Origin of the sequence: Prosthecobacter sp. (assembly GCF_044226605.1) — a bacterium.
GTDB lineage: Bacteria > Verrucomicrobiota > Verrucomicrobiia > Verrucomicrobiales > Verrucomicrobiaceae > Prosthecobacter.
This window is the reverse complement of sequence record NZ_JBGAGS010000026.1, coordinates 1-110,568: the sequence shown is the minus strand read 5'-3', so window position 1 is coordinate 110,568 and position 110,568 is coordinate 1. Positions and strand designations below refer to the sequence as shown.

The following is a 110,568-nucleotide window of genomic DNA, read 5'->3' as shown; positions in this document are numbered from 1 at the left end:
AGCGCTGCTGCGCACTGCGGAGGCGCGCACGCCACCCGAGCTCGATGCGGCGATCAGTCAGGCATTCTCAAAAATCACAGAAAAAGACGCCGCGGGCTGGTTTGCCTCTTGTGGCTATAGTATTATTTAAAACGCTCTAGTTTTCATCGATCATGATGTAACCATTCTTCAGCCATGGGTAAAACTTTTGGCTGTAATACGGAACTGTAGGGTCATCCCCACCGTACATGGGATACCCGTGAAAAGGGATGGGCACGGGGGAGATTTCAAGCCCGTGGTGGGAGATCAAAGAACCGCCCCACACGAGACTGACTGAAACCTGTTTCGTGGCTGGATCGTGCGAGAAACTCGCATGAGCGGGAAACCCCCAGCCAAAAGCGCCCACCTGTGGCGGAAGATCATTCCACTTCAAGTCGCCCACCTGATGCGGATGATCGTCCTGCTCCACGATGCGAAAGCCCTTTCCCGAGGCAATTTTCTTCCTGACCACGCCAACGATTTCGTCCATGACTTCCTGGCTGAACACGCTCCTGATGTGCGCCCTGCGTCCCATCTCGAAGTAGCCGTCGTCCAAGAAAATCATGGGAGTGAAGACGATGAAGAACGCGATGGCGGCGAGCAAAAGACGCTGAATGCTCAAGGACCAAAGAGCCAGGAGAATGACTGCGAGGAGGCAGAGCAAGAAGACGAGTCCAGGCAGGAACCAGAGCGGGATAAAAAAGAAGACACCGAAGCATCCGCTCAAAAAGGCAGTGCCCGCCGTGGCCAGGGCGAAGACAAACATGGAACCGAGCAGGACTCGATTCAGTAAAAGGGAGCGATTCATCAGTGCGTTGGGCTTTGGTCGAGAGAGAGCATCACATAGGTGGCGTAGATGGCCAGCAGCAAAATACCGCGGAAGCGGCCGATGCAGCCGCCGGGTCCGGGGATGATGAGCAGGGTGGTCAGGGCGCCGAAGAAGAGGCTGGGCATGATCTCGGGGAGGTTGACCTTGTAGGGCTGGATCAAGGCGGCGACCGAGGCGATGAAGAAGGCATTGAAGACGCTGCTGCCGAGGATGTTGCCAAGGCCGACGTCATGATGACCACGAATGCGGGCGATGAGGGTGGTGGCAAGTTCCGGCGTGCTGGTGGCGACTGCGACGATGACGGAACCGACAATGAAGGGGCTCCAGCCAAGGGCGGTGGCGATGGTTTTGCCGCCATGCACCACGAACTGGGCGGAGCCGATGAGCAGAGCGAGGCCGAGCAAAATGCAGCCAACCATTTTACCAGCGGAAACCTTTTGCGCCGGAGCAGCATGCGACGCCGCATGAGCGCGTGCATGCGAGATGACGGCGAGGAGCCAGGCGAAGAAGCAGCCCATCATGATGACGGCGTCGGTGCGGGAGAACCAGCCGTCCATCAGGAGCAGATAAACGACACCAGGAACGATGAGCGCGACAAACCAGTCGCGCAGCACGCCGCTGTCCTCCACCTTCATGCCGGAGAAGGAAAGCACCAAGGCAAGAACGAGGGAGACATTGACGACGTTGCTGCCCAGCACATCTCCGAGGGAGATCTGCGGCACGCCATCGTGCGCGGCATGGATGGCCACCATGAGTTCGGGGGCTGAGGTGCCAAATGCGGCCACGGTGACACCGATGACGGCGGTGGGCCAGCGGGCCCATGCGGCGATGCCGACGCCGCCGCGGACGAAGAGTTCACCGCCGAACCAGGCGAGGACAACACCGGCGAGAAGGTAGAGAATGGCTGCAGTCATAAGGATGAAAATACAGTCTTATCCCTTGGCGGCAGCGGCGATGCGGCAAGTGCGATCGGAGCGGTATTTTGGAATGGACATGGTGAGGCCAACAACCGCCCGCACCTGAACTCCAAGGGGCTGATTTTGAAAGGGGGAGCATTTGGGGGAGGCTGTTCGGTAGCCGCGTGAGAGGTAGGCAACTGCCAGAGCGGTCTGCTGCTAAATGAACTACAAATTACAAATCCAGCAGACTGTGGCAGGCGTGAGGTGGCTCGGAATTCTGATTCCGGGTACGACCATGTCGCGGTATTGGAATGCCGCGCTACATCTCTGCGTGTCGCCGTTGGAAGTGGATGAGCACGGGAGAGCCAGAGAAGGTTATTCGGGACACAAGGCACAGGTACGACTGAGCACTACAAAGCGGGAGCGTCGCCAGGCCATGGGGCTTCTTCGGAGTCCTCCTCCATCTCATTCCAGTGCAAGGTGCCGTCTGAATGTACACAAGGGGGCAGAGGCTGAGGATAGTACAAGGACATCACGCCTGAGAGCTGCGAACTGCCCAGGTGACCGCCAAGCAGGACGCTTTGATCCACGAGATGCCGCAGGCAGGAACAGGTGTTCCGCCAGGGACAGTCCAAGGAGCATTCCAGGTTGGTGGCGTCGTGGTGCATCGCCGGTGCGTGGTGTCGAAGGCATGCACGCTGGCCGAGGCGGTGCTGTCCATGGGCAATCTTCCGCGCTTCGGGCTACTGGATTCCAGTAGGGGGAAGAAAAGAATGGGTGGAAATGGACATTGCCACGCCACGATTCAGCCTGAGAAATGGGAGCATGAAGTTTCATGTGCTCTCCCTCAATGCCGCTTTGCTGCAGGTTCGCTCGCGAAGCGAAGGGCTTACGAGCGCCGAGGCAGAGGAACGGCTGGCGAGTGCGCAGGGAAGAAAGCGCAGCGCAGGAGGGGGAGCATGGCGGCTGCTGCTGAGCCAGTTCCGCAGTCCGCTGGTGATCCTGCTGCTGGTGGCGATGACGATCTCCGCGTTTGTGGGAGACAAGATGGATGTGCTGATCGTCTCGACGGTGGTGCTGATGAGCACGCTGCTGGGCTTCTGGCAGGAATACCGCGCAGCGAACGCGGTGGCGGCGCTGCTGGCGGTGATCCAGGCCCGGGCCACGGTGCTGCGCGATGGAGTGAAGAGTGAACTGCCGGCCAGCCAGATCGTGCCAGGAGATGTGGTGATCCTGAGCGCGGGTGACACGATCCCGGGAGACGGGCTCATTATCGAATCCAAGGACCTGTTTGTGGATGAATCTGCGCTGACGGGCGAAAGCTATCCGGCGGAAAAGAAGGCCGGAAGCGTGGCCGAGGATGCGAAACAAAGCGAACGCAGCAACTCGGTGTATGAAGGCACGCATGTGGTGAGCGGCACGGCACGGGCAGTGATCATGGCCACAGGAGCGGAGACCGAGTTTGGCGCGATCTCTGAACGGCTTAGGCTGCGCGCGCCGGAGACGGATTTCGAGCGGGGGCTGCGGCGCTTTGGCGAGATGCTGATCAAGGTGACGCTGGTGTTTGTGATTGCGATTTTTGGCATCAATGTGTTTTTCCACCGGCCGGTGCTGGATGCGTTCATGTTTGCGCTGGCGCTGGCGGTGGGGATGACACCGGAGCTGCTGCCGGCGATCGTGAGCATCACGCTGGCGCGAGGGGCAAAGCGCATGGCGGAGGAGCATGTGATCGTGCGGAGGCTGTCATCGATCGAAAACTTTGGGAGCATGAACGTGCTGTGCTCTGACAAGACAGGGACGCTGACCGAAGGGAAGGTCAAGCTGCTGGGGGCGCACGATGCGGAGGGGAAGGAAAGCGACCTGGTGAGGTTGCACGGGATTCTCAACGCGACGTTTGAAAGCGGATTCACCAATCCCATCGATGCGGCGCTGCGGGCTGAAGCGCACCCGGAACTGGGAGGCTTCACGAAATTTGACGAGGTGCCGTATGACTTCATCCGCAAGAGGCTGAGCGTGGTGGTGGAGGATGCGGATGCGGCGCGGCGCCATGTGATGATCACGAAGGGCGCGTTTGCCAATGTGCTGGCGGTTTGCACGAAGGTGGCGACGCCAGCCGGGGACAAGCCGATGGCGGAATTTCATGATGCTTTGCAGCAGCGATTTGCCGAGTACAGCCATGCGGGGCACCGGGTGCTGGGGCTGGCCACGCGCGATGTGACGGATGATCCGGTGATCAACAAGGATGATGAAGTGGCGATGACCTTCACCGGTTTTTTGCTGTTTGATGATCCGCCGAAAGCGGGCGCCGCTGAAGCGATCCAGGAGCTGCGGCAGCTGGGGGTGGACTTCAAGGTGATCACGGGAGACAACCGGCTGGTGGCGCAGCGGCTCGGCGGGCAGATGGGGATTGCGAGGCCGGATGTCCTGACGGGAGATGATCTGCACCGGATGAACGAGGCCGCGCTGATCAACCGCGTGAGCGAGGTGGACATCTTTGCCGAGACGGAGCCGAACCAGAAGGAACGCATCCTGATCGCGCTGCGCAAAGCGGGGCACGTGGTGGGGTATCTGGGAGACGGCATCAACGACGCCTCCGCACTGCATGCGGCGGATGTGGGGATCTCCGTGGATGGAGCGGTAGATGTGGCGAAGGAGGCGGCGGACATCGTGCTGCTGCGCCATGAACTGGGCGTGCTGGCACGCGGTGTGCGCAACGGGCGCGTCACCTTTGCGAACACGCTGAAGTACATCTTCATCGCCACGAGCGCGAATTTCGGAAACATGTTCAGCATGGCGGGGGCGTCTTTGTTTCTGCCGTTTCTGCCGCTGCTGCCGAAGCAGATCCTGCTGAACAATTTTCTCTCGGACCTGCCAGCGCTGACGATCGCGACGGACAGCGTGGATCCGGAGCAGGCGCTGAAGCCGCGGCGCTGGAACCAGAAATTCATCCGCCGGTTTATGATGACGTTTGGGCTTGTGAGCTCGGTGTTTGACTACCTCACGTTCGGGGCGCTGCTGCTGGTGCTGCATGCCGGGGAGGCGCAGTTTCAGACGGGGTGGTTCATGGAGTCTGTGCTGACGCAGATGTTCATTGTGATGGTGATCCGGACGCACAGGCCGATCTACAAAAGCAGGCCGGGGAGATTTCTGGCGCTGGCGACGATGGCGGTGGCAGGCAGTGTGGTGCTGCTGCCGTACACGCCGCTAGGAGGATTGTTTGGGCTGGTGCCCCTGCCGTGGAAGTTCATGGTGATGCTGGTGAGCATCACGCTGCTGTATTTGCTGACGAGCGAGTGCCTGAAGCGGCTGATGTTTGCGCGGCTGGAGCAGGCGGAGGGTGGGGGACGGTGAGAGTGGTTATTGAATGATGTGGCGTTTATTTGGGAACTGTTTGCGCGAAGGGTGCTTCCAGGACCGGCTGAAGCCGGTGCTACACTACGTGCGCTGGCTCGCTGCAAACCTGGGGTGTTGTGGAGCTTCCGAAGCTGGCTGACGCCCGAACTACGTGCTCAGAAAAGAGGATGTCAGGTGATTGAGCAGTGGCTCAAGATGCCTTGTCTTTTGGGCGGTTGGGCAGGAGCCAGCGTGAGCATAGGAGGCCGGGGAGCATGGGGAGCCAGAAACTGAGACCGCGGAAGAGCAGTGTGGCGGAAAGGCCCACGGACAGGGGCATGCCGATGCTTTTCAGGGACATGACGGAAGCTGTTTCGAAGGTGCCCAGACCGCCGGGAATGATGCCGATGGTGCGAAAAAGATTAGAGGCCATGAAGCTGGAGAACACGCCGGCGAGAGAGGCATTGAAACCCAGAGCGCGTGCGGCGACCCAGATGGTGGCAGCATCGAGCAGGAAGATGAATGCGTGCATGAAGAAGGCCAGCAGCAGCACGCGGTGATTGTGAAAAGAGCCGGGAGGCGCGTGCTCCACCCACTGGAGGAGGCGTGTGAGTTTGGAGAAGCGGCGCAGCTTTGCCTTCACCCATGTGGTGCCGCCGCTGGGTAGAAAAATCAGGAATGCGGCCACGCCAAGCTCAGCCAAAACAAAGACAAGCATGGCGACACCCACCCAGTGAGGGAGGAAGGCATGAAACAGGGCCAGGCCCAGCGCGAGCGCCATGCAGGAAGCATAGGCGAGGTGATACATGGCCACGTCCACCAGCACGGCGGAAGCCACGACCGCCCCTGGCATGCCCATGCGGGAGAGGGCGCCGGAGACCACGGCCACGCCGCTGATGCCGCCGGAAGGAAGCGCCTGATCGACAAAGAGCATCGCGAGACTCAGTTCAAAGGATTTGCCCAAAGAGAGCACCTGCCCTCTGGCTGCGACCACCACCCGCCAGACGATGCCCTGCAGCAGATAGGTGAGGGACTGAAGCACCAGTGCGAGACCAAGCCAGAGAACATCGATCTGCTGAAGCAATTGAAGAAACTCCTCTTCTTCCGTGAGGTGCGTCACGACGAGAATGAGAGCTGCACAGGCTGCGGCGCCGACCAGCCAGACAAGCCAGGGGATGGAGGACGGCTTTCTCTCTGAGTCCAGCGGCGAGGCTTGAGGGTCGTCAGGTCTCGGCTCTTCAGGCATGCCATCCATTGAGTTCAGCCTGCGGTGAAGTCAATGGGGAAAGCGGTGAGGGAAGGCATCAGCAAAATCAAAACCGTTTTGGAATCTTATTTCGGCGAAGGCAGGCAGCGCCCAGCATGGATGGTGCGGTCCATTAAGCGAAAGGCCGCTGGCGGTGGCGCGCAAGATTGGCAGGGTCTTGGCCATTGTCCCGGATGAAGCAGGGCTTACTTCATGAGCGCATGTATTTTTACGCGCTGAAGATGCTCATGGGTGATCGTGCCAAGTACCTTGGCATCATCATCGGGCTTACTTTCGCCTCGCTGCTGATCACGCAGCAGTCGGCCATTTTTGCGGGGGTGATGTCGCGCACGTTCAGCTTTCTGACAGATGTCTCGCTGCCGGACATCTGGGTGGTGGATCCGCAGGTGCAGTACATTGATGACATCAAGCCGATGCAGGACACCAAGGTGCTGCGGGTGCGCGGGGTGAGCGGAGTGGAGTGGGCGGTGCCGCTGTACAAAGGGGCGCTGCGGGCAAGGCTGGACAACGGCACCTTCCAGACGTGCATCGCGATCGGGCTGGATGACGAAACGCTGATCGGCGGGCCGCCGCGGATGGTCTCTGGCAGCCTTGCGGATCTGCGGCGCAGCGACGGGGTGATCGTGGATCAAGCAGGCGCGGAGGGCAAGCTGGCGAAGCGGGCACCCGATGGCAGGCGCGTGGCGCTGAAGGTGGGAGACACGCTGGAGCTGAACGACCACCGCGTGTATGTGGCGGGCATCTGCCAGGTGACGCAGACTTTTCAGGCGAACCCGGTGATTTACACCACCTACTCCCGTGCGACCACCTTTGCGCCGCAGGAGCGCAAGCTGCTCTCGTTTGTGGCCGCCAAGGCAAAGCCGGGAGAAGACCCGGAGAACGTATGCGCGCGCATCCGCGAAATGACGGGCCTGATGGCCTACACGCCGGCGAAGTTCAAGGAGCTGACGTTTTACTACTACCTGAAATACACGGGGATGCCGATCAACTTTCTCACGGCGGTGGCGCTGGGCTTCATCGTCGGCATCACCATCTCCGGCCAGACCTTCTACAACTTCACGCTCGACAACCTGCGCTACTTTGGGACGCTGAAAGCGATGGGGACGACCAACCGCACGCTGCTGCGGATGATTTTGCTGCAGGCCCTGGTTGTGGGCGTGATCGGGTATGGGATCGGCGTGGGGCTGGCTTCAGCGTGGGGCGGACTGCTCAGCGGGAGAACGCAGATAGCCTTCTACCTGCCGTGGCAGCTTCTGCTGATTTCTGCGGTGGCGATCTTGTGCATCTGCCTTTCAGCGGCGGCGCTCAGCATTCGCAAAGTCATGAAACTGGAACCCGCCGTGGTGTTCCGCAGCTGATCGCGCCCATGCCTGTGCCTTCTCCAGTTTCATCTTCTCAGATTGCGGTTAGCTGCCGCGGACTGACCAAGACCTTTGGCAGCGGAGCCACCGCCTTTCAGGCATTGCGCGGGGTGGACCTGGAAGTGCGCACCGGAGAGATGCTGATGCTGGTGGGGCCGTCCGGCTGCGGCAAGACCACGCTGATCTCCATCATCGCGGGAGTGCTGCGCAGAGATGGCGGGGAGTGCAGCGTCTTTGGCCATGACTACCTCTCCATGCCGGAGCAGGAGATCACGCGGTTTCGTGGAACGCACACGGGCTTTGTGTTTCAGGCCTTCAACCTGATCCCAACGCTCACCGCGGCGGAGAACGTCTCGGCGCCCCTGGTGATCAATGGCATGAAACGCAAGGCGGCGATGCAAGAGGCAAGTGAGATGCTGCGACGGGTGGGCTTTGATGAACGAATGCTGGAGTCTTCCCCCGTGGATCTTTCCGGAGGGCAGCAGCAGCGAGTGGCGATAGCGCGCTCCCTGGTGCACCAGCCGGATCTCATTGTGTGTGACGAACCCACCAGCGCGCTGGATGGCGAGACGGGGCGCAAGGTGATGCAGCTGATGCGCGAGCTGGCGCTCGCCACCAACCGCGCACTGATCGTGGTCACGCACGATGCGCGCATTTTCGACTTTGCCGACCGCATCGCCCACATGGAGGACGGTCGCATCACGAGCATCGAAACACCTGAGCGAGCCGCCGCTTCAGCCTGAACCTTTTATTTTCCCGAAAGCCATGATCCGAAAATACATTCTACCTTCGCTGGCCCTGGCAGGCGTCATACTGGGCATCATGGTGGCTGTGCAGGGGGCGAGGACAAACCCTCCGGCCAGTCCCGTGGCGAAGCCGGCGCACGCGCCTTACGCCGTCTTTGTGGCAGGCGCGGGAATCATTGAGGCGAGCACGGAGAACATCGCCATCGGCACGACAGTGGGCGGAGTGGTGGCGCGGATCTACGTGCAGATCGGCAGCGAGGTGAAGGCGGGCGATCCGCTTTTCACGCTGGACGACCGCACGCACAAGGCGGAGATCGCGCTGCGGGAGAACACGGTCAAAGTGGTGGAGGCGCAGCTGGCGGACGCGAAGGACGAACTGGCCTTCAACGAGAACATCGGAGACAAAGGAGCGGTGAGTGCGGAGGACACGAACAAACGGCGCAATACGGTGCGCATTTGCGAAGCACAGCTGGCACAGGCGCGGGCGCAGCTCTCAAGCGCGCAGACGGAGCTGGAGAAACTGACGGTGCGTGCGCCGGTGGAGGGGCAGGTGCTGCAAATCAAGATTCACCTGGGTGAGTATGCCCCCGCCGGAGTGCTGAGCACACCGCTGATGATGCTGGGCAAGGTGGAGCCGCTGCACGTGAGAGTGGATGTGGATGAAGATGATGCGTGGCGCATCCGCGCAGGCGCGGTGGCCACAGGCTCCCTGCGCGGCAACAAGGACATCAGCACGCCGTTGAAATTTGTGCGCTTTGAGCCTTATGTGCTGCCCAAGAGATCGCTCACTGGAGACAGCACGGAGCGGGTGGACACGCGCGTGCTGCAGGTGATCTTCAGCTTCAAGCGTGGCGACCTGCCGCTCTTTGCGGGACAGCAGATGAATGTCTTCATCGATGCGCCGACGCGGAGCTTCAAGCCTGGGTCTGGTGAGCCGTCCGTGGAGGTGAGGCCGTGAGGAGGGGCGAGTGACGGAGTGCTTTTACCGGGCAGCTCCGGGTGCCAGCCAGCGCAATGCATTCTCCAAGACGAGGAGGGTCTCGGCCTGCTTGAAGACGGGGTAGGTCTCGTGGCCGGGGCGGAAGTAGAAGACGCGGCCGTGGCCGACTTTCCAAACGCATCCGCTGCGGAAGTGCTCGCCTTTGTCCCACTTCTCCTCAAACACGACCTCATCTGGCGCGGGGACGTGAAAGGGCTCGGAATACATCTCGGTGCGGGGAATGTCCCACTGGGCAGGCAGACCGGCGGCGATGGGATGACGGGGCAGCAGCGTGGTGACGTGGGAGGGAGCGCCGTCATTTCGATACATGGGAAAAACACAGGCCGGCAGGGTGAGCTTCCATCGGCTGCCTTCTCCTTTTTCAACAAACGGTGTGATGCGGGCTGCGCGGCCGACGCCCTGGTAATAGGGGGCAGCATTGCTGAACTCCCACTGAGCAGCACCGCGCTCGCTTTCGGGAAGAGCTTTGACGGCATCCTCCTTGGCCCGCTCCTGCATGAGACGAACGAAGGGCTTGGACCAGTGCGCGGAGTGCAGGCTGATCAATGCGAGCCTGCCCTGCATGACGCGTTTTACCACCGCCTCCATGCGATCGTCATTCTGCTCCTTGGCGCGGCGATGGCTCCAGAAGATGAGGACGTCTGTTGCGTCCAAGGAGGCATCGCTGAGGCCCTGATCAGGGTCATCGAGCCTGGCATTTTTCACCACGAGGTCGGGAAGCTGTTCCAAACGCGCGGCAATAGTCTCGCCGAGGAACTTTTCGCCGTAGGCCTGCTTTTGCTCGGGCTGCTGCTCGTCCCAGACCAGGATGCGAATGCGGTCTGATGCTTGCAGCGCTGGCAGCAGCAGTGCGGTCATGAGAAAGAGGATCCATTTCATCGCGAGTGCTCCTTTGGGTCTTTGATTCTTTATTTCCCCTTCCCCACGGCTGGCAGCACGCGGTCGGCGATTTGCTGGCTGAGGAGCTGGTAAGCCGGTGTCTGCCAGTGGAAATTGTCTCCGGAAGCGAGGTCGAGGTGGGAGGCGAGAAGGGTGTAGGCGTCGATGACTTCGATGTTCTCCTGCTTCATGATTTGGGCGGAGAGGTTGTTGAGGCGGAGGACGATGTCGTTTTTGTCGCCAAAGGCGGTGACGGGTTTGTCGGGGGCGGGACGCGCGGCGGTGTGTGGCGTCGTCATGAGGTAGAAGATTTTGGCCTGAGGTGCACCGCTTTTGAAGCAGCGGGCGAGTTTCTGCATGCGATCGAGGACGAGGGCGTCAGGGACTTTGTCGGGAGTCCAGCCAAGGGAGTGGAGGCCGTTGTTGAAGACGATGGCGTCGAACTTGAAGTGTCCGGCCATTTCGGTGAGAGCCTGCACGGGGACATCGCCACCGACGAAGTGAACGCAGTGGAAAACGTAGATGTGCTGCTTGAGCATCTCGGCAATGAAGGGGCCGCTGTAGCCGCCGGAGATGGAGTCGCCATAGATGAGCACTTTGGGCCACTCGGGGTGTTCGATCTTGGGAACATCGAGGGCCCAGCCTTTCCCAGCGACCGCGCCGCGGGGGAACTGGCCGGTGGTCTCCTTCTTCGAAACGTAGGCGTATGTGGGGCCGAAGACTTTCACGGCATGCACTGTGACGGGCATGGTTTTGGATTTCGCGCTGTCGTTGCGGCCGATCCACATAGGACCGCTGCTGGGGATGAGCTCCATGAAGCATTTTTTGATGGGTGCGTCATCGATGTAGAAGGTCGCGAGGCCGTTGCGCACGGCCATGGTGAAGGTGACGGGCTTGTTGATCTCGGGTTCGTTGCGACCATTGAGGGAGCCGCCGACCATAAGGATCTTGTTAACGACGGAATTCACCTGGCGGGCGTAGTAGGGCTTGTCCTTGTAGTTGAAGAACATGGCGAAGCCGTCGTCTTTGTCGGTGCTCTGCTTGTTCATGACGGTGAAGACGGAATCTTGCACGAGGGCATCGAGCGAGAGCGTGACTTGCACGGTGAAGTTCTTTTGGTCGGGAAACGCTTCTGCGGGGACGGCGAAGGACGCGCCGTCGTGGAGCTTGATGGTGCCGTTCGTTTTTTCGACGGGGCCGGATTGGTGGGCGGCGGGGATTTCGTTTTTCGCGAGGTCCCAGAGGAGGGATTCATCGGCAGCGAAAATGGTGCTGGTGAATGCGAGAAGGAGAGCGGTGAGGATGTGCTTCATGGTCGTGTGACTGCTTATTTCGCGGTCTTCTTTGCTGCGGCCCAGCGGATGCCTTCGAGGATGTGGTGGCGGACGAAGGGGGTGCTGAGGGAGCGGAGGTCGTGGCCGAACTCGGTGTAGAAGAAGCGGCCGCCTGAGGCTGGAGTGTGGGTCCAGGCGATGGGGTGGTCGGTGCCCATGGGTTTGCCGCCGCGGGTTTTGAAATAGTCGCGCACGGGGGTGTAGGTGGACTCGTCCACACGCAGGAGGACTTGGAAGCCGGGAAGGCCGGTGACGGAGTGGTCGTGATTGGTCCAGTCGGCTTCGATGAAGAACTCCGCGGGCTGGCCTTTGACGGCGGGGTGATCGTTGGCGGCGGGATCGACGGTGACTTTGGCTTTGGAGAAATCGGAGTCACTGTTGAAGTCGCAGCCGGCAAGCTGGGTCAGCCATGGCCAGGCTGTTTGATGCACGAGTGCGGCGTGGATGCCGACGACGCCTTTTTTGCCGGAGGCAAACCAGGCTTCGACGGACTGGCGCTGGGGCTCGGGGATGATTTTGTCGAGTTCGTTGGCGTTGTTGAGGAGGAGGACGTCGTATTTGGCGATGACCTGGGGGACGAGGTCTTTGGGGGATTCGGTGATATCCACGTCGAAGCCGTTTTCATGGCCGAGGAGGACGAGCCAGCGATTGATGGCGGGGATGTCCGGATGGCGGTAGTAGGCGGTGGCGGAGAAGACGAGGACTTTGAGGCGGTCGGTGGTGGGGGTGGTGGAGGCTGGGGTGTCGTGGGCGCGCAGGAGGGTGGTGAGCGCGGTGAAAAGGAGGAGTGCGCGGAGGGGCATGGGATATATTATCGACTGGTAGATGATGCGGGGATTCCGGACCGGCTAAAGCCGGTACTACAATACGAAGAGGAAGAAGCCGGAGCGGGCTAAAGCCCAAACTACGTACGGGGAGGCTGGCGCTGCGGAGGAGAGGTGTGTGGCTTCGAGGCTGGAGCTTGAGGCGGAGCGCTTTGATCGAGGACGAGTTCGAGTAGGAGGACGAGGACGAGCGAGCCTGAAGGGAGGAAGAGGCGTGATTGCTTTTAGCGTTGGCCGATGACGCTGAAGTCGAGGTCGCCTTTGCCGGCTTCGACGCTGGCGCGCATGGCGGCGGCGGTGCAGTCGAGGGCGGGGGTGTTGAGCTTGGATTGGGCGGCAAGTTCGCGGGCGAAGTCGGCGTCCTTGAGCATGTTGACGAGGGCGAAGTGAGGCTCGTAGTCGCTCTTGATGATGGCGGGGAGCTTCATGCCGATGAGGGTGGAGAAGTTGGCGTTGGACTCCAAGGCGGTGAGAAGGCGCTCGAGGGGGATGCCGTTGGCCTTGGTGATGTCCGCAGCTTCGGCGACGGCCTCGACGATGACGGCGGAGACGAGATTGGTGACAATCTTGAGCACCATGGCCTCGCCGACGGCGCCGAGGGGGAGAATTTTGGCGGCGCTGGCTTCAAGAACGGGACGGGCGCGCTCCAGGAGGAGTTCACTGCCGCCGATGTAGTAGCTGAGCTTGCCGTTTTGAGCGGCCATCTTGCTGCCGGTGAACGGGGCATCAAGGAAGGCGGCACCGGTTTCTTCAACGAGTCTGGCTGCCTGCAGCGTGGCTGCCTTGCTGACCGTGGCGTGATTCATGACGAGGTGGCCGGCCTTGAGAGCAGGCTTCATGTCCTCAATGGCTTCGATGAGGGCGGCGCTGTCGCGCACGAAGATCTGGATGATGCCGGCGGCCTCGGCGACTTCGTGGGGAGAGGAGAGGAAATTCGGAACCGGGCGGGCGCTGCGGCTCCAGACGAAAACTTCGTGCCCTGCTTTGCGCAGGTTTTCCGCCACACGACTGCCGATGATGCCAAGACCGAGAATGCCAACGTTTTGTTTCATGCGCGCACTTAGGGCGAAGGCTTGGCGCGGTCAATGACCTCGGCGTGATAAAACACGGAGGGCCGGGCACGCTGGCGGAGGGAGGCGATGAGGCTGTTCACGGCTTCTTCACGCCTTGCGCTGGTGAGATGGGCCGCGATCTCGGCCTGGACTTCGTCGAATGCAGGCAGACGTGACTCGCGGCGGTCCAGCAGAAGGATGATGTGCCAGCCGAGAGGGGTCTGCACGGGCGCGCTGAGCTGACCGGGACGGAGATTTGCCACGGCGGCCATGAATTCAGGAGGCATGCGCTGATGGGTAAACCAGCCGAGATCGCCGCCGAGAACCTTGCTACGATCGTCTTCGGAGGCTTGTGCAGCAAGCTGGGCAAAGGTCTTTTCCCTGGCCAGAAGCTGGCGGTGAATCCGGGAGATTTCGGTGCTGCGGTCGGGCTTGGCAGAATCGTGGCGGGTGAGGAAGATATGGGCCGCGTGGAATGCCTGCGGGATGCGCAGGGTTTCCTTGTGCTGATCATACCAGGTGCTGAGTTCGGGACGGGTGATGCTTTCGAGCCGCGGCTGAATCTGCCGCGCGATCCAGGCTTCATCGCGCAGCACCTGTTCGACCTTCGCGTCGAATGCTTTTGAGGTCAGGTGCTGAGCGGCGAGGCGCCTGGAAAGGTCTGCGGGCTCGACAAACTGGCGCTGGTGCATGTCTGCCTCGCGCTTCGCTGAGGTCGACAGGGGAGTGGCAGCCTCCTGGTCCGACAAACGGCAGGTGCGGACGAGGCGGTTGTTCACCATGGACTCCAAGACTTGCAAGCGGGTCTGTTTCTGAGAATCGGGGCTGAGATTTTCCCAAGATTGATCGCTCCGCCAAAGGCGCTCGCGAATGGCGGCCTCCAGATCTTCGAGGGTGATCGACTGGACATTCACGTCCGCAGCGACGGCGAGTTCTGGGCGGGAGGTGTCATGAAAAACGAAGAGGGCGGCCGCAAGGGCACTGATGAGAAGGAGCCAGGCGGTCGTGGACCAGAGAAAGCGCAGAGGAGGACGAGGCATCAAGAGGGGCAGCCTAGGGGGATCCGGAGTCGAAGGCAAGACAGCCTCATCGGCCCACAAGACCGAGATGTTTAAGCCATGTTAAATATCACACACAGTGAAACTGTTGTAAATTTTATGTATACCAGCAAATTAAACGTAGATTTAATGAGACTTGCTCATAACTTTCATACCATCATGACCTTTCCAAAGCTTCTCCCTCTGATTTTTGTGGCGACCCTAGCCACAGCGTCGGCTGACACGGTGACCGTGACTGGGCTGGACAACAATGGTAATTCGATCGGGCAGTATTCGATTGGTGGACAGACCTATTGGTGGCTGTGCATTGAGCCCGGACCGCCTGCTTTGAGCAATCAGACCATCACGGCGCAGACGCTTTCTTTTCAGGATGGCTGGACGGTGCAGAACACGGAGCGCAATAGCATCTATCAGTCTGATCCCCTTTTCTACGCGAGCATCGTGCCAAAGCAGGTTTCGGTGATGGAGTACGTTCTCGACAAGTACCTGCCATGGGACACGCTTTCCGGATCTTCCGGCCGTTTCCTTGAGCAGAGCGGTGACTATCACAACTTTGGCAACAACGACCCGTTCTACAACGCGATGTATGCGGTGGTGAACTTCCTGGCGGAGACGGAAGGCAAGGAGCCGAAGTCGGACTTCACCAACATGAGCGACTACCTGGACTACAACAGCGGGCTGGGCACGGCGGTGGGCGACGCGAGGTCTGCGATCTTCCAGAGCATCCTGAGCGACGTGGCGGCGAAGGATGGCGCGGGATTTTTCTCCACCTACACGGCTCAGCACGGCTACTTCACCGTGAACACCCTTTTGCCAGAGAACGACGCGAACAACTGGCAGGACGGACTGGTGATCGGGTCTTTCGCACCGGTGCCGGAACCCGGCAGCGCGCTGCTGATCGCGTGTTTCGGGATCGCCCTGCTGCTGCGTCGTCGCGGACGAATGAATTGATTGGAGTTTGAAAGCGCGCCGGAGGCGCGAAGCCAGCCCCTGCATGGCGTATGTGCCAGGAAGCCACCAACACTCTGTTCTTTCTGGTGAGGAGGGCCCCGTGGATGAGGATGCTGGCGGTGTGCGGAGCACTGCTGGGGGTGGCGCCGGTGACGAGAGGGCAGGAGATGAGGCTGGAAATCATTCCCGTGGTGAACGGGGAGAGAATGCTGCTGGAAGATTGGAAGGTGCCCGTGCTGGGTGGGGGCGAAAAAACTCAGTCCCGGGTCTCGCGAATGGACTTTCTGCTTTCCGGGCTGGCGCTGCAGAAAAAGGACGGGACTTGGGTGGAGTCGCGTGACTGGTTTGCCTACCTGAGCGCCGGAGCGGGAAAACTGACGGCCAAGGGTTCGGGAATTCCAGAGGGTGAGTACCGAGGGGTGCGATTTCGGATTGGGGTGGACGAGGCGACGAACAAGTCGAACCCGAACATGTATGCGCCGGATCATGCGCTGAATCCGCAGGTCAACGGGCTGCACTGGGGGTGGCAGGGCGGATATATTTTCATGGCCCTGGAAGGACGGTGGATGAATGGAGGGAAGGAAGACGGATTTTCCTATCACATCGCGAATGCACCGCAGCTGATGACGGTGGAGATTCCGGTGGAGTTTCGAGGAGGGCGGCCGCTGACGGTGAGGCTGGATCTGGACATGGAGCACGTGGTGGCGGGGGTGGACTTTGTGAAGGATGGAAGCTCAACGCACTCACGCGAAGGAGATGCCGCGGCGGCAAAGGTGAAAAGGAACATCGAGAAGGCGTTCCGGCTGCGCAGCATGAGCCACGATGTGTACCAACTACCAGCCTATACCAGCACGCCTGCCCCCCTGCCCCATGGGACACATGCAGTGACACCGCCCATGACCCTGCGCTTTCCGCAGGTAAAGCTGCCGGCGGACAACCCGCTGACGGAGGAGGGCGTGGCGCTGGGGAGGCTGCTGTTTCATGACAAGCGGCTGTCCGGCAACGGCACGCAGTCGTGCGCGTCATGCCATGACCAGGCGCACGCGTTTGCGGATGCGCGACGTTTCAGCCTGGGGGCGGAGCAGCAGGTGGGAAAGCGCAATGCCATGCCGCTTTTTAATCTGGCGTGGCAGCAGGCGTTTTTCTGGGACGGGCGGGCGGCGACGCTGCGCGAGCAGGTGCTGATGCCGATCCAGGACAAGCATGAGATGAACGAGACGATGCCAAACGTGATCGCGAAACTGAGCGCTGATGAAGCGTGTAGGGCGGCGTTTGAGAAGGCTTTTGGAAGCCGGGAGATCACGGCGGAGCGAGTGGCGATGGCGCTGGAGCAGCAGTTGCTGACTTTGGTCTCCCAGGAGTCGCGCTTTGACCGGGCAGCACGCAAGGTGGCGGAGCTAACAGAGAGCGAGAAGCGCGGGCTGAGGCTGTTTGTGACGGAGTTTGACCCGAAGCGGGGACTGCGTGGCGCGGACTGCTTTCACTGCCATGGCGGGACCCTGTTCATGAGCCAGCCGTTTGCGAACAACGGCCTGGTGCTAACAGAGGAAGATACAGGACGAATGGCTGTGACGAAGAACGAGGCGGACCGGGGCAAATTCAAAACGCCGAGCCTGCGAAATGTGGCGGTGACCGCGCCGTACATGCATGACGGGCGCTTTGCCACGCTGGAAGAAGTGGTGGAACACTACAGCAGCGGGGTTAAGCGGACGAACACACTGGACGCCAACCTGGCGAAGCATCCGGAGGCGGGCATTCAGCTCACGTCGCAGGAGAAGGCAGACTTGGTGGCGTTTCTGAAAACGCTGACGGATGAGAGCTTTACCGGCGCAGCGGGCTCGACTGCCGAGCGATGAGGCGGCACTTCCCGAATGGTTACCCCGTAAGGACTCGAACCTTAAACGAGAGAATCAAAATCTCCTGTGTTACCATTACACCACGGGGTAGAAGGTGCGCTCGGTTCGATATTAGAGCTGCATTTTCGGTGCGCAAGGGCGGCTTGGAGCTGAAATGAGCGGTTTTTGAGGTAATTCCGCGTTTTGAGGCCTGCTGGAGTGGATGAAAAAGGGGCTGAAGCGAGAACGAAACGAATTTTTTTCGCAGGGGGAGAGGTCGAGCCGCAATGAGGCTGGAGGCTTTGATTTTCCTTGGAGGTGGCGGATTCCCACCCAACGCCAAAACCTTGAAATTATGGAAATGTAAAATATTTATTCTTGCAATATATATTATAATTTACATAATAACTGAGTAATTCAGAATAATCCTATGAAGAAGCTCATCCTCATCCAAAACGACTATCCCGGCACCGGCAAGAGCACCCTGGCGCTTTGCTTTCACCGCTACCTTCAACAGTATGGTGTCGAACATCAGCGCCTCTCCCTCACCGAAGAGGATTCTCAGACACCGGACGGGATCACGAATCTCGATGCGAGTTCCCTGACACCGCGAACCCTTCTGGACCATATCGACGCCTCGCCGCTGACCATCCTGGACGTGAGCACGGGCCTGGGAGAGTTCTTCAACAAGTTCTACCAAGGCTGTGAAATGGACATGACGCTGCAGGCGGCAGGAGTGGCTGTTTCTGTGGTGCTGCCGGTGACGGCGGATCGCGAGAGCTTTGATTCCGTGACGGATGCGGCTGAGGTCTTTTCAGACAACGCGGAATACCTGATCGCCCACCTGGTGACGAGCTGCTACGACGAAGACGACAAGGTGTGGGACACCAGCTACGCCGCACGGGTGATGGACATGTTTGAAGCGGTGGAGCTGCACATTCCGGAAATCAATTTCCAGGCTGAGCTGAGCACCGAGCACATGAGCCTCGACACAGCCCTGCAGATCGAAGATGCCGAAGAGCGTCTGGGCAAAGAATTTACCAAATGGCAGCGCCGGGTGATGGGCCAGGTGGACAGCGCGCGCCAGTATCTTTTTGGCGATGCCTTCCGCCCGACGATGGCGCCGAAGCCTGCGAAAGCGGTGAAGAAGGCGAAGACGAAGCTGGCCGCGTGAGGCAGAGTTTGCGGTTGCTGGCGATGGTTTGCAGTGGTTGGCGGTTGCTTCCAAACCACTGAACTCCACGCCACGGCAACTTCGCCTTATTCGAACAATTCAGGGTAGCAGCGATCTGCGACGGCCCGGCTGAGAGCACGTATCTCGGCTGGGCTGGCGCATTTTAGGACGGTTTTGGCGAGGGCTTCGCAGTCGGGAATGGAGAGGCGACGGACGGCGTGCTTGACGCGGGCGATCTGGGTGGTGGCGACGCTGAGTTCGTTCAGGCCGAGCCCGATCATGAGGGGCGTGAGGGTGAGATCCGAAGCCATCTCGCCGCAGATGCCAATGCGAATGCCGGCAGCGCGCGCGGCTTTGACGGACATGCCGATCAGGCGCAGCACAGCCGGATGAGCGGGCTGGTAGAGCGCAGCGACGCGATCATTGAGCCGGTCCACGGCAATGGTGTACTGGGTGAGGTCGTTGGTGCCGAGGCTGAGGAAATCCACTTCTGCGGCGATAAGATCGGCAGAGAGAGCGGCGCTGGGGATCTCGATCATGGCGCCGATTTCGATCTCCTCCGGCACGAAGATGCCTTCCTTCGTAAGTTCTTCGGCACAGTCACTGAGGATGGCCTTGGCTTCGATGACTTCCTGCACGCCGGAGACCATGGGGAACATGATGCCGACGCGCCCATGCACGGCCGCACGCAACAGGGCACGGAGCTGGCGCTTGAACAGATCCTGCCTACCGAGGGAGAGACGGATGCCGCGCCAGCCGAGAAAGGGATTGGGCTCAGGATCGACGGCGAGACGCTCATCGACCTTGTCACCCCCGAGGTCGAGCGTGCGGAAGACGACGCGCTTGGGAGCCTGGGACTGGACGATGCGGCTGTAGGCGGTGGCTAGCTGATCCTCTGTGGCGTCCGGATTTTCCAGGTGGAGAAACTCGGTGCGGAAGAGGCCCACTTCCTCGGCGCCGCTGTCCTGCACGATCTTCATTTCTTCGATGAACTCGGCATTGGCCCCGACACAAATGGCGGTGCCGCATTTGGTGAGCGAGGGCTTGTGGCGCTCCAGCTGGAAGGCATCCTCGCGACGCTCGGCCTGCTCCTCGCGCAGGCGATAGCGGGCGAGGGTTTCAGCGTTGGGATTTTTGATGAGGAGCCCTCCGTCTCCATCGAGCAGGACGGTGTCTCCGCTGTGCAGTTCATCGCAAATGCCGTGCATTTTGACCACTGCGGGGAGAGCCAGCGAGCGGGCGATGATGGCGGCGTGGGAGACGGCGCTGCCGGTTTCCAAAGCGAAGCCGAGGACCTTGCTGCGGTCCAGCTGAACGGTGTCCGACGGGGTGAGGTCATGAGCGACGATGATGACCGGCTCGTCAAACATGGGGTGGTCAAGGAACTCGCCGCGGAGATGGCGCATGACGCGGTGGGTGACATCCTTGACGTCGAGGAAGCGCTCCCGCAAATAAGCGTCTGAGAGACCGCGAAGGGCGTCCATGTGCTTGCACATGAGCTTGTAGTAGGCCCAGTCCACACAGACCCGCTGATCGCGGACGGTCTTTTCGGTCTGTTTCAGGATGGTGGAGTCCTGCAGGATGAGGAGATGCGTCTCGAAGATCTCACTTTCAGCACTGCCCTGCTCCCCGGCCATGACGCGCTGAAGCTCCTCGATCTCCTTGCTGGTGACGGCGAGCGCGGCGTGCAGGCGCTGCATTTGATGGTCTTCGGTTCCCGGCTCGATGCTGTCCTCATCAGGCTCGTCAAAATGATCCTTCAAAACATGGACGACCGCATGCGCAACCCCGTTCGACACTGCGGTGCCGGTCCAGGTTTTTTCTTGCGACGGGGGGAGGGAATTCATTTCCACGCCTACCTTTCATGCGGAGGAAGCATTTGGCAAACGCGACCGTGCATCAAACTGAGGCAAGCACCTTGTACACGCGCTTTTTCAGGGCATCTGCCTTGGGCTCTTCGCCTATGATCTCAAGCATGGCGATGTAGTCGGTGGCGATGGCCTCATAGCTGCGTGACTCCTGCGGAAGCTGTGCTTCCAAAATGGAGAGACTCTTTTCGAAATGCTGCTGCGCGGCTGCATTGTCCTTAAGCTCGTGGCAGGCGGTGGCGAGATTGCAAAGGGACTGCGCGACATCGCGATGATTTTCTCCGAGCACTTCGGCGCGGATCTGCAGGCCGTCTTCAAACATCTCCCGGGCCTGGTCTGGAAAGCCGGCGGCGTAGTAGAGGCTACCAAGGTTGTTGAAAACGCAGGCGACGGATTCTGATCTGCGACCGCGTTTGTTTTCCAGAGTCTCCAGCGCACGGAGATAGTGCTGCTCGGCGAGGGCAAACTTGTCCATGCACTTGTAGGTCATGGCGAGGTTGTTGCGGAGCTGGGCTGCGATCTCGGCATTTTCACCGCCCAATGCCTCATGATTGCTGATCGCCTCTTCGTAGAAGGGCAGAGAATCGGCCTCGCGGCCGCTGAAGTCCAGCAGGGTGGCGAGATTGGTGCGGAGGCTGGCCAGAACATCGCCCGGCAGTTCGTGGTTTGCCGCGAAGTCGAGGGCTTCACGGTAGGTCGCTTCGGCGGAAGCGATGTCTTCGGCCTCACGCTGGGCATCGCCCAAAGCGAGCAGCGCCCGTGCGAGAGCGGGCGCCTTGCCGGGGAACTCCTTCACTGCAGCGCGCTGTGCCTCCACCACCGAGCGGGCGGCTTGAATGGCAGGATCGGCAGAGGCAGAGGAGGGCGTGTCTTCGGGCATGTTCTCGGCAAAAAAAGGAACGGTTGGTCGGGTGTGTACCTTCGTGGACAGAGGCGCCTCCCGTCAAGTGCCGCGTTTGCCCCAAAGCACAAAACTCGGGAAGGGAGATTCGAGTCTAAAGTTTTAAGTTTCAGGTGGCTACCTTCGAGGGCGGCCGCCAGCAGCCCCCTTCCCTGCTCATGGCTTGAGCCAGTACTCGAAGAAGCGGTAGATCTGCTCGTTGGATTCTTCGTTGGGGTCGTGCTTTTCGCGGTTGGTCATCGCCACGCGGCTGGAGACGCCGAGCAGGTTGTTGACGGCGATCGAGTGATTGAGGACGGTCCAGCGCTTGGGCGGGTCTTCGGCACCACCGGAGACGAGGAAGGGCCGGGGGGCCATGAGGGCTTCGAGTTCCTGGAGGTCGTGTCCTTTTACGACCAGGGTTTTGTAGGCGCCGGTGCGGGGGCTGTCAGGAGTGATGAGGCCGGGCTTGCGGGTGAGGGCGGGATCGAGGCCGAGGTACCAGGGTTCCTGATAGTTGATGCTCTGGCGTGTTTCGTCGAAGATGATGCCGGGATCGCTCCACACGGCGCAGGCGTATTTGTCCCAGAGGCAGGAACCGAAGAGGGACCATTTGCCGCCGTAGGAGTGGCCGACGATGCCGATGCGGGCGGGATCGACCTCGGGGAGGGAGGCGAGGGCCTGGCACATGTTCGCGCTGATGTAGCCGAGGTAGGAGAGTGGCTGGCATTTGGCGGCATCGCTGAGCACGGGCTTGCGGGCATCGCCGCCGGGGGAGCCGATGCAGAGGGTGACGAAGCCACGGCGGGCAAGCTGCCAGGCAAAGTCGCGCAGGGGTTTTTCGCTGAGGCCCGCGCTGGTTTCGGGATCGTAGTAGGGGACGAAAACGGCGGGGCGCTTGCCGGCGGTGGCGGGGAGAAGGAGATAGCCGAGGCCGGTCTGGCCCGGGGCGATTTCGATGCGGACCTTGCGCTGGGTGATGTCCCCTTCCCTTTTGGTGGTTTCCAGCACTTCGATTTTAGGACGCTCGATGACCGCGGGCCAAGCGCCCATGATGCCATGCCAGCCGGTGAGGATTTCGGCACGGCGTTTCTGCCAGTCGGCGGGCGTTTTGACGGGGGTGCCGTCGTTGAAGATGAGGGGGGATTTGCCGGGAGAGAACTTCCCGGCGAATTCAGCAGGGACCTGGGTGAAGGGGAGGTCTCCGGCGTGGGTGAACAGGGCCGAGGCGAGGATGCCGAGGAGGAGCGAAAGTTTCATGGGAAGGCTGGTATGGGAAGAACGTGGGTTTGCGCGGGTTCCATGCGGGCATGCTGATTTCTTGCGGGAAATGAGGGACTCAAAAGACGATGGAGCGGAAAGCAGAACCAACTGCCGCCATGCCGTGCACCATGTGCGAAGTATCGATCATGCGCGTGCTGCGGCGGCGCGATAGGAGGCAGGACTAGTTCGAGTAGGCGGACGAAGTGCTCAGAGCGTGCCAGATTCACGCAGGTGCTCGCGGAGGATGCGGACGACTTCCTGGACGACTTCGGGGCGCTCGACGCAGCCGTGCCAGCAGGGGACGACTTTCTCGGACTTGGCGCCGTCGAGATGAGCACTCGAGTAGGGCACGGCGCCGTCGGAACTTTCGAGCAGAGGCTTGCGACCGAACTGGCCAATGACGGAGTGGTAGGGCACGGGGATGGGCACGGAATTCAAGCCCTGGTAAAAGGGATGCTCGTCTGAAAGAGTGCCTAGACTGAGAAAGGCGAAAAAGCCCCAGTCACGGATCTGGGGATTGAGGGCGTCGGTATTGCCGGTGAGGAGCTGCTGGGAGACGAGGAGCGTATCCACCGGGAGGCGGATGAGGGAGGCGAGGCGGCGGACGATATTCATGCCGGCGATGCTGCTGCCGCGATGCGGGGTGGTGATAAACACCAGACGCTTCACCTGGGACTGCGGCTTGAATTTGAGCGTGCCAACGAGGCGTGCGCGTTCGGAAGCCGAGACATTCAGCTGCTCCGGGGGCTTGCTGAAGATGGAGTTCCAGAGCTTGTCCTTGGGATCAATGGCCTGCATGCGGCTGAGGAGCCCGCCCATGCTGTGGCCCACGAGGATCATGCGGTTCATGCCGGGATCGTTGTGATCGGGGTCGTAGTAGTCGCGAGCCTGCTGCAGGGAGGCGCGGAGACGAGCGGAAGTCTGCGGCACGCTCATGCCGGTGGGATAGAGGAAATACCAAGGCTGATATTTTTTCCGCAGCTCGGGGTCTGAACTGATGGCGTTCACGACATTCAGCCAGATGTGGGGGTCTGACATGAGGCCATGGACGAACACCACGGGAATGCGCCGGGGATCATACGAGTCCATGCGGTAGAGCTGGCAGTCGCCCAGGGTGCGTTCGGGATAGAGGAGGCCCAGCCAGGAAAAGAGCCGGAGGGATTTCCTGGAGAGTGCGCGATCCTTTGCGGCCGTGAAATTGGCCGCCAGCAGGCGCTCGTCCTGACGGATCTTCACGGTTTCGACATTCAAGGCATTGTGCAGATGCAGACGGCAGCGGCGGGGAGTGGCGGGATTGCCATCGTCTGCGTCCACTTCCATGACAGCGGTGAGGGTGAGATTGCCCCCATTGGGTGGCATAAAAGGGTGTTCTTTGCGGGCCTCGTTTGTGCGGGTCACATGACCGACGACAGGCACGCCGATGCCTGGACGCTCCGAGAGGGTGTCTTCCGCATGGGAGCGCCTGCGTGAGGCCAGGATGATCTGGTCCATCTGCGCGGGTGCGACTTCGCGGCGGGGATCGGACTTGGGATCAAAGTCGATCTGAAATGAATGCTCTCCAGAGGTGAAGACGGTGCCGGTCTGCCAGTAGCGGGGGCTCTGGTGGTCATCCCATTCACGCAAAAAGCTGGCAAGGGCCTGATCATACTGATCCTGCGCCTGACGGCGTCTGGCGGAAGGCCCCTGGTGCATGGCGTCCCAGCCTGCGGCCATGTGATCGAGCACCGCAGCCATATGGCGCTTCTCACGCGTGCTCAGAGAGGTTTCAGCGCGGGGCATTTCCACCCGGATGACCGAATGGCAGGAGACCAGCGCAGCACAAGAGGCAAGAGCCAGGGAGCGGAGCACGCTGAGGGGCGGCATTACTTTTTCTCCACGATGGGGGTGAGCTTCACATTGCGGATGGCCGCGGTGGTGCTGAAGGTCGTGAGGGAGAGAGGCAGATAGCTTTCGATGGGGCCGGGGCGGATGCCGATTTTTTTGCCCTCGATGTCTTCGTCAATGATCTGCTTGTCTCCGAGCCAGGCGCTGAGATTCTTTGGGGTGACGCGGAGCTTGATGGCGTACCACTCGTCGTCCTTGTAGCGCTGGTAGCTGGAGGTGTTGTTGTCGGAGGCGTCCATGCCATCGATGCAGGAGATGCCGGTGACGCTGCCGCCCCAGCCGCCGCAGATGAGAGTGGCGCAGTGTTTGAGATCGCCGACGGGAAAGGTGAGGCCGACGAAGAAATCGACGCCCTGCATGCGCTTGGCTTCGAGAGTGATCTCGTAGTTGGTCGTTGGCAGAGCGGCGGCTTTCTTGTAAATGGCACCGCTCACGTTTTCCCCCTGATTGATAATCATGAGGCCACCCTCCAGATCCACCACCCCGCTGCCGCCGACGTCCACGGTCTCCCAGTCGTCGAGGGATTTGCCGTTGAAGAGGACGATTTCCCTGGCGGCCTCCGGCTTGGCGGCGGCAGGTTTGTCTTCAGCAGTGACAAAGGCGGTGCCGAGCACCAGAAGAGCGGTCAAAATGGGGAATTTCATGGCTTCGGCCCGCACCCTCAGCGTGGCATGCCTCACGGTCAAGCTTCACAAAAATCACCTTCACTCATGCTCAACCCCGATCTAAAAACCATCATCATCATGGGCGTCTCCGGCTGCGGTAAATCCGTGACCGGCAGCCTGCTGGCCGCGAAACTGGACGGCGTCTTTGAGGATGGAGACGACTTCCACCCGGCGTCCAACAAGGCCAAGATGTCCGCCGGGACGCCCCTGAACGATGAGGACCGCTGGCCGTGGTATGCGACGCTGCGGCAGCGGATCGAGGACATGCGGCACCTGACGCCGATCTATGTGCTGGCCTGCTCGGCGCTGAAGCCGATTTATAGAGACAGGCTGCGTGCGCATGACTCCGCGGAAACGCTGCGGTTTGTGCTGCTGGACGGAACACAGGAACTGATCGCCTCCCGCCTGGCGGGACGCAAAGGACACTTCATGCCGCCGAGCCTTCTGGAAAGTCAGCTGGCGACGCTGGACGTGACGCCGGATGTGATCCGGGTGCCGATTGACCAGACACCGGAGGAGATCGTGAGCGACATCATTCAGAAACTGGCACAGGCATGAGCAGCAAGGTTCAGCGACTGTTCTGGGGATGGGATGCACCGGTGCTGGAGAAGGCCGTGGGCTTCCTCTGCCGAGGCTGGGACGGCACACGGGCGCTGGACCTGAGCAGCTCCCTGCTGCTGGTGCCAAACGGTGAGGCAGGACGCCGGCTGCGTGAGGCGCTGGCGCAAAAGACGAATGAGACGGGAACAGCCGCCCTCGTGCCGCACCTGTGGCTGCCAGAGCAGGCCCTGCTGCCGCAAACGCGCCGGTTTGAAGCTGCGACTGCGCTGCAGGCACAGATGGCGTGGCAGCGCGCGCTGGAGCGCGTGCCGCTGGAGGAACTGACGGCGCTGTTTCCGAAACTGCCGAAGGAGCGTGGCTGGGGCTGGCAGGCAGAGACGGGGCGGATGCTGGCGGAACTGAAGATGCTGCTGGGCACTGGCGGGCTGACGTTTGAGGACACTGCGAACAAGCCCGCGGCGCAGCGCGATGTGGCGCGGTGGCAGGATCTGGCGAGGATTGAGCAGGTGTATTTTGAGGAACTTGCGGGCGCCAAGGTGGCGGATGCGCAAGCACTGAAGAGACAGCATGCGCAAGAGCCAGTGCTGCCGGAAGGAGTGGAAAGAGTCGTGGTGCTGGCGTCTCCGGACCTTCCGCCTCTGCTGGATGCCTGGATCTCAGGATGTGCGAAGCGCGGGCTGAAGGTGGTGATCGCTGTGCAGGCACCGGAGGCGATGGCGCACGCGTTTGATGCCTGTGGCAGACCCCTGACCCAAAACTGGGGAGAGGACGCGGAGAGCAGCCTCCCGTTTGAAAATGAGCAGATCCATGTGACGCGTGATCCTTCCGCACAAGCGGCGCGGACACTGGACCTGATGCGGGAGCTGGTGCCGCAGGGACGCACGGCGCTCGGTGTTTGTGATGCGGAGGTGAGCAGCCTGCTGCTGGAAAAGCTGGCGCTGGAAGATGCGCGGAGTTTTGAGCCGGGTGGGATTCCTGTGCAGCGCGAGGGGCTGTGGCATGTGCTGGAGTGTTTCCGCGTGCTGCTCAGCTCAGGTGCATGGCGGGCGTTTGCGGCACTGCTGAGAGTGGAGGAATTCCGTGAAGCGGTGATCCCGAAGGAGGCGAAGGGGACGGCGATTCTGAAGATGCTGGCGGAAGACGGTGCGGAGAAGTTCAGCGTTTCTGCGCTGCTGCGTGCGGCAGATGATTTTACAAGCGAGCACCTGCCGGTAACGCTGGCGCATTCGAAGGAACTGCCGCTGGCGAGATACCCTGCCCTGCTCCCCGCGGTGAAGCATACGCTGGAGCTGCTGGATGATCTGCGCAGGCAGACGCCAACGCAGGCGGCGCGGACGCTGATCCTGAGACTGCTGGGAGAGCGGGAGTTCAATCCTGAAGCGCCGGGGCATCGGGAACGGACGGAACTCGCAAGCGAGTGGCTGAGGATCACGGAGGAACTGGAACTGGAGGCGAGGCGCTTTGGGCTGAAGCCTAACGGGGAGGATACTTTTGCTCTCTCGCTGGAGTGTCTGGCGCAAAGCCGTCTGGCGGAGCCGCGCGGGGAGATCGACCTGGTGCTGCAAGGCTGGCTGGAACTGCTTTGGGAAAAAGCGCCGAACCTGATCGTGACAGGGCTGAACGAGGAGCATGTGCCGGGCATTTTCATCAGCCATCCCTTTTTGCCGGACGGGCTGCGCAGCGCGCTGGGCCTGCCGTGCCAGAACACACGATTTGCGCGTGATGCCTTCATCCTGGCAGCGCTGGCGCAACAGCGGCTGGACGAGCGCGGAAAGCTCCAACTGCTGTGCGGCCAGTGGAGTGAGGGAGGCGATGCGCTGAGGCCTTCGCGGCTGCTGTTTCTCTGTGACAACCGGGCGCTGCCGCGGCGTGTGGCCCATCTGTTTCCCAAGGAGGAAGACCAGCACGTGGAGGCGGAGCCAAAACGCACGCTGGCGTGGCAGCTGAAGCCGGACTGGAGTCCGAAGGAAGTGACCACCATTTCGACTTCAAGACTGCGGGAGTACCTGAGCTGTCCGTTTCGCTACTATCTCACTTACACCAAGAACATGAGCGCCGTGGAAACGGGCAAGCGTGAGCTGGATGCTGCTGAATATGGCAATCTGATTCATCATGCGTTTCATCAGCTGAGCCTGGACGGAAGCATGCGCGACTGCACGCACCCCGCACAGATTGCAGAGTGCCTGGAAGTGGCTGCGAGGGAGCGTGTGAGGGAGATCTACGGCGAGCGCCCCGCGCCACTGATCACCCTGCAGCTGGACAGCATTCTGCAACGGCTGCAGCAGGCGGCGCGGGTGGAGGCCAAAAACAGGCAGCAGGGATGGCGCTGCATGGAGGCGGAGCTGCAGATTGGCGGAAGTGACGATGCGGTGCCGTTTTTAATCACTGGCGCACGACTGAAGGGCCGGATCGACCGGGTGGAGCAGAATGTGGACGGCACCTGGCGGATTGTGGATTTCAAAAGCTCGGACAAACCGCGGCCTCCGGAAGAGTCTCACTATAAGGTGATCACGGCGCGGACGAAGCTGACGGAGGCGGACGAATGGAAGTGCTTTGACCTGCCGGATGGAAAGAGGGGCCTCTGGCTGGATCTGCAGCTGCCGCTGTATGCGGCGGCACTGCGGCAGCGCGGGCAGGAGGTGAGCCGGGTGGCGTATTTTGCCCTGCCGAAGAGCATTCAGGAGACGGAAATCCTGTCCTGGGAAGGATTTGACGAGGAACTGATGGAGGCAGCGGTGAAGTGTGCGGAGGAAGCGGTGAAAAGGATCCGTGAAGGGGTTTTCTGGCCGCCGGCGGAACGGGCGGCGAACGGGACTTTTGACGAGATGCTGCTGGGGGACCCCATGCTCAGTGTTCAGCCGCCTCTTGCATAATCGCGACGCCCCGCTTATCAACCCGGCCCGTTATGTCCGACCTCAAACTTCTCATCACTGGCAGCAAAGGCCGCATGGGCCAGGCCATCATCCGTGCCGCCGAAGCCCAAGGCGTCGCCGTCGCGTCCACCGTTGACCTGGGCGATGCCCTCGCACCGGCGCTGGCGAAGGCGGACAGCGTGATCGATTTCTCCTCCCACCTTTTCACCAACGAACTGCTGGACGAGTGCCTGAAGCAGAAGAAGAGCCTGGTGATCGGAACGACAGGACATACCAATGAAGAACTGGCGCGCATCCGCGAGGCGTCGAAGACTCTGCCTGTGGTGTTTGCGTCCAACTACAGCATTGGCGTCAACACGCTGTTCTGGCTGACACGCAAGGCGACAGAACTGCTTGGGCCGGACTTTGACCTGGAAGTGGTGGAAATGCACCACCGCATGAAGAAGGACTCGCCAAGCGGAACGGCGCGTACGCTGGTGGAAATCCTGGCGGACGTGCGCGGGCTGGAATACGACAAAGACTGCAAGCACGGCCGCTTTGGCGATGTGGGCGCACGGACTCCGAAGGAGATCGGTGTGCATGCGATCCGCGGCGGCGATGTGGTGGGCGACCACACGGTGATCTTTTCAAACGTGGGCGAGCGCGTGGAGCTGACGCACAAGGCGAGCAGCCGGGACACCTTTGCCAATGGATCAGTGCGTGCCGCCGTGTGGCTGGAAGGAAAGCCTGCGGGACTGTATGACATGCAGGATGTGCTGGGGCTGAAATAAAAGTTTGCGATGGTTGGCAGTGGTTTGCCGTTGTTTGCAATGGTTTCCAAACGACTGAAACCATTGCCAACAATTGCAAACCATGAACTTCGGCATCGCACTCGGCTCCAATCTTGGTGATCGTGCTGCGAATGTGAGGCGTGGAATTGAAATGCTGATGGGACGTGTGCCGGGAATTCGGATGAATGCGAGTGCGAAGGTGTATGAAACGGAGCCGGTGGGTTGTGCGCCGGGAACGCAGGCGTTTTTGAATACGGTGATCGAGGTGGCGGCGGAGTGCAGGCCGGAGGAGCTGCATGCGCATTTGAAGGCGGTGGAGCAGGCGCTGGGAAGACCGGAGCAGCGGGAGAGGAACTCGCCTCGCACGCTGGATCTGGACCTGCTCTATGCGGATGATGTGGTGAGCGATGATCCGGTGCTGACGCTGCCACACCCGCGCATGCACCTGAGACGCTTTGTGCTGGAGCCGCTGGCGGACATACGGCCGGAGCTGGTGCTGCCAGGGCAGAGGGAGACGGTGGCGGATTTGCTGAGGGCGCTGACGGCGGTTGACGGTGGCTGAACGATCGTTGACGGTGGTTTTTAATTCACTGCCAACAACGTCCGCCGCCGATGACCGAAGCCCAACCCGCCCCCAACCCTAACCCTGGACGCTGGATTCGTTTTGCGCTGGTGATGCTGCCTGTGGGCACGATCTTCCTTGGCATCGCCTCCTTTGGCATCTGGCAGTGGAAGAAGGACCAGGCGGCGGACCGATCGTTCAAATATGCGATGGCGCTGCGCCGGACGATCAGCGCTGAGGGTATTGAGCGGCATGCGGGCATCTTGCGCTCGGCGCTGAGCAAGCCGGACCGTGACCTAAGCATTCCGGGTTATCTGGAGTCCACCATGGGGGCGGAGAACATGGGCTACAACGTGAGGCGAAAACGCTTCGGCACGGAGCAGTCCGTGATTGATGCCGAACTTACCGGGGCAAAGAAGCCGATGGAGGTGGTGATGGTGCTGGCGCTCTACAGTGGCGAACCAGAGCGCGCCGAGAGCACGGCGCAGGCGATCGCTGAAAGTCTGAGCATCGCGCACGAGATCACGGGTGAGAAAGTGGTGCGCTCCCTGCGTTTCGCATTCATCCCGGACACGCCTGCAGCGCTCGAAGAGCTGAAAAAGGGACTGAAGGGAGATGGAGAGCGGCTGATGCATCTGTTTGTGCTGGGCGGGCCGGAGACGGAAAGCATCGCCACCATTTCCCGTGCACTGGAGACCACGGCGAAAGGCACGCGCGTGATCTCCCAGCCTGCCTCTCGCACGGTGCAGGAGACGCTGCAGGCTGCCTACACGCTCAAAGCCATGCTGCTGGATGCAGCCGAACTGCCATGATCCTGACGTGCCGCCAGATGCAGCAATGCGAGGATGCGGCTTTTGAACGCGGAGTGAGCGCGGCGGCGCTGATGGAGGAGGCGGGGCGCGGGATTGCAAATGTGGTGCGTCAGTTTGCGCCACGTGTGGGATCGCTGGTGCTGTTTCTCGGGAAAGGTAACAATGCCGGAGATGCGCTGGTGGCTGCGCGGGAGCTGAAGGATGACGGCTGGAAAGTGTATGTGCGCCTGTGCTGCAAGCCCGAGGCGATGAAGGAGCTGCCGCAGAAGCATCTTTCGGGACTGGGGAGCCTGGTACGGGTGCTGGAGGATGTGATGGCGTTTGATTTTCCGGCGGGACCTATCGTGAGTCTGGACGGGCTGGTAGGCATCGGAGCCAAGGGGCCGCTGAAGCCGGAACTGCGCGCCTTGGCGCGAGAGATGAACCTGCTGCGTACGCAACGGCATGCGATGACGATTGCGATGGACCTGCCCTCAGGCCTGGATGGGGACCGTGGAGAAGCATGTGAAGATGCGGTGGAGGCGGATGTGACAGCGGTGGTGGCGCAGATCAAAGCAGGGCTGCTGGAGGATGGAGCGGATCATTACGTGGGCCGAATGGCGCTGGTGCCGCTGGCGGAGCTTTCTGACGCAGAAGGTGATGTGCAGGCGGAGGTGCTAACGCCGCGCCTGCTGCGGGAATGGCTGCCTCGGCGCGCGAATGACATGCACAAGGGCGAAGCGGGACGCGTGGGCATTCTGGCAGGTTCGCCGGGCTTTCTGGGGGCGGCAGAGCTGGCGTGCCGAGGGGCGATGCGCGCTGGCGCGGGCCTGGTGACGCTGCTGGTACGGCCGGAAGCGTATCCGATCATCGCACCGCGAATGCCGGCGGAGGTGATGGTGAAACCGGTGACGGATTATCGCGAAGTGTTGGAGATTCGGTTTGATGCTTTGGCGATCGGACCCGGTCTGGGATTCGCCCATGAGAAGGAGATCGTGGAAGTGCTGAAAGAGAGCCAGACACCCACAGTCGTGGATGCAGATGCACTGACGATGCTGGCGAAACATCCGGAAGTGCTGGATGCCACGGGAGAACTGCCACGACTGATGACACCCCACCCCGGCGAGATGGACCGCATTCTGCGCAATTTTCCAGGCTGGCATGGCATGAGCCGCCGTGCGCTGGTGGAGGCGCTGACCGAGAATGCGCCGGGGCGCACGCTGCTGCTCAAGGGGGCGCGAACGGTGATCGGGACCCACGGGCAAAAGACGCTGTTTAACACGACGGGGCATCCCGGCATGGCGAGCGGCGGCATGGGCGATGTGCTGTCAGGTGTGTGCGCGGCTTTTGCGGCGCAGCATCTGCCGCTGCAACGTAGCGCGGGGCTGGGAGCGTGGCTGAGCGGACGCGCAGCGGAGCTCTGCGTAAGCGAGGGCGGAATGGCGATGGAAGCCGTGGGAGCAACGGACGTGGCGGCCAAGCTCGGTGCGGCGATGAGGGATTTGAAGGAGGGGTGGTTCTGAGCCTTTCTCGTTCGTTGTCCGCGCGCTAGACGGCTTTTAACTTGGCTGGCTAGGCTTTCTAAACAGACCCATGACGAGGACGATAATGGCGAGGACGAGCAACAGGTGAACGAACGCGCCAAGGATGTGCAAGCTGAGCCAGCTGGCGAGCCAAAGGATGAGGAGAACAAAAGCGATCGTGTAGTACATACCGGCTCATCGCTTCCGCCCGATGATTTGGGCGTGCGAGACTGCACGAACCTTGTTCATGGTGGGCCGATGCAGGGTGTTAGGAAACGAAGGCGCGCTTTTGGGGCACTATCACTTCCCTTTTTCCCCGGTCACTTCACTGCTTCATACAATGAAGCGATTCCGAACGTAAGCTGGCGGGCTTTGGCGCTGACGAAACCGTTGGCACAAATCAACGATTCCATGTCCCTGCCAGAAGGAAAGCGTTCGATCGAGCCGCACAGGTATACATAGGCCTCGCGCTTGCCCGTGATCCAGCCGGCGATGAGGGGCATGATCTGCTTGAGGTAGAAAAGATAGAGCTGACGGATGCCTGGGACGCGAGGGATGGAGAAGTCGAGCACGAAGAGGCGGCCGCCGGGGCGGAGGACGCGGCTCATTTCCTGAAGAGCGCCGGGCCATGAGGCCATGTTGCGCAAACCGAAGGCAACGGTGATGACGTCAAAGACGCCATCCTGGAACGGCAAGGCGAGGCCGTCTGCGGCGACGAGGGCGCTAAGCTTGCGGGCCTGGGCCTCTCGCATCATTGGCACGGAAAAATCGCCGCCTAGAACTCTGGCCTGAGGACAGGCGTTCTGAATGGCCTGGGCGAGATCTCCACTGCCGGTGGCGAGGTCGAGGACGCGCTGCGGATTCAACTCGGCGATGCGACGCGCCGTGGTGCGGCGCCAGAGGCAGTCGATGCCGAGACTGAGGACGTGGTTGGCGAGTACATATCGCGATGCGATTCCCGCGAAGGCCTGCCTTACGAATCCTGCGTCTTGCATGTCTAATTCATCGCCTTTCCGTGTGAACGATCACCGTTTTTCTCGCGCTGCATGGCGGCCATATTGCCGCCTTATCGAGGTTTGACGAGTCGTTTTTTAGAGGGCTGCAGGGTGGTAATAGACTTTCAAGACCGAGATTCGATGCCACCCCACGCATTCAGAGCGGCAAGCGTTTACCAACGACAAGCCCTCGGCGAAACTGGCGTGGCTCAACGAGCTTGAACGTAGATGAGTGCGGACTAATCTGACGAATGAAGACGCGCGGTGTCAGGGCATTTTTCGGCGGCCTGTTCTGGTCTGCCGCATGGGTGGGTTTGGTGATCGGGGCATGCACTGCGCTGGACGCCTTGAAGTTTGACGCTTCCAAGATTTCGGCCGCGATGGCCCAAGCTGCGGCAGTTACATCCCTCTTCATGGCGGTGTGGCTGTGGAGGATGGGTTTTTGGCGGGCCTGGTCACGTTACCAAATCACGCATGATGAAAAATGGGCCTACTGTGCTGACACCCGTCCTTGCAAATGCAATCTGCCCCGGGTCTGCCTGAGCCCCGACTGCTCGTGTGAAAAGCTCCATGCATGCGCAGATCCTCGCTGCCGATGCGGCAAGCCCAAGGTATGCACATCGGCGAAGTGCCGGTGCGACCTGCCCAAGGCCTTCACGTTCGCCGGCAAATCGACCTTTGCCCAATAAGGGGCTCACGTTTGTGCCTGCCTTCTTTTTTCCCGAGGGAAACCCCTCAGTTAGAGGGGGATGGTGCTCACGAAAGGACTCGAACCTTCACGATGTTACTCACTAGAACCTGAATCTAGCGCGTCTACCAATTCCGCCACGTGAGCAATGGAGTCGGGTTGACTGGGGACGTGAGTTTTGACCAAGCTTGAAAATACTCAAGCGAGAAAATGAGTTTCTTCTGGCGAGGGTGCTGAGGCGGGGTTAGGCGCGTGAGCATGTCTTTTCGTCTTGAGATGCTGCAGGTGGCGCGGCTGGCTCCGAAACTCCTGGGTGAGTCGGCGGAGCTGGTGGAGGCGTTTTTGCGCTCGCGAGTTTCTCCCGAGGGAGGCTTTTTGGATCGCATTGAGAAGCCGGACCTGTACTACACGGTCTTTGGGCTGGAGGGATTGCAGGCGCTGGCGGTTGAAGCGAAGACGATGCCGGATGTGAAGTCTTGGCTGGCCCAGTTTGGCGATGGTGAGCGGCAGGATTTTGTGCACCTGTGCTGCCTGGCGCGCTGCTGGGCGAATGCGGGGATGGAGAGTTTTCCGGCAGCCTCGCGCGAGGCGCTGGCTTCACGCATCGAGGGCTTTCGCTGCCCTGATGGTGGCTACCATCAGGCGCCGAATCGAGCCAAGGGGAGCGCGTATGGCTGCCTGCTGGCCTGGGGGGCTTATCAGGATCTGGGCGGCCTGCCGCCGGAGCCGTGGCGGCTGGCGGAGTGCATGGGCGGACTGCGGACGAAGGATGGCGCGTGGTCGAACGAGCCAGGGATTCCGGTGGGATCTACCACGGCAACGGCGGCGATGGTGGCGCTGCATCGTCACATGGACATGGCGCCTCCTGCGGAGGCGGTAGACTGGCTGCTGCGGCAGTGCCTGCCGGCGGGCGGTTTTTTGGCGCTGCCTGCAGCTCCAATCCCTGACCTGCTTTCGACGGCGGTAGCGCTGCATGCGCTGGATGCAGTGCAGGCGGATTACTCGCGCGTGAAGGAGCCGTGCCTGGATTATGTGGATTCGCTATGGAATGCGACGGGAGGATTCCACGGGAACTGGACGGATGATGTGCTGGACTGTGAGTACACGTATTACGGGATGCTGGCGCTGGGGCATCTGGCGTGAAGACAGAGCAATGATGGCGGAGGGGGATGTTGTCCCCTCACCCCTGCCCTCTCCCCAGAGCGAATTTGAGGCTGCGATCGTGTGCCAGGGGTGGGGAGAGGGAGAGTTGCTTTGGGCTGCGCAGGATTTCTCGGAAGGCAAACGCTCTAACATGCACTAATGTCGCGGACGAGTTCGAGCAGGAGGACGAGGACGATTTTGGAGACTTGCGGCGCTGTGAGGACACAAAAAACCCGGACATTGCTGTCCGGGTTCTCTGAGTGATTTGTGCTGGTGCTTTCGGCTTAGGCAAGCGCTTCCGTGAGGATGCGACCGCCGTTGACGATGTCGATGGGGCGACCGCCGTCTGCCATGATGCGCTTCTCGCTGTTGATGCCGAGGAGGCGATACATGGTGCGGGCAAGATCTTCCGGGCCGACGGCATCACGATCTGGCTCGCCACCGAGGGCGTCGGAGGCACCGTGGATGTAGCCTTCTTTGACACCACCACCGGCGAGGGCGACGGAGAAGACGCGAGGCCAGTGGTCACGGCCGTTGGTGCCGTTCACCTTCGGCGTGCGGCCGAATTCGGAGCTGACCATGACGAGGGTGCGCTTGAGCATGCCGCGGTCTGCAAGGTCGGTGATGAGGCGGGCGAAGGCCTGGTCGAAGTTCGGGGCCTGGCCGGTGAAGGCGTCCTTGATGTTGGAGTGGTGGTCCCAGCCGCCGTAGTTGACGGAGACCATGCGGACGCCAGCTTCCACAAGGCGACGGGCAAGCAGGAAGCGCTGACCGGCGGTGTTGCGGCCGTATTCGTCACGCAGCTTATCGGATTCCTTGGTAAGGTCGAAGGCTTCGCGGGCTTTGGCGCTGCTGATGAGGCCGTAGGCGGCCTGATAGAAGCTGTCCATGGCGCTGATGGAGTCGGCTTTTTCGACGGCCTTGAAGTGCTCGTCCACGGTGCCGAGGAGATTGCGGCGGCGGTCGAAGCGCTTTTCATCCACATCTTTCGGGGTGAGGAGGTCGCGGACGGTGAAGCCTTTGTCAGCGGGGTCGCTGCCGAGGGCGAAGGGGCCGAAGGCGCTGCTCATGTAGCCGGTGCCCTGCTCGGGAGCGACCATGTTTGGCACGACGACGTAAGGAGGGAGGTTGTTGCGGCTGCCCTGCTCGTGAGAGATGACGGAGCCGAAGCTGGGGAACTTGATGGCCGGGCTGGGGCGGTAGCCGGTGAACATGTTGTGGGTGCCACGCTCATGAGCGGCTTCACCGTGGGTCATCGAACGGATGACGGTGAGCTTGTTCATGATCTTGGCGATGTTCGCGAACTTCTCACCGACGTATTCGCCGGGGATGGAAGTCTTGATCGGGGTGAAGGGGCCGCGATAGTCCGGGGAGGCAAAGGGCTTGGGATCCCAGGACTCATGCTGAGCCATGCCGCCAGGGAGGTAGATATGGATGACAGAGTCAGCAACGGCCTTGAAAGACTCCACTTCCGGCATGACCTGAGCAGCCTGCAGACGAAGCATCTCCGGCAGAGACAGGCCGAGGCCGCCGAGCATGCCGACGTAGAGGAAGTCACGACGGCTGACACCGGAGCGCAGATCAAGGTGATTACCCTGGCAGAGTGAGTGCATTTTCATAGGAGAAGAGGGGGGAGTTGTTGCTGGATTCGTGAGGAATTACGGGGCGCTCAAGTCGATCTTGCGGATCTTGCGAAAATTTACACAAATCCTGAGCAAGGGAAAGCGGGAGCTCAGGGAGTGACCCAGCCCGACTGAACGAACTGATGGATCCAGACCTGGAAGTCCACAGGGGCGTCTGCGGGGAACTTGAGCTTCAGAATCATCGGCACTGTGGCGTCTGGACTTTGCTGCAAGCGGAGATCCAGTTCCTTGGCAAGCGCACCGGACTTTTCCGCGTAGCCATAGACGACCTTTGCACCCGGTTCGGAGATGTTGCGCAGGCTGTAGCAATTGAGCACAGCAGGATCGCCAAACTGGTTTTCAAAGTGCCCGGCTGGAGAAACCAGCACTCGAAACAGCGCAGGAGCAGCCTGTTTGCGGTCGAGAAAGTCTGACCATGCCATTTCGCCAGCACCGACGAACGACTCCCAGTCCACCAACGGCCCGGAAGCGGAGTGCTCGATGGCAGCCACCCGACGCCCGCCGCCTTCAAAAACCACCACATGCTCGCTAAACTTGGGCGAGCGTTCCGCAGCTTCAACGATGGAGTCATACGCGATGGGACCATCCGCATTCTTTGAGTAGTAAATGCTCATCAAAGGTGCAACCCGCACCCTGTCCCGCACCAGCAGGGCGCGTTCTTTCCAGCTCGGAGATTTCAAAAATTTAGACAGTACTTCCTCCGCAGCCGCCAGCTTGGCGAGATTGTTGCCCACATCGCTCGGAGCAGGCAGGGCTGTGGCGGTTTTGAGGTTTTCGCTGCCGGGGGCGCGAAACACGAGGTTGCCGGAGTTCACCTGCGGCAGGGGCGCATCAGGCGGCACCACGGCCGGCAGTGGCCGTGCCACGACCGCTTCTTCTTTGACACCCGGCGAAGGCACATTGTCCGCCTGCTGGGAGCCAGCCGACTTTTTCGGACCAGCCGCGGATGGAATCATGCTCCAAACGACCAGGATCATGACGATGACGCCCACCACGGCAGCGCCGATCAAAAGCCGCTTTCGAAACAGCTGAATCTCTGGATCCATGCGCATGCGCTCGAAAGCATCCCCAGGGAGCGGCTGGGGCTCATGGGAAGGCTCCATGCGGGCCGGGGCGGCTGCGGGAGCCGCGACGGGCTCATTCTGCCCCATCAGCAAGGCGCGGCGCTTCGTCTTGGTGGTCTTCTCCGCCATCTGCAGCATCACCATCTGCCCGCATTCGGGACAGGGGCGTGAGCGCGTCACTGAGGAAACCTGGATTTCGACAGTTTTTTCGCAATGAGGACAGACAAGGGTGGTGGCCGGCATTCTGGGCTGGACGTTGGGGGGGAAAGGATAATCTGGCTTGTGGATGGATGCCCCGCAACCGGTGGTTGTTCAATTTCCCTCTACCAACCCGACATTGCCACCCCGCCGGAGGAGCGCAGGCGCTGCAGGCCCCAGCTCATCATGATCCGTGCGTCGTCCCAGATGTACTTGGTCTTGGTGCCGAGCTGCACCAAGATCACCTCCCGGCTGCCGCTGGCGGCACTGGAGATCAAACAGCGCCCGCTGGCCACGGTGTAGCCGGTCTTCATGCCGTTGCACTCGGGCATTTTGCCGAGGAGTTCGTTGGTGTTCGTGAGCGTGACGACGCGCCCGTCCGCGCGGTGGAAGGCGAAGTATTTCCGCCGGACGACATCGCGGATGGTGGTGTTGCGGTAGGCAGCCATGGCTACGCGGGCCATGTCCCGTGCGGTGGAGTACTGGCCGCTCACGGTCAGGCCATGGGGGTTTCTGAAATTGGAGTTGGAGCAGCCGAGGGAACGAGCTTTGGCGTTCATTTTTTCCGTGAAGGCGGCGATGCTGCCGGCATTGTCACGCGCCAGCGCATTGGCTACGTCATTGGCGCTTTTCACCAGGAAAGCATAGAGAAGCTCCCGGCGGGAATAGACTTCGCCGGGCCTGATGCCGAGGCGGGTGGGCTCCACGGCAACGTCGGAGGCCTGGATGCGCACCATTTTGTCCAGGTTTCCAGCGTCCAGCACGACCAGAGCCGTGACGATTTTCTGTGTGCTGGCGACGCCGCGGGCGGTCTCAAAAGCACGCCCCGCCAGGTGCTGGCCGGTGCGGGCGTCCAGCAAAAGGTAGGAGGCGGCACGGATGGAAGGGCCGGAGGTGGCCACCAGCATGGGACGCTCCGGAAGCATCACTGGCATGACCTGGGGCGAGTCCCCCTGAGAGTACATGTGCTGGGTATTGGGCGCGACGGGGATGGCCCGGGTGACGCCCTGCTCGGCACAGCTGGCCAGGGAGCAAGCGGCCGTGACCGTCATCAATAGCTGGATCAATCTTGTCATCATGCTTTCAACATCGTGGGACAGCGCCATAACGGTTCGCAGCATTCATGCCGTACAAACGTCTTTGGCGGGGTCCATCTAGGCCACCCGGAGTTTATTGTCAAACCTTGCGCCCGCCGCGCGGCGCTCCATGTTCGCGCCCCATATGGCACTAATCATCAACGGCGAACACATCGACGACGAAATCATTGAGGCGGAGTTTCGCCACATCAAAGGTCACTACGAGCGCACCCTGCAGGTGGCGTGCTGCGAGCGTGACCCTGAATTTCGTGGCATTGCCAAGGACAACCTGACCTCGCGTGCGCTGCTGGGGCAGGAAAGCCGCAAGAGATACCCGGAAGTGTCGGATGCCGACGTGACCGCGCGCCTGACCAAGCTGATCGACGAAGCCGGCGGAGAGACGCAGTTTTACATGAACATCGGCATGCCGATGAAAGACGAAACGGTCGTGCGTGAAAACGTGGCCGGCGGCGTGCGGCTGGACAAGATGCTGCAGGAAATCTATGCCCCGGAGCCGGAACCGACCGAGGCCGAGCTGCGTGCCTGCTACGAGGCCAATCTGAAGCACTACATGACGGAAGAGGAGATCAAGGCCTCCCACATCACCAAAAGCCTGCAGGGTGCGACCAGCCGCAAGGAAATCTACCAGACGATGCGCGATGTGCGCTCCCAGCTGCTCGCGGGTGCGGATTTTGCCAAACTGGCGGAGGAGCACCGCAACGCGGAACAGCAGCAGATTGACCTGGGCTGGTTCAAGCGCGGGGAGTTCATGGAGGAGTTTGAGACGATCGCCTTTTCAATGGGAGAAGGCGAGATCAGCCCGGTCTTCACCACACAGCTGGGCTTTCACGTGTGCACCGTCACGGGCCGCAGGCCGTCAGTGGCACTTCCATTTGAGGATGTGAAGTCCGAGGTGAGAAACCGCTTCATCGAGGAGTATCGCGACAAGAAATTCAATGCCTTCCTGGAGGAGCTGAAAGCCACCGCGAAAGTGGAGGACACGGATCCTGAAGGGCACAACTGCGGGCACTAGGCGGAGGGGACGCAGTCACAAGTTTGAGGTTTCAAGTTTCAAGTTGGCGGAGGGGCGTCGACGCGCCCCTGCCCTGCTCGCTTGCTCGCTTGCTCGCTTGCTCGCTTGCTCGCCTCTGCTCGGACTTAGATCTTCGAGATGACCGGCACTGGTGTGCGGATTTCCCGCACGGGTTCGGGCAGTTCGTCCATGGGGGGAGGGCCGGGGAAATTGTCGTCCACGAAGCGGCGCCAGGTATCGCGGGTTTTTTGGGAGATGAAGCCCTGCACGGTGTCGCCGCACTTGCCGCAGATCATGACGCTGTGGAGGAGAGAGAGGCCTTCGCAGACGCCGGTGATGACGAAATCATCCATGCCGGGGGAATCGCGCCGGGTGCTGCAGACGGCGCAGGATTCCAGGCCGCGGTCCAGGGTGACCTGCTCGTCCTGAAACTGGGCGAGACGCTTTTTGGACTCCTGGGAAAACTCCTCCATCATCTGTGTGCGGCAGTGGTCGCAGAGGGCGTACTCCATCACGCATTCGCCGCGCTTGTAGGCCTTGGAGATTTGGAAGCCGCCGGGGAAGTCTGGGAGGGATTCGCCGCAGCGGGTGCAGTTCTGAAAGGGACGCTCCTCATACTCACACCGCAGGTCGGGCGGGATGGGCGGCGGCTGTTGGAGATCGTGATCTGACATCGGCTTGTTTGCAACAAAGCGCACAACATGGCAGTTTCACAGTCCAATCTCATGCGTGCCGCGCTTTTCCTCAGCCTCAGTCTCCTCTTCCCTGCCCTGCTGCCTGCCCAAAATGCGGACTGGCCGGACTCTCGTGGCAATGCAGCGATGACGGGGACCTCGCCAGTGGAGCTGAAATTTCCGCTGACGCTGGCGTGGCAGTTCAAACTGATGGACAAGCCGAAGGGACAGGCGGAGATGCTGGTGTCCAGCGCCGTGGTGCGCGGGGGCAAGGTCTATGTGGGCTGCAAGGATGGGAAGTTTTTCTGTCTCGATCTGGCGACGGGCAAGGAAGTGTGGAAGACCGAGGCGAAGGGTGCCTTTGACGGGGCGGCGGCGTTTGCGGGCGAGCTCGTGGTGGTGGGCTGCCAGGATGGTTTTGTGTATGCCTGGAATGCTGAGAACGGCAAGGAGGAGTGGAAATTTGAAACGCAGGCGGAAATCCACGCCGGTGCCAATGTGTGGACAGATCCTGACAACAAGGCGCAGAAGATCATCATCGGCAGCTACGACTACTCGATCTACTGCCTGGATGCGAAGACGGGCGCGAAGGAATGGGCCGCAGAGACGGGATACTACATCAACGGCGCCTCTGCCGTGGGCGAGGGCAAGGTGGTCTTCGGCGGCTGCGACAGCGTGCTGCATGTGCACGATGTGAAGACGGGCAAGGAGGAGCGGCAGATCGAAGTGGGGGCTTACATCGGCAACAATGTCGCCATCGCCGATGGGGTCATTTACGTGAGCCACTACGGCAATCGCGTGGGCGCCTACAAGATCGCTGATGGCACCAAGCTCTGGGAATACGGCGAGCGTGACTTTGAATACTACGCCGCGCCTGCGATCTGGGAGAAGGGCGTGTATGTGGGAGGAAGAGACAAGCGCTTTCATGCGATCGATCGCGCCACCGGAGCGCAGCTGTGGGAGTTCCGCGCGAGAGACCGCATCGACAGCAGTGCCGTGGTCTGTGCAGGGAAAGTGGCCATCTTCGGTGCCGACGACGGATACATTTATGCGCTTGATTTGAAGACTGGCAAAGAGGTGTGGCACAATGAAATTGGTGCGCCGGTGAAGACCTCACCCGCCGTGGCGGGTGAATATGTGATCTTTGGCGCGGATGACGGGGTGCTGTATGTGTTTAAGAATGGGAAGTGAGTGCTTAAAAAGCGCACCACATTTCATTTGACTTTAACACATGAGGTTCGCCTACCTTTCCCATGAAGCGACCTCGCATCTCGTCAAAAAATATTAAACACCGGCCTTGGACTCCCGAGCAGTATCGGCGATACACGGAGACTTTCGCACCACACCTACCAGCGATCCTCAAATCGCTGACTGGACTGACACTAGCAGTAGCATGTGTTATCCATGGATCTGTCACCTTGTGGATTTCAAAAGTGCTTTCATGGCTGCATTAGTTCAATGGTTGAGTCTCATTTGCACGAAGTTAAGGCCACTGATGAAGGTAAGTCCCAGGTGATTGGACGAACGCATGATTCGCGAGCAGCAGACCAGTTTTTCCACAACGCGCTCGCAATGGCAGACAAAGCAAGCAGTCCAACGTCTTCATGGATTTCTGTTATCCCCCTTTTGATAAGCTTATAGCAAGCCAGCATGGCCTGAGACGAGCAGGCAAAAAGCTCATTCAGTGAACGAAACTAATTTATTTCGAATTGAAACTATTTCATTTCGGAGGGTTGGATGTTCTTTTCCCGATCCAATGATGCCCCGTTTTGCTTCCGCCCTCTTCCTGGCTGCTGCCGTGTGTTCTTATGCCATCGAGGCGCCGCCGGAGGAGGATCCGACGCAGAAGCAGCGGGGGCCGTTTTACTCGGGCTGCATTCGCTGGCGCAGCGAGGAGGAGGTCATCGCTTACAAAGGGATGGTGATCGCCCTCGGCAAGGATGAGGATGCGTATGTCTGCTATGATTCGGAACTGGTGCGCCTGTCTCTGGGATGGGTGATGAAGGGAAAGCGCTATGGGCTGACGGTGCCTCGCTTTAATGCGCCGCCGCCGACGGTGGCTGGCAACGTGAGATTTGGCACGGCAGCGGTGCCTGGATGGGCAAAGGAAGGGAAATTCGCCGACCCTCGCGCTGGCAAACGCGGCCCGCTGCCGAAGGACTGGGCGCACCACAAGGGGCTTTATCTTCACGGCAAAAAGGTGGTGCTAAACTACTTGGTGGGCGCGGTCGATTTGCTGGAACTGCCGGGCTTTGAGCGGGTGGAACAGTGGCCTGTATTCACCCGCACGTTTCAGACCGCACAGAATGCGACGAACCTCGCGCTGACGGTGCTGCATGTGCCAGGAGCTGTGCTGGAGTCGGCGGAGTCCGGCAGGATCGTGCGCAATCCGACGAGCGGTGAGAGCTTCCTCGTGGCTTGCGAAGGCGGAGAAGGAGCGACGTGGGAGGTGCGAGAAGGTTCCGTGATTTTGAAGCTCGCGGCTGTCACGGCGAATCAGCCATTTCGGCTGGACATTGCCCCATTGGGCAAGACTCAGGAAGCTCCGAATGATGTGCTCGCCCTTTCGCCGGTGAGCACGGATTTGCGTCCACTCACGCAAGGCGGGCCGCCTCTGTGGCCAGACCCGGTGCAGACCGTCGGCGAGCGTGCCAAGGATGATGCAGCCTATGTGGTGGATCACCTCACGGAGCCGCTCAAGAATCCGTGGAAGGCGGACACTCTCTTCGGCGGATTCGATTTCTTTGACGATGGCCGCGCGGCTGTCTGCACGGCGCAGGGAGAGGTGTGGGTGGTGTCCGGCATCGATGACAAGCTGGAACAGCTCTCGTGGCGACGCTTTGCCAGCGGACTTTTCCAGCCGCTCGGTCTGCGGATTGTGCAGGGGAAGATGTATGTGCTGGGCCGGGACCAGATCACGCGCCTGAGCGATCTGAACAAGGATGGTGAAGCGGACCACTACGAAAACTTCAACAACGACACGATTCTCTCCACCAACCCCGCGGACTACAATCTCGATCTGCAAACCGACAGCACGGGGAACTTTTATTTTGGCAAGGCCACGCCATGGCTGCCGGACATCTCGACGCCACACCAAGGTGTGATTTTCAAACTGCCGCCCGATGGCTCAAAACTGGAAATAGTCGCCACCGGGCTGCGGGTCCCAAACGGAGTGGCCATCAGTCCGTCCGGAGAGATTGCCGTCAGCGAGAACCAAGGGCACTGGCAGCCGTCCAGCAAAGTGAACCTCATCCGCCCCGGAGGCTTTTACGGCATGATGCCCTCCGCGCAGCGCGAGATCGAAATGAAGTGGGGCGGCAAAACGATCAGCGTGAATCCCAGTGATCCCGCCGTGCGCAAGGAACTCGGATTTGTCGGCTACGGTCCGAAGAATCCGGTGCCCACGGCTCTCTACGATCGACCGCTGGCCTGGATACCCTGGGCGGTGGACAACTCCAGCGGCGCGCCTTTCTGGGCCGTCACCGACCAGTGGGGACCGCTGAACCATCAGCTTCTTTTCACCAGCTACGGGCGCTGTGCGTTGTTTGCCACACTGCGGCACAAGGTGGGCGATCTGGAACAGGCGGCGATGGTGCCGATGAACCTGCCTTTTGACACCGGTATCATGAGGGGCCGTGTGCACCCGCGCGACGGCCAGGTGTATGTGGCGGGCCTGCGCGGGTGGCTCACCACGGCGCGACGCGCAGGCGGACTCTACCGCGTGCGCTATACAGGCAAGCCCGCCGACCTGCCCGTGGATTTCACTGCGACAACGAACGGCGTCGCGCTGCGCTTCTCCGATCCGCTGGATCCACAGGCCGCGGCAGACCTCACGAACTTCACCGCTGAACGCTGGAATTACTTTTGGAGTGGTGCCTATGGCTCGCTCGATTACTCGGTCACGCATCCGAAGGAATCGAAGCGTGACGCCCTTGTCATCAAGGCAGCGAAGCTCTCGGCTGATTTTCGATCCCTCACGCTCGACATTTCCGACATGCGCAAGAGCCACCAGCTCCAGCTGAATCTCAAGCTGCGCAGCGCGGACGGCAGGCCGGTGGAACGTGTGCTGTACCTCACCGTCCCTGTGCTCGCGCAACCCTGATCTCCCAACCACCATGAAAACTGCACTCCTCCTCCTGGCCGCGATGACTCTCGCGGCTGCCGCTCAAACTCCAAAGAAAGGTGGCCGCCAGCGCCGGCCTTTGCCCGACACGGTCGAAATGAAACAGGTGTCGGTCTGGAGCGATGGCACACGCATGGCTGGAGATCTCTATCTGCCCAAGGAAATCAAAACCCGCGACAAGCTCCCTGCCATCGTCCTCTGCGCCGGCACCGGTGGCACCAAAGGGGGAACACAGGCACGGCTGGCACCGCTGTTTGCGGAGAAAGGCTACATCGTGCTCGCTTTTGACTATCGCGGCTGGGGGCAGAGCGAAAGCCAGCTCAAGGCGATTGAGCAACAGCCCGCGCCTGACGCAAACAACGACATGACGATCAAGGTCAAGGCGCTGCGCTGGCAGATGAACTACACCGATCAGACTGCGGACATCCGGGCCGCCATCAGCTTCATCGCGGGAGAGCCCCATGTGGATCCCAATCGCATCGGGCTTTGGGGCAGCAGCTACGGCGGCGGACTTGTCACCTGGGTGGCGGGGAATGATCCGCGAGTGAAATGCGTGGCCGCACAGGTGCCTGGAATGGCGGGAACACGCACCCCTGCCGCCATCAAGAACGCCTACGACCTGGCTAGCAAGCAAGCCCGTGGCGAAGTGGAACCTGTGCCTGTGGAAACAGGCAAGCTGACCGGCAAGATGGCCACCTATGCCAACATGCGCGTGAATCCGGTGAAAAACATCGGCTTCAGTGCCACTGAGGCAGCCACGAAAATCAATGTCCCTGCCCTCTTCGTCCTGGCGGAAAATGAAGAACTCAGCAGCAACGCCATCGTGGAAGCTGTCTTAAAAAGTCTCCAAGAGCGCCATGTGCCATCGAGCATCCACGTCATCAAAGGCATCACACACTACGGAGTCTATGGCGAAGGGTTCGATGAGGCCACCCGGGTGGAAATGGAGTGGTTCGCCCAATATTTACAAGGGACAGCCGCTGCAGTGCAGGAGGCACCGGCAGCGTCAGAGGCCAAATAGATTCCCGCTGCGGCGCTCCCATCGACCTACGATTGGCAAACGCCATCTCCGGCAGGGAGGCACTGATCATGCCATGCTCAGGGCCTCCACGGCTGTCTCCATGTGGGCGATGGCACCCCAGCAGCCCACAGTAAGCTTTGAAAACTTGCCGAGCAGGTGGCGCATCTTCCGCTTGAGGCGCCATGCGATGGAGCGGCGGATGGTGCGGTGGATGGCGAATTTTTTCACGTAGTGCTTCACCGTCCAGTGGGTGGTGAGTCCATCTGGAAAGAAAGCGGTGTCCCCAGCCCGGAGAACGTGGACTTTGCGGCCGGCATTTTGTTCCTCGATCACCACTTCCCCCTCCAAAATCTGCACGATCTCGTCCAGGCCGAAAATCCATTTGAAGCTTCCCGCGTGACACTCCCAGACAGCGCAGGAAAGCGTGTGGTCCGGGGCGATCGCGAGCGTGGTGGCATTGGCGACCGGGGTGCCTTCGAGAATCCAATCCGGATTGATGGGCGACGGATGGAGATCCTGCTGATGAACTGAGCCAGTCTGAATGTGCAGCGAGTGGTTGGCTGGTTGAACAACGGCGGAGGCGGCTGTGCAGTCCCCGAATCCAAATGACGGCTTTAATGTATTTTCCATATTTACTTATAATAGCCATTTTGCCTACCGTCCAATTTCAAGGCATCGCTCATTTCTTTGCGGATGGCTCAGCGATTGGCTTAGCCATCTAAAGGCAGGGGTCATTTCCCGGGGATTTCGTGGGTTGCGGCGAATTGATTCAACCACCCTGTGGGCGTGGCTGAAGCCTTTCTTGCATCCCACCAACCCACCGCTAAAGAAACCTGTGCGCATCATTTCCGGCAGTGCAGGAGGGCTCGCTCTCGAAGTCCCCAAAACCGTCACCCGTCCCACTCAGGACCGGGTGCGGCAGGCTGTGTTTTCGATGCTTGGAGAGCTCGTCCCGGGAGCGCATGTGCTGGATCTTTTTGCCGGCACGGGTGCGCTGGGACTGGAGTGCCTGAGCCGAGGCGCGGCCTCTGCCACGCTGGTGGATGAGAACAAGGGCGCGTGCGAAGTGATCCGCAAAAACATCGCCAAAACCCGGCTGACGGGAGCGACAGTGCGCCACAGCGATGTCTTCCGCCTGCTGCCGCTGCTGGCCAAAGACGGGAAGCAGTTTGACATCATCTTTGCGGACCCACCCTACACGCACAGCGACAAAGACACGGACTTCGTGGCCCAACTGCTCGCCGAGGAGTCGCTGCCAGCGCTGCTGCATGCGGAGAGCCACCTCATTCTGGAAAGTCATCACTTTAACCGCGAAACGAAAAGCTGGCCCGGCTGGGAGGTGCTGACGGATCGCAACTACGGCTCCACCCGCATTGTGTGGCTGCGCAAAATCCCGCATGGCATCGAAAGCGCTTAGCCTCACACTCTACAATCTGGCGCTTCCCCTGGGGCTGGTGCTGATGCTGCCCGGTGCCTTCATCAAGATGCGCCGCCGCAATGGCCGCTGGCAGGATCTCGCGCAGCGTATCGGCTTCTTCCCGCGCGAGACGCAGGCAGCCATCGATGCCCTGCCGCAGCGCGAGCGCTTCTGGGTGCATGCGGTGAGCGTGGGCGAGGTGGGCGTGGCGAAAAAGCTGATCGCGCGCCTGCTCAAAACACAGAGCGATCTCGGCATCGTGCTCAGCACGACGACACCCACTGGCTATGCGCTGGCGCAAGAACTGGCGGTGCAGCATGAGGGGCGTGTGGTGGCCATTTACAGTCCGATCGATCTGCCCGGCGTCGGGCGGCTGATGCTGGAGCGCATTCACCCGACACATCTGGTGCTGGTGGAGGCCGAGGTGTGGCCGAACCTGACCGCCTCCGCGTCGCGCCTGGGGATTCCTGTTTCACTGGTCAATGCGAGGCTCTCGCCGCGGAGTGAGCGGAGGTACCGGAAGTTTCGCAACTTCATCGGGCCGATCTTTCGCATGCTGAAGCAGGTGCTGGTGCAGGAGGCGGACGATGTGGCGCGCTGGCAGGGCTTTGGCGTGGATGCGGAGCGCATTCACTTCACGGGGAGCATCAAGTATGATCCGGAAGGGGCGGTCGTAGCCGCCGAGAAGATCGCCGCTCTGCGTGGCGTGCTCACACAAACGGGGATCGCGCCGACGCAGCCCACGCTGCTGGCGGCCAGCACGCACGCAGGAGAAGAGGTGGAGCTGGCCCGTGTGTTTCTGCGGCTGCGCGAACAGGTGCGTGATCTGGCGCTGCTCATCGTGCCGAGGCATGTGGAGCGGCGAGCGGAGATCAGCGCGGAGTTGCAGGGGCTGGGCATCTCCCCTGCCCTGCGGAGCGTGGCGGGTTCACGCGTGGAGGCGAAAGCGCCAGTGTTTGTGATCGATACGACGGGCGAACTGGCGGCGTGGCAGCACCTGGTGACGCTGGTGGTGGTGGGGAAAAGCTTCCTGGCCGAGGGCGGGCAAAATCCGGCGGAAGCTGCACTGGCGCAGAAGCCGGTGCTCTTCGGACCGCACATGGAAAATTTCGCGCCACTGGTGGATCTGTTGCTCAAAAAAGGCGGAGCACAGCAGGTGGCGGATTTTGCGGAGCTGGAGGCGGCGTGCGGAGTGCTGCTGAAAGATGAGGGCAAGGCAAAGCGAATGGCGCAGGCTGGGCATGATGCGCTGAAGATTCATGAAGGTGCGACGATGCGCAGTGTACAGCGGCTGATTCCCTCCAATTCACAGCTTTAACAATCCAGAAATAAGTATCATTGTTGTCTTAAAGTCATGAAGTGTGGCGGAGCATCAAAGACTGTTTTGCGGTGTGCCTCAATAGGTGCCACGGGCCTGTTTTTTGCCGCTGCTGTTTCTTTTTCAATCAGGACTCGCCATGATCGCGCGCAACAAGAATTGTCGCAATACTGCAGCGCGGAACGGATTGACATGGCGAAAGCAAAAATTGAGCAGACAAACGTGGAGAATTCCTTGTGCCAATCAGTCTTCGATTTTTCGATCGAAGACAACCACAGGCATTCGATACGCTTTTATATCGACTTTGTTGGCAACGTAGAGCCTCATCGATTGATAGAGCCTAAAATCTCTTCCTGAATCACCCTCAAATATAAAAAAGTCCATACGTGTGAGGCATGGATGCAGCCAATGCGACGATAAAAAGCGCGGAGCGGCTTCTGCGAAAGTAGTTGAGAGCTTCAGCTCGGATTAGAAGTCATGCGAACCTCCCAGAACGAGCTAAAGCTCAGGACTACTTTTTTCAGCCCCACAGCGACTGCGGGTACTCCCCGGCATCCACCAAGGCGCGGATGCTGGCGACGACTTCAGCTTTGTCTTCGGGATAGGTGACACCGAACCATTTGCCGGTGGTTTCGAGTACGCGGACGTCGGCTTTGCCAGCGGCGATGAGGGCATCCACCTGCGCGGGCACGTAACATTCGGATTTGAGCTCGGTGCCGCGCTCGGCGAGGAATTCGGCGAAGGCTTTTTTCAGGTGCGCAAAGATGTCTGGCGTGAAGCCGAAGAAGTTCATGGACACGACTTCATCGCCGGTGAGCGGGACATAGGCGCCTTCGACTTCACGGTTTTCGGCCGCGTCGCCATGCTTGAAGATCTTGGTCATTTCCAGCACGGTTTTCAGCATGCCGTTCGCATCGCGCGTGCACACACCGCGGGAGACGCTGCCGTGGTCAGAGAGGGTGTTTTTCAGGTAGAAGCCGACCATGGACCAGTGACTCTTACCGTCCTGCGGACGGGGCTGCGTCAGGTCAGCGGCGATCTTCGTGTAGGCGTCCTGGCCGTAGAAGTCGTCCGCATTGATCATGAGGAAGGGCTCGTTCACCACCTTATCCGCGGAGAGCAGGGCGTGGGCCGTGCCCCAGGGCTTGGTGCGGCCTTCGGGCACGGTAAATCCGGCGGGGAGATCGTTGATGTCCTGAAAGGCATACTCCACCTCGATGCGGCCCGCGTATTTGGAACCAATCTGTGTGCGGAAGAGCTCTTCGAAGTCGCGGCGGATGACGAAGACCACCTTGCCAAAACCGGCGCGGATGGCGTCAAAGACCGAGTAGTCGAGCACCACCTCGCCTGAAGGGCCCATGGCATCGAGTTGTTTCAGGCCGCCGTAACGGCTGCCCATGCCGGCAGCGAGGATGAGAAGGGTGGGTTTCATTCGAGGAGGAAAATGGAAAGCACGTACCTTTTCGCCGGGCGGTGAGGGCGTCAAGGTTGAAGAAGCTCTCGGTTTGCGGTTCCCTGCTCTCCGTTTGTCCCTCCCCGGGAACGCTGATTTAGCGCTGGGAAGCGAGAACGTAAAAACAGAGCACTTGTGCTTTTTCTCCGTTTCGGCTTACATCCCAAAAAACATGCTTCAAGACCTCACGAAACTCATCCAGCTTCAGGAACGGGACCAGCGTATCCGCGGGCTGCAAAAAGACCTCAAAGACATCCCAAATCAGCAGGCACGGGCCAAGATGCAGCTGGCGGGAGATCAGGCCGCGGTGGATGCGGCAAACCTGGCGGTGAAAGAAGTCGAGGTGAAGATCAAAAACATCCAGCTCGATGTGCAGACGCGCCAGACTTCCATCAAGCGGCTGCAGGACCAGCAGTTTGAGACGCGCAAGAACGATGAGTTCGCCGCACTGGGGCATGAGATCAAACGCTACCAGGCAGACGTGACGAAACTGGAGGACGGTGAACTGGAGCAGATGGAGGCACTGGAAGCCGCCAAGGCGAAGCTGAAGGAAGCGCAGGGCAAACTGGGCGGCACGCAGACCCGGGTGAATGAGGAACTCAAGAGTTTGGAAGAGCGCGGCGTGGGTGTAAAGAAGCGTCTCGACGACCTCAATGCAGAACGCGCCAAAATGGCGGAGCCAATCGATCCGGATGCACTGGATCTTTACACCCGTATTTTCAACAAGAAGGGCGATGCAGCGATCGTGCCGATGGAAAACATGATGTGCGGCGGCTGCCACATGAAGGTGGTCACGGGCGTCATCCAGTCACTGAGGCAGTCAGAGAAGATCACGCAATGCGAAGCCTGCGGGCGGATTTTGTATTTGGTGGAGTAGGCGCTGCTTCAGCCATCCAGAGTGAGGTGGTCAGTGAACTCTGGCTGCGGATTTGGAAACTCGGGGACGTGCGTGCCGCACACGGAGTGTGCGGACCACTTCACGCTGTGACCGTCATCACGCCAGCAGCTTGTGCAGGACCTTGCCGTGCACATCGGTCAGGCGGAAGTCGCGGCCTTGGAATTTGAAGGTGAGCTTCTCGTGCTCGAGGCCGAGGAGATGCAGGATGGTGGCGTGGATATCGTGTACGTGGGCAGGATCTTCGGCGACGCCGAAACCGAGTTCATCCGTCTTGCCGAAGGTCTGGCCGGCTTTGACACCGCCACCGGCGAACCACATGGTGAATGCGTCGATGTGGTGATTGCGGCCGGTTTTGTCGCGGTTTTCTCCCATAGGAGTTCGGCCGAATTCACCGCCCCAGATGACAAGCGTTTCTTCGAGAAGCCCGCGTGATTTGAGATCGCGAATCAAGGCGGCGCAAGCCTGATCGACGTCTTTGACGACTTTAGGAAAATCGTCTTCGAGGGTTTCGCCTTTGCCGCCGTGATTGTCCCAACTGGTGTGGTAGAGCTGCACGAAGCGGGTGCCGCGTTCGACGAGACGCCGTGCAAGAAGGCAATTCCGCGCGAATGAAGGCTGGGAGGGATCGACGCCGTAGAGATCGAGCGTGGCCTTGGATTCACCGCGCAGGTCGATGAGTTCCGGCGCGCTGCTTTGCATGCGCCAGGCCATCTCATAGGCATTGATGCGCGTTTGGATTTCATCGTCACCCGTTTCCACAAGGCGGGAGAGATTGAGCTCACGTGCGGTGTCGATGACACGGCGCTGGCTGGCCGCGCTGTAACTCGCGGGCGTGGAGAGATTCAGGATCGGCTCGCCGGTGCCACGCAGTGGGACGCCCTGATAGGTGGTGGGCAGGAAGCCGCTGCCCCACAGCACGGAGCCGCCGCGCGGGCCGCGGGGTCCGCTTTGCAAGACGACGAAGCCGGGTAGATCGCTGGACTCGCTGCCGATGCCGTAGGTGACCCAGGAACCCATGGAGGGGCGCCCGAACTGCCCGCTGCCGGTATTCATGAAGAGCTTGGCAGGAGCGTGATTGAAGAGTTCGGTTTTGCAGGTGGTGACGACGCTGATGTCATCCACAATACCCTGCGTGTACGGGAGCATATCGCTGACCCAGGTGCCGCTCTGGCCACGCTGCTTGAATTCGCGGCGGGTGCCGAGGAGTTTGAAGCCATTGCTGGTGCCCATAAAGGCAAAGCGCTTGCCCTCGATGTAGCTCTGCGGGATGGGCTGGCCGTTCAGCTCGACGAGCCTCGGCTTGTAATCATACAGCTCCAACTGCGAAGGGCCGCCGGCCATGAAGAGGTAGATCACGTTTTTTGCGCGCGGTGTGACGTCCGCTTTTTTCATCACTCCCGGCCCTGCGGCCGCAGCAGCACTGGCGGCATGCAGGCCGCGCTCCGCCATCAGAGAAGCCAGCGCCACGGAACCGATCCCCATGCCGCACTGGCTGAAAAAGTGGCGGCGGGTCTGGTCGCGGAGCATGGCTGAGTCTGGAATCATCTTTCGAGCTTACGATGGAGTCGGCGTGGATGTTTCAAAGGGGTGAGCGCGAGCGGGCGGCCCGAGCCCGAGACTTTGGCTGCATGAACTTGCAGGAGGTTCCTAGATTCTACGTATCATGACTGCATGAAACCAGCCATTCTGCTTTGCGCCCTCGCTTTCTCCACGCTCCTCAGCCATGCCGCGGATGAGGAGGGCTTTGTGCCCATGTTCAATGGGAAGGACCTCAGCGGATGGGTGAATGCGAACTGCGCGCCCGAAACGTGGAGCATCAAAGACGGGGTGGTGAGCTGCACCGGAATTCCCACCGGAGCCATGCGAACGGAGAAGCAGTACGAGAATTTCATTCTGGAGTGCGAGTGGCGGCACCTGACCAGTGGTGGCAACTCCGGCGTCTTCATCTGGGGCAGCCCCATCTCCGCGCCCGGCGTGCCCTTTCTGCGCGGAATCGAGGTGCAGGTGCTGGACCACGGATACATGAAGCATGCGGATCCGAAGAAGCCGCGCTGGTTCACCACGCATGGCGATGTGTTTCCCATCCACGGCGCCACGATGGAGCCGCACGGAGACCACAACGGCCAGCGCAGCTTTCCGAGCGAGGAACGCAGCAAGCCTTCGCCCGAGTGGAACCACTACCGCATCACCGGAAACAATGGCACTCTCACGCTCGCCGTGAATGGCAAGATCGTTAGCGGCGGGGACAAATGCTTCTGGCGCAAAGGCTACCTCGCTCTGGAATCCGAAGGCGCGCCGGTCGAGTTTCGCAATGTACGCATCAAGGAACTGCCCAGCACAGGTGCCACCGAGGCAGACTCTGCGCCGCTGGATCAAGGCTGGAAGCATCTCTACAACGGTCTCGATCTTCGCGGATGGAAAGTGCCTGAGGGAAGCGCGCCCCGCTGGAAGCCTTCGAACTGGAATCTCAAGCTGGAGGCCGGAGATGCCACGAACGCCACCCCGCTGTGGAGCGATGCTGAAATCGCCAATGGTGAATTCATCGCCGACTTTCAACTGCCAAAGGCTGCGGACCTGAACACAGTTTGCGCAGGCTTCTGCGTGCGTGGGGAAAAGAATCCAGCGGTGCTCATCGGCAGCGGTAAGGCGCCGATTGTCTTAGGTCCCGACAAGGTGAAGCCCGGCAAATGGTACCGCGTGCGCCTCAAGCTCGAAGGCAACAAGGCAACCGCCACTCTTACGGAACCGCAGGACGCAAATCCGCAGGTGGTGGAGGGAGTGCTTGAAGGCGCGAAGAAAGGCCCCGTGGGCGTGGCGGATTTGGGGACGGCGGTGACGTTCGCGAATTTCTTTGTGAGGGAGTAGCCCCCTCACATCCCCAGAGCCCGCACCAAAAAGGCCCACTCGTCTGCGGTCTTCTCAATCGTCTTGTTCAGCGCGGTGCCAGCGCCGTGCCCCGCGCTGGTCTCGATGCGGATCAGGGTAGGCGGGCCATCCTTGGCCTGGCATGCCTGCAGGCGTGCGCCGAATTTGAAGCTGTGCGCGGGCACCACGCGGTCATCGTGATCGCTGGTGAGGACGAGGGTGGCGGGGTAGCGGGTGCCGGGCTTGAGATTGTGATAGGGGGAGTAACTGCGCAGGGCATCGAACTCAGCGGGATTTTCCACGCTGCCGTAGTCGCTTCTCCAGCCCCAGCCGATGGTGAATTTCTCGAAGCGCAGCATGTCGAGAACGCCGACTGCTGGGAGTGCCGCGGCGTAGAGTTCGGGGCGCTGGGTCATGCACGCGCCGACGAGCAGGCCGCCATTGCTGCCACCCTGGATCGCGAGTTTCTCGCTGGTGGTGTATTTGTTTTTGATGAGCCATTCCGCAGCGGCGATGAAGTCATCAAAGACGTTCTGCTTGCCGAGCTTGATTCCCCCCTGATGCCAGGCGCGGCCATACTCGCCACCGCCGCGCAGATTGGGCATGGCAAACACGCCGCCCATCTCCAGCCACACCGCGCGTGAGACGGAGAAGCCGGGGACCATGTTGATGTTAAAACCGCCGTAGCCATACAGCAGCGTGGGATTGGAACCGTCCAGCTTGAGTCCTTTTTTGTGAACGATGAACATCGGCACCCGGGTGCCGTCCTTGCTGTGATAAAACACCTGCTGGGTTTCATACGCGGAACCGTCGAAATCCACCTGGGGCTTGCGCCACAGTTTGCTCTCACCGGTTTTCAAATTCATGCGGTAGATGGAGCCGGGAGAGGTGAAACCCGTGAAGGTGAAGAAGGTCTCGGTGTCATGACGGTGGCCGCCGAAACCTCCGGCGCTGCCGATGCCGGGCAACTGCACTTCGCGGATGAGTTTTCCTTCGAGATCAAAACACTTCACCTCGGTCTTCGCATCGCGCAAGTATTCGCAAAACATCTGCCCACCCACGGTGCTGACGCCTTCCAGGAGGACCTTTGGCACCTCGGGCACGACGACTTTCCAACTGCCACGCTGGGGCTTGCGAACATCGATGGCGATGACCTGATAGCACGGGGCATTGAGGTCGGTTCGGAAATAGAAGATCGGGCCTTCATTGTCGATGAACTCATAGCGTGCATCGTTTTCATGCAGCAGTTCCACCACAGGCGCGTCGGGGGCGATCTTTTTGTAGAAGACGCGGTTATTAGGCTCGGTTCCCAGCCAGACCTGAATGATGAGATACTTGCCGTCCTCTGTCACGCCGCCACCGAAGCCCCATTTGGGCTCGTCTTTGCGCTCATAAATCAGCTTGTCCTCGCTCTGTGGCTTGCCCAGCGGGTGGAAGTAGAGCTTGTGAAATTCGTTCTTGGCCGTGAGCGCAGCACCGGCCTTTGGCTCGTCGTAGCGTGAGTAAAAGAAGCCGCTGCCGTCCTTCATCCAGGAGACGCCGCTGAATTTCACCCACTTCACCACATCGTCCAGATCGCGACCGGTGGCGATGTCGCGCACGCGGATGGTGTTCCAGTCACTGCCCGCCTCCGACACCCCATAGGCGATGAGTTTGCCGTCCTCCGTCGGTGAATAGTCCGAGAGCGAAGTCGTGCCGTCCTTTGACATGGCGTTTGGATCCAGCAGCACCTTGGCTTCCCCGTCCAGAGCTTCCGCTGTCATCAGCACTGCCTGATTTTGCAGCCCAGAATTGTGTGTGAAAAACCAACGACCACCGCGCTCAAAGGGCTGGCCCACGCGTTCATAATTCCACAGCTTTTGCAGCCGCGTCCTGATCTCCTCACGCCTTGGCAGCTTTTCCAGGTAGGCAAACGTCACCTCATTCTGCGCCTTCACCCAGGCCTTGGTCTCATCTGAGTTGTCATCTTCCAGCCAGCGATAGGGATCAGCGATTTTCACGCCATGATGCGAATCCACCACATCCTCCCTCCGCGTCTGGGGGTAGGTCAACGATTCGGCGGAAAGGGAGGCGGTGGTCATAAGAAGCAGAAAAGCAATACGCATCCCCCACCCTGTCAGGCACCCCACGATTTGCAAACGCTCGCCTTTCGTCAAGAAGCGCTCAAATCAGCCAAAGTTTGCGAAGCTGCACCTGCTCCAGCTTGTTCATCTCCAAAACTCTGATGGTAGCCTTGCCAATATCGGTTCTGCCGGAAAGTCGCCCGCTCACCAGCCGAAAATGCCTGCTCCATTCATCATGTCTCGGATTAAACAAACGAACCAACTTTCCAGTCAGCGGATGCAACCCGCATAAGTTCACTCCTTTGTGACGGTTGCAGTGGAAGCAGGCAAATGCCAGATTGTCCAATGTCGTTGGCCCCTCATGCTTGAGCGGAACAATATGCTCCACTTCGAAAGAGGCCTGGGTCGCCATCTCAGGCAGCAGGCAGTATTCGCACCGACGCCCTGCACGTGCTCGCACCTTGGCTGCGAGGCTGGTCGGCACACGGCTCATGCGCGGGATGACGCACGTTTCTTCACGCCTTCATTTCCAAGCAATACCCGCGCACGCAGCACATCCATTGCCGCAGTGGCTTCCATCAGCCCGTCCAATTCCACGCTCTCCTGCTGGCTGATCGTCTCGCTCATGACCTTGTCATACAGCTTTTTCATGCGCTTCATGTCAGCGTCCGGCATGCGCAGATGATCTTGCAGCCAGGACACCACAACAGGAGGAGCAGGCTTGCGAATCCGTCGGCTCAGGACTTGGCTGAGTCTGGTTTGTTTTTTCGGAGTGCGTGCGACAGCGATCATGAGACTCCACTCTAGCCACCAATTTCCACTTTGCAATCCCACGCCCCGCCTCCACGCTGCCCCCATGCTCAGCCCTGCTCCACGTCCCGTCGCCATTCTCGGCACGGGTGTGGCAGTGCCGGAGAAAGTTCTCACGGCTCGCGAGTATGATGCCATGGCGCGCTTGGCGGCGGGAGAATCCGAGCGCGTGACAGGAATCCGCCAGCGGCATGTGACGGTGCATGAAAATTCGGCGCAACTCGCGGTGGCCGCCTGCAATGCAGCACTCGCGGATGCGCAGCTTAACTGGGACGACGTGGACTGCCTGGTCTGTGCCTCCGCGACGATGGACCAGGCGCTGCCTTACAACGCGGCGATGGTCCACGCGGAGAGCGGAAACTCCGGCAGCCGCATCACGACACTCGACATCGGCGCGAGCTGTCTTTCGTTTCTTCAAGCCTTGGATCTCACGAGCTTTGCCATCGCGGCCGGGCGCCATCAGACGGTGCTCATTGTGTCTGCGGACATTGCCAGTTTCACGGTTAATCCCGGCAACCTGCGGGAGAACGGCATCTTTGGCGACGGCGCCGCCGCTGCCGTGCTGCGACGCACGGCGGAGAGCCAGACTTCACGCATCCTCGCCAGTCACAGCGTGACACTGTCCGAGGGCGTCCAGTTCTGCCAGATTCGCTCAGGCGGCTCACGTTTTCACCGGCGTGGATTTCCAGAACACTCGGAGGCCCTGTTTGAAATGAGGGGGCGGCAGCTTTTTGCGCTCGTGGGCCGCCATCTGCCACGGTTTGTGGACGAACTTCTCGCTGAGGCGGGTGTGCGGAAGGAGGAGCTGGCACTGCTTATTCCACATCAGGCAAGCAGGCAGGCCCTCGATCACGTGGCGGCCATGCTGGGTTTCAGCGATGGCCGAATGGTCGATGTCTTTGGCGAGTTCGGCAATCAAGTCGGTGCCTCGCTGCCCACGGCGCTTCATTTTGCCATTCATCGCCACGGTTTGCAGCGGGGACAGAAGGCGCTGCTGCTGGGAACCGGCGCGGGAGTTTCCATGGGTGGCGTTGTATTTGAATTTTAACGTGTCATGCAGCCGCCCTTCTCCATCCGCGTCAAATTTGACCTGCTGAAAGTCGGCCACTGCCAGCATGCCGAATGCGCGGCACTGCGAGGCGGAAGCCGGCGCGCCATTGACTTCCCGGCACTCGTCGGACTCATCGAGCACCCACACCGAGGCCTCATGCTTTATGACACAGGTTACTCGCGGCATTTCTGGGATGCCACGCGCCGCGTGCCTGAATGCCTGTACCGGCTCATCACACCGGTGCAACTGCCGCCGGAGCAGGAACTGCTGGCACAACTCGAAGAGCGCAAGATCTCACCCGGCGACATCGACACCATCTTCATCTCCCACTTTCACGCCGACCACGTGGCGGGGTTGCGGGACTTTCCGCAGGCACGCTTCATCGCCACTCAAGCGGAGCGGCGTTTTGTGGAAAAGAAAGGCCGCCTGGGCAGGCTGCGCCGCGCATACCTGCGGGATCTCCTTCCAGCGGACCTCGATGCTCGCCTGACGGCAGCGGAAAACACCCCGCAGCTATCACTTCCGCAAAGCTTGCATCCGTTCACGAAATGCCATGATCTGCTGGGAGATACCAGCATGCTCGGCATCGATCTCCCCGGCCATGCCGCTTCGCAGCTCGGCCTCGCCTTCGCAGTAGAGAACGAAGCCGCCCCCATCTTTCTCGTCGGTGATGCCTGCTGGAAGATCGAAGGACTGCAGCAAAACCGCCCGCCTTCACGGCTGGCCTATGCGCTCTTTCATGACGGCAAAAGCTACGATGAGACTTTTGCTCATCTGCGCACCCTGCACCTCTCATCTCAGGCACCGACACTCATCCCTTCGCACTGCTCCACCACCTGGGCTCAGCGCGGTGGCACGCGTCACATCCACCGTGATTGAGTCCCTCCTCATCTTCTGGCACTTCATCTGCACACGCTGGCTGCCGCACCTGCCGGCGGAGTTCAAGCTCCGGCGCTTCCTTCGTCGCACGGTGCGGGAATGCCAGCATTACCGAGGCATCGAGCCCGAATTGAAAAAATTCCCGCTGATGGCCAAGCGGAATTTCCTGGCGCATTTCACCGATCTCAACCGCCACCACATCACACTCGAAGCAGCCACTGCGGCAGCGTTGCAGGCGGAGCGCGAGCGCGACTTCCTGCCGCAGCTTCCCGGGGGTGTCAGTGTCGGGCTTTCCTCGGGCACCTCAGGGGCGCGCCACGTCTTTCTGGTGGATCGCGCGGACCGCTGCCGCTGGGCAGGGCAGATGTTGGCCAGCATGCTCTCGACTCACTCCCTGCTGCATTTGATCAATCCACTGCGCCCGCCGTTGCGCATTGCCTTTTTTCTCCGCGCCAACAGCAACCTGTACACCACAGTGCGCAGCCGCCGCGTACAGTTTAGCTACTACGACCTCACCCAACCCTTCGCCAAGCTGCTGCGCGATCTCAAAGAGCAGCAGCCGCACATCCTCATCGCGCCAGCGACGGTTCTGGCCGAAATTGCCAACCATGCCGCTGATCACACTTGCGTGACTCAAGTCATCTCGGTCGCTGAAGTGCTCGACTCGCGGGATCGTGCGCACATTCAGAAGTCCTACCATCTGCCCGTCGCGCAGATTTATCAGGCTGCGGAAGGCTTTCTCGGTGCCACGTGCCGGCATGGGCGCATTCATCTCAATGAAGACAGCCTGTGGATTGAGCGCCGGTGGATCAATGAAAGCCGCGACCGCTTTCAGCCTATCATCACCGACTTTTCCCGCCACGCACAGTGGTTCGTGCGCCATCACCTCACCGACATTTTGCGGCCGTCCGCCACGCCCTGCCCCTGTGGCAGCCGCACGACGAGCCTTGAGAGTATCGAAGGCCGTGCCGAAGAAATCCTCTGGTGCCGCGATGCCGCAGGCGCGTTGCAACCTGTATTCCCGGATTCCCTGCGTCAGGCGCTCTACAGCATGCCGCAACCTCTGGATCTCTACCGCGTGGAACAGCATGGCGAAGAGTGGCACATCCACTTGCGCAATGCCACCCCAGCCACGGAGGCCGCGGTGAGTTCAGCCCTTGCCAAACTTCTCGACGGCCTGCAATTGAACCAGCCTGCCATGCGCTTCCTGCCTTGGAGCGATCAGGCACCGGATGAAAAGCAAAAACGTTTCCGCTGCATCAGCCCACCCTCATGACGAAAACCAAAATCCTCATCACCGGCGCCTCCGGCTTTGTCGGCGGCTCGTTCTGCCGCCAGTTTGGCACGCGTGAAGACCTGGACATTCGCGGCCTGGGCAGACGCCCCAGCGATCTCCCTGGCTACATCCGCGCTGACCTTACCCAACCTCTGCATCTGGAATGGCAGCCCGATGTCGTCATCCACGCTGCGGCGCGTTCATCACCATGGGGCAGCCTGCGGGAGTTCCGCCAGCAGAACGTGCTAGCCACGAAAAACGTCATCGATTTCTGTGCTGCGCAGAAGGTGCCGCGCCTCGTGTATGTTTCCTCCAGTTCCGTTTTTTATCGAGAGGCAGACCAGCTCGGCATGACGGAAAAAAGCCCGGTAGGCGCGGCCTTTGTCAATCATTACGCACAGACCAAATTTGAAGGAGAGCAGCTAGTGCGCAGCTTTTCCGGCACCTCGGTGATTCTGCGCCCCCGTGCCGTCTTTGGACCACACGACACCGTTCTCTTTCCACGCATCCTCCGCGCGGCTCAGCAGGGAAAAATGGCCTTCATCAGCCGACCCGGCGCACCTGCGGTAGGTGATCTCATCTTCATCGACTCCTTGTGCGAATACATCCGCCGTGCCGCACTGGACACCAGTATCACAGGTGAATTCAATCTCACTAACAACGAGCCTGTGGAGATCCAAAGCTTTCTACTGCTCATCTTTGCTGAGCTCGGGCTTCCCACGCCGTCGCGCACCATCCCAAGAGAACGCGCACTGGTAATCGCGACCGCGATCGAGTGGATTTACAAATGCCTCCTGCCGTGGAAAGAACCGCCTATCACGCGCTTTGGCATCGGTGTTCTCGGCTTCAGCAAGACGTTTGATGTGAGCAAAAGCCTGCGCGTGCTCGGCCAGCCTTCCGTGAGTCTTGAGGAAGGCTTGCAACGCTTCATCACGTGGCAGAAACAGCAGCTTCATTCATGATCACCGCGCTCTACATTCTGGCAGGCCTTTACATCGTGTCTCTCTTTGTGCGACGCGGCCTCACGCTTGCGTATGTCAGGACGCTGCCGCCCCTTCCGAAGGAGCCTTTGCCTCCGGGCACACTCACCATTGCGCAGGCGATCCTCAGCGGAGATCCGCTGCTGGAGTCGCGTCTGGCAGAAAACCTGAAGGCGTTGAAAGGGCAGACCTTCCGCTGGCTCATCGATGAGGACGACGCTGAGGCGCAACGCATCGCAGAAAAGCTGAAGTGCCCATCCCTGCACGTGAAGCTCTGCCCGTCCTGCCCCGATGCCACGAACCCAAAACTGTGGAAGCTGATGGCGGCCGCGCAGAAGGTGCAAACACCGTTTTTCGCGGTCTTGGACGATGACACCACTCTGTCTGAAGCAAGCGCCGCAGCACTAGTGGAGGCGGCCAAAACGCACACCGTCGCCACAGGGCTGCCGTGCTACTTGAGCCGCGGCTTCTCCTCCCACCTGCTGGCTCAGTTTGTAAACGACAACTCCATCTTCACCTACCTGGGCACCTCGCGGCTGTTGCCGCCTTTCACGCTGAATGGCATGGGCTATGTGATGCGCACGGAGGAGCTGGAACGCATCGGCTATTTCAAGCCTATTCTCAACGAACTCACCGACGACCTTGCCCTGGCCACGCTGGTGCTGAAGCTCGGAGGCACGATCCATCAGTCCGCCGCGCCAATGCAGGTGCAGACTGGCGTGCGGAATATCAGGCACTACTGGCAGATGATGCATCGCTGGTACGTGTTCACCATGCTGCTGCTGCAGAGGCAGCGCATCTCCAGCCAGGCGATGATTTTTCTGCTGCATGGCCTGCCTCCAATTCTGATGGTCAGCATGCTCGTTCTAGCCATCGCCACAGGCCAGGTCAGTGTCTGGCTGCCCGTGCTTCTTGTGTGCTTCTATCTCACCACGCGTCTCCACTTCCTCTTGGGGCAAATCATCGCTCTCCCTAGTGCGGTGGCCATGATGTTGATGGGGGACCAGCCCTTTTCATATCTCCTGCTGATCGTTTTGTTTTTGCGCGGTTCGCTTCTGTCCTCTGTTCAGCATCGATACTTTGGTAGTGACCTTCATCGCCCGCTGATCTCGCTGCTTTCAGAGCTTATCCAGCCGCTTCATCTCATTCACTCACTCTCCAGCCGCGCCATCCGCTGGCGTACTCGCTTGTACAAAGTGCGGGACACGAACGACTTCTCCGCTGCATGAACTCGCGGAGCTTCATCGCTGGCTTCATCACCGGACATAGCGTGCCCGGCTGCACTGGGCTTTCGCAAGAGCAGCAAGACTTCCAAAAGCGCAGCGGCATCGGTGCCGGGCAGTGGCTAGGCCACAATTTTCCCTGGAGCGAAACCTTCCCCTTTCCTGAGCGATTCTTGCTGCTCAAGGCCAGCTATCACAATGTCACACACTATCTGCGCTCGCGCCGCCCTGCGTTTGCGCTTGAACATCGGGATGCGGTGTCATCGATCCTGAACCGATACGAAACCATCTTGCTGCTTGCAGGCAGTTGCGGACTTGAACTTTTCAATAATCTCCAGCTTCCCGAAGCGCTGCGGCGACGCATCCATATCTTTGCTTATGGCCCCGTGTCAAGGCGGCTGCCGGAGGTGGCCTCGCATCTCTTCGTGCAGGGTGCGCACGACTGGCTCTCGCGCTTCTACCACCCGCAGGTTCAGCACCGCTATCCCTGCGCGCACATGGGATATCTGCAGGCGCCCGAGACACTGAGGCTGTTCAACGACTATCATCAAAAGGTAGTGAGCGCATGAGCCGCAAGAAAGTCTTCCTCATCGCTCCGCCATTCAGCGGGCATTTGCATCCGCTGCTCGGGCTTGCGGAAAAACTGCAGGAGACTGCGGATGTCACGGTTCTCAGCACACCGGGTGCCGCGAGACAATGCGCCGTGCCATTCAAACCCATCCTGGCTCAGCATGAGCATGCCGTGTGGGCCATCGCCGAACCCGGGCAGGATGTGAAGAGCAATCCCCTGCTCCTTTATCGTCAGCTTAAGGCCAACATCGCGCTCCTTGGCGATCTCAAGGCCGAGCTTGCTGCCCTTTTCGGCAGGGAGAAGCCCGATCTGGTCATCGCGGATTTCACCGTGCCCGTGGCAGGCATCATTGCGACTGAAATGGGCATTCCCTGGTGGACGGCGCTGGCTTCTCCATGCGTGTTTGAAACACCTGATGGACCGCCCGCTTACTGCGGCGGCCTCTTGCCTGCACGCAATCCCGTGCAGCGGATGCAGCATGCGCTGCTTCGCAAAACCACCCGGGTGTTCAAAAGAGCCATGCACCGTCTGTTTCGCCAAGAGCTTTGCAGCATCGGGTTGCCGTCGATTTACCGGGCAGATGGCTCTGAGGCTGTGTACTCGCCGCAGCGCATTCTGGCGCTCGGCGTTCCTGAAATCGAATTCCCGCGCACCTATCCACCGCATTTTCAATTCATCGGCGCAGTGCTTCACACACCAAAGGATGACACCCCTGCGCCTGATTTTCCGCAGGATGAAAGGCCCTGCGTGCTCATCACACTGGGCACCCATTTGCCACATGCCAAGGCGGCCTTGGCCGCCAGCATGCGTGCGATAGCCCAGAGGCATCCGAGCATTGTGTTTCACTTTACTCATGGTCGCGTCACCGACATCCCCTTTGCGAATACCGAAAATTTTCAAGAGCACTGCTTCATCTCTTATGCCCGCCATCTGCCACGCTACGCGCTCGTCGTCCATCACGCTGGCGCGGGCATTTTAAATCACTGCCTGTATCACGGCATCCCCTCCGTGGTCATGCCTCTGGACTACGATCAGTTCGACAATGCCGCCCGTCTCGTGTCCCATGGGCTGGCTGTGCGTGCCAAAAAGCATGTACACCTAGAAGACGCGATCCTGGGCGCTTTGCGGGATGCGGAACTCAAGGCGCGCTGCGTGGCCATGTCGGCCATCCACCGGAGGTATGACGCGGCGGGTGCTGTCGCGGCGATGGTGCAAGCCCTGTGAATCTTGTTTTTCTCAGTTGCATTACAAACGTCCTCTCCACGCTTTCTGCCTCCATCCAAATCACAGCCATGTCCATCTCCCCTGACCAATACGAAAAGCTCGGCACCTTTTACCTTGGACGCGAATACGACCTGGCTTCGAAGCAGGTCAAAGATGACCTCATCCTGTATGATTCCAAAGATCTCGTGACGCATGGCGTCGTGCTCGGCATGACGGGTTCCGGCAAGACGGGTCTCTGTCTCGCGCTGCTCGAAGAGGCCGCCATGGATGGGGTGCCTGTCATTGCCATCGATCCAAAAGGCGACATCGGAAATGCGCTGCTCACCTTTCCCAATCTTTCGCCGCAGGAGTTTCGTCCGTGGATCAATGAAGACGAAGCGCGCCGCAAAGGCCAGTTGCCGGATGATTACGCGGCAGCACAATCCGCCCTGTGGCAGAAGGGCCTTGGCGAATGGGGACAGAGCGCCGACCGTGTTAAAAAACTGCGCGAGACGGTGGAGATGTCCATCTACACGCCCGGCAGCAATGCTGGCCTGCCCGTCTCCATTCTCAGCTCGCTGAACTGCCCGCCCGCGGAGGTGATGGACGATGCCGAAGCGCTCGGAGATCGCATCGAGAGCACGGTCTCCTCCATGCTCGGACTGATCGGCGTGGATGCCGATCCTGTGCAATCTCCCGAGCACATCCTGCTCAGCAACATCGTCGCTTTTTGCTGGAAGAAGGGGCAGAACATCACGCTCGAAAATCTCGTGCGCCAGATTCAGCAGCCGCCGATCCGAAAAATCGGTGTCGTCGATCTCGACAGCTTCCTGCCGGAGGCCAAGCGCACGGCACTGGCGATGAAACTGAACAACCTGCTGGCCTCCCCCGGCTTCAGCACCTGGTTGGAAGGCGAGCCGCTGGACATCCAGCGCATGTATTACACACCTGAAGGCAAACCGCGCATCACCATCTTCTGCATCGCCCATCTCAGCGACACCGAACGCATGTTCTTCGTCTCGCTGCTGATGAACCAGCTTCTCGGCTGGATGCGCACCCAGCAGGGCACCACCTCTCTGCGCGCCATCTTCTACATGGATGAAATCTACGGCTACCTGCCACCAACGGCGATGCCGCCCTCGAAAAAGCCGCTCATGATTTTGCTCAAACAGGCGCGCGCTTTTGGCCTCGGCATTCTGCTGGCCACGCAGAATCCCGCCGATCTGGATTACAAGGCGCTGGCCAACATCGGCACCTGGTGGCTTGGCAGGTTGCAGACCGAGCGAGACAAGATGCGCGTGCTCGAAGGACTTGAAGGCGCTGCCAATACGGCTGGCGGCAAGTTTGACCGGCAGGAAATGGAGAAGACTCTCGCCGGGCTGGGCAATCGTGTCTTCCTCATGAACAACGTGCATGAAGATCATCCTGTGGTCTTCACGGTGCGCTGGCTCATGAGCTATCTCGGCGGCCCGCTCTCACGTCCGCAGATCAAGGCCTTGATGGACCCGCTGCGTCCGAAAGCAGGCGCCAAGGCCGCGGCAGCCGCCGCTGAAGATGATGGCTTCGCGCCGCCCGGCGCCAGCAGCACAGCGGCGACGGATCGCAACACGCTGCGTCCCAAGCTGCCTGACACTGCCACGGAACTCTTCCAGCCGAGTGAGGAAGATGGCGAGCGCATCACCTACATCCCCGCCATCCTGCGTAGTGCCACGGTGGTGTTTGATGATGCCAAGCGGAAGATCAGCGGCCGAAGCGTCGTGACTCTGGTCAATGAAATCGACATCGAGAAGCAGAAGGTGCTGTGGGACAAGTTTGTCGATGTGCCAAAGAATGATGACCTGAGCAAGTTTGACTCCGAACCCAAGGAGAATGCAGCCTACGCGGACCTGCCCGGCGCAGCGCAGAAAACAACGACCTACACAAGCATCAAAAAGGACTTCGCCGACTGGGTCTATGCCAATCACAGCCTGGAGGTATTCTTCTCGTCACTCCTGGAAGCGTATTCCAATCCCGGAGAGAAGCAGGATGAGTTCAAGGCCCGCATCACCCAAACCTCACGGGAGCAGCGCGACGCCGCCATCGAGGAACTGCGCACCAAAACGGCGAAGGCCATGAAGTCGCTGCAGGACAAGGCCGAAAAGGCGTCCGCAAAAATCGACGCCCAGCAGGCGCAGGCCAGCGGGGCCAAGCTGAACGCCGCCGTGCAGATCGGCAGCAGTTTGCTGGGCATGTTCATGGGGCGCAAGGGGAGCGTTGCCAAAGCGAGCACCATCACCAGCGCGTCCCGGGCTTGGAAAGAAGGCCAGGATGTCAAAGCCGCCGAGCATGAGTTGGAGTCCATTCAGGCTGACATCGCCGAGCTGGAAAAACAGATCGCGGACGACACGCAGAAGATCCGTGATCAGTATGATCCAACCACGCTGACGTTTGAGACATTCAAGCTCAACCCGGTGAAGAAAAACATCCAGGTGACCGCGACGGGGATTCTGTGGCTGGCGAAGTAGCATGACACCGGAGGTCCATCGCGCCATCGAAGGCCTTTACGCCGCCTTCGCTGGTGCCAGGCGTCCAGCCAGCATCGTGATGTCGCCGGTCAAGGACCCGGAGGAGTTCGCATCGTTGCTAACCACACCTTTGCGCGAGCTCACGACGGAGCAGCTCTGGCAGTATTCGTTCTCCGTATTCTACACCGTGGGAGATGCCACGGAGTTTGACTACTTTCTCCCCCGTATCCTCGAGCTGGCCTCCGAACCTTTTTCACCGCTGCAAATCGAAGTCGTGTTCCAAAAGCCTGCCATGTCGGGCTGGCCAAACGGATGGAGCCAGGAGCGCCGGAGGGCTTTTTCGGCCTATCTTGATGCGATGGTTGCGTCCTGGGCGGTGGCGGTTTGTGAGATCGACGGGTGGGTTTGTGCGCTGTCCTATTGCCTTGCTGACATCGACAAGCGTCTGGATGTGCTGATTTCGGGCACGGATGCCGCCAATGAAAACCTCCGCGCATTCCATGAGGCCAACCGGGAGTCGCTGTTGAAAGACAAGCTGAGCAATTCGTTTTGGAAGCGGGAGACGAATGCGCACCGGCGGATCGTTGCGTGGCTGAAACGAGCTGAGGTGGAGCAGAGGATTGTGATGTTGTGCGCAGCGGATTGGGTGAATCCAGCACGCTAAAAGCTGGCGCATAAAGCAGTCCGCATAGTCCTCTGTGCGGTTCACAGCGTGTGCGAAGGGCCAGCCCCCGCACAGAGGACTGTCCGGACCACTTTGCTGGCGCCCCCGCCGTGCCCATGATCATGCGACTGCTCAATACCTTCTAGTACACGTCGCGGCGGTAGCGTTTGGCTTCCTTCATCGCGTGCACATACGCGGTGGCTTCCTCGGGAGTTTTGCCGCCTTCCTGCTCCACGATGGTGTGCAGAGCTTTGTCCACATCGCTGGCCATGCGCGCGGCGTCGCCGCAGACGTAGAAGATGGCGCCTTGTTCGAGCCAGGCCCAGAATTCGGCGCTGTTTTCCAGCATCTTGTTTTGAACGTAGATTTTCTCAGCCTGATCTCGGCTCCAGGCGGTGCTGAACTTGGTGAGGGTGCCGTCGGCAAGATAGGCTTCGAATTCGTCTTTGTAGAAGAAGCAGGACTTGGAGCTGACTTCGCCGAAGAAGAGCCAGGCTTTGCCTTTGGCAGCGGTGGCTTTGCGCTCTTCGAGGAAGGCGCGGAAGGGGGCGATGCCGGTACCGGGGCCGCACATGATGATGGGCGTCTCCTCCTGCGGCTCGGGCAGGCGGAAGCCTTTGCCGTGATTCACGAAGCAGGGGATGAGCGTCTCGTTCGGAGTTACACGCTCGGCGAGGAAGGTGGAGCAAACGCCGCCGCGTGCGCGGTTGTGACTGGTATAGCGCACCGTGGCCACAGTGAGATGCACCTCATTTGGATGCGCCTTCTGGCTGCTGCTGATGGAGTAGAGGCGGATGTTCAGCTTCTTCTGTGTGAGCATGAATTCTTCCGGCGTGAATTTCGCCAGCGGATTCTCCAGCAGCAGATCGATCACAAAGCGGCCCCAGAGGTATTCCCGGAGCGCCTCCTTCTTTTCCGGAACGCTCAGTTCCGCCAGCAATGTGTCTCCCCCGGTCTTTTCTACGATGGCCTTGATAAGCTTGTTGTCGATCTCAGTGATGAGGGTTCCCTCAATCAAGGCCTGCCGGATCGGCACATCGGCACCTGTTTTTGGATGTTTCACGATTTCCGCTCCAGAGAATCCGAGGGCGGCGAGTGTATCATCCACCAGGGCAGGATCGTTGGTGGGCTGCACGGCCAGAGAGTCACCGGGCGTGTACTCCAAACCTGAGTCCGACAGATCGATCTCGTAATGCGCCGTGTGCTTCGGCGCGTCCGGCCCGGAAAGATTGTACATCCGCTTCACCTTTGCGATGCAGGGGTTCTTCACGTTGTAGACAGGCTTTCCGGCTTCAGGTGTGCTCATGACTCCAAGCGTAAAAGGCGGCCCGTCATTGTCAAACCAGGCCCTCCTCAGGCAGGGAGAATCAGCAGCGCCCTGGCGCCAGCGGTCCCCACGCGGTTTGCCAGCTCCACACTGCCGCCGTGAAGCTGCGCCACTTCTTTGACAAAACAGAGCCCGAGGCCCGTGCTCTTCTTGCCGCTGTCCGGCCTGGGCAGCGAGTAGAAGCGCTCAAACACACGCTCCAGCGCGTATTCCGGCATGCCGGGTCCAGAGTCTTCGACCTCGCAAACCGCGTGCGCATCGCAGTGAAAGCCCCGCACTGTGATGGCACTTCGCGGCGGCGCAAAGTCGAGCGCGTTTTGCAGCAGATTACCCACGGCCAGTTCCAGGAGCCAGGGATCCCCCTTCACCGCCAGACCGCTTTTTATGTCCCGCTCCAGCCGCACCTCCTTTGCCAGCGCGACCACTGCCAGGTGGTCCCAGGCCCGGTCCAGCACGGCACCAAGATCCACAACCTCGTTGGTCTCCAGTTTCTTCTGCTTTTCGAGGGCGGCGAGGTGCAGCAGGCGTTCCAGCAGATCGCGCAGCCGAGCGCCTTCGGCGCGAATGTTTTGCAGAAATCGTGCGCGTTTCGGCTCCGGCACATCGCCCTGGAGGATTTCACTCGCGCCGAGAATGGCGGCCACGGGGCTCTTCAGTTCATGGGTAAGGCTTTGCACGTAATGCTCCACATATTCGCGGCCGTCCAGCGCATCCCGCATGTCTTCAAGCGCTTTGGCCAGCGTCTTCATCTGGTGCCCGGGCATGCGCGGCGGAGTGGAGCGCTCGCCACGGCTTACCGCCAGCGCATGCTGGGTGAGCACCTCCAGCGGGCGCGTGGCCCAGCGCGCGGCCAGATAAATGCCAAGAAGCATGAGCAGCACCGTGGTGATGATGGACCACTTCAGCCAGCGCTCCGTCTCCCACACAAAGCCCAGCACTCCGCGCTGCGGTTTGGCCACGCTGACCATGCCGATGATTTTGTCCGCGCGCCGGATCGGCGCGCCCACATACATCACAATTGAGAGCGGGTCGCGCGGGCTTGCACGACTGGAGCGCGCGCCATACTCGCCCATCAGCGTGAGGTTCACATCGCGGTGATTCGAAACAGTCCCCAGCTTCTCAATTCCCGCCGAGTCAAACAACACCTCGCCACGAGCGTTTGTCACATACACCTGCATGTCCACCCGCATCTTGTCCAAGTTGTAGATCCGCGCGTTCAGCTCGCGCTGCTGCGCGGCACGCACCGCTTTCTCCACCCTCTGCGGGTTGATGCTGTCCCCCTCCGCATCCGCCGCGATCATCTCCGCCAGAATGTTCGCCACATCCACCATGGGTTCTTCCACGGCTTCGAAGTATTGCCGCTCCACGCGGTGAATGAGCTGGGTGAAGAGCAAAGACAGCCCCACCGTTGCCACCATGGCAAACCCCAGCAAAAAGCGTGCGGTAAGGCTCATGCGTCGGGCCAGGTTTCGAGCAAGGAGTACCCCATGCCTCGGTGCGTGACAATGGGGTCCAGCCCTTCGCGCACACCACGCATGCGGGCGCGGAGGGTTTTCACATGCGTGTCCACCGTGCGCTCCATGGAGGCGTCCGGCTCTTCGGAGGCATGGTCCATGAGCTGCTCCCGGCTGAAGACACGCCCCGGATGCGCCGCGAAGGCCTTCAGCATCCGAAACTCATAGCGCGACAGGTTCAGAGCCGTGCCGAAGTAGATGGCCTGACAGCGTGTGTCATCGATCACCAGCGGCACAGAAGCATCCGCGGCCGCCGCAGGCAGAGGCGCCGTGGAAACACGGCGCAAAATGGCGCGCACCCGCGCCACAAGCTCCCTCGGGCTGAAGGGCTTCACGACATAGTCGTCACCGCCGATCTCCAGCCCCACCACGCGGTCCACTTCGCTGGAGCGCGCGGTGAGAAAGAGAATGGGAATCGACTGCGTCTTCCGAATGACTTTGCAGACCTCAAAACCCGTCATGTCCGGCAGGCCGACATCAAGGATGATGAGACTGAAGTCCTGCGACTTCATCTGTTCCAGCGCGGAGGTTCCAGTGGCAGCGATCGAGACGGCGAAGCCATCGGCCTCGAGCGCATACACGACGTTTTCACAGATGGAGGGCTCGTCTTCGACGACAAGAATGCGGGAGGCCATGACATGTATGGTTGATGATTTAACGTTCCGGGGCGGCAGACATCAAGCAAGTCTTGGAGAAACCGCTCCAAGTTTCTGGCTCCAGTCCACCTTGGCTGTCAGGGCCATCAAGACACCGAGCGTGACAATGCCACCCAAGGTGAGTGTCAGGCCGGTCAGTCCCTTGAAAAAGAAACTGTAGCTGAAAAGCACCATGTAAGCCGTCTGTGCCACCACCGCGACACGAAACAAAAAGCCTCCAGCGGCGGCGCGCAGATACCCGCACACCAGCAGCAACGAAACAGCAGCAGCAATCCCAAAGCTAAGGTGCACGGGCACCACGTCCAGCATGTAGGAAAACAGCAGCGGAAAGGCGAAAAAACCGGCAGCGAGAAAAAAATAATTCACCGGATGAAGCGCCACCCCACGCGAGATGGCCGTGATGATGATCACCATAAAGAACAGCAGCAGAGACAGCGGAGCATAAAACGAGATCTGCGCGGCCACCGGGCCAGCATTCAGCTCACGCGGCATTTCCATGCCAATGCCTGGCGCGGAAATAGCGTCCTCGTATTTCCAGACGAGTTCCATGCCTTTGTCAGCCGGTTTTCGATCCGTGGGAGAACTGATGGGGAAATTCACGTCGGAAAAGTCGGTGCTCATCGTGAGTGTGAAATCACGAATGCGGCTCGCATCTGCAAAAGCGTAGCTCCAGAAATCCATGCCCCGGCACTCGTAGCTGACGCTGACCGGGATGCTTTCACCAGGCGCCAGCTGCACTGTATCCGTGATCATTCCGTCCTGCGGAGCAGCCACCGAACGGCGCGCACCGCCACCCTCTCCGAGGCTGAAATGGATCTTGTCGAGCAGCGTATTGCCGGTGGGAAGATCGAAGTCAATGTTGAGGGTCTGCGTGATGGCTGTCGTATTGGTAAAGGTGTAGTCGCCGGAAAACTTCACGCCATAAGTGCGGTGCCAAAGGAGCCCCATTTTGACCGGCTGATAAGCGATCTGTACCTTCACATCGCTCTTTGCAGGCTGGAGCACCACACGGGAGCCATTGGAGGCAATGAAACGTGCCGTAGGATGCTTTTGCAACAATGAAGGACCCCAGCGGCCGCTGACACTGTCGCCCGTTTGGTAGGAGACCTGACTGGTGCGCTGGGTGATGATGCCGCCGAGCAGCCACCAGGCAACGGTGGTGCAGACGAAGATGACGGCAATGGAGAAAAGGTGGGTGAGTTTCATGGCGCTGGTGGATGGATGGAGATCAGTTGGTGGTGCGTTTGCGGTAAATGATGCGGGCTTGGGGTTGCTGGTCCCGGCAGAGAGACTTGCGCAGGTGCAGACCAGCCACGGCCGGCTTGTCTGTCATTGGATCGACGTTGCCGCTGAAGCTCAGGTCGTAGGTGCTGGGAAGCTGCACATTCCAGTCGATTTGCCGCGCGAAGAACGGCGTTTGAGGCAGTGCGAGTTCAAGTTCGCCCTCCGCCAGTTGCAAGGGGGCAAGCGTGCACGTGAAGGAGATTTTGACTTCCGATTCGCCACCGTCCGCGGCGGGATCATCAAGCGGGATCTCCATGCGACCGGCTTCCCCCACCGCTGGATGCACAGGTTCGCCATTCACATGGCACTGGAGCAGTTTGGCGGGCGCGGGAAGTTGCAGGAGCAGTCTGACCGGATGATCGTGACGCACGGTGATCAAGCCCTCGGTCAGTGCAGAGCCGTCGCGCACGACCTGGGTGATGTACGTGGCAGAGGACACGAGGGCGTCGTCCGTGAGACCAGCCAAGGGAGGCTGGGCGGCTTTTCGTGAATCCTCGAGGGCGAAAGTAACCTCCCCGCCCGCAGCAGGCAGCGCTGCAAGACCCGAACTGGTGAGTGTCTGCGTGGAACTGCCGTGCTCCAGACGCAGTACTCTGCCTTCTGGCAGGTCTTTGATTTCAAGGGATGCAAGAGGTGATGCTGCGAGATGCAGCGTGGTCCGCTGGCCTTCTTTGGCAAGCGCGTAGGTCAGCTTCACACTCTGAGTCCCCGCCTTGTCGGTGATGAGGCAGAGGTGGTCATGATCGACCACGAGGCGCGCGTCTTTTGGCTCTACCGCCATTGCTCCTGCGCCAGCGCCCGCGAGAGGGATCGCATGCCAGGTGCCGTCGAAATTCTCCACATGCATCTCTGCGGTGATCGAAGAAGCCTTGAGGTCCAGACAATAGCGGGCGGAAAGCAGAGCCGCCGGAACCTGAGGCTGCGGTTTGACCTCGGGTGGATGTTCCTTCGGCAACGTGGCAGCGACGAGACGTTTCAGCTCGCCGTAAGTAATCCGGACTTCGCTCTCATCGAGCGTGGCGGTAGTGACGGGTGGATCGGCTTGAGCCAGCAGCGCGCTGGCCCCCAGCAGGAGGAGGATCGATGGTTTCATCGACGACGAAGCTGAAAAGCGACGTGAAACCTTGATGAACCGGGGATGAAAAGATGGTGAAATATGCATTCCACAAATTTCTCACGCAAAACAAAGGAAGGGACGGGACTGCAGCGTTTGTTTCACTTCATCCGTCATGCCACGCTTCATCCTGCCTCTCCTCCTCTGCAGCAGCCTCTTAAACGCCGTCGAAATACCGCCGGCGCTGCGAGAACACCCGCTTCCTGAAGCTGCCAGATTGCAGGGGGAACAGGGCCGCGACAACGGTGTGCGTTTTGTCGATCTGAATGGCGATGGAAATGAAGACATCGTGCTTTCAAATGCGCGTGAGTACGGCGTGTTTCTCTTCGTTCCAAAAGAACGGGCCAAGAAGAACCTCCAATGGAACGAAGGCTGGTCCCAGGTGATGCGCGAGGGCAAAGCCGGTGATGCCAACAGCCTGCCGCTGATTGTTCGTGCCGATGGCAGCGACAATGGTGTGACCTTTCATGACAGCGCGATGTGGGTGGAGGCCACGCAGCAGCGCATTCCTTTTTCCGAACTGCTCAAAGTCCCAGGCCCCGCCCCCAAATCACCGCAGGAGTCGCTGAAGGCACTTCATGTGAAGCCAGGATTTGAAGCGATGCTGGTGGCCGCGGAACCCCTGGTGCAGGATCCGGTGTTCATCGACTGGGATGCGAAGGGCCGCATGTGGGTGGTGGAAATGGGCGACTACCCCTTCGCCCCAGGAGAAAAGACCAAAGATGGCAGCGTGGGGCAGGACAAGGTCTCTGAACTGCAGACGGGGCGGGTGAGAATTCTCGAAGACACCGACGGCAACGGTGTCTTCGACAAATCCACGCTGTTTCTCGAAGGCCTCAAACATCCCACGGGGCTGGCTCCTTGGAAAGACGGTGTGTTCATCGCCAACATCCCGGACATCTTCTACGCCGAAGATACGGATGGAGACGGCAAGTGCGACAAACGTGAGACGTGGTTCACCGGTTTCACTGCAGGCAATCCGCAGCATCTGGTGAACGGCTTCTGCTGGGGCCTTGATGGCTGGTTTTACGGTGCCAATGGCGACAGCGGCGGCGACATCACCTGCGTGAAGACGGGCAAAAAAATCGCGCTTGGCACAAATGATTTCCGCTTTGATCCACGCACGGGAGAATTCGCGCTCGAAGGCGGCCGCAGCCAGTATGGCAAGTGGCGCGATGATTTTGGCAACTGGTTTGGAAACAACAACAGCACCATCGGCTGGCACTACTGGCTGCCGTTTCGCTACCTGGAGCGCCACCCCAAGGTCGTGGTGAAATCCGTGCGCGGAGACATGAATGATGAAAAGCGCATCTACCCCGCCAGTCCTCCTGTGCGCCGATTCAACCAGGGCAGCGCGGTCAACACGCTGACCTCTGGCTGCTCGCCGATGCCTTTCCGAGACACTTCGTTCGGCGCGGATGGCGAAAAGGTGATGTTCATCTGCGAACCGGCGAACAATCTTGTCCACCGGGAGGTGTTAAACTACGACGGTGCTTTCATCACCAGCAGACGCCACCCTGGCGATGCGGAGAGCGAATTCATCGCCAGCGAGGACAACTGGTTCCGCCCCAGCATGGCGCGCACGGGGCCTGACGGCGCACTGTATGTCGTGGACATGTACCGGCTTGTTTTGGAACACCCCGAGTGGATTCCGGCGGAGATTGCACGCGGGCTGGATTTGCGCGGTGGAGAGGACAAGGGGAGGATTTATCGCATCAGCAAGACCGGCTTTTCGAAAGCTGGGACGGCAGTGAAAGATCCCGTCGCAGCGTTGGCTTCATCGAACGGATGGATGCGTGACACAGCGCAGCGCCTGCTGATTGAGAAGAATGACAAGGCGGCGGTGGCAGAGCTGAAAAAGCTGCTGAATGCCGCGCCTGCAGTGCGGGTGCAGGCGGCTTTTACCATGATGCAGCTTGGCGGCATGACTGCCGATGAGGTTGTCGCGTTGATCAAACCGCTCACGCCACAAATTCGAGCGGGTGCTTTGACGTCCACCGGCACACAATCGGACGAGGTGTTCGGGGATCTGGAGAAAGCGCTGCTGAAGCAAGCACCGCAAAAAGCGCCCGCCGCGGTGGCGATGCCTGCGATCACCAACAACAATCCGGACAGGCAGAAGGTCGTCGCAAAATATGCTGCAGATGCGTCCAGCCTCAGTGGAGATGTAAAGCGCGGTGCCGTGGTGTTTCAGAAGATCTGCATGGCATGCCACAAAGTGCGTGAACTGGGTGTCGAAGTAGGCCCCGATCTCACCACGGTGGCCACGAAGCCGCGTGAACAACTGATTGAAGCCATCTTCGATCCGAACCGCGCTGTGGAGCAGCGCAATGCCGCCACGCAAGTGACGAAAAAGGACCAGACGCAGCTTGTGGGTCAACTGACCGCCGAAACACCGGGCAGCGTCACCATCCGCCTGCCTGGTGGCGCAGACATCGTGGTGCTGCGCGCCGAGCTCCAAAATATGAAAACGCTGACCACTTCGATCATGCCCGAAGGCCTGGAAAGCGTGCTCAGCGCGCAGGACGTCGTCGATGTTCTGGCCTTCATCGGCAGCCCCATCGGCAAAGGAAAGTGATTTACTTCACATCACGCCACAGCCAGCGCAATGCCTCTGGCAGGTTTGGAGCCATGCCCTTGCTGCCGTGGAAGCACTTCGTCCAGTCGATCCGGAAGTCGTAGTCCTTGTATTTGAGCGCCGCTGCCATCTGCTTGTTGGCAATCGGCCAGTTGCCAAATTTGTTGTCCAGATCATTTTCGCCATCGAGGAGGTAGATGCGGATGGGTTTGCGTTCTCCGGCACGAATGAGCGAGGGATACACGTCTCCGCCTCTAAGATCGACGAAGGAGCCCACCCAAGAGAGCACCTTGCGGAATTTGTCAGGCTTCTCCCACGCCACGGTGAAGGAGCAGATGCCGCCGGATGAACCGCCCGCAATCGCCCAGGCCTCCGGCTGCGGGCGAAACTTGGTCTGATACCGCTTCCCAACCTCCGGCAGAATCTCCTCAAGCAGGAAGCGCGCATACGCATCTCCGAGCGAGTCATACTCAAAGCCGCGGTTGGCCGCTTTCTCCCCGGGCTTTTGCTTTTTCATGCGGCCTGGATCAATGAAGACGCCCACCGTGCGCGGCATCTCCTTTTTGTGAATGAGATTGTCAAACACCACCGAGACGCGCATGGAGCCATTCGGATCCACATGCCGCGAGCCATCCTGCCAGACCATGAGGCAGGTTTCCTCCCCAGCTTGGAATCCGGCTGGGAGATACACGGTGACGTCACGCACCGTGTCCGGAAAAACCTCGCTCGTGCTCCATTCAAACTTCTCCAGCCTGCCCTGCGGCACGTCCTTCTGCGGCTGGCTGTCCGCCGTGTACTCGAAATGTTCGACATGCACTGTGCCCGCCAGATGGGGCATGCCCTCGGATTCGACACGATAGCCGATTTCAGAAAAATTCGGCATTTCCGTCACCAGCACCTGCAGGCCGTCATCAGTCAGCGCCGTCATTTCGCCAATGAGCGTGCCGTCCTGTTGCACGACACGAGCAGGCTTGGGATCAATGATGGCCCAGGCCACGGTCGTGGTCTCGATCTTGGCTGCGGCGCGGCCCTGGGTCAGATTTTGACGCCCAAAGAGCTTCATCACCTGGTCGTGCAGTTCTTTTTGCGCTGCCGGCTGCGACGCCTTTCCCAGCGCGGCTGCGATCTGCCGGGGAGTGATATGCGTCTGCGCTCCCGGCTTTACCTGGGCAGAGCTGAAACCGGCGGCAACGAGGAACAACGAAAGAAGAACGAAACGCATGAGTGCGATTTCTAACGGCGGTTTGTGCCGTGGAATATCGCTGATTTACCGTCCCTTCCCTTTGTTTTACAGCGCTGCGGTGAACGGCGTCCTGCCAGCAGGCATCCCTGCAGTGCGCAAACGCGCCTCAATGCCTTCCATCATGGCGCGCACATGCCGCCACTTGGTGCGGTCCCGCATCAGTTCCATGCTTTTCTCATACGATCCCCAGTGGATGACTTCAATGTCCACATGGCGCACACCCCAGGCGTCCATCTGATTGCGGCTGGGTTTATACAGATCGATCGTGCCCGTGCCGACGAGAGCGCTGCCATAATCATCCACCACGTACGTCACTCCGGGTTGTCCCGCGATGCGGAACTGGGTGCCCACGGGAAAGCGCGACCAGTCTGCCGCGGCGCTGCGAATGCTGCCAAACTTCAAATTGGTGCCGATCGCGTTCTTAACCCCATAGACGATGTGATCGCTTTCATTGTGGGTGTAGGCGGTGGTGCGCACGCGCATCTGAGAATTGCGATGCAGATTTGACGCCATCATCAGCGGCGGTTTCGGCTCATTAAAGACGAATGTGTATCGTTTGATCGAACTGGGGCGGAAAGGAATGTTCGTCGCCAGCGCTTTACGCACCTCGTATTTGACGCCAGTTTGCAGAGGGGCAGCTTTCTGGTGCCGCATTTCCTTCAAGTAAGTCAGCAGGGGCTGTTTGGGCAAAGCACAGGCTGAAAGAGTGGCCATCAGGGCACCACACAGACCAGAGGTGATCAAACGTGAGTTGTACATGGCTGGTTATTTTTGTAATTACGAAAAAGATACTGTAAATTTCATATATGTTCAATATAAAAAGCATATTTTATATACTTTTAAAGTTCAGCATGCCTTAATTACCGTAATCACTAAACAAGACAGGCGGGCAGCTAGCGATCGACTCCAAGCCTTCTGGGCTTATTCCCCTTGTGCTTCCCAAAGCTTCCGCCAGTGATCGAGACGCTCTTTGATGCGAGCCTCCAAACCATTCGCCGTGGGATCATAGTATTGTCTGCCGCCCTCCAGGCAGCGCTGAGGCACGAAGCCGCCTTCGTAATTGTGTGGGTAGAGATAGCCCTCGCCGTGGCCAAATTCTTTGGCGGCTTTTTTGTGATGTGCGTCGCGCAGGTGCTTGGGCACTGGCAAGGTGCGGCCGTTTTTCACATCGTCCAAAGCCGCATCGATGGCGGTGTAAGAACGGTTGCTCTTGGGCGCGGTCGCGTTGTAAATCGTCGCATGCGCGAGGATGATTCGTGCTTCCGGCATGCCGATGAACTCGACAGCCTGCTGCGCAGCCACAGCCACGCGCAGCGCGTTGCTGTCCGCCATGCCGATGTCTTCGCTGGCGGCAATGACGATGCGCCGTGCGATGAAGCGTATGTCTTCGCCGGCATAGAGCATCTTCGCCAGCCAGTAGAGCGCCGCATCGGGATCAGAGGCGCGCATGCTCTTGATGAAGGCGCTGATGGTGTCGTAGTGCGCATCGCCATCCCCATCATAGACGACCGTCTTTTGCTGCACGGATTCTTCTGCGGCGGCCAGGGTGATCACGATCTCACCCGCCGCATCAGGCTGAGTGGAGAGCACGGCGAGTTCCAGCGCATTCAGGCAGCGGCGGGCATCGCCATCGGCCACGGTGGCAAGATGGAGCCTAGCATCCGGCTCGATGCGGGCGTGCATGGTGCCCAGACCGCGCTCGGTGTCGCTAAGCGCACGGTCCATGAGTGATTCAAGATCCGCGATGCCAAGAGGCTCCAGCGTGAAGACCTGAGAACGGCTGACGAGGGGGCTGTTGACGTAAAAGAAGGGATTGTGCGTCGTGGCGCCGATGAAGCGCAGGGTACCGCGCTCCAGGTGCGGGAGGAGCACGTCCTGCTGCGCTTTGTTGAAGCGGTGGATCTCATCCACAAACAGGATGGTCGTCTTGTTGTAGAGGCGCAGGTGGTGTCCGGCGTTCTCAGCCTCCTTGCGGATGTCCGCCACGCTGCTCTCCACGCCGCTGAGGGTGACGAAGCGCGACTTGGTCTCCTGGGAGATGATATGGGCGAGCGTGGTCTTTCCCACGCCGGGCGGCCCATAAAGGATGATGGAGGAAAAGCGGTCTGCCTGCACGGCGCGGCGCAGCAGCTTTCCCTCGGCCAAAATGTGCTGCTGGCCGGCATACTCCGCAAGGGTGCGCGGGCGCATGCGGGAGGCCAGCGGCGCGCCTGCATGGTGCACCGCCGCAGCCGCGCGCGGCGGCTCCGAGGGCGGGGCGGCAAAGAAGTCGTCAGCCATGCAGGTGAAGAGTGATAACGATGAATGAAGCGGAAAGGGCGCAACGGCAAATCGCAGTTTGCACCAGCGCTCATTTGGTGCTCGATACACCCCGCCCATGAAGATTTCCAAGAAAGCCGAATACGCCCTCCGCGCCCTGGTGGCGATGGGGCGTGAGCGCGAGGGCACAAACTTCTCCATCCAGGATCTCTCCAGCCAGGAGCACATCCCGCTGAAGTTTCTGGAGCAGATCCTGCTGGCCTTGAAAAACGGCGGACTGCTGCGCAGCAAGCGAGGCGTGGGCGGGGGCTACCAGCTTGTGGCGCAACCGGCGCGGATCTCCCTGGGAGAAGTGGTGGCACTGTTTGACGGACCGTTTGATCCCCTGCCCGGTGCGGAGAAGGATGCGCTGGGACAGGTCTTCAGCGGTCTCCGGGACCAGGTGGCGCAATGGTTTGCAGAGCACACCATTGCGCAGATCATCGAGAAGGAGCGGGCGCGGGAGACGGTGTCGTTTGATATTTGATCAGTTCCCAAACAGCCACATGGCCAGAATCAGCGTCCAGGCGATGTTGAAAATCTGGCCGCCAAGGAAAGCCAGCGCGGGCTTCCCGCCCCCCAGATTGAAGAGCTCACCCAGACGTGTCTCCAGGCCGATGCAGACAAAGGCCGCTGCAAACCACAGTTCGCGCAGTCCCTTGAGCGGCTTGCTGGAGGCCTCAACAACGGCTGTGGGCACAAAATAGGAAAACACCACCGAGGCGATGACGAATCCGATGACAAATTTCGGAAAGCGCTCCCAGATGACACCGATGGAGGGTTTCTCCTTCTTGGACGCACCGTCTTTGCCACCGCGCATGGTCCACCAGATGGACAAAACAAATGCAGCCACGCCGATGAGAACGTTCTGCGAGAGCTTCACAATGACCCCGATCTTGGTCGCGTCCTTGCCCACCTGCTCCGTCGCTGCCGCCACCGAGCCGCTGGTGTCCAGCGTTCCTCCGATCCATGCTCCGCCCACCGCTTCGGACAGGCCCATCGACTTGATGGCCCAAGGCATCAGGATCATCATCGGAACGGCGCAGAGCAGCACGATGGAAGTCACATAGGAGAGCTTTTTGCGGTCGCCCTGGATGGCTCCGCAAGCTGCGATGGCTGCAGACACCCCGCAGATGGAAACCGCAGTGGAGAGCATCACCCCAAATTCATCGTCCACCTTGAGCTTGCGGGAGATGAAATAGCACACATACCAAACCACCGGGATGACCAGTGCAGCCTGCGCCAGTCCCGGCAGACCCGCCTTCATCATCTCCTGCAGCAGGATTGTCGCACCGAGGAGGACGATGCCCACCTTGATGAAAAACTCAGTGCGCACCGCCTCACGCAGCCAGCCGGGCACCGGCAGCAAATGGCTCCACAGCAGCCCGAGCCCAAGCGCAAAGACCACGTATTCCAATCCCCAGGCCTTTACGCCCGCATAGCCCGCGATCCACTGGGAGAGCCAGCCCAAAACAAAGACCACCACGGCCCCGCAGAGAAAAGCACCTATTTTCTTTCCCAGCGAAGCCGCCAGAGCCAGAACCGAGATGCCAAGAAACACAGCCAGCAGCACACCGCTGACGGCAAAATTGTCGGCGGAAAAGGCCTTCGACCAGTCAGCCGCGCCACTCCAGGCCATCGCAGGCATCTTCGGATTCCAGCCCTTGGCGACTGCGATCAGAAGTGGCAGTGCGGCCAGAACTGCCAGCCAGTCTTCATTTTGCCACCAGCGCGCAGTGGAAGGTCCAGGAGAGGGGTAGGCAGAGTCGGCGGCGGCAGGGTTGGCGGGCATGATGAGTGAAAAAAAAATCGCGGCGGGTAAAGCCGCCGCGATGATTCAAACGCCCGCTCTGAGACACTTTTTACTGCCAGTTCCCGAACGCGTAAGGATTGTTGGGATTGACTGGAGGCTGAGGGCTGTAAGCGCCGCCGGGGTAGTAGCTGGACTGCTGGCCATAGCCATAACTTGGCTGCGGCCGGTACCCGTAGCCGGACTGCTGCGGATACCCCTGATTGTAGTAGGGCTGGCTGCAGCCCTGCTGCTGATAGCGCTGACCATTGTTCAACATGCTTCCGGCCAGAGCGCCCAGAACACCGCCGATGGCAGCACCCTCCAGACCGCGGTGGCGCTGATTGCCAATGATGCCGCCGGCACCCGCACCGAGGAGCGCTCCCGCGACGGTGCTGCCACTGTTCCCGCCGTACCCACCTCCTCCATACCCGTAGCCCCCGCCGTAACCATACCCCCCGCCGTAGGGGTAAGGCCCAACGCAGGAAGTGAGAGAAATTGCCAGCAGCAAGGCAGCGAAAGTAAACGTCCGAGCGAGAGATGTCTTCATGGGTGGTGGTGTAAATCTTTGTCCTGCACTCTGACGCTCCATTTCTGGAACTATTCGATTATATTTTTTAGACCGCTTCAGCAGGCGCTCCCCCAAGGCAGAAAACGCATTCTTCGATCTCGGCGCCCCGCGCGTTGGCGTAATCGCGGTTTCGCCCGGAAAGCACGAAGCCGCACTTGGTGAGGACACGGATGGAGGCGGTATTGTCCGCGGCCGCACGTGCGTAGATCGGGCGGGCGGGCTGGTGTTGGCGCAGGAATTCGGAGAGAGCACGTGTGGCAAGTCCGCGCCCCCAGTATTCCCTGCCCAGCCAATACGTGACCTCAAGGCTCCCCTCCATGGCATAGCTCATCACATGCCCGACGGTTTTGCCGTCTTCCTGCGCGATGGCGAGCACCATGATATCGGGATCCTCAAGCAGCCTTCTCCAATGCACCCTAAACGCCTCGTGGTCATCGGGGTTTTTCACAGTGAAAGCGGCCATGCACACCGCCTCCTTGTCTGACTGGTGCTCAAAGAAAAGGGGCAGATCCTCAGCTGAGACCTGGCGCAATAGTCCGCTCGCGGAACCCGCGGCTGGAGCAGGCTGTGTAGCGGGATGCGGAGGACTCGTCATGAAAACCACCTGAGCCGAGAGAAGAGTCTTGTCAATTTGGCTCAAGGGCTTTCCCGCAGTTGCAAAAAGCCCCCGCCTGCGCTGGGATGGGTGCAACAACCATGAAACTCCTCCCTGCCTTCCTGCTTTCCACCTTTGCCGCCCTCTCCTCGCTGGCGGCGGCCGATTCGTATGACATCGTCGTCTATGGCGGTTCCTCCGGGGGCATCACCGCGGCCATCCAGGCGGCGCGCATGGGAAAGACGGCGGTGCTGATTGAACCCACGAAGTTTTTGGGCGGCCTCACCACCGGCGGACTCGGCGCTACGGACATCGGCAATAAGAAGGCCATTGGCGGCATGTCGCGTGAGTTTTACGCCAATGTCTTCAAGTACTACAACGAGGCAGCCAAGTGGCAGCACCAGACGCGGGAGGAGTACTTTGCCAAAAAACAGCACGGCAACACCGGCACCGAAGACACGATGTGGACCTTTGAGCCGCATGTGGCCACGGAGATCTACGACGCCATGCTGGCCGCGGTAAAGGACAAGGTGACGGTGGTTTTCAGCGAGCGGCTGGATTTGAAAAAGGGTGTGGTGAAGGAGGGCGCACGCATCACGAAAATCGTCATGGAAAGCGGCCGGGGCTTTGAAGGAAAAATGTTCATCGACGCCACGTATGAGGGCGATTTGATGGCGAAGGCTGGCGTGAGCTACGCCGTGGGCCGCGAGGCAAACGCCATGTATGGCGAGACCATCAACGGCGTGCAAAAGGTCAAGACCATCCACCACCAGTTCATCAAGAATGTGGATCCCTACGTAAAACCCGGCGATCCCAAGAGCGGCGTGCTCCCCGGCATTGACCCCGGCGACATCGGCGAGGACGAAACCGGCGACCGCAAGCTCCAGGCCTACAACTTCCGCATGTGCACCACGGACGTGCCTGAAAACCGCCGCGACTGGGAGAAACCCGCCAGCTATGACGAAAAGTGGTTCGAACTCGCGCTGCGCAATGTCGAGGCCGGTGACGAGCGCATCTCATGGGCGCCCACCTGGATGCCAAACCGCAAGACCGACACCAACAACAACTTCGCCATCAGCAGCGACTTCATCGGCCAGAACTTTGATTATCCCGATGGCGACTACGCCACCCGTGAAAAAATCTGGAAGGCCCATGAAGACTGGCAGAAAGGCCTCATGTGGACCTATGCCCACCATCCCCGCGTGCCGGAAAAAATCCGCGCCGCCTACCAGAAGCTTGGTCTGGCCAAGGATGAATTCAAAGACAACGGCAACTGGCCGCGCCAGCTCTACGTCCGCGAAGCACGTCGTATGGTCGGCGGCTATGTGATGAGCGAGAAGAACTGCAAGCGCCGCGAGATCGTGGAAGACAGCGTCGGCATGGGCGCCTACAACATGGACTCGCACAATGTGCAGCGCTACATCACCAAGGAAGGTTTCGTGCGCAATGAAGGCGACATCCAGATCGGCACGCGCCCCTACCCCATCAGCTACCGCAGCATCACGCCGAAAGCGGAGGAATGCACCAACCTCCTGGTGCCCGTCTGCCTCAGCGCCACGCACATCGCCTATGGCAGCATCCGCATGGAACCTGTCTTCATGGTCATGGGCCAGAGCTCGGCGACAGCGGCTGTGATTGCCATCGACTCCGGAAGGACGCTGCAGCAGATCGATTACGCGAAGCTGAAGGAGAAAATGCTGGCCGACGGACAGGTGCTCGACTTCGAATCTCCCGCCGTGCCGGAGCACGTCTCCCTCACCAAGGAAAAGCTCGGCGGCATTGTCGTGGACGACAGCGAGGCTGACCTCAACGGCTTTACCAGCGAAGGACACACCACTCCCGGCTACGTCGGCGCAGGCTACCGCCACGATGGCGACACCGCCAAAGGTGAACAGAAGGCGCGCTTCATTCCTGATCTCCCGGCTGCTGGAAAATATCGCGTGGCCATCACCTACACTGCGCTGGCCAACCGCGCGGACAACGTGCCTGTGGTGATTCATTACGCAGGCGGTGAAAAAACGGTGATCGTAAATCAAAAGAAGAAAGCACCCGAAAAGGATGTCCTTCTGCCGCTGGGAACATTCTCGTTTGAGAAAGGAAAAGCCGGCTGGGTGGAGGTGCGCAATGAAGGCACTCATGGACACGTCATCATCGATGCGGCCCAGTGGCTGCCTGAGAAGTGAGAAAGTACCTGCGCCGACCAACGCATGAGCCGGACACACCTCCGGCCATGCTTTAGAAATTCATCGGAATCTGCGAGGCTTCCACTGCGAGCGCAGGAGGAATGACGCGGCGGAAATCATCCAGTGACACGGGCTTGGTAAGGAAGGCGTTCATGCCGCAGTCACGGCATTCTTCTTTAACCCCCGTGAGCGCATGTCCCGTCATGGCAATGATGGCGGGCTGGTGCTTGAGCTGGAAGTTTCCGCGGATGCGCCGGGTGGCCTCCACCCCGCCCATCACCGGCATCTGCAAATCCATGAAGATGATGTCATAGCCGCCCTGTGCGACCATGTTTACGGCCTCTTCACCATTGTTGGCAATGTCCATCCGCACATAACCTAGGCGCTGCAGCAGCATGCTTGCGATCTTCTGATTCAAGGGCTGGTCCTCCACCAGCAGAATGTGCGCCGGGTTCTGACTGGCAAAATTGTCAGCCTCCGCTTTGGCGGCCTTGGCGATGGCACGATTGGTGGCCTGGGAGACCTGAATGTCATGACCACCCGCTGCGGCACGTGCTCCCGCATGATTGGATATGGCCGGAGGCGGCGGCGTTTCCAAAACGGACGGCGACTCAAAAGTGGCTGCGTTGTGCTGCACCATCGGCATGCCTTGAGGCTGCGGCTGGTAGTAGGCAGGCTGTGGCGATGCCTGCGGCATCATCATTGGCTGCTGCACAGGCGGAGGCATCATCTGCGGAGAAACCATCTGCGGCATCATCACCGGCTGCTGCTGATTCACCGGCGTAGTGATCGGGCGGAGGTTTGGCGCAGGGGCCGCCATCTGGGTCGGCGCATTGGCGGACCAGGCCGGAGGCGCTGCCTGCGCGACGACGGGAGAAAGAATGACGCGGCGCGGCATGCGGTACAGCTCCGCCATGGTGCGCAAAAGCTCGCGGCGCTTGATCGGCTTGGACAGCCGCGTATGCCGGCTGCCGGCAGGCGGGCTGAAGCGTTCACGGTCCAGCTTGGCGCTGGTGATGGACATAATGGTGATGATCGCGGTGCCACGCATGGCGGCCGCATTCAAAAGAACGACAGCCTCCTCGTGCCGGATTCCCGTCACATCGATGATGAACAGGCCGGCTTCTTCAATCACGTCGTCGAGTTCGGAGAGAGAACGGTCTCTCAGCAGTCTCACCGTCATTCCCCACTGCATCAGCGACTGGTTCAGTACCTGCAGAGTGGTGGGATGCGCGCTGTAAACGGCAACCGGCCGCGCCTTGACCACATCGATCCAAGACAGCTCTTCATCGCGTGATTCATCGTCCGGAGCGACGACGAGAGGCAGTTCAAAGAAGAAGTCAGACCCCTTCCCTTCCTCGCTCACCACACTGATCTCCCCCTGCATCATTTTGATGAGTTTTTTGGAGATGGCGAGCCCCAGGCCCGTGCCGCCATATTTGCGCGTCGTGGAGGTGTCCGCCTGATTGAATGCCTGGAAGAGCTGGCCGATTTTTTCGGGCGGAATGCCGATGCCCGTGTCACGCACGGAGAAATGCAGCAGTGTTTTGTCCCCCTGCGGAGTTTGCCTTGAAACCTGGCGCACCAGGATCAGGATTTCGCCCTTCTCGGTGAATTTGATGGCGTTGCCAACCAGGTTCACCAGGATCTGTTTGATGCGCTGGAAATCTCCGAGCACCTTGCGCGGCAGCGCCGAGTCGATGTGCACGTTGAGCTCGATGTTTTTCTCCGCAGCCTTGTGGGAGAAGACATCCGTGGTCTCACTGAGCAGTTTCTCGATGTCCACCGGCAGCTTTTCCATGTCCATCTTGGCGGACTCGAGCTTGGAGAAGTCGAGGATGTCATTGATGACATGAAGGAGTGATTCACCGCTGGAGCGGATCATGCGGATCAGCTCCTCCTGCTCCGGATCGAGCCCCATTTCAATGAGCAGGCTGGTGGTGCCGATGATGCCGTTCATCGGTGTGCGGATCTCATGGCTCATGTTCGCCAGAAAGCTGCCCTTCGCGGCAGTGGCGGTTTCCGCCTGACGTTTGGCGGCTTCGTATTCCACCAGGAGGGTGTGCTTGCGCTGGTCCTCCTCCTGCACATGGGAGATCATGGTGTTGAACTCCTCCTGCACCAGGTCCAGGTCATCGCAGCCACGTGCAGGGACGCGGACATTCAGATTTCCGGAGCGCATGGCGCGGAAGGCGTCAATGAGGGCGTGGGTTTTTTTGGTGATGCGTCTGCCGATGATGTAAAAGCTGAACACGGCCAGGGCCAGTCCTGCACATGCGCCAAGAATGGGCACGGTAAGGCGCTGAGCATTAAAAAGATGCCTCAGCTGCACCAGAGGCTGGCGCACGATGAAAGCTCCCGCCACATGCCCGCTGCGTGAGTACAAGGGCGCTGCGCTGATAAGCCAGTGGTCTCCGCCATTGATCTCCAGATTCCGACTGTCGCTGGTGTCATCCATCACCAGGGTGCTGCCTGCCATGACGCGATAGATCAAGTTCTCCATGTGCGCCGGAGAAGGGTCATCAATGACGCAGTTCTGGCAGACGGGAATGATGGCGATCGGTGGAGACTTTGCCACGGGCGGAGAACCCATGCCGGCTGCCTGCTGACGCGGGGCCACCACCTCCACCTGCAGGCCGAGGTTCTGCAGAGCGGGCGGAATGTCCACAGTCTGCAGCCGCATACGCATGCGCGTTTCATTCTCCCAGTTGAGCGAAGCCACCCCGGTCAGCTCGCTCTCGCTCAGCGCCTGCCGGTTCAGTTCCATCTGGCCCGCCAGCGCGACAGCACCCAGATAAGAACTCTGCACAAACCGCAGCGTGATGAACTCCTGCCAGATAAACCCGGCCGCAGTCGCCCCTGCCCCCACCAAAACGGCAAACATGCCGAGCAGGGTAAAGCGGTTGGCGATCTGGAAGTTAAACCTCATGATGCGAAGCCATTTTTGAAGGTCATTTGACCCGGTTCAGTCGCATCTGATTCCTGAACCATCGCACGGCGTACCGCGAGACAGAGGCTTTCGAGGTTGAAGGGTTTGTGCAGCACATCCACGAAGCCTATGGCCTGGCAGAGATCCTTCACATCTTCCTGGAAATACCCGCTGCAGGCGATCACTGGCATTCGAGGATCACAGGCACGCAGCCATTCGAGCACCTCAAATCCCGAGGCCCCGCCCGGCATGGTCAGGTCCAGAATGGCTGCCGTGAAGCGCTGCCCCTCCTCCAGCCCCTTCCGCACAAGTTCGAGCGCCTCCTCGCCGCTGCGCGTGGCAATGGCCTCAAACCCGTGCGCCTCCAGCACGGCTTTGCCTACGGCGAGAACATGGGGTTCATCATCGACTAGCAGCACTCGTGCGATGGCACGGGAGGCAAAATCACGAGGCATTAGCTGGGTGGTTTCTGACATGGCGGAGAATCGTTGTGTGTTTAAATTTTCAGGCGGCTTACATGGCGGTGTAGCTCAGGCATTTGATCTCATCGAGCGAGGTGTGCCCCCCGATGACCTGCTGCAGGCCTTCCTGGTAAAGAGAGCGGAATCCATTTTTGAAGGCGGCAGCTCGCATCGCGCTGAGCGGCGCGCCTTCTTCGACCAGATCCCGAAGTTCGTTGTTCACCTCGCACAGCTCCATCAGGGCCACGCGACCGGCATATCCGGTGCCATGGCACTCGTCGCATCCGCGGGCGTTGTAGATCGGCGTGGTGATCGGCTGGGTGATGACGGCCTGCTTCGCCAGCAGGTCCTGCACATCCTGCGGCGCCTGCATGGGCTGTTTGCAGTAGCTGCACAGGCGGCGCGCCAGTCGCTGTGCCTGGCTCAGGGCCAGCGAGTCCGCGAGCAGGTATTTTTCCACCCCCATTGAAAGCAGTCGTGAAACCGCACGCAGCGAGTCATTGGCATGCAGCGTGGTGAGCACCAGATGGCCCGTGAGCGAGGCGTTCACTGCCGCCCCCGCTGTTTCCGCATCACGCGACTCACCGATCAGGATGATGTCCGGGTCGGCACGCAGCAGGGCGCGCAGCCCATTGGCGAAGTCCAGCCCGCGGGCGTTGTTTGTCTGCGTCTGGTTGATTCCCTCGATTTCATATTCGATGGGGTCTTCGATGGTCTGGATGTTGACGCTCTCGTCGTTCACGCTGTTCAGCAGCGCGTAGAGCGTGGTCGTTTTACCAGAACCCGTGGGACCGGTTACGAGCACCAGCCCCTGGTCGCGCTGCATCGTGCGGGTGAGAATGTCGATCTGCCGCTGGGAGAGATTGAAGTCCGAGAGCCGCTTCACGCCATCCTGCTTGTCCAGGAAACGCATGATGACCTTCTGGAACTCACGCCGGGTCGGCACGGCCGCAACACGGACGTCCACCCGCCGGCGACCGATGGAGAGCGCCATTCGCCCGTCCTGACACTCCTGCCGGTTCTGGCTCATGCCGGCGTAGTTTTTCAGCAGCGCCACATAGCGGTTCAGCTGGCTCTCCGGCGCCGTCATGATCGTCTTCATGGTGCCGTCCATGCGCGCGCGGAAGCGCGTGAAGCTGTAAAACTTCTCCAGGTGCAAGTCAGATGCCCGGCAGCGGATGGCGGTGAACAGCGCCCACTGCACCAGCTGCTCCGGATCCGTGTTCGGGTTCTGCGGATTGATCCGCGCCATGTCTTCGGGAGAAATCTCCACGACGCTGGCGTCATCAGCCACGGAGAGCGAGGCCCCCTCCACGGAAGCCACTGCGCTGGGGTCAAAGGTGGCGCCTGCGCGGTTGATCGCATCACGGATGCTTGCCAGATCCGCCAGCACGGGCACGATCTTCACCGAGGGATTGCCCATCGAGAGCCATTCGTCCTCGAAGGCGTAGCAGTCTGTGCTCTCGCTCAGCAGGAAGACCACCTGCTTGCCTATGTAGAGCGGATAAACGTTGTGCCGTTCCAGCAGCGGAATCGGGAAGAATGTCTGCCGCGGCGCCTCATTGGCGCTGTATACCAGCGTCCTGCATCCGCTGACGAGATGCTGGAGGGCGATGCCCATGTTGCGCTGCACCACATTAAAATTCGTGATGCCCAGCGTCTCGGACTTGCCCTTTTGTGCCTCGTAAAACCCTTTCAGCTTGGTGATTTCAGCCGGCTCATACGGGTAGTGCTCCAGCAGCCACTGGAAGGTGCCGTCCAGCCCAAGGTCGGAAAACACCGGCGGCTGGAGCTGCTCCATGGCATTGGACTGGGAGATTGGCATCTGGCCGAAGCGCTGCACCAGATCCTTGCGGGTGTTCTGGTACTGCTCCTGCGTCACCAGCACACGAATCGTGAGGAAGTGCGGCACTCCCCACAGATCTCCCGCCCTTGGGTTGTGGTGCGCCATCACCAGCAGCGGCCCGATGGTGCTCACGGGCAGCCATGGATCCGCCACATAAGGCACGCGGCCGAGTTTGCGGATCAGGCGCTCCGCATCAGGAGAGCAGCTCTCGCGCAGGAGCGTCACCGGCAGCATGCCATGCTGCAGCGCCAGGCCTTCGATGGATTGAATCGCCAGGATCGCTGTCTGCCGGGCCTCGACTATCGTGTTTGGCGGATTACTCGCAGCACCAAAGGATTTTGGTGCGGGAGAGTTCGTCGGGATCTGTAGGAGGGCAGACATGGGGTGGGGCGTGGCAGAATCAATGTCCGGCCGTTTGAAAGTTCGGCGGGAAGACAAATGCCGTGGTGAAGTCCGTACCTTCGAAATTCATGAGAATGCCCGATCCGCTTGTCCCTGGAGACAGCAGTTCAAACATCTTGCCCGTCCAGCGCAGGCGGTGCACCGAGGTATCGCTGGAGGAAATGGGGTTGTACCGCGGATCGACGTAGGGGGAGCCGATCTTCGCCCGGTTCACATTGGGATCCCGAAATTGCAGCGTACGCAGAATGACCAGTTCGTCCGCCAGAGAGCCGCTGTTTGCATCAAACTGCAGTTCATAATTATTCTGTGCGAAGCGATAAACCGCCTGGTTCAGCATTTCTTTTCGCTCCACTGCCAGCGCATCCTTGGAGCCGCCAATAAACTGGCTGAAAGACCCCACCGTGAGAGCTGCCATCACACCCATGATCGAAATCACGATCACCAGTTCAGTCACAGAATATCCGCCCTCCCTGCCAGACTTCTGGCAGGTGGTTTGCAGCAAGCGAAATCTCCTGTGAGTGGAGGTGTTCATGCCATGAGTGCGTCAGTAGTAAATGATTCCGGTGGGACTGGTCAGCGACACCTTCGTCATGGAGGTGATGGATGCGGCGAAACCCACCGAGTATCCGGAGGGCAGAAAGGCAGTCAGCGTCGCCTCGGAAAAACTCAGGTAGGGACGCAGCAGGAGGTATTTCGAGTCCGGAGTCGAGGCAGCGGCCCAGTCCAGGGCTGCCTGAGTCCGCCCGCGCACCTGGATGAAGCTCGCCTGCGCCAGGTTCAGCGCCTCCGCGCGTGCGATGGCGAGGTTGCGCTCACTGTCACCGCGCATGCGCGTGACCGAAGGGATCGCCATGAAGGCGATGATGCCGATGATCGATACGCAGGCCATCATCTCCACCAGCGAAAAAGCGCGGATGAGTGAGCGTCGGCGGGTCTGTGTGGCGTTCATGGCGGGGAAAATGTCTGCGCTTCCTTATTGGTTGGCCAGGTTGACACGTGGAAAATCTCCGCTCTGCCAGTCGGGCAGCGTGAGGTACTGCTGCGCATTGCTCAAAGCGGCGGTCAGGAGCTGGTTGGCGTTGGTCGTGTAATCCAGAAAGTGGTCGGCTGTCGTTTGATCGATGAATCCGGCGCGCAAAGTGGGGTCAGGCGAAGTGGGATTGGGAACCAGAAGGTTGAAACGTGCCAGGCTGCTGGGCAGCGAGTTGTAGGTGGAGCGAACACTTTCAAGGCTGCGAACCTGGGAGGTGCTTCCCACCCGGCCCTGGGCCATCACCCATGCCGTGAGAGCGCTCTGCACAGACACCTGCTGCTGCCGGGCCATGACGCGGTGCGCGTCACGCGAGGCATTGGAAATGGCGGCCACCACGAGAGATGACATGATGCCGATGATGGCAATCGTGAAGATCGCCTCGACAAAGCTGAATCCCTTCTGTCTCTGCTGTCCGACTGTCGTGTTCATAGTCAGCTCCACCCCTGCTACCTGTTGCAAAAAAACCGCCGGGGAGTCACCTCCCCGGCGGACGTGAATCGTCCGAAACTGAGTTTAATCCCCAGCGCCGGGCGCGTCAGCACCAGTATTAGTAGGTGCCTGGATCGTACTTCACCTGCTTGTTGGTGCCGTCCCAGGTCAGGTAGCTGGCGACCTTGGTTTCTTCAGTGTCGTTGATTGGGCCGGAGGTGAACAGCTTGCCGGAGAAGGCGCCCGTGGAAGGCGTCACGCCCGTCTGGGCCTTGGCAAGGAGGTTCGTGCTGTCCCAGCCAGTGGTGTCAACGCCAGCAGCGATGGCGGCGTTAAGCACGGAGGAGACGGTCTGGGCATTGCGCTTGGCGGCAGCGTCACGGGCGCTGTCGTTCAGGTTGCCGATGTTCGGGATCGCGATCGCGGCGATGATGCCGATGATGGCGATGACGACGAGCATTTCAACGAGGCTGAAGCCAGCCTTGCGGGAGGTGTTGAGCTTGATGTTTTTCATAGTGTGTTTGTGTGTTTTGGCTGTTGGTGTTGCTTCGAGTTGTTCAGCTCTTGGAGTCGTTCAATCTCGAATTATTGTATTTATACTCAGTGTTGAAGATTGATTCAAGATAAATTTCATAATTCTCACAAATTTCTCACAATCTCCATATTGGCAGCCTTCATTTCCCCCCCTATCCTCGATTCCTTTCCGGGTTCTTTTCACCGCGAAAGGGATGTTTGTTCGCTCTCGAATTAAGAGCATCCTTTTTCCTACCTCTCCCGCTTCATGAGATTTGGTCCCCTCTTCGTTCTGCTCTGCGCTTTCTCCCTCTGGGCCGCGGCAGAAAACCTGCCCCCTGCACCGATCATCCCCGCCGAAATTCACGAAATTGCCCCGGGAGATGTCCAACGCCAGCTGGTGGATCATCCCGAGACACTCATCGTTGATGTCAGGACCGAAGATGAGCGCCGCTCACGGGGCCACGTGCTGAATTCGCTGCATTTCGATTATTTTCACGGAAAGGAAACTCTCGACGCGATCTCCAAGCTGGACCACGCGAAACCCTGCATCGTCTATTGTGCGATCGGCGGGCGCGCCCAGTTGATCGCTGTCGAAATGCACAAGCAGGGCTTCAAAAACATCCTGCTTCTCAAAGGAGGCTTCAATGCCTGGACCGCCAGCGGCCAGGCCGTGGCCAGGTGATGCGCCAGCCAGGAGCCCTCCCTCCCCACTACTTCCTGATCTCTAGTTTTTCTCCGCAGCGCATCACTTGATATGGCTGCTGCAGCCGTTCGCAGGCGTTCACAAATTCGGCGGGAGATTCTGTGTTGAATTCAAACATGTCGTAGTGGCAGGGCACCACGAGCCGCGCATTTCCGGCCCTGGCCAGCGCGGCAGCCTCCGTGCCATTGAGGTTTCCGGCCACCCGGCGTTCAGGTTTGTTCCCGTTGATCGGCAGCAGCATCAGATCGCAGGGATGCTCACACACCATCTTGAGGATGTCCTCGTGCCAGAGCGTGTCTCCACTGTGGTAGAGGGTGAAGGGGCCGCACTTCACCAGAAAACCCGTGTAGTGGCAGTCGCCCTGCGCATCCCGCAGCACCTCGTTGTGCTTGGCGATCACGCCGCGCAGTTCCCAGCCATGCTCGACATAGACATCGTGGTCCCCGATTCCGCAGAAGGTCACCTCGGCATCTCCCAGACGTTTTTGGGCCTCATCCATGATGGGATGCGGCAGATAGAGCCGGAAACCGGGATTCGCCGCCGCCAGAGGTACCAGGGTGGCGCCATCCAGGTGGTCCGTGTGCACATGGCTCGCCGTCACCCGGCTGATGCCGGTGAGCTGCCGGGGATCAATGCAGCGCTCCGTCATGCGCACATGCGGCTTGTCGGTGGCGGCGTATTTTGTTGTCAGCGAGTCGGAAAGGTAGGGATCAAACAGCAGGCGCTCCCCTGCCCACTGCACCAGAAACCCGCTCTGCCCCAGCCACCAGACGTGCAGCACGTCTTTCTCATGGGAGGCTGCCGCCATGTCTGCCAGCAAGGCTTCGCCCTTTTGAAAAGCCGCGATCATGCTCCGAATTGGATGGCTGCAATTTTCTCCGCCATGTCATGGCTGGCACAAAAGACCAGTTCCGCCGCCGCAGCCCGGGACATGCGCGCATGCAGCGCCACCACCCGTCCTCGGCTGAGACCGTCCACGTATGCCTGCACCGGCCGGTGGAGAGGATCAATGTTGCGGATCTCCACCGTCGTGTCCGGAGAGAGCAGCGCACTGCGCCAGTGCGCCGGCTGCAGCACGTTGGAGCCCACCAGCAGCCATGCGGGTGTATCCGCCAGCAGCGGTGCCGCGCCCATGCTGCGGGCATAGGCCGTGGAGCCGGCGGCGGTGGCCACCAGAGCCCCATCGCACACCAGTTTGGGAATGCGGGGCACATTGTTCACCGTGATCTCCAGCCAGGCAGACTGGCTGGTGGCGCGCTCCAGCCACGCGTCATTGAAGCCATGCGCCGAGTGCCGCTGCCCGTCTTCGTCTTCAAACTCAAGGAACAGCATCGGCATCTGGCGGAAGATGACGTCACTGGGAGGAAAGGAATGCGCCTGCACCTGCTCGGGCGCATTCAGCAGGAAGCCGAGATGCCCGGCATTGATGCCAAAAAAGGGTAGTCTTGCGCGCCAGTGCTCGCGGATGCTTCGCAGCATGGCCCCGTCCCCCCCGATCACGCTGATGAACTCCGCGTCCTGCATGGCCACATGCTTGCCATCCACGGCGCTGCACAAGTCACGCACCTTTGGGATGGCGGTATCCGCCTGGAGAAAAAACTGCGCGCCCTCCAGCGTGCCCCGAGCCCAGTTTCCCGGCACCGGTGCTCGGTACAGACCGTAGCGAGCCATATAGGCCTGGGCTCGCGGCGGCACCAGATTCCCCACGGGCACTCCCCGGCTCAAGGCATCGCGGATTTCGGTGCTGGAGCCTTCCACCAGCAGCTCGATGATTTGCACGTGTGGCGGCAGATCGCCGTCATTCAGCTGGTAGCCCGGCCGTTTGAGCACGGCAAAATGGGCCTGCTGCCAGAGTTCCGCGCCGTGTTTCCACGTCCGCTGAATGAGAGACTCCCCCCGCGCCCCTCCCACGAGCAGGTCCGCACCCACCACATGCCAGACCTCTCCCAATGGCGCAAAGCGCGTCTGGAGTTCATAGTTCCGCGTGAAGGTATCCTGTTCGAAATCCGAGAGATCCACCGTCACGCCGGCAAGACCGCCAAACACGATGTCTGCCAGCGCCGCACGATACACCGCCGGAACACTGTCCGTCGTCGGCTTGTCCGGACGCGGCCCACAAGGGATCACCCGCACCTCGTCAAATTCCTGCGCCAGTCTTGCCGCGATGGCGGCATGGTGATTTCCTGGTGGATTGAAGCTGCCTCCAAAAATGGCGATCCGCTTTGGCATGCCGCACCGTGGCAGTGGTCCATACGAGTGCAAGCAGGCAGAAAATGTTCCTTTGGAGTCATTTGGAAACGACCGCAGTTTTTTGGCGGTCGCACCCGTTGTCACCGGGCCTTGCTGTCCCGCACATGCTTGAGGGCCGCCGCCTGCATGAACTTGCTGGCCGCAGGCGTGTTGGTGTGTCCGGCGAGCACGTCGTTGTGAATGGCCTTGGGAATGGTCAGAGCGTTGTAGGCCGCATAAACGCTGGTCGGCGGGCAGGTGGTGTCGATGAATCCCACCGTCACCACCGCGCCCTGGCATTTGGCACGGGCGGCAAAGTTGACGTTGTCAAAATAGCGGGAGGCCTGCAGCGCCGCAGGGTTCGGTTTGCCATCGGCGCCGTTGGGGACGATTTTGGGCCAGCCTGCAATCCGGTTGGCCTGGCTGCCGGTGTGATCACAGCCAGCAGGAACGCCGGCGCAAATGTAGGAAACGCGTGCGTCCAGACCCGCCGCTGCAAAGGCCTGAAACCCTCCCTGGCTGGAGCCATAGACGATGAGCGTCTTGCCATCCCACTCGGGCTGCGAGGTGAGGAAATCAATCGCCCGGATCAGTCGCAGGAACATGCCTTTGAAATAAACCTTCTCGCGATCCTGCACGCCTTCGATGCGGTAGTCCTTCAATTCGCCCGCCGCCAAAGCATCATAAAACTCCTTCGGCTTCCCATTGGGCAGGCCGTGTGCATTGATGTCCATGGAAAGCATGCCGCCTTCCTGGAGCGCCCATGAGACGCTGCCCAGATTGGAACTGCGCACGCCTGCTCCATGCACATGCAGGATCGCAGGGAGGGACTTTGCCTTGGCATTCACCGGCTTGCCAAAATAGCCGCTCACCGGCTTGCCCAAGCAGTCGATCTGCACGTCAAAGGCCTCCACTCCCTTGGGTGCGCCCGTGGTGACGGGGGTGAGAGTGGCTTTCGCAGGAACCTGCGCCAGTGCGGCTTTCTGCGCGTTCCAGAACGCCTCAAAATCATCCGGCACCGGCATGCTGGGCTTGAGCAGCAGCGGGTCGTAGCCCGCTCCAGCCATCGTCGTCGCCTTGTCGCTCGTGGCACGCAGCAGCAGGAAGCCGGGTTCGTCCAGCTTGCCGATGATCGTCGCCTTGCCGTCCTTGATGTTCAGAGTCTGCGGCGGCTGAGGCTGGAGGCCGTCCTTGGAAAGCACACAGACCACCTTCCCCTCCGGCAGCGGTTTGCCGTCCTGTTGCGCCTCGATGGTGAAGGTCGCGGTCTCACCGGTTTTATACAGGGCATCCGGATGATCTGTGCTGGCCTTGAGCGTGAGTGCCGGAGCAGGTGCGGGTGCAGGCGTCTGCGCGTGCAGGTTGAGGGCGGCCAGGAGGAAAAGAGAGGAAACCAAGGGCAATTTCATGCAACGATGATCGAACAAAGACCACTCTGAATCAATCTTCATTCAACGGAGTGACATCGCTCTTGATCGCGCCGGAGTTGTTCTCCATTCTGCCCCACCCCCATGCCTACAAAACGCGGATGCCTGAAACTGCTTCTGCTGCTCGTCCTTGCCGGCGCGCTGCTGGTGTGGCTTGGCGGTGAGATTTACTTCAACCTCAACAGCAACCTCGTGGCTGTCAGCGTGCGGGATTCCAAGCAGCCGCTGCAGATCCTGACCAAACGCGGCGAGTGGAAACCGGCCTCCGCTCTGACGGCTGGAGACATGGAGGCGGCGCTCATCGAACGCCACCGCGAGACGGGCATGCGCTGGGCCACGCTCAAGGTGCGGCGTGAGGGGGGCGCCCTCGCCAACATCGCGCAGCGTCTTTTCGGGGCGGAAGTCCAGGTCATCACCCTGTCCGCGGACCGCTTCGACTTCATGACGACTTTTCAACCAAAGTTTGCCCTGACCACCGCGCGCGAGCGCATGGCAGAGGGGAACCTGTGGTTTGCCATCACCGCCAATTTTCGCGACCCCAAAGGGCGGCCCATGGGCTGGGTCTATCATGAAGGCCGTCAGGTGAATCAACCCTTCGGCGACTGGAGCGGCTGCTTCTTCGTCAAAGACGGCCGCCCCTGGTGCGGGCCGAAGTCGCTGCTCAATGATGTCCCGGGCCTCATCACGGAAGGCTGCCAGGTCTATCCATCCGTGATGAAGAACCACACCACCTTTTCCTACGTGGAGAAGGATCCGGAGCTGTTTTTCGAAGGAAAACGGATCAGCTACCGCTCCCTGGCCGGCATGCGCCAGGATGGCACCATCGTCTTCGTCCTCTCGGGAGACGGCGGCGTCATGAACGTCAGTGAAGTCACCGAGATCGCCCGCAAGCTGGACGTCCAGCATGCCACCCTGCTCGATGGTGGGCGCGCCCTGCAATACTCCATCCGCACCGATGACGGCCCCTGGCACTTCCACGCCTTCAACACCGAACTCCCTCTCACGCACAAGTGGTTCGAGCGCCAGCGCTCTCCCGTTTACATCGGGGTACGTCGGAAGGCGCCGGTGATCGTGGAGAGCAAGTGAGCGAGGCTCACTTCTTGAGCTCTTTCTGCCAGTCTGGGTGCTGCTTTTTGTAGACCTGAAAGGCTTCGTGCTCCTCTTTGGAGATCTTGCCGTCTTTGTTGGTGTCTACATGGGGAAACAGCCATTCCCAGCCGGGCTTGGCTTCGCTCCAGGCTTCCTTGGACTCATACTCACCCGTCTCCACAGCACCGGCCTTGGGGCGCACATTGGGGCCGGTCCATTGCAAAATCTGGCCACGCTCCAGCAGGCGTGCGCGCAGTTTTGCCATGTCGATCTGCTGCACGGGTTTGTCCGCATGGATCGACTGCGCAGCGGCGACGCCGGAGGATTCTCCCATGACGCAAAACACCGGCTCCATACGGGCGGAGGCGTAGGCGATGTAGCTGGCTGAGAAGCACACCGGCACGAGGAGATTGGTGCAGGCGTCTGACTTTGGCGTGAGCGCCCGATACGGAATGGGATAAGGATGCCCGGTGCCGTGGGAACCACCGACGAACATGTTGCCCTCCGTTGCCACGCCCATCTGCCCGGTGCCAGGATCTGCCACGGCGTAACGGCGCACGGGATAGATGTCCACACCGTAGAGCGCCAGGCCCACGCTGTCTTCCACCTGCGTCTTGTTCCACACGTCATCCAAAGTCAGGATGTAGGGTCCCTGCATGCGGCGGGTGAGGCGCACGTAGAGCTGATTGGGCCAGCCTTCGGTGTCGGCATGCATGGTTTTGTCCAGCCCGAGCGATGCTGTTTCCTCGCGGAACTTTTCCGGCACGCGCGGGTCCGTGCTGAGGAAGTGGTGCAGGCCGCTCAGGTAATCCTTGTGCTGCCTCCAAACGCGCGATCTTGCCTCCCAGTTCCTGTCCTGGTAGTAACGGCTGACGCCGAGCGGAGCGATGGTGACGAGGGAGTCGCGCTTGTAGTTGTACTCACCGCTGTTCATCCAGCCGGGGAAGATGTCGCGCAGGCGCTTGAGCAGCTTTGCCTCTCCGCCTTCCGTCGTTCGCACCAGATGCTCCACGTAGCGTCCAACCACTTCAAACTGTTTGGCGTCGTAGCCTTCCGGTTTTTCAAAGGGGATTCTCTTCTCCGCATCGCGCGTGACGTAGAAGCGGTAGTTGTAGGCCTGGGTGTAGTCATCGGCCGCGCCCTTGGGCAAACCGTGATCTGCATCCACCAGCGGCAGCGTTCCGCTCTTTGCATCGCCTTGCACCACATAGGGGTCGATGGGGGTCCAGTTCGTCGTAGGGCCTACGCCTGCGAGTTCCTCATTGAAGACCTCCTTGGCTTCGCGACCGACGGCATAAGGCACCGCAGCGGCAGGAAGGAGATCGCCCTCATAGCTGGCGTCGATGAAGACCTTGGCTTCGATCACTGCGGCTTCGGCCTGAGACGCCTTCGGGGCGGGAACGCCGTTTTTGTCGGGCGGAGCCAGCTCCAGGATGAGTTTGGTGATCGTCGTTCCTGTTTTTTCCACTTTCTGCAAGCGGTGCTCGAAGACCACGGGGATCTTCTCTTCCGCCAGCCATTCTGCAAAGGCCTGGCGGATGACATCCGGTCTGTTTCCCAGTTTGAAAACCCGGCTCGTCGTGAGACCACCCACGGCCTGCGGTGCGGCACAGTCCTGCATGGGCTTGATGCCGGCTCCGAGGATGCCCCCGACCCAGCGACTGGGCTCCACCACGAGCACCGTGCAGCCTTCCTGATGAGCGGTGACTGCCGCGACGATGCCCGCCGGTGTGGCACCGTAGACGCAGACGTCCACTTTTTGGGAGGCCGCTACAGCTAACGCAGGCTTGAGCACCAACAGGAACGACAGGGCAAGGAGAGGACGAATCATGCGCCTATCTGAACCCGGCTAGGAAAACTGTCATCCTCCAAATGCGCTGGACGGCACGCCCTGAGCACCAGTTTGGCAGACGAAGAGGCGGCCGGCGAGGGGTTCGACGAAGCCGGGTTTTTTGCCCGTGGTGATGTAGAGATCGCGCAGTTCGGGGCCGCCGAAGGCACAGGCGGTCGTTTCGACGCAGGGGAAGTCGATCTGGGCCTCCACTTTCTTCGTGGAGGGATCGAAGCAGACGACTTTGGCGCCGTGGCAGAAGGCGATCCAGAGGCGGTCTTCGCTGTCGATGGTCATGCCGTCGGGGGAGGAGGGATCGGCGCTGGTGTCCCAGATGACGCGCTCGTTGGTGATGGCGCTGGTGGCGTTGTCGTAGTCGAAGGCGCGGACTTTTTTGCTGGGGGTGTCGATGTAGAACATCGTGTCTGCAGCGCGGTTCCAGATGATGCCGTTGGAGTTGGTAACGGGGCCGAACTTCTTTTCGACGCGGAGGTCGGTGTGGAGGCAGTAAAGGGAGGCATCAGGGCGCTTCTGGAGGCAAATGGTGCCGGCCCAGAGGCGGCCGGCGGGGTCGCACTTGCCGTCGTTGAAGCGGTTGTCGGGGAGGTTGGGTTCGGGGTCGGCGATGGGGGTGCTGATGCCGGTGGCTTCGTCGAGGAAGAAGAAGCCGTTGTCGCCGGCCCAGACGAGGCCGCCGCTGGCGCGGGGGACCACGGTGCCGACGCGCTGGCCGACGTCCCAGACTTTTTCTTCTCCGGTGGAGGGGGTCAGGGCGATGATCTTATAGGTTTCAATATCAACGTACAAGAGGCGGTCGTTGTGCCAGATGGGGCCTTCGCCCCACTCGGAGACGTGGTTGGAGATGAGTTCGGGGGTCATGGGGTGGAAAGGGGGCGTTTGGGGAGGGTGATGAAGGCCTCGGCGAGGTAGTGGGGGATGAGAGGCTGGGCGATGAGGGCGGCGAGTTCGTCGGGGGGGAGAGACTGGACGATTTTGGCGAGCTTAGCGGCGTCTGGTTTGGCGATTTGGACGGGCAAATTGAGCGGCGCTTTGGGGTCAGTTGTGTACCATATTCCGCAATCGGAGGCCTTTTTTTGGGCGATTTCGGCGGAGACGATTTCGAGGTCGGGGAGCAGTCTGCCGTTTTCGATGCTGGCGAGGTAGAAGCTCTGGCGGCGGGCATCGCCGATGATTTGGTAGGTGGCGGGGGTGTCGAGGTCCAGACCAGCTAAGGAGCACCAGGCGGCACACCAGATGTTGCGGGAGAGGGCGATCCCTTGGGCGGCGGCAATGGCGATGCGGACCCCGGTGTAGGAGCCGGGGCCGTTGCCAATGACGATGCCGGTGAGGTGATTGCCGGCTGCTGCAAGGGCTTCTTTCAGCGGGGCGAAGACCTGGGCATTGTGGGAGCGCTCGGACTGGAAGGAGGACTGATAGAGCACGTCATCTCCATGCACGACGGCGATGGAGCCGTGGGCGGTGGAGAGGTCGAGGGCGAGGAGCATGCGGGGGAATGACGAATGACAGAATGTCGAATGACGAAGGGACTAGAGTTTTTAGGACTTAGCGGATTCGGTGACGGTGCGCGAATTATCTTGTGTGGTCTCTATATGGAACCAGCGGGTGTGGGGAGGGAGGAGGTCGGGAAAGAGGTCGGCCCATTCGACGATGATGACGCCGGGTTCGGTGAGGAATTCGTCCCAGCCGATGCCGATGACTTCGGCGGCGGTGTCCATGCGGTAGAAGTCGAAGTGGAAGACGGGGAGTCGGCCGTCGAGGTATTCGTGGACGAGGGTGAAGGTGGGGCTGGTGACGGCGGCGTGGGAATTCATGCCGGCCACGATGCCGCGGGTGATCTGGGTTTTGCCGACGCCGAGAGTGCCGCAGAGAGCGATGACGTCACCGGCGGAGAGGGTGGGTGCGAGCTGTGCGCCCCAAGCGTGGGCGTCGTCGGCGGTGGCGAGGGTGATCATGAGAGGGCCTGGGGGGGAGTTTATTTGGGAACGGCTTGCAGGAAGAAAGCCTTCAGATTCCGGCTAAAGCCGGTACTACAATACGTGCGCTGGCTGGTTTCGAATTTTGGGCGATGCGGTGATTCCGGAGCGGGCTAAAGCCCGAACTACGTACTCAGAAGGGCTGCGGAGAGGAGGAAGGTAGAAAAATTAGGGGTAGAAAAATTTCAGAGCCGGACACTTGAGAGACTTTGAGGGTGTCTTGGATGAGGCGGAAAGCTCCAGAGGGCTGGAGCACTCCAGGACGCGAAGCGGCGGCGGAGTGGTGGGTGGCTCAGGCGTCGGCACTGAGGGCGAAGTGGTCCCAGCCGGTGCTTTCGAAGTCGGGGGGGCGGCCTTCGCCGGGGGGGACGAGTTTGCCGATGATGGTGAGGGGGAGCTTGGGGAAGGCGGCCTGCCATTTGGCCTTGAGAGACTTCACGCTGCGGGGATTGACGGCGAGGAGGAGTTCGTAGTCTTCACCATCGCCCCAGGCCTGATCGAAGGTGCAGCCGGGATTGCAGGGGAGAGAGGCGACATTGACCTGATAGTGGGTGCCACTGGCGAGGGCGAGGCGGGGGAGGTCTTTGGCGAGGCCGTCGCTGATGTCCATCATGGCATGGGGATGGGCGTTTTCAGAGAGCCAGCGGCCTTCCTCGAGGCGGGGCTGGAATTTGAGGTGTTTTCCAGTGATGGAGCCGCCGAGGCGGCCGGTGACGAGGATGACATCGCCGGCTTTGCCTTCGCTGCGGGAGAGCCAGCGCTTGGAGGGGACGGTGCCGCTCATGGAAATGGAGAGCATGAGGACAAGGCCACGGGAGGTCTCGCCACCGACGATGTTGATGCCGTACTCTTTGGCGATGGCGCGCATGCCGCGATAGACTTCGGAGAGGAACTCGACCTCCATGCTGGGCGGGGCGACGAGGGTGACCATGGCGTGGCGCGGGGTGCCTCCCATGGCGGCGAAGTCGCTGACGACACGGGCGATGGCCTTGCGGCCGATGAGCTTGGGCGGTGTCTCGAGGGTGAAGTGGACGTCCTGCACGAGGGCGTCGGTTTTGAGGAGGGTGTGCTCGTCTTTGGAGCCGCGGACGACGGCGCAGTCATCCCCTGCCCCGGCGATGACGTCGCTGTCGAGCTTCACACCGCGCATGAGTTTGCGGATGAGGTTGTCTTCTCCGATGTCGGCGAGGGTCGGCATCAGAGGGGAAGGATGAATGATGAATGATGAATGACGAATGGCAGAACGGAGGCGTTCATGGCGAACGGGCGCGAGTGGGTGGGAACTGACGCGAATGGCGATTGGGACATCCGGACTTCATTCGTCATTCTGCATTCGGGATTCGTCATTGTTTTACGATGACGTTGGTGCCGTCGAAGTGGAGGAGGCGGTTTTTGAGGCCGCGGAGGGCTTGTTTGTGGATGTAGATTTCGGTGCCGCCGATGGGATGACGGTGCTCGGTGGCGGCCTGGGCGCCGCTGATCCAGGTGAGCTGGCACCACTCCTGGCCGCTGAGATCGCCTTGGGAGCAGCGGACGTAGTCGAGGTGGATGACTTCGCCGGGATGGCCGATGGCCTCGCTGCTGTGCTTCGAAGCCAGATAGTCTGCGAAATCCTGAGAATAGATCAGGCCGTTGCGGAGGCGATGAAGGACTATGGACATCGAGAAAAGGATGAAGGAGGAATTATGAAGGATGAATGGCAGAGGGGAGCGGAAGGAGACGGTGGGATGGAGGGCGCTCTGGAGGGCAGAAGGGGTGGGTGGAGGAGGGAAGCCGGAACCGGATTCCGGCTGAAGCCGGTACTACAATACAGCGCTGGGTAGGTCGATGGCTTTGATTTTGAAAGGTGCTTTCACTCCCGAATTTGTTGATGGTGGGAGGCTGAAAGCGACAAAGCGCGGGACGGGCAGGCCGTTCCGCGCTTTGTGAGGAAGACGTGGCTTCAGGAAGCGGGAAATCAGCCGATGGCGGCGTTGTAGCGGTCTGCCACAGCGGTCCAGTTCACGGCGTTCCACCAAGCGGCGATGTAGTCGGGGCGCTTGTTTTGATATTTGAGGTAGTAGGCGTGCTCCCAGACGTCGCAGCCGAGAATGGGGGTGCCGGAGCCGTCCATGAGCGGGTTGTCCTGATTGGGAGTGGAGGTGATGGCGAGCTTGCCGTCCTTCACCACGAGCCAGGCCCAGCCGGAGCCAAAGCGGCCGACGCCTGCCTTGCCGAAGGCTTCCTTGAAGGCGTCAAAGCTGCCGAAGGTGGAGGTGATGGCGTCTCCGAGGGCACCGGTGGGGGCGCCGCCGGCGTTGGGGCCCATGATGTTCCAGAAGAGGGTGTGGTTGTAGTGACCGCCGCCGTTGTTGCGGATGGGGCCCTGGACGTCTGCGGGGACCTTGGAGATGTTTTTGCAAAGGTCTTCGATGGAGAGGGCTTCGAGGTCGGCCTTGCCGGCGAGGGCGTTGTTCAGATTGGTGACGTAGGCGTTGTGGTGCTTGCCGTGATGGATCTCCATCGTCTGCTTGTCGATGTGGGGCTCAAGGGCGTCGGTGGGATACGGCAGTGGGGGGAGTGTGTGGGCCATGGTGTTGGGGTGGGGTTGAGGTTCTCGGGGTAAGTAGAGGGAATACGGGCGCGGGCAAGAGGAAGGTTGTGGCGAGTTCTCTATGCGAGCTGCGAAGGAGGGTGACGGGAGGGGGGGACGAGATTTACGATTTATGATTTTAGAGGCCTAGGGTGAGAGGGATGGTGGTTTTTGTGGGTCTGGGGACGGGCGATGCCGCACAGAGGACTGTGAGGACCACTTCGGGGCGGGACAATTCGGGGAACGGCGAAAAAGGGGGTGCGGGTGGGACGTTCGTATGGCAGTGCCCATTCTTATTCATACATGAAACATGCTTTGATCTTCCGTGTCGTTCTTGGTCTGATTTTGAGCTCGTGCCTGTCTTCGTGCGGGATGGCGTTCCGGTCGGAGTGGAAGAAGGCGCCGGTGACGTCGGGGGTGGAGGGGAAGTGGAAGGGAACGTGGCTGAGCGATGCGAACGGGCACCATGGGGATCTGTCCTGCGTGGTAACCAAGGCTTATGCGGAGCCGTTTATCTGTGGCACATGCCTTTCGCCGACTGCTCGGACGGCTCTGCAGCGCGAATCGAAGCGTGAGTCGCTCCTTCCGCATCCCTTCAGCTTTTTCTACCGTGCCACATGGAAGACGATCCTGAGCGGCAGCTACAAGTCCACGCACACGGTGCAACTGCAGAAGGACGGGACTTACGTTTTCAAAGGGGAGCACAAGATGCCTGGATGGGCGGGCGGCCTATATCACTATGAGGGGACGATCAAGGGGGATGAGTTCAAGGCGAACTACCGGTGCGCGATGGACAACGGAACGTACACGATGAAACGCGTGCGGTGAGCAACCATGCGGGCGGGTGCTGTGTTTGTTCCGCGGCAGTTGGTGATTTTTTTCATGAAGTGGTTTCACAGTTTTCGGGCGAAGCTGATCCTCACGGTGTTTCCGGTGGTGGCGGGGATCACGATTGCGACGCTGGTGCTGGCGGAATGGAAGTTTGTGCAGTCGTACCGGAAGCTGTTTGAGGAACAGTTTGACTCGCAGATTGGCAGTTATTCCTCGGCGAAAAAGAAGCGGACGGAGGCCTTGTCGAAAATTCTGGACAAGCTGGCCCATGAGCCGGACCTGCTGGCTGATCTGACGAACAAGAATTTTGAGGCTGCGGGCCAGCGGGTACGGACGGAACTGGAGAACCTGACGAGTGACCGCATTTTGAGCGACATCCCCGGTGCGAACCTGATGAAAGGCCCAGGCGGCCCCGGCCTGGCGCTGCTCTCAGGGCCGATGGTGGCCGCGAGACCGGGCGGCAATGAAAAGGACAGGGACAAAGACAAGGATAAGGACAAAAGCCGGGAGCACCTGCTGGCGAAGCTGCCGATGTCGCAGCAGCCATCGATCGACCTCATTGACCCGGAGGGGAACTTCCTCGTGTCGTCCAGGAAGAACCTGTCCGGGGGACGTGGCAATCTGCCGCCGCTGAGGCTGAAGGAGAGGCCGACGAGCGCGGAGTTTCGGCGCAAATCTGGCAAGATGCAGTGGCTGGGAAATCGAAAGCTGGAGGACATTCTGAAGGAGCAGGAGGTGGGGTATCAGCGGGTGGAGTACGGAGAGGAAAACCGCTACGAGCAGGTGCGTGAGGTGTACATCACTCCGCTGCGGGATCCGAAATCCGGGGAGTTTCTGGGAGCGATCCTTTTCGGGCTGCCGCTGCAGGTGCTGGCGGAAAAGGTGCTGTATGAGCAGACGAAGCACTCGGACCTGGGGGAGATCATGAGCGGGGTGTGGGTGGAGGAGGGGCTGGTGAGCACGACGATCCCGAAAGAGGAGAGGGAGATCGTGGCGGACCACATCGCGGATTCGATCCACCATACGCACAAAACGCAGCGTGGGATGAGTGTGTGGATTCACGGGGAGAGGCACCAGATTTATTATCGCGTGCTGAATCCGGGGTCCCCTTTCCCACTGGCGGCGCAGGTGAATCTTTACCCACTCTCGGCGATGGACACGGAACTGTCCGAACTGCGGCGCGATGTGGGCGGGCTGGGGGTGGTGTCTCTACTGATCGCGCTGGTGGCGGTGATGTACATCTCGCGCGGGCTGTCGGGACCAATCCGCGAGATCGTGAACGGGACGCAGCAGATCGAGCAAGGGAACTTTGATGTGCGGGTGCCGGTGCGTGGCGAAAACGAGCTGGGGAAGCTGGCGGCCTCTTTCAACGAGATGGCGGCGGGGCTGGCGCTGCAGGAGAAGTACCGCAGCGTGCTGAATGCGGTGGCGGACCGCACCGTGGCAGAGCAGCTGATCACCCAGAGCGGGACACTGGGCGGGGAGCTGCGGCATGTGACGATGCTGTTCTGCGACATCCGCGGATTTACAGCACTGACGGAGAACATGCCGCCGGCGGATGTGATCGAGCTGCTGAATGAACACATGACGGCGCTGACCGAGGTGGCGTATCAGCACGGGGGGATCGTGGACAAGTTTGTGGGGGATCTGATCATGGTGCTGTTTGGCGCACCGCAGAGCACGGGGGAGGATGCAGTGAAGGCGGTGCAGTGCGCGCTGAGCATGCTGCAGGTGCGGCGGAGGCTGAACGAGGTGTCCAAGCATTCGCTGGAGGTGGGCATAGGCCTGGCGACGGGACCGGTGGTGGCGGGGTGCATGGGGTCTGACCAACGGCTGAGCTACACGGTGCTGGGGCATCGGGTGAACCTGGCGTCAAGGCTGTGCAGCATCGCGCAGGCGGGGGAGATCATCATGGACGGGGAGACGTATGAGGACTCGAAGAGTTTTATTCAAGCGGCGCCGATGCCACCGATGCAGCTGAAGGGGATTTCGGAGGCGGTGCATCCGTGGAGGGTCGTGGGGTAGATGCTGTCCATCCTTCGCACTTCGTGCTTCGGAGGACTCGCTTCGCTCGGATGCTGATGCTCTGGGAAGAGAACGGCATCTGTGCATGCACTGGTGCGGTCAAAGTCTGCTATTTTTTTGAAAGTTCGAACTCGTAACGCTTCCGCAACCACCACTCCTTAAATTTCAAAACTGCTTCGTCGATCGAGGGATCGTAATTGTCGTGCATGTAACCGAAGTTGTCGCCCACAGCGCTGAAGATGAATCTCAGCACATTGTGCCGGAATTGATGATTTGGAGCGTCGTCATGCAATGGTACGGAGGCGGCATCCAGAAGGGTATCCAAAATATCGATTCCGCGCTTGTCCCGAAAGTTCACAAGTGCCCGTCCAACGGCAGCTCGTTGGTTATAACTGTCAGTGGTATTATCCCGCTTAGTAGTGTGGTATATTTCAAGAAGCAGAGGAATAGCTTTGTCTGCGGGCAGCTTTTGAAGAATTTCGATTTCCATGGGGTGCCCATGAAGATGGTCTTTGAACTGGCTGGCCACCCATGCCGCCCCGCCCCAGTCCACCACCAAACGAACTATCCCAGCCGGGCATCGAGAACCTTCCGACTTCACCAGTTCCCATAAAATGGTCTGGACTTCGTTTTTCGTGTCAGCGGGCAGGTCCAAGGAGAAGTTCCTCAGACCCATTGCTGCGTATTCCCGATCATTGTTGTTTTTCCCACTCCTGACCACTTTGATCAATGCGTCCGCCGATTCAGCCGAGTATCCTGAAATCGCAAGGCCCCAGACAGCCATGAACCTTAGTTCCGGAGGCGATTCCGAAGATGCCGCCAAGCGTGCAACTTCCCGCTTGTTTTCATCCGTGATGTGAGGATGCCCATATTTATCCACTTCGAAAAGCCTTCTCTCGGGCAGTCTGGCGATGGACGGAAAAGGATCGTCAGCCCCAAAAGCCACCAAATACCAGCCGGCCAATAATACAGGCATCAGCAACGCTTTCGAAGTGCTCTTCATGGCTTCTGCATTCAATACCAATGGCACCCTTTTACAAGCATCTTCCCTCCAACATCTGGATGCTGTGTATCGCAAGATGGGGAGGCCTGAGGGCTGCGTCCAGACCGCCCATGGAATGTGCGGACCACGCCGGATGAACCGGGCCGAGATGGCTGCAGGGTAAGGGGAGGTGATGGAACAAGGCTGCCTGGAGGCGGTGAGAGGCGTATTGTGAATGGTCCTGATGGACTGAAGGGAATAGATGGACCATTCTTTGAGTCCGCCTCCTTTGTCTTTGATTTCCATATGCCTTCTCCTCGTGCCAAACCTGACCTGATTGTGAAGCTGCGGGATGTGCCGCATGTGCCGGGGGTGTATATTATGCGGGATCGGCTGAACAGTGTGATCTATGTGGGGAAGGCGCGGGATCTGAGGAAGAGGCTGGCGAATTATTTCACACCGGCGAGATCGCAGCTGGCGGACCGAAAGACGCGGGCGCTGATCGCGAGCATCTGGGATTTTGAGCTGCACCAGGTGCGCAACAACACGGAGGCGCTGGTGCTGGAAAGCAAGCTGATCAAAGAGTTCCGGCCGAGGTACAATGTGACCTTCCGGGATGACAAACGCTACTTCATGGTGCGGGTGCATTTTGGCGATGCGATCCCGCGGCTGTCCACGACGCGGCTGAAAAAGGATGATGGCGCGAAGTATTACGGCCCCTTTCCGCATGGGATGGCGCTGAGAACGACGCTGAACTGGCTGAACAAGAAATTTGGCCTGCGGGTGTGCCGGCCGCTGAAGCCGGGCGAGGCGGACTACAAGCACTGCAGCAATGACATCATCAAAAACTGCTCGGCGCCGTGCATCCTGCGCATCTCGCTGGAGGACTACAAGAAGCGGGTGGAGCAGGCGTGTGAGTTTTTGGAGGGGAAGTCGAAGGATCTGGTCACGGCGCTGGAGGAGGAGATGCAGCATGCGGCTGCGCGGATGGATTTTGAGAAGGCGGCGGAACTGCGGGACATGGTGGAGGATTTTAAAAAGACGCTGGTGCCGACGCGTACCTTTGAGCGCGGAGCGCGGGCGCGCGCGGTGCGCACGATCGATCCGATGGCGGATGTGAAGGAGCTGCAGGAGCTGCTGCACCTGGAGAAGATACCGCTGGTGATGGAGTGCTTTGACATCGCAAACATCGGCACGGCGCACTGCGTGGCGAGCATGGTGCGGTTTAAAAACGGGGTGCCAGATAACTCGAACTACCGGCGGTATCGGATCAAAGCGGTGAGCGGGCAGAATGATTTCATCAGCATGGCGGAAGTGATCCGGCGGAGGTTTTCACGCATCTTGCTGGAGGGGCGCAAGGTGGCTGGAGATGATGCGGAGTTTTCGCAGGAGGAGCCGATGGAGGCGATGCGGAGACTGGAAATGACGACTGACGAAGGTGAAATGCCGAATGATGGGAATGATGACGGGGCTGCGGGCGGCAAGGCTGTGAAATTTGTGAGGCTGCCGGATCTGGTGATCGTGGACGGTGGCAAGGGGCAGCTGGGGATGGCGGTGGCGGAGCTGCAGAAGCTGGGGCTGCATGGGCTGCCGATCATCGGCCTGGCGAAGGAGAACGAGGAGGTGTATCGGCCGGGAGAGAGTTATCCGGTGATCATTCCACATGAGCGCGGAGCGCTGAAGCTGCTGCAACGGATCCGTGATGAAGCGCACCGATGGGCGAATGGGTACCACCAACTGCTGCTGGGCAAGCGGGTGGCGGAGAGCATTCTGGATGACTGCCCGGGGGTCAGTGACGCGAGGAAGGCGGCGCTGCTAAAGGCGTTTGGCTCGGTGGCGCGGCTGCGAAAGGCGACGGTGGAGGAGATCGCGGAGGTGCCAGGGATCAGCAAGGTGCTGGCGGGTCAGGTGAAGGAGTTTCTGGAGAGCCGGTGAAGCGCCAGAATGGGGTTGGCCGAAAAATGGAAAAAATCGGAGGTCGGAAATTGGCCGCAAAGAGGCACAAGAATTGCAAAAAAATCAGATGGAATGGGAAAGAGTGATGTGGATCTGAGGGCGCGGACGAATAGGTCGGATAAGCCGGATAGGTCTTATGGGGCCTATTTGGGGTGAGGGCGGTGGAGATGTGCTTGACCGCCAGGGTGGTGATAAGGACTTAGGTGCTTGGGTAACTCGGTCGATTGGCACGGACTCGAAGCTGCAGGATCGAGGACGATTTCGAGTAGGAGGACGAGGACGAGTGAGCTGGTTACTCGTCTTCGATGGATTCGCCGGGGTCGTCGAGGGCGTGGGCTTTGAGGTCTTCGAGATCGACCCATTCGAGGGCGGATTCGTGGGTGGCGGAGAGAGCGACGGGTGGAGCGCAGCCGGCATCGAGGGCTTCTTTCCAACGGGACACGCAGAGGCACCAGCGGTCGCCGGGTTTGAGGCCGGGGAAGTCCCATTCGGGGGCGGGTGTGGAGAGGTCGTTGCCGCTGAGGTAGGAGAAATTGAGAAACTCTTCGGTGGCTTCGATGCAGACGGTGTGGAGGCCGACATCGCCGGGGCCGGTGCGGCAGTAGCCGTCGCGGTAAAAGCCGGTCATGGGTTTGCGGCAGCAGCAGGTGAGGGGCTTGCGGAGGACGTTTGTGCGCATGTGGGAAATGATTAATGCGGCATCATGGGAGAGCCAAATCATTCCCTTTCGAATGGGAGTGAATGTGTGTGATGAGGCGGTGAGAGGAGGACAACGCTGAGCGCTGAGCGGGGGCGTGAGGGATCAGGATGATCTCTCTCCTACCGGAGAGCGGGGGCGTCTCTTATGCGTTGTGTCCTTATTGAGCGGTGTGGGGGGAGCGGGGCGGCCCAGACCGCACACGGAGAGTGCGGGCCACGCCGCCAGGGGCGTGACGGCGCCAGGGGTTTAGTGTTGGCTTTGGAATCCGACGACGGCGGGCCGGGGACGCAGGCTGTGTGAAAACACTCTTTTTAGAGAGGCCTGCCCGGAATGCCGGTTAAATTCTGGCATTCTGCCAAGCGATTTTGCCTTCAGTGCTGTGCTGCTTTCCTGAGCGCTTGTAATGCGCTTATCAGAGGGAGGGTGCA

General features: G+C 60.2%; 94 protein-coding genes and 2 tRNA genes. 40 read left to right on the top strand and 56 right to left on the bottom strand.

Annotation, left to right across the window (positions count from 1 at the left end):
• Positions 1 to 430 precede the first annotated feature (430 nt).
• Positions 431 to 811: a hypothetical protein gene (locus tag ACILSO_RS27695; protein WP_395740734.1), complete on the top strand. Its 381-nt coding sequence runs from the start codon at positions 431 to 433 to the stop codon at positions 809 to 811.
• 14 nt (positions 812 to 825) lie between these two features.
• On the opposite strand, the gene ACILSO_RS27690 is transcribed toward ACILSO_RS27695, so the two are convergent.
• A complete protein-coding gene (locus tag ACILSO_RS27690) occupies positions 826 to 1,761 on the bottom strand; it encodes a sodium:calcium antiporter (RefSeq protein ID WP_395740733.1) in 936 nt (311 codons plus the stop codon).
• A gap of 810 nt (positions 1,762 to 2,571) precedes the next feature.
• On the opposite strand from ACILSO_RS27690, the gene mgtA reads away from it, so the two are divergent.
• Positions 2,572 to 5,097, top strand: a complete 2,526-nt coding sequence (gene mgtA, locus ACILSO_RS27685; protein WP_395740732.1) for a magnesium-translocating P-type ATPase — start codon at positions 2,572 to 2,574, stop codon at positions 5,095 to 5,097.
• Between the two features lie 193 nt (positions 5,098 to 5,290).
• Here the strand turns inward: mgtA and ACILSO_RS27680 are convergent, their stop codons facing one another.
• Positions 5,291 to 6,325: a YbhN family protein gene (locus ACILSO_RS27680; RefSeq protein WP_395740731.1), complete on the bottom strand. Its 1,035-nt coding sequence runs from the start codon at positions 6,323 to 6,325 to the stop codon at positions 5,291 to 5,293.
• Positions 6,326 to 6,546: 221 nt separating this feature from the next.
• Between ACILSO_RS27680 and ACILSO_RS27675 the strand changes: the two genes are divergently transcribed.
• The 3 genes from ACILSO_RS27675 to ACILSO_RS27665 are packed head-to-tail and all read left to right on the top strand — an operon-like array spanning position 6,547 to position 9,411.
• Positions 6,547 to 7,704, top strand: a complete 1,158-nt coding sequence (locus tag ACILSO_RS27675; RefSeq protein WP_395740730.1) for an ABC transporter permease — start codon at positions 6,547 to 6,549, stop codon at positions 7,702 to 7,704.
• An 8-nt stretch (positions 7,705 to 7,712) separates the two neighbouring features.
• On the top strand, positions 7,713 to 8,450 hold the full coding sequence (locus ACILSO_RS27670; protein WP_395740729.1) for an ABC transporter ATP-binding protein: 738 nt from the start codon (positions 7,713 to 7,715) through the stop codon (positions 8,448 to 8,450).
• Positions 8,451 to 8,472: 22 nt separating this feature from the next.
• The gene (locus ACILSO_RS27665; RefSeq protein WP_395740728.1) at positions 8,473 to 9,411 is read left to right on the top strand and encodes an efflux RND transporter periplasmic adaptor subunit; all 939 of its coding nucleotides are present in this window, start codon (positions 8,473 to 8,475) and stop codon (positions 9,409 to 9,411) included.
• Positions 9,412 to 9,435: 24 nt separating this feature from the next.
• Here ACILSO_RS27665 and ACILSO_RS27660 read toward each other — a convergent pair whose 3' ends face one another.
• The 5 genes from ACILSO_RS27660 to ACILSO_RS27640 form a co-directional block, all read right to left on the bottom strand.
• On the bottom strand, positions 9,436 to 10,332 hold the full coding sequence (locus tag ACILSO_RS27660) for a ThuA domain-containing protein (protein ID WP_395740727.1): 897 nt from the start codon (positions 10,330 to 10,332) through the stop codon (positions 9,436 to 9,438).
• A gap of 29 nt (positions 10,333 to 10,361) precedes the next feature.
• Positions 10,362 to 11,645: an SGNH/GDSL hydrolase family protein gene (locus ACILSO_RS27655; RefSeq protein WP_395740726.1), complete on the bottom strand. Its 1,284-nt coding sequence runs from the start codon at positions 11,643 to 11,645 to the stop codon at positions 10,362 to 10,364.
• 14 nt (positions 11,646 to 11,659) lie between these two features.
• The gene (locus ACILSO_RS27650; RefSeq protein ID WP_395740725.1) at positions 11,660 to 12,469 is read right to left on the bottom strand and encodes a ThuA domain-containing protein; all 810 of its coding nucleotides are present in this window, start codon (positions 12,467 to 12,469) and stop codon (positions 11,660 to 11,662) included.
• Positions 12,470 to 12,714: 245 nt separating this feature from the next.
• A complete protein-coding gene (locus ACILSO_RS27645) occupies positions 12,715 to 13,542 on the bottom strand; it encodes an NAD(P)-dependent oxidoreductase (protein ID WP_395740724.1) in 828 nt (275 codons plus the stop codon).
• An 8-nt stretch (positions 13,543 to 13,550) separates the two neighbouring features.
• Positions 13,551 to 14,582 carry a peptidylprolyl isomerase gene (locus tag ACILSO_RS27640; RefSeq protein ID WP_395740723.1) on the bottom strand — a complete coding sequence of 344 codons (1,032 nt, stop codon included), beginning with the start codon at positions 14,580 to 14,582 and terminating at the stop codon, positions 13,551 to 13,553.
• 177 nt (positions 14,583 to 14,759) lie between these two features.
• Between ACILSO_RS27640 and ACILSO_RS27635 the strand changes: the two genes are divergently transcribed.
• The gene (locus tag ACILSO_RS27635) at positions 14,760 to 15,551 is read left to right on the top strand and encodes a hypothetical protein (RefSeq protein ID WP_395740722.1); all 792 of its coding nucleotides are present in this window, start codon (positions 14,760 to 14,762) and stop codon (positions 15,549 to 15,551) included.
• 50 nt (positions 15,552 to 15,601) lie between these two features.
• On the top strand, positions 15,602 to 17,407 hold the full coding sequence (locus tag ACILSO_RS27630; RefSeq protein ID WP_395740721.1) for an MbnP family protein: 1,806 nt from the start codon (positions 15,602 to 15,604) through the stop codon (positions 17,405 to 17,407).
• A 16-nt stretch (positions 17,408 to 17,423) separates the two neighbouring features.
• On the opposite strand, the gene ACILSO_RS27625 is transcribed toward ACILSO_RS27630, so the two are convergent.
• Positions 17,424 to 17,497, bottom strand: a tRNA-Gln gene (locus ACILSO_RS27625).
• Between the two features lie 319 nt (positions 17,498 to 17,816).
• On the opposite strand from ACILSO_RS27625, the gene ACILSO_RS27620 reads away from it, so the two are divergent.
• Entirely contained in the window at positions 17,817 to 18,560 is a 744-nt protein-coding gene (locus ACILSO_RS27620) for a hypothetical protein (protein ID WP_395740720.1), read from the top strand.
• Positions 18,561 to 18,646: 86 nt separating this feature from the next.
• Here ACILSO_RS27620 and ptsP read toward each other — a convergent pair whose 3' ends face one another.
• From ptsP to ACILSO_RS27595, 5 genes are all read right to left on the bottom strand, one after another.
• Positions 18,647 to 20,407: a phosphoenolpyruvate--protein phosphotransferase gene (ptsP, locus tag ACILSO_RS27615; protein ID WP_395740719.1), complete on the bottom strand. Its 1,761-nt coding sequence runs from the start codon at positions 20,405 to 20,407 to the stop codon at positions 18,647 to 18,649.
• 52 nt (positions 20,408 to 20,459) lie between these two features.
• Positions 20,460 to 21,308 carry a tetratricopeptide repeat protein gene (locus ACILSO_RS27610; protein WP_395740718.1) on the bottom strand — a complete coding sequence of 283 codons (849 nt, stop codon included), beginning with the start codon at positions 21,306 to 21,308 and terminating at the stop codon, positions 20,460 to 20,462.
• 177 nt (positions 21,309 to 21,485) lie between these two features.
• Positions 21,486 to 22,568 carry a sialidase gene (locus ACILSO_RS27605; protein ID WP_395740717.1) on the bottom strand — a complete coding sequence of 361 codons (1,083 nt, stop codon included), beginning with the start codon at positions 22,566 to 22,568 and terminating at the stop codon, positions 21,486 to 21,488.
• A gap of 210 nt (positions 22,569 to 22,778) precedes the next feature.
• On the bottom strand, positions 22,779 to 24,419 hold the full coding sequence (locus tag ACILSO_RS27600; protein WP_395740716.1) for an esterase/lipase family protein: 1,641 nt from the start codon (positions 24,417 to 24,419) through the stop codon (positions 22,779 to 22,781).
• Positions 24,420 to 24,433: 14 nt separating this feature from the next.
• Complete coding sequence (locus tag ACILSO_RS27595) at positions 24,434 to 25,099, bottom strand: DUF1080 domain-containing protein (protein WP_395740715.1); 666 nt, start codon at positions 25,097 to 25,099, stop codon at positions 24,434 to 24,436.
• A gap of 66 nt (positions 25,100 to 25,165) precedes the next feature.
• Between ACILSO_RS27595 and ACILSO_RS27590 the strand changes: the two genes are divergently transcribed.
• From ACILSO_RS27590 to ACILSO_RS27565, 6 genes are all read left to right on the top strand, one after another.
• A complete protein-coding gene (locus ACILSO_RS27590; protein ID WP_395740714.1) occupies positions 25,166 to 25,678 on the top strand; it encodes a gluconokinase in 513 nt (170 codons plus the stop codon).
• Positions 25,675 to 28,554: a PD-(D/E)XK nuclease family protein gene (locus tag ACILSO_RS27585; protein WP_395740713.1), complete on the top strand. Its 2,880-nt coding sequence runs from the start codon at positions 25,675 to 25,677 to the stop codon at positions 28,552 to 28,554. The genes ACILSO_RS27590 and ACILSO_RS27585 overlap by 4 nt, the downstream gene beginning before the upstream one ends.
• A gap of 32 nt (positions 28,555 to 28,586) precedes the next feature.
• Complete coding sequence (gene dapB / locus ACILSO_RS27580) at positions 28,587 to 29,324, top strand: 4-hydroxy-tetrahydrodipicolinate reductase (protein ID WP_395740712.1); 738 nt, start codon at positions 28,587 to 28,589, stop codon at positions 29,322 to 29,324.
• 82 nt (positions 29,325 to 29,406) lie between these two features.
• The gene (folK, locus tag ACILSO_RS27575; protein WP_395740711.1) at positions 29,407 to 29,886 is read left to right on the top strand and encodes a 2-amino-4-hydroxy-6-hydroxymethyldihydropteridine diphosphokinase; all 480 of its coding nucleotides are present in this window, start codon (positions 29,407 to 29,409) and stop codon (positions 29,884 to 29,886) included.
• Positions 29,887 to 29,936: 50 nt separating this feature from the next.
• On the top strand, positions 29,937 to 30,698 hold the full coding sequence (locus ACILSO_RS27570) for a hypothetical protein (RefSeq protein WP_395740710.1): 762 nt from the start codon (positions 29,937 to 29,939) through the stop codon (positions 30,696 to 30,698).
• Positions 30,695 to 32,200: an NAD(P)H-hydrate dehydratase gene (locus ACILSO_RS27565; protein WP_395740709.1), complete on the top strand. Its 1,506-nt coding sequence runs from the start codon at positions 30,695 to 30,697 to the stop codon at positions 32,198 to 32,200. Before ACILSO_RS27570 ends, ACILSO_RS27565 begins: the two co-directional genes overlap by 4 nt.
• Before the next feature lie 36 nt (positions 32,201 to 32,236).
• On the opposite strand, the gene ACILSO_RS27560 is transcribed toward ACILSO_RS27565, so the two are convergent.
• The 3 genes from ACILSO_RS27560 to ACILSO_RS27550 form a co-directional block, all read right to left on the bottom strand.
• Entirely contained in the window at positions 32,237 to 32,389 is a 153-nt protein-coding gene (locus tag ACILSO_RS27560) for a lmo0937 family membrane protein (protein ID WP_395740708.1), read from the bottom strand.
• Positions 32,390 to 32,520: 131 nt separating this feature from the next.
• A complete protein-coding gene (locus tag ACILSO_RS27555) occupies positions 32,521 to 33,195 on the bottom strand; it encodes a ubiquinone/menaquinone biosynthesis methyltransferase (RefSeq protein ID WP_395740707.1) in 675 nt (224 codons plus the stop codon).
• Positions 33,196 to 33,945: 750 nt separating this feature from the next.
• Positions 33,946 to 34,030, bottom strand: a tRNA-Leu gene (locus tag ACILSO_RS27550).
• A gap of 111 nt (positions 34,031 to 34,141) precedes the next feature.
• Here ACILSO_RS27550 and ACILSO_RS27545 point away from each other — a divergent pair.
• On the top strand, positions 34,142 to 35,026 hold the full coding sequence (locus ACILSO_RS27545) for a prenyltransferase/squalene oxidase repeat-containing protein (RefSeq protein WP_395740706.1): 885 nt from the start codon (positions 34,142 to 34,144) through the stop codon (positions 35,024 to 35,026).
• 284 nt (positions 35,027 to 35,310) lie between these two features.
• Here ACILSO_RS27545 and ACILSO_RS27540 read toward each other — a convergent pair whose 3' ends face one another.
• From ACILSO_RS27540 to ACILSO_RS27530, 3 genes are all read right to left on the bottom strand, one after another.
• The gene (locus tag ACILSO_RS27540; RefSeq protein ID WP_395740705.1) at positions 35,311 to 36,645 is read right to left on the bottom strand and encodes a DUF1501 domain-containing protein; all 1,335 of its coding nucleotides are present in this window, start codon (positions 36,643 to 36,645) and stop codon (positions 35,311 to 35,313) included.
• 113 nt (positions 36,646 to 36,758) lie between these two features.
• Complete coding sequence (locus ACILSO_RS27535) at positions 36,759 to 37,913, bottom strand: hypothetical protein (protein ID WP_395740704.1); 1,155 nt, start codon at positions 37,911 to 37,913, stop codon at positions 36,759 to 36,761.
• A 143-nt stretch (positions 37,914 to 38,056) separates the two neighbouring features.
• Positions 38,057 to 39,010, bottom strand: coding sequence for a D-alanyl-D-alanine carboxypeptidase family protein (locus tag ACILSO_RS27530; protein WP_395740703.1), 954 nt, complete (start codon positions 39,008 to 39,010; stop codon positions 38,057 to 38,059).
• A gap of 142 nt (positions 39,011 to 39,152) precedes the next feature.
• Between ACILSO_RS27530 and ACILSO_RS27525 the strand changes: the two genes are divergently transcribed.
• A complete protein-coding gene (locus ACILSO_RS27525; RefSeq protein WP_395740702.1) occupies positions 39,153 to 40,040 on the top strand; it encodes a peptidylprolyl isomerase in 888 nt (295 codons plus the stop codon).
• 125 nt (positions 40,041 to 40,165) lie between these two features.
• On the opposite strand, the gene ACILSO_RS27520 is transcribed toward ACILSO_RS27525, so the two are convergent.
• Positions 40,166 to 40,714: a hypothetical protein gene (locus ACILSO_RS27520; RefSeq protein WP_395740701.1), complete on the bottom strand. Its 549-nt coding sequence runs from the start codon at positions 40,712 to 40,714 to the stop codon at positions 40,166 to 40,168.
• A 51-nt stretch (positions 40,715 to 40,765) separates the two neighbouring features.
• Here ACILSO_RS27520 and ACILSO_RS27515 point away from each other — a divergent pair, with 51 nt between their 5' ends.
• From ACILSO_RS27515 to ACILSO_RS27505, 3 genes are all read left to right on the top strand, one after another.
• Positions 40,766 to 41,905 carry a PQQ-binding-like beta-propeller repeat protein gene (locus ACILSO_RS27515; RefSeq protein ID WP_395740700.1) on the top strand — a complete coding sequence of 380 codons (1,140 nt, stop codon included), beginning with the start codon at positions 40,766 to 40,768 and terminating at the stop codon, positions 41,903 to 41,905.
• Between the two features lie 565 nt (positions 41,906 to 42,470).
• Entirely contained in the window at positions 42,471 to 44,816 is a 2,346-nt protein-coding gene (locus ACILSO_RS27510) for a DUF6797 domain-containing protein (protein WP_395740699.1), read from the top strand.
• A 13-nt stretch (positions 44,817 to 44,829) separates the two neighbouring features.
• Positions 44,830 to 45,858 carry an alpha/beta hydrolase gene (locus ACILSO_RS27505; protein WP_395740698.1) on the top strand — a complete coding sequence of 343 codons (1,029 nt, stop codon included), beginning with the start codon at positions 44,830 to 44,832 and terminating at the stop codon, positions 45,856 to 45,858.
• Between the two features lie 66 nt (positions 45,859 to 45,924).
• Here ACILSO_RS27505 and ACILSO_RS27500 read toward each other — a convergent pair whose 3' ends face one another.
• Positions 45,925 to 46,488 (bottom strand): cupin domain-containing protein, encoded by a 564-nt coding sequence (locus ACILSO_RS27500; protein ID WP_395740697.1) that lies wholly within the window; start codon positions 46,486 to 46,488, stop codon positions 45,925 to 45,927.
• 205 nt (positions 46,489 to 46,693) lie between these two features.
• Here ACILSO_RS27500 and rsmD point away from each other — a divergent pair, with 205 nt between their 5' ends.
• The gene (rsmD, locus tag ACILSO_RS27495; RefSeq protein WP_395740696.1) at positions 46,694 to 47,275 is read left to right on the top strand and encodes a 16S rRNA (guanine(966)-N(2))-methyltransferase RsmD; all 582 of its coding nucleotides are present in this window, start codon (positions 46,694 to 46,696) and stop codon (positions 47,273 to 47,275) included.
• Positions 47,256 to 48,593 (top strand): 3-deoxy-D-manno-octulosonic acid transferase, encoded by a 1,338-nt coding sequence (locus ACILSO_RS27490; RefSeq protein WP_395740695.1) that lies wholly within the window; start codon positions 47,256 to 47,258, stop codon positions 48,591 to 48,593. The genes rsmD and ACILSO_RS27490 overlap by 20 nt, the downstream gene beginning before the upstream one ends.
• Before the next feature lie 520 nt (positions 48,594 to 49,113).
• Here the strand turns inward: ACILSO_RS27490 and ACILSO_RS27485 are convergent.
• Positions 49,114 to 50,025, bottom strand: a complete 912-nt coding sequence (locus ACILSO_RS27485; protein WP_395740694.1) for an NDP-sugar synthase — start codon at positions 50,023 to 50,025, stop codon at positions 49,114 to 49,116.
• 193 nt (positions 50,026 to 50,218) lie between these two features.
• Between ACILSO_RS27485 and ACILSO_RS27480 the strand changes: the two genes are divergently transcribed.
• Positions 50,219 to 50,923 carry a zinc ribbon domain-containing protein gene (locus tag ACILSO_RS27480; RefSeq protein ID WP_395740693.1) on the top strand — a complete coding sequence of 235 codons (705 nt, stop codon included), beginning with the start codon at positions 50,219 to 50,221 and terminating at the stop codon, positions 50,921 to 50,923.
• Between the two features lie 117 nt (positions 50,924 to 51,040).
• Here ACILSO_RS27480 and ACILSO_RS27475 read toward each other — a convergent pair whose 3' ends face one another.
• Complete coding sequence (locus ACILSO_RS27475) at positions 51,041 to 52,489, bottom strand: DUF1501 domain-containing protein (RefSeq protein WP_395740692.1); 1,449 nt, start codon at positions 52,487 to 52,489, stop codon at positions 51,041 to 51,043.
• A gap of 126 nt (positions 52,490 to 52,615) precedes the next feature.
• On the opposite strand from ACILSO_RS27475, the gene ACILSO_RS27470 reads away from it, so the two are divergent.
• Positions 52,616 to 53,809, top strand: a complete 1,194-nt coding sequence (locus tag ACILSO_RS27470) for a family 16 glycoside hydrolase (RefSeq protein ID WP_395740691.1) — start codon at positions 52,616 to 52,618, stop codon at positions 53,807 to 53,809.
• Positions 53,810 to 53,814: 5 nt separating this feature from the next.
• Here the strand turns inward: ACILSO_RS27470 and ACILSO_RS27465 are convergent, their stop codons facing one another.
• The 3 genes from ACILSO_RS27465 to ACILSO_RS27455 all read right to left on the bottom strand — a co-directional run bounded on the left by ACILSO_RS27465 (position 53,815) and on the right by ACILSO_RS27455 (position 56,664).
• On the bottom strand, positions 53,815 to 55,890 hold the full coding sequence (locus tag ACILSO_RS27465) for a prolyl oligopeptidase family protein (protein ID WP_395740690.1): 2,076 nt from the start codon (positions 55,888 to 55,890) through the stop codon (positions 53,815 to 53,817).
• 82 nt (positions 55,891 to 55,972) lie between these two features.
• Positions 55,973 to 56,365, bottom strand: a complete 393-nt coding sequence (locus ACILSO_RS27460) for an HNH endonuclease (protein ID WP_395740689.1) — start codon at positions 56,363 to 56,365, stop codon at positions 55,973 to 55,975.
• A complete protein-coding gene (locus ACILSO_RS27455; protein ID WP_395740688.1) occupies positions 56,362 to 56,664 on the bottom strand; it encodes a hypothetical protein in 303 nt (100 codons plus the stop codon). Before ACILSO_RS27455 ends, ACILSO_RS27460 begins: the two co-directional genes overlap by 4 nt.
• 64 nt (positions 56,665 to 56,728) lie before the next feature.
• Between ACILSO_RS27455 and ACILSO_RS27450 the strand changes: the two genes are divergently transcribed.
• The 9 genes from ACILSO_RS27450 to ACILSO_RS27410 all read left to right on the top strand — a co-directional run bounded on the left by ACILSO_RS27450 (position 56,729) and on the right by ACILSO_RS27410 (position 67,033).
• Positions 56,729 to 57,730, top strand: a complete 1,002-nt coding sequence (locus ACILSO_RS27450; protein WP_395740687.1) for a 3-oxoacyl-[acyl-carrier-protein] synthase III C-terminal domain-containing protein — start codon at positions 56,729 to 56,731, stop codon at positions 57,728 to 57,730.
• Between the two features lie 6 nt (positions 57,731 to 57,736).
• Positions 57,737 to 58,612, top strand: a complete 876-nt coding sequence (locus ACILSO_RS27445) for an MBL fold metallo-hydrolase (protein WP_395740686.1) — start codon at positions 57,737 to 57,739, stop codon at positions 58,610 to 58,612.
• Complete coding sequence (locus ACILSO_RS27440) at positions 58,605 to 59,888, top strand: F390 synthetase-related protein (protein WP_395740685.1); 1,284 nt, start codon at positions 58,605 to 58,607, stop codon at positions 59,886 to 59,888. Before ACILSO_RS27445 ends, ACILSO_RS27440 begins: the two co-directional genes overlap by 8 nt.
• The gene (locus ACILSO_RS27435) at positions 59,885 to 60,850 is read left to right on the top strand and encodes an NAD-dependent epimerase/dehydratase family protein (RefSeq protein WP_395740684.1); all 966 of its coding nucleotides are present in this window, start codon (positions 59,885 to 59,887) and stop codon (positions 60,848 to 60,850) included. The genes ACILSO_RS27440 and ACILSO_RS27435 overlap by 4 nt, the downstream gene beginning before the upstream one ends.
• Positions 60,847 to 62,097 carry a glycosyltransferase gene (locus tag ACILSO_RS27430; protein WP_395740683.1) on the top strand — a complete coding sequence of 417 codons (1,251 nt, stop codon included), beginning with the start codon at positions 60,847 to 60,849 and terminating at the stop codon, positions 62,095 to 62,097. The genes ACILSO_RS27435 and ACILSO_RS27430 overlap by 4 nt, the downstream gene beginning before the upstream one ends.
• Positions 62,094 to 62,660, top strand: a complete 567-nt coding sequence (locus ACILSO_RS27425) for a hypothetical protein (RefSeq protein ID WP_395740682.1) — start codon at positions 62,094 to 62,096, stop codon at positions 62,658 to 62,660. The genes ACILSO_RS27430 and ACILSO_RS27425 overlap by 4 nt, the downstream gene beginning before the upstream one ends.
• A complete protein-coding gene (locus tag ACILSO_RS27420) occupies positions 62,657 to 63,886 on the top strand; it encodes a glycosyltransferase (RefSeq protein ID WP_395740681.1) in 1,230 nt (409 codons plus the stop codon). Before ACILSO_RS27425 ends, ACILSO_RS27420 begins: the two co-directional genes overlap by 4 nt.
• Positions 63,887 to 63,954: 68 nt before the next feature.
• A complete protein-coding gene (locus ACILSO_RS27415; RefSeq protein WP_395740680.1) occupies positions 63,955 to 66,369 on the top strand; it encodes a helicase HerA domain-containing protein in 2,415 nt (804 codons plus the stop codon).
• 1 nt (position 66,370) lies between these two features.
• A complete protein-coding gene (locus tag ACILSO_RS27410) occupies positions 66,371 to 67,033 on the top strand; it encodes a hypothetical protein (RefSeq protein ID WP_395740679.1) in 663 nt (220 codons plus the stop codon).
• A 142-nt stretch (positions 67,034 to 67,175) separates the two neighbouring features.
• Here the strand turns inward: ACILSO_RS27410 and ACILSO_RS27405 are convergent, their stop codons facing one another.
• From ACILSO_RS27405 to ACILSO_RS27385, 5 genes are read right to left on the bottom strand one after another with little or no spacing between them, the layout of a single operon-like run.
• Positions 67,176 to 68,339, bottom strand: a complete 1,164-nt coding sequence (locus ACILSO_RS27405; RefSeq protein ID WP_395740678.1) for a sulfite reductase flavoprotein subunit alpha — start codon at positions 68,337 to 68,339, stop codon at positions 67,176 to 67,178.
• Positions 68,340 to 68,386: 47 nt separating this feature from the next.
• Entirely contained in the window at positions 68,387 to 69,814 is a 1,428-nt protein-coding gene (gene creC / locus ACILSO_RS27400; RefSeq protein WP_395740677.1) for a two-component system sensor histidine kinase CreC, read from the bottom strand.
• Complete coding sequence (creB, locus tag ACILSO_RS27395) at positions 69,811 to 70,509, bottom strand: two-component system response regulator CreB (RefSeq protein ID WP_395740676.1); 699 nt, start codon at positions 70,507 to 70,509, stop codon at positions 69,811 to 69,813. Before creB ends, creC begins: the two co-directional genes overlap by 4 nt.
• A 42-nt stretch (positions 70,510 to 70,551) precedes the next feature.
• Positions 70,552 to 71,736: an inner membrane CreD family protein gene (locus ACILSO_RS27390; RefSeq protein ID WP_395740675.1), complete on the bottom strand. Its 1,185-nt coding sequence runs from the start codon at positions 71,734 to 71,736 to the stop codon at positions 70,552 to 70,554.
• Between the two features lie 22 nt (positions 71,737 to 71,758).
• On the bottom strand, positions 71,759 to 72,907 hold the full coding sequence (locus ACILSO_RS27385) for a hypothetical protein (protein WP_395740674.1): 1,149 nt from the start codon (positions 72,905 to 72,907) through the stop codon (positions 71,759 to 71,761).
• Between the two features lie 136 nt (positions 72,908 to 73,043).
• On the opposite strand from ACILSO_RS27385, the gene ACILSO_RS27380 reads away from it, so the two are divergent.
• On the top strand, positions 73,044 to 75,506 hold the full coding sequence (locus ACILSO_RS27380; protein ID WP_395740673.1) for a PVC-type heme-binding CxxCH protein: 2,463 nt from the start codon (positions 73,044 to 73,046) through the stop codon (positions 75,504 to 75,506).
• A 1-nt stretch (position 75,507) separates the two neighbouring features.
• Here the strand turns inward: ACILSO_RS27380 and ACILSO_RS27375 are convergent, their stop codons facing one another.
• The 3 genes from ACILSO_RS27375 to ACILSO_RS27365 form a co-directional block, all read right to left on the bottom strand.
• Positions 75,508 to 76,728, bottom strand: coding sequence for an alpha/beta hydrolase (locus ACILSO_RS27375; protein ID WP_395740672.1), 1,221 nt, complete (start codon positions 76,726 to 76,728; stop codon positions 75,508 to 75,510).
• Between the two features lie 66 nt (positions 76,729 to 76,794).
• Complete coding sequence (locus ACILSO_RS27370; protein WP_395740671.1) at positions 76,795 to 77,508, bottom strand: 3D domain-containing protein; 714 nt, start codon at positions 77,506 to 77,508, stop codon at positions 76,795 to 76,797.
• A 162-nt stretch (positions 77,509 to 77,670) separates the two neighbouring features.
• Positions 77,671 to 79,029, bottom strand: coding sequence for a replication-associated recombination protein A (locus ACILSO_RS27365; RefSeq protein ID WP_395740670.1), 1,359 nt, complete (start codon positions 79,027 to 79,029; stop codon positions 77,671 to 77,673).
• 97 nt (positions 79,030 to 79,126) lie between these two features.
• Between ACILSO_RS27365 and ACILSO_RS27360 the strand changes: the two genes are divergently transcribed.
• Entirely contained in the window at positions 79,127 to 79,534 is a 408-nt protein-coding gene (locus ACILSO_RS27360) for an RrF2 family transcriptional regulator (RefSeq protein ID WP_395740669.1), read from the top strand.
• Here the strand turns inward: ACILSO_RS27360 and ACILSO_RS27355 are convergent, their stop codons facing one another.
• From ACILSO_RS27355 to ACILSO_RS27345, 3 genes are all read right to left on the bottom strand, one after another.
• Positions 79,535 to 80,839 (bottom strand): YeiH family protein, encoded by a 1,305-nt coding sequence (locus ACILSO_RS27355; protein WP_395740668.1) that lies wholly within the window; start codon positions 80,837 to 80,839, stop codon positions 79,535 to 79,537.
• 70 nt (positions 80,840 to 80,909) lie between these two features.
• On the bottom strand, positions 80,910 to 81,386 hold the full coding sequence (locus ACILSO_RS27350) for a hypothetical protein (RefSeq protein WP_395740667.1): 477 nt from the start codon (positions 81,384 to 81,386) through the stop codon (positions 80,910 to 80,912).
• A 67-nt stretch (positions 81,387 to 81,453) separates the two neighbouring features.
• Entirely contained in the window at positions 81,454 to 82,002 is a 549-nt protein-coding gene (locus tag ACILSO_RS27345; protein ID WP_395740735.1) for a GNAT family N-acetyltransferase, read from the bottom strand.
• Between the two features lie 101 nt (positions 82,003 to 82,103).
• Between ACILSO_RS27345 and ACILSO_RS27340 the strand changes: the two genes are divergently transcribed.
• The gene (locus ACILSO_RS27340; RefSeq protein WP_395740666.1) at positions 82,104 to 84,185 is read left to right on the top strand and encodes an FAD-dependent oxidoreductase; all 2,082 of its coding nucleotides are present in this window, start codon (positions 82,104 to 82,106) and stop codon (positions 84,183 to 84,185) included.
• A gap of 52 nt (positions 84,186 to 84,237) precedes the next feature.
• On the opposite strand, the gene ACILSO_RS27335 is transcribed toward ACILSO_RS27340, so the two are convergent.
• The 7 genes from ACILSO_RS27335 to ACILSO_RS27305 form a co-directional block, all read right to left on the bottom strand.
• The gene (locus ACILSO_RS27335; RefSeq protein ID WP_395740665.1) at positions 84,238 to 87,114 is read right to left on the bottom strand and encodes an ATP-binding protein; all 2,877 of its coding nucleotides are present in this window, start codon (positions 87,112 to 87,114) and stop codon (positions 84,238 to 84,240) included.
• Positions 87,111 to 87,590: a response regulator gene (locus tag ACILSO_RS27330; RefSeq protein WP_395740664.1), complete on the bottom strand. Its 480-nt coding sequence runs from the start codon at positions 87,588 to 87,590 to the stop codon at positions 87,111 to 87,113. Before ACILSO_RS27330 ends, ACILSO_RS27335 begins: the two co-directional genes overlap by 4 nt.
• 37 nt (positions 87,591 to 87,627) lie before the next feature.
• Positions 87,628 to 89,802 carry a GspE/PulE family protein gene (locus ACILSO_RS27325; RefSeq protein WP_395740663.1) on the bottom strand — a complete coding sequence of 725 codons (2,175 nt, stop codon included), beginning with the start codon at positions 89,800 to 89,802 and terminating at the stop codon, positions 87,628 to 87,630.
• Positions 89,803 to 89,821: 19 nt separating this feature from the next.
• Positions 89,822 to 90,355 (bottom strand): type II secretion system protein, encoded by a 534-nt coding sequence (locus ACILSO_RS27320; protein WP_395740662.1) that lies wholly within the window; start codon positions 90,353 to 90,355, stop codon positions 89,822 to 89,824.
• Positions 90,356 to 90,367: 12 nt separating this feature from the next.
• Entirely contained in the window at positions 90,368 to 90,772 is a 405-nt protein-coding gene (locus ACILSO_RS27315; RefSeq protein ID WP_395740661.1) for a type II secretion system protein, read from the bottom strand.
• 24 nt (positions 90,773 to 90,796) lie between these two features.
• Complete coding sequence (locus ACILSO_RS27310) at positions 90,797 to 91,285, bottom strand: type II secretion system protein (protein WP_395740660.1); 489 nt, start codon at positions 91,283 to 91,285, stop codon at positions 90,797 to 90,799.
• Between the two features lie 118 nt (positions 91,286 to 91,403).
• Positions 91,404 to 91,799 (bottom strand): prepilin-type N-terminal cleavage/methylation domain-containing protein, encoded by a 396-nt coding sequence (locus tag ACILSO_RS27305; protein WP_395740659.1) that lies wholly within the window; start codon positions 91,797 to 91,799, stop codon positions 91,404 to 91,406.
• Positions 91,800 to 92,066: 267 nt separating this feature from the next.
• Here ACILSO_RS27305 and ACILSO_RS27300 point away from each other — a divergent pair, with 267 nt between their 5' ends.
• Positions 92,067 to 92,483 carry a rhodanese-like domain-containing protein gene (locus ACILSO_RS27300; protein ID WP_395740658.1) on the top strand — a complete coding sequence of 139 codons (417 nt, stop codon included), beginning with the start codon at positions 92,067 to 92,069 and terminating at the stop codon, positions 92,481 to 92,483.
• Between the two features lie 28 nt (positions 92,484 to 92,511).
• On the opposite strand, the gene ACILSO_RS27295 is transcribed toward ACILSO_RS27300, so the two are convergent.
• The 3 genes from ACILSO_RS27295 to ACILSO_RS27285 all read right to left on the bottom strand — a co-directional run bounded on the left by ACILSO_RS27295 (position 92,512) and on the right by ACILSO_RS27285 (position 96,142).
• Positions 92,512 to 93,354 carry an MBL fold metallo-hydrolase gene (locus tag ACILSO_RS27295; protein WP_395740657.1) on the bottom strand — a complete coding sequence of 281 codons (843 nt, stop codon included), beginning with the start codon at positions 93,352 to 93,354 and terminating at the stop codon, positions 92,512 to 92,514.
• The gene (locus ACILSO_RS27290) at positions 93,351 to 94,733 is read right to left on the bottom strand and encodes an NAD(+)/NADH kinase (protein WP_395740656.1); all 1,383 of its coding nucleotides are present in this window, start codon (positions 94,731 to 94,733) and stop codon (positions 93,351 to 93,353) included. The genes ACILSO_RS27295 and ACILSO_RS27290 overlap by 4 nt, the downstream gene beginning before the upstream one ends.
• A gap of 101 nt (positions 94,734 to 94,834) precedes the next feature.
• Positions 94,835 to 96,142 carry an acetylxylan esterase gene (locus tag ACILSO_RS27285; protein ID WP_395740655.1) on the bottom strand — a complete coding sequence of 436 codons (1,308 nt, stop codon included), beginning with the start codon at positions 96,140 to 96,142 and terminating at the stop codon, positions 94,835 to 94,837.
• Between the two features lie 102 nt (positions 96,143 to 96,244).
• Here ACILSO_RS27285 and ACILSO_RS27280 point away from each other — a divergent pair, with 102 nt between their 5' ends.
• Positions 96,245 to 97,246 (top strand): phosphodiester glycosidase family protein, encoded by a 1,002-nt coding sequence (locus ACILSO_RS27280; RefSeq protein ID WP_395740654.1) that lies wholly within the window; start codon positions 96,245 to 96,247, stop codon positions 97,244 to 97,246.
• A gap of 7 nt (positions 97,247 to 97,253) precedes the next feature.
• Here the strand turns inward: ACILSO_RS27280 and ACILSO_RS27275 are convergent, their stop codons facing one another.
• The 7 genes from ACILSO_RS27275 to ACILSO_RS27245 form a co-directional block, all read right to left on the bottom strand.
• Complete coding sequence (locus ACILSO_RS27275; RefSeq protein ID WP_395740653.1) at positions 97,254 to 99,080, bottom strand: FAD-dependent oxidoreductase; 1,827 nt, start codon at positions 99,078 to 99,080, stop codon at positions 97,254 to 97,256.
• A gap of 30 nt (positions 99,081 to 99,110) precedes the next feature.
• Entirely contained in the window at positions 99,111 to 99,959 is an 849-nt protein-coding gene (locus ACILSO_RS27270) for an SMP-30/gluconolactonase/LRE family protein (protein ID WP_395740652.1), read from the bottom strand.
• On the bottom strand, positions 99,956 to 100,585 hold the full coding sequence (tsaB, locus tag ACILSO_RS27265; RefSeq protein WP_395740651.1) for a tRNA (adenosine(37)-N6)-threonylcarbamoyltransferase complex dimerization subunit type 1 TsaB: 630 nt from the start codon (positions 100,583 to 100,585) through the stop codon (positions 99,956 to 99,958). Before tsaB ends, ACILSO_RS27270 begins: the two co-directional genes overlap by 4 nt.
• Before the next feature lie 51 nt (positions 100,586 to 100,636).
• A complete protein-coding gene (gene tsaE, locus ACILSO_RS27260) occupies positions 100,637 to 101,053 on the bottom strand; it encodes a tRNA (adenosine(37)-N6)-threonylcarbamoyltransferase complex ATPase subunit type 1 TsaE (protein WP_395740650.1) in 417 nt (138 codons plus the stop codon).
• Between the two features lie 313 nt (positions 101,054 to 101,366).
• Entirely contained in the window at positions 101,367 to 102,272 is a 906-nt protein-coding gene (locus ACILSO_RS27255) for a thiamine-monophosphate kinase (RefSeq protein WP_395740649.1), read from the bottom strand.
• Between the two features lie 145 nt (positions 102,273 to 102,417).
• Complete coding sequence (locus ACILSO_RS27250) at positions 102,418 to 102,735, bottom strand: hypothetical protein (protein WP_395740648.1); 318 nt, start codon at positions 102,733 to 102,735, stop codon at positions 102,418 to 102,420.
• A gap of 296 nt (positions 102,736 to 103,031) precedes the next feature.
• The gene (locus ACILSO_RS27245) at positions 103,032 to 103,646 is read right to left on the bottom strand and encodes a superoxide dismutase (RefSeq protein ID WP_395740647.1); all 615 of its coding nucleotides are present in this window, start codon (positions 103,644 to 103,646) and stop codon (positions 103,032 to 103,034) included.
• Positions 103,647 to 103,949: 303 nt separating this feature from the next.
• On the opposite strand from ACILSO_RS27245, the gene ACILSO_RS27240 reads away from it, so the two are divergent.
• Both ACILSO_RS27240 and ACILSO_RS27235 read left to right on the top strand, forming a co-directional pair.
• Positions 103,950 to 104,474: a hypothetical protein gene (locus tag ACILSO_RS27240; RefSeq protein ID WP_395740646.1), complete on the top strand. Its 525-nt coding sequence runs from the start codon at positions 103,950 to 103,952 to the stop codon at positions 104,472 to 104,474.
• 54 nt (positions 104,475 to 104,528) lie between these two features.
• A complete protein-coding gene (locus ACILSO_RS27235) occupies positions 104,529 to 106,502 on the top strand; it encodes an adenylate/guanylate cyclase domain-containing protein (RefSeq protein WP_395740645.1) in 1,974 nt (657 codons plus the stop codon).
• A gap of 109 nt (positions 106,503 to 106,611) precedes the next feature.
• Here ACILSO_RS27235 and ACILSO_RS27230 read toward each other — a convergent pair whose 3' ends face one another.
• Positions 106,612 to 107,505, bottom strand: coding sequence for a hypothetical protein (locus ACILSO_RS27230; RefSeq protein WP_395740644.1), 894 nt, complete (start codon positions 107,503 to 107,505; stop codon positions 106,612 to 106,614).
• 285 nt (positions 107,506 to 107,790) lie between these two features.
• On the opposite strand from ACILSO_RS27230, the gene ACILSO_RS27225 reads away from it, so the two are divergent.
• On the top strand, positions 107,791 to 109,419 hold the full coding sequence (locus tag ACILSO_RS27225; RefSeq protein ID WP_395740643.1) for a GIY-YIG nuclease family protein: 1,629 nt from the start codon (positions 107,791 to 107,793) through the stop codon (positions 109,417 to 109,419).
• A 313-nt stretch (positions 109,420 to 109,732) separates the two neighbouring features.
• Here the strand turns inward: ACILSO_RS27225 and ACILSO_RS27220 are convergent, their stop codons facing one another.
• Entirely contained in the window at positions 109,733 to 110,119 is a 387-nt protein-coding gene (locus tag ACILSO_RS27220; RefSeq protein WP_395740642.1) for a DUF2237 family protein, read from the bottom strand.
• Between the last annotated feature and the right edge of the window lie 449 nt (positions 110,120 to 110,568).

Bases quoted from the DNA above. Each gene is read 5' to 3' on its own strand.
- ACILSO_RS27275 (WP_395740653.1), bottom strand. From the start codon at position 99,080: ATGATTCGTCCTCTCCTTGCCCTGTCGTTCCTGTTGGTGCTCAAGCCT.
- ACILSO_RS27475 (WP_395740692.1), bottom strand. From the start codon at position 52,489: ATGATTCCAGACTCAGCCATGCTCCGCGACCAGACCCGCCGCCACTTT.
- ACILSO_RS27485 (WP_395740694.1), bottom strand. From the start codon at position 50,025: ATGAAACCCACCCTTCTCATCCTCGCTGCCGGCATGGGCAGCCGTTAC.
- ACILSO_RS27555 (WP_395740707.1), bottom strand. From the start codon at position 33,195: ATGCAAGACGCAGGATTCGTAAGGCAGGCCTTCGCGGGAATCGCATCG.
- ACILSO_RS27490 (WP_395740695.1), top strand. From the start codon at position 47,256: ATGGCATCGAAAGCGCTTAGCCTCACACTCTACAATCTGGCGCTTCCC.
- ACILSO_RS27280 (WP_395740654.1), top strand. From the start codon at position 96,245: ATGCCTACAAAACGCGGATGCCTGAAACTGCTTCTGCTGCTCGTCCTT.
- ACILSO_RS27425 (WP_395740682.1), top strand. From the start codon at position 62,094: ATGAACTCGCGGAGCTTCATCGCTGGCTTCATCACCGGACATAGCGTG.
- ACILSO_RS27225 (WP_395740643.1), top strand. From the start codon at position 107,791: ATGCCTTCTCCTCGTGCCAAACCTGACCTGATTGTGAAGCTGCGGGAT.
- mgtA (WP_395740732.1), top strand. From the start codon at position 2,572: ATGAAGTTTCATGTGCTCTCCCTCAATGCCGCTTTGCTGCAGGTTCGC.
- ACILSO_RS27230 (WP_395740644.1), bottom strand. From the start codon at position 107,505: ATGAAGAGCACTTCGAAAGCGTTGCTGATGCCTGTATTATTGGCCGGC.
- ACILSO_RS27310 (WP_395740660.1), bottom strand. From the start codon at position 91,285: ATGAACACGACAGTCGGACAGCAGAGACAGAAGGGATTCAGCTTTGTC.
- folK (WP_395740711.1), top strand. From the start codon at position 29,407: ATGAACTTCGGCATCGCACTCGGCTCCAATCTTGGTGATCGTGCTGCG.
- ACILSO_RS27695 (WP_395740734.1), top strand. From the start codon at position 431: ATGATCGTCCTGCTCCACGATGCGAAAGCCCTTTCCCGAGGCAATTTT.
- ACILSO_RS27690 (WP_395740733.1), bottom strand. From the start codon at position 1,761: ATGACTGCAGCCATTCTCTACCTTCTCGCCGGTGTTGTCCTCGCCTGG.
- ACILSO_RS27240 (WP_395740646.1), top strand. From the start codon at position 103,950: ATGAAACATGCTTTGATCTTCCGTGTCGTTCTTGGTCTGATTTTGAGC.
- ACILSO_RS27420 (WP_395740681.1), top strand. From the start codon at position 62,657: ATGAGCCGCAAGAAAGTCTTCCTCATCGCTCCGCCATTCAGCGGGCAT.
- ACILSO_RS27635 (WP_395740722.1), top strand. From the start codon at position 14,760: ATGACCTTTCCAAAGCTTCTCCCTCTGATTTTTGTGGCGACCCTAGCC.
- ACILSO_RS27655 (WP_395740726.1), bottom strand. From the start codon at position 11,645: ATGAAGCACATCCTCACCGCTCTCCTTCTCGCATTCACCAGCACCATT.
- ACILSO_RS27675 (WP_395740730.1), top strand. From the start codon at position 6,547: ATGTATTTTTACGCGCTGAAGATGCTCATGGGTGATCGTGCCAAGTAC.
- ACILSO_RS27630 (WP_395740721.1), top strand. From the start codon at position 15,602: ATGTGCCAGGAAGCCACCAACACTCTGTTCTTTCTGGTGAGGAGGGCC.
- ACILSO_RS27540 (WP_395740705.1), bottom strand. From the start codon at position 36,645: ATGAAAATGCACTCACTCTGCCAGGGTAATCACCTTGATCTGCGCTCC.
- ACILSO_RS27390 (WP_395740675.1), bottom strand. From the start codon at position 71,736: ATGAAACTCACCCACCTTTTCTCCATTGCCGTCATCTTCGTCTGCACC.
- ACILSO_RS27325 (WP_395740663.1), bottom strand. From the start codon at position 89,802: ATGTCTGCCCTCCTACAGATCCCGACGAACTCTCCCGCACCAAAATCC.
- ACILSO_RS27660 (WP_395740727.1), bottom strand. From the start codon at position 10,332: ATGAAATGGATCCTCTTTCTCATGACCGCACTGCTGCTGCCAGCGCTG.
- ACILSO_RS27570 (WP_395740710.1), top strand. From the start codon at position 29,937: ATGACCGAAGCCCAACCCGCCCCCAACCCTAACCCTGGACGCTGGATT.
- ACILSO_RS27410 (WP_395740679.1), top strand. From the start codon at position 66,371: ATGACACCGGAGGTCCATCGCGCCATCGAAGGCCTTTACGCCGCCTTC.
- creC (WP_395740677.1), bottom strand. From the start codon at position 69,814: ATGAGCCTTACCGCACGCTTTTTGCTGGGGTTTGCCATGGTGGCAACG.
- ACILSO_RS27305 (WP_395740659.1), bottom strand. From the start codon at position 91,799: ATGAAAAACATCAAGCTCAACACCTCCCGCAAGGCTGGCTTCAGCCTC.
- ACILSO_RS27525 (WP_395740702.1), top strand. From the start codon at position 39,153: ATGGCACTAATCATCAACGGCGAACACATCGACGACGAAATCATTGAG.
- ACILSO_RS27650 (WP_395740725.1), bottom strand. From the start codon at position 12,469: ATGCCCCTCCGCGCACTCCTCCTTTTCACCGCGCTCACCACCCTCCTG.
- ACILSO_RS27565 (WP_395740709.1), top strand. From the start codon at position 30,695: ATGATCCTGACGTGCCGCCAGATGCAGCAATGCGAGGATGCGGCTTTT.
- ACILSO_RS27445 (WP_395740686.1), top strand. From the start codon at position 57,737: ATGCAGCCGCCCTTCTCCATCCGCGTCAAATTTGACCTGCTGAAAGTC.
- ptsP (WP_395740719.1), bottom strand. From the start codon at position 20,407: ATGAATTCCCTCCCCCCGTCGCAAGAAAAAACCTGGACCGGCACCGCA.
- ACILSO_RS27285 (WP_395740655.1), bottom strand. From the start codon at position 96,142: ATGAAATTGCCCTTGGTTTCCTCTCTTTTCCTCCTGGCCGCCCTCAAC.
- ACILSO_RS27500 (WP_395740697.1), bottom strand. From the start codon at position 46,488: ATGGAAAATACATTAAAGCCGTCATTTGGATTCGGGGACTGCACAGCC.
- ACILSO_RS27380 (WP_395740673.1), top strand. From the start codon at position 73,044: ATGCCACGCTTCATCCTGCCTCTCCTCCTCTGCAGCAGCCTCTTAAAC.
- ACILSO_RS27480 (WP_395740693.1), top strand. From the start codon at position 50,219: ATGCTTCAAGACCTCACGAAACTCATCCAGCTTCAGGAACGGGACCAG.
- ACILSO_RS27470 (WP_395740691.1), top strand. From the start codon at position 52,616: ATGAAACCAGCCATTCTGCTTTGCGCCCTCGCTTTCTCCACGCTCCTC.
- ACILSO_RS27460 (WP_395740689.1), bottom strand. From the start codon at position 56,365: ATGAGCCGTGTGCCGACCAGCCTCGCAGCCAAGGTGCGAGCACGTGCA.
- ACILSO_RS27560 (WP_395740708.1), bottom strand. From the start codon at position 32,389: ATGTACTACACGATCGCTTTTGTTCTCCTCATCCTTTGGCTCGCCAGC.
- ACILSO_RS27605 (WP_395740717.1), bottom strand. From the start codon at position 22,568: ATGAAACTTTCGCTCCTCCTCGGCATCCTCGCCTCGGCCCTGTTCACC.
- tsaB (WP_395740651.1), bottom strand. From the start codon at position 100,585: ATGCTCCTCGCCCTCGACCTCTCCACCGCCCACGGCTCCATCGCCGTC.
- ACILSO_RS27355 (WP_395740668.1), bottom strand. From the start codon at position 80,839: ATGCCCGCCAACCCTGCCGCCGCCGACTCTGCCTACCCCTCTCCTGGA.
- ACILSO_RS27595 (WP_395740715.1), bottom strand. From the start codon at position 25,099: ATGAAATTCCCCATTTTGACCGCTCTTCTGGTGCTCGGCACCGCCTTT.
- ACILSO_RS27220 (WP_395740642.1), bottom strand. From the start codon at position 110,119: ATGCGCACAAACGTCCTCCGCAAGCCCCTCACCTGCTGCTGCCGCAAA.
- ACILSO_RS27370 (WP_395740671.1), bottom strand. From the start codon at position 77,508: ATGTACAACTCACGTTTGATCACCTCTGGTCTGTGTGGTGCCCTGATG.
- ACILSO_RS27335 (WP_395740665.1), bottom strand. From the start codon at position 87,114: ATGAGGTTTAACTTCCAGATCGCCAACCGCTTTACCCTGCTCGGCATG.
- creB (WP_395740676.1), bottom strand. From the start codon at position 70,509: ATGGCCTCCCGCATTCTTGTCGTCGAAGACGAGCCCTCCATCTGTGAA.
- ACILSO_RS27320 (WP_395740662.1), bottom strand. From the start codon at position 90,355: ATGAACACCTCCACTCACAGGAGATTTCGCTTGCTGCAAACCACCTGC.
- ACILSO_RS27300 (WP_395740658.1), top strand. From the start codon at position 92,067: ATGAGATTTGGTCCCCTCTTCGTTCTGCTCTGCGCTTTCTCCCTCTGG.
- ACILSO_RS27520 (WP_395740701.1), bottom strand. From the start codon at position 40,714: ATGTCAGATCACGATCTCCAACAGCCGCCGCCCATCCCGCCCGACCTG.
- ACILSO_RS27680 (WP_395740731.1), bottom strand. From the start codon at position 6,325: ATGCCTGAAGAGCCGAGACCTGACGACCCTCAAGCCTCGCCGCTGGAC.
- ACILSO_RS27245 (WP_395740647.1), bottom strand. From the start codon at position 103,646: ATGGCCCACACACTCCCCCCACTGCCGTATCCCACCGACGCCCTTGAG.
- ACILSO_RS27450 (WP_395740687.1), top strand. From the start codon at position 56,729: ATGCTCAGCCCTGCTCCACGTCCCGTCGCCATTCTCGGCACGGGTGTG.
- ACILSO_RS27505 (WP_395740698.1), top strand. From the start codon at position 44,830: ATGAAAACTGCACTCCTCCTCCTGGCCGCGATGACTCTCGCGGCTGCC.
- ACILSO_RS27665 (WP_395740728.1), top strand. From the start codon at position 8,473: ATGATCCGAAAATACATTCTACCTTCGCTGGCCCTGGCAGGCGTCATA.
- ACILSO_RS27585 (WP_395740713.1), top strand. From the start codon at position 25,675: ATGAGCAGCAAGGTTCAGCGACTGTTCTGGGGATGGGATGCACCGGTG.
- ACILSO_RS27465 (WP_395740690.1), bottom strand. From the start codon at position 55,890: ATGACCACCGCCTCCCTTTCCGCCGAATCGTTGACCTACCCCCAGACG.
- ACILSO_RS27645 (WP_395740724.1), bottom strand. From the start codon at position 13,542: ATGAAACAAAACGTTGGCATTCTCGGTCTTGGCATCATCGGCAGTCGT.
- ACILSO_RS27435 (WP_395740684.1), top strand. From the start codon at position 59,885: ATGACGAAAACCAAAATCCTCATCACCGGCGCCTCCGGCTTTGTCGGC.
- ACILSO_RS27250 (WP_395740648.1), bottom strand. From the start codon at position 102,735: ATGTCCATAGTCCTTCATCGCCTCCGCAACGGCCTGATCTATTCTCAG.
- ACILSO_RS27330 (WP_395740664.1), bottom strand. From the start codon at position 87,590: ATGTCAGAAACCACCCAGCTAATGCCTCGTGATTTTGCCTCCCGTGCC.
- ACILSO_RS27255 (WP_395740649.1), bottom strand. From the start codon at position 102,272: ATGCCGACCCTCGCCGACATCGGAGAAGACAACCTCATCCGCAAACTC.
- ACILSO_RS27290 (WP_395740656.1), bottom strand. From the start codon at position 94,733: ATGCCAAAGCGGATCGCCATTTTTGGAGGCAGCTTCAATCCACCAGGA.
- ACILSO_RS27375 (WP_395740672.1), bottom strand. From the start codon at position 76,728: ATGCGTTTCGTTCTTCTTTCGTTGTTCCTCGTTGCCGCCGGTTTCAGC.
- ACILSO_RS27405 (WP_395740678.1), bottom strand. From the start codon at position 68,339: ATGAGCACACCTGAAGCCGGAAAGCCTGTCTACAACGTGAAGAACCCC.
- ACILSO_RS27545 (WP_395740706.1), top strand. From the start codon at position 34,142: ATGTCTTTTCGTCTTGAGATGCTGCAGGTGGCGCGGCTGGCTCCGAAA.
- ACILSO_RS27430 (WP_395740683.1), top strand. From the start codon at position 60,847: ATGATCACCGCGCTCTACATTCTGGCAGGCCTTTACATCGTGTCTCTC.
- ACILSO_RS27515 (WP_395740700.1), top strand. From the start codon at position 40,766: ATGCGTGCCGCGCTTTTCCTCAGCCTCAGTCTCCTCTTCCCTGCCCTG.
- ACILSO_RS27510 (WP_395740699.1), top strand. From the start codon at position 42,471: ATGATGCCCCGTTTTGCTTCCGCCCTCTTCCTGGCTGCTGCCGTGTGT.
- ACILSO_RS27385 (WP_395740674.1), bottom strand. From the start codon at position 72,907: ATGAAACCATCGATCCTCCTCCTGCTGGGGGCCAGCGCGCTGCTGGCT.
- ACILSO_RS27590 (WP_395740714.1), top strand. From the start codon at position 25,166: ATGCTCAACCCCGATCTAAAAACCATCATCATCATGGGCGTCTCCGGC.
- ACILSO_RS27315 (WP_395740661.1), bottom strand. From the start codon at position 90,772: ATGAACGCCACACAGACCCGCCGACGCTCACTCATCCGCGCTTTTTCG.
- ACILSO_RS27340 (WP_395740666.1), top strand. From the start codon at position 82,104: ATGAAACTCCTCCCTGCCTTCCTGCTTTCCACCTTTGCCGCCCTCTCC.
- tsaE (WP_395740650.1), bottom strand. From the start codon at position 101,053: ATGATCACCCTCGCCACCGCCGACGACGCCCACGCTTGGGGCGCACAG.
- ACILSO_RS27530 (WP_395740703.1), bottom strand. From the start codon at position 39,010: ATGATGACAAGATTGATCCAGCTATTGATGACGGTCACGGCCGCTTGC.
- ACILSO_RS27610 (WP_395740718.1), bottom strand. From the start codon at position 21,308: ATGCCCGAAGACACGCCCTCCTCTGCCTCTGCCGATCCTGCCATTCAA.
- ACILSO_RS27295 (WP_395740657.1), bottom strand. From the start codon at position 93,354: ATGATCGCGGCTTTTCAAAAGGGCGAAGCCTTGCTGGCAGACATGGCG.
- ACILSO_RS27620 (WP_395740720.1), top strand. From the start codon at position 17,817: ATGAAGAAGCTCATCCTCATCCAAAACGACTATCCCGGCACCGGCAAG.
- ACILSO_RS27640 (WP_395740723.1), bottom strand. From the start codon at position 14,582: ATGCCTCGTCCTCCTCTGCGCTTTCTCTGGTCCACGACCGCCTGGCTC.
- ACILSO_RS27455 (WP_395740688.1), bottom strand. From the start codon at position 56,664: ATGATCGCTGTCGCACGCACTCCGAAAAAACAAACCAGACTCAGCCAA.
- ACILSO_RS27365 (WP_395740670.1), bottom strand. From the start codon at position 79,029: ATGGCTGACGACTTCTTTGCCGCCCCGCCCTCGGAGCCGCCGCGCGCG.
- ACILSO_RS27670 (WP_395740729.1), top strand. From the start codon at position 7,713: ATGCCTGTGCCTTCTCCAGTTTCATCTTCTCAGATTGCGGTTAGCTGC.
- ACILSO_RS27415 (WP_395740680.1), top strand. From the start codon at position 63,955: ATGTCCATCTCCCCTGACCAATACGAAAAGCTCGGCACCTTTTACCTT.
- ACILSO_RS27345 (WP_395740735.1), bottom strand. From the start codon at position 82,002: ATGACGAGTCCTCCGCATCCCGCTACACAGCCTGCTCCAGCCGCGGGT.
- ACILSO_RS27360 (WP_395740669.1), top strand. From the start codon at position 79,127: ATGAAGATTTCCAAGAAAGCCGAATACGCCCTCCGCGCCCTGGTGGCG.
- ACILSO_RS27270 (WP_395740652.1), bottom strand. From the start codon at position 99,959: ATGACCCCCGAACTCATCTCCAACCACGTCTCCGAGTGGGGCGAAGGC.
- ACILSO_RS27350 (WP_395740667.1), bottom strand. From the start codon at position 81,386: ATGAAGACATCTCTCGCTCGGACGTTTACTTTCGCTGCCTTGCTGCTG.
- ACILSO_RS27235 (WP_395740645.1), top strand. From the start codon at position 104,529: ATGAAGTGGTTTCACAGTTTTCGGGCGAAGCTGATCCTCACGGTGTTT.
- dapB (WP_395740712.1), top strand. From the start codon at position 28,587: ATGTCCGACCTCAAACTTCTCATCACTGGCAGCAAAGGCCGCATGGGC.